Source organism: Klebsiella sp. C283 (assembly GCF_048822555.1).
Taxonomy (GTDB): Bacteria; Pseudomonadota; Gammaproteobacteria; order Enterobacterales; family Enterobacteriaceae; genus Klebsiella; species Klebsiella quasipneumoniae.
Genome location: NZ_JBMEZS010000014.1, coordinates 1 through 95,458, shown reverse-complemented (window position 1 = coordinate 95,458; position 95,458 = coordinate 1). Strand labels below are relative to the sequence as shown.

At 57.5% G+C, this 95,458-nt stretch carries 91 protein-coding genes and 1 other annotated feature; of the genes, 59 read left to right on the top strand and 32 right to left on the bottom strand.

All coding sequences use genetic code 11. The features are described from left to right. Positions 1-161: 161 nt before the first annotated feature. Positions 162-863 carry a FadR/GntR family transcriptional regulator gene (locus tag ACOI7Z_RS23860; RefSeq protein WP_023291487.1) on the top strand — a complete coding sequence of 234 codons (702 nt, stop codon included), beginning with the start codon at positions 162-164 and terminating at the stop codon, positions 861-863. 12 nt (positions 864-875) lie between these two features. Continuing rightward, positions 876-2,273, top strand: coding sequence for a multidrug transporter subunit MdtD (mdtD, locus tag ACOI7Z_RS23855; RefSeq protein ID WP_023291486.1), 1,398 nt, complete (start codon positions 876-878; stop codon positions 2,271-2,273). Here the strand turns inward: mdtD and rbsR are convergent. The 7 genes from rbsR to kup all read right to left on the bottom strand — a co-directional run bounded on the left by rbsR (position 2,270) and on the right by kup (position 10,177). Further along, on the bottom strand, positions 2,270-3,262 hold the full coding sequence (gene rbsR, locus ACOI7Z_RS23850) for a ribose operon transcriptional repressor RbsR (protein ID WP_087776367.1): 993 nt from the start codon (positions 3,260-3,262) through the stop codon (positions 2,270-2,272). The genes mdtD and rbsR overlap by 4 nt on opposite strands. Before the next feature lie 3 nt (positions 3,263-3,265). Continuing rightward, positions 3,266-4,195 (bottom strand): ribokinase, encoded by a 930-nt coding sequence (rbsK, locus tag ACOI7Z_RS23845; RefSeq protein WP_023291484.1) that lies wholly within the window; start codon positions 4,193-4,195, stop codon positions 3,266-3,268. A 103-nt stretch (positions 4,196-4,298) separates the two neighbouring features. Then, entirely contained in the window at positions 4,299-5,189 is an 891-nt protein-coding gene (gene rbsB, locus ACOI7Z_RS23840) for a ribose ABC transporter substrate-binding protein RbsB (protein WP_004202323.1), read from the bottom strand. 27 nt (positions 5,190-5,216) lie between these two features. After that, the gene (gene rbsC / locus ACOI7Z_RS23835) at positions 5,217-6,182 is read right to left on the bottom strand and encodes a ribose ABC transporter permease (RefSeq protein ID WP_004202322.1); all 966 of its coding nucleotides are present in this window, start codon (positions 6,180-6,182) and stop codon (positions 5,217-5,219) included. 5 nt (positions 6,183-6,187) lie between these two features. Continuing rightward, complete coding sequence (rbsA, locus tag ACOI7Z_RS23830; protein WP_023291483.1) at positions 6,188-7,693, bottom strand: ribose ABC transporter ATP-binding protein RbsA; 1,506 nt, start codon at positions 7,691-7,693, stop codon at positions 6,188-6,190. 10 nt (positions 7,694-7,703) lie between these two features. Next, the gene (gene rbsD, locus ACOI7Z_RS23825) at positions 7,704-8,123 is read right to left on the bottom strand and encodes a D-ribose pyranase (RefSeq protein WP_004202320.1); all 420 of its coding nucleotides are present in this window, start codon (positions 8,121-8,123) and stop codon (positions 7,704-7,706) included. 185 nt (positions 8,124-8,308) lie between these two features. Next, on the bottom strand, positions 8,309-10,177 hold the full coding sequence (gene kup, locus ACOI7Z_RS23820; RefSeq protein ID WP_004202319.1) for a low affinity potassium transporter Kup: 1,869 nt from the start codon (positions 10,175-10,177) through the stop codon (positions 8,309-8,311). Between the two features lie 217 nt (positions 10,178-10,394). Here kup and ravA point away from each other — a divergent pair, with 217 nt between their 5' ends. Continuing rightward, positions 10,395-11,894 carry an ATPase RavA gene (gene ravA / locus ACOI7Z_RS23815; RefSeq protein ID WP_060590682.1) on the top strand — a complete coding sequence of 500 codons (1,500 nt, stop codon included), beginning with the start codon at positions 10,395-10,397 and terminating at the stop codon, positions 11,892-11,894. Then, positions 11,891-13,339, top strand: a complete 1,449-nt coding sequence (gene viaA, locus ACOI7Z_RS23810; RefSeq protein ID WP_032454444.1) for an ATPase RavA stimulator ViaA — start codon at positions 11,891-11,893, stop codon at positions 13,337-13,339. Before ravA ends, viaA begins: the two co-directional genes overlap by 4 nt. Positions 13,340-13,342: 3 nt before the next feature. On the opposite strand, the gene asnA is transcribed toward viaA, so the two are convergent. Further along, the gene (gene asnA, locus ACOI7Z_RS23805; RefSeq protein WP_087849145.1) at positions 13,343-14,335 is read right to left on the bottom strand and encodes an aspartate--ammonia ligase; all 993 of its coding nucleotides are present in this window, start codon (positions 14,333-14,335) and stop codon (positions 13,343-13,345) included. A 151-nt stretch (positions 14,336-14,486) separates the two neighbouring features. Between asnA and asnC the strand changes: the two genes are divergently transcribed. The 22 genes from asnC (at position 14,487) to ACOI7Z_RS23695 (ending at position 38,339) form a co-directional block, all read left to right on the top strand. Then, positions 14,487-14,945, top strand: a complete 459-nt coding sequence (asnC, locus tag ACOI7Z_RS23800; protein ID WP_002882510.1) for a transcriptional regulator AsnC — start codon at positions 14,487-14,489, stop codon at positions 14,943-14,945. 99 nt (positions 14,946-15,044) lie between these two features. Beyond that, entirely contained in the window at positions 15,045-15,485 is a 441-nt protein-coding gene (mioC, locus tag ACOI7Z_RS23795; protein ID WP_087849146.1) for an FMN-binding protein MioC, read from the top strand. A gap of 381 nt (positions 15,486-15,866) precedes the next feature. Then, on the top strand, positions 15,867-17,756 hold the full coding sequence (gene mnmG / locus ACOI7Z_RS23790; protein ID WP_023291477.1) for a tRNA uridine-5-carboxymethylaminomethyl(34) synthesis enzyme MnmG: 1,890 nt from the start codon (positions 15,867-15,869) through the stop codon (positions 17,754-17,756). A 115-nt stretch (positions 17,757-17,871) separates the two neighbouring features. Continuing rightward, positions 17,872-18,495 carry a 16S rRNA (guanine(527)-N(7))-methyltransferase RsmG gene (gene rsmG / locus ACOI7Z_RS23785; protein WP_032429030.1) on the top strand — a complete coding sequence of 208 codons (624 nt, stop codon included), beginning with the start codon at positions 17,872-17,874 and terminating at the stop codon, positions 18,493-18,495. A 616-nt stretch (positions 18,496-19,111) separates the two neighbouring features. After that, on the top strand, positions 19,112-19,492 hold the full coding sequence (gene atpI, locus ACOI7Z_RS23780; protein WP_004202310.1) for a F0F1 ATP synthase subunit I: 381 nt from the start codon (positions 19,112-19,114) through the stop codon (positions 19,490-19,492). A gap of 8 nt (positions 19,493-19,500) precedes the next feature. Then, positions 19,501-20,316 carry a F0F1 ATP synthase subunit A gene (gene atpB / locus ACOI7Z_RS23775; protein WP_023291475.1) on the top strand — a complete coding sequence of 272 codons (816 nt, stop codon included), beginning with the start codon at positions 19,501-19,503 and terminating at the stop codon, positions 20,314-20,316. A 48-nt stretch (positions 20,317-20,364) separates the two neighbouring features. Further along, positions 20,365-20,604 carry a F0F1 ATP synthase subunit C gene (gene atpE, locus ACOI7Z_RS23770; RefSeq protein ID WP_000429386.1) on the top strand — a complete coding sequence of 80 codons (240 nt, stop codon included), beginning with the start codon at positions 20,365-20,367 and terminating at the stop codon, positions 20,602-20,604. A gap of 50 nt (positions 20,605-20,654) precedes the next feature. After that, positions 20,655-21,125 (top strand): F0F1 ATP synthase subunit B, encoded by a 471-nt coding sequence (gene atpF / locus ACOI7Z_RS23765; RefSeq protein WP_004107293.1) that lies wholly within the window; start codon positions 20,655-20,657, stop codon positions 21,123-21,125. 14 nt (positions 21,126-21,139) lie between these two features. After that, positions 21,140-21,673 (top strand): F0F1 ATP synthase subunit delta, encoded by a 534-nt coding sequence (gene atpH / locus ACOI7Z_RS23760; protein ID WP_004202307.1) that lies wholly within the window; start codon positions 21,140-21,142, stop codon positions 21,671-21,673. Between the two features lie 12 nt (positions 21,674-21,685). After that, positions 21,686-23,227 (top strand): F0F1 ATP synthase subunit alpha, encoded by a 1,542-nt coding sequence (atpA, locus tag ACOI7Z_RS23755; protein ID WP_004144995.1) that lies wholly within the window; start codon positions 21,686-21,688, stop codon positions 23,225-23,227. Between the two features lie 50 nt (positions 23,228-23,277). Next, positions 23,278-24,141, top strand: coding sequence for a F0F1 ATP synthase subunit gamma (atpG, locus tag ACOI7Z_RS23750; protein ID WP_004144996.1), 864 nt, complete (start codon positions 23,278-23,280; stop codon positions 24,139-24,141). 26 nt (positions 24,142-24,167) lie between these two features. After that, the gene (gene atpD / locus ACOI7Z_RS23745) at positions 24,168-25,550 is read left to right on the top strand and encodes a F0F1 ATP synthase subunit beta (protein WP_023291474.1); all 1,383 of its coding nucleotides are present in this window, start codon (positions 24,168-24,170) and stop codon (positions 25,548-25,550) included. Positions 25,551-25,570: 20 nt separating this feature from the next. Next, entirely contained in the window at positions 25,571-25,990 is a 420-nt protein-coding gene (locus ACOI7Z_RS23740) for a F0F1 ATP synthase subunit epsilon (RefSeq protein WP_004107274.1), read from the top strand. A gap of 696 nt (positions 25,991-26,686) precedes the next feature. Next, entirely contained in the window at positions 26,687-28,057 is a 1,371-nt protein-coding gene (glmU, locus tag ACOI7Z_RS23735; protein ID WP_065883543.1) for a bifunctional UDP-N-acetylglucosamine diphosphorylase/glucosamine-1-phosphate N-acetyltransferase GlmU, read from the top strand. A 186-nt stretch (positions 28,058-28,243) separates the two neighbouring features. Then, positions 28,244-30,073 carry a glutamine--fructose-6-phosphate transaminase (isomerizing) gene (gene glmS / locus ACOI7Z_RS23730; protein WP_023291472.1) on the top strand — a complete coding sequence of 610 codons (1,830 nt, stop codon included), beginning with the start codon at positions 28,244-28,246 and terminating at the stop codon, positions 30,071-30,073. A 339-nt stretch (positions 30,074-30,412) separates the two neighbouring features. Beyond that, positions 30,413-31,453, top strand: coding sequence for a phosphate ABC transporter substrate-binding protein PstS (pstS, locus tag ACOI7Z_RS23725; protein WP_023291471.1), 1,041 nt, complete (start codon positions 30,413-30,415; stop codon positions 31,451-31,453). A 127-nt stretch (positions 31,454-31,580) separates the two neighbouring features. Beyond that, on the top strand, positions 31,581-32,540 hold the full coding sequence (pstC, locus tag ACOI7Z_RS23720; RefSeq protein ID WP_004145004.1) for a phosphate ABC transporter permease PstC: 960 nt from the start codon (positions 31,581-31,583) through the stop codon (positions 32,538-32,540). After that, entirely contained in the window at positions 32,540-33,430 is an 891-nt protein-coding gene (pstA, locus tag ACOI7Z_RS23715; protein ID WP_086075987.1) for a phosphate ABC transporter permease PstA, read from the top strand. The genes pstC and pstA overlap by 1 nt, the downstream gene beginning before the upstream one ends. A 46-nt stretch (positions 33,431-33,476) precedes the next feature. Beyond that, positions 33,477-34,250 (top strand): phosphate ABC transporter ATP-binding protein PstB, encoded by a 774-nt coding sequence (gene pstB / locus ACOI7Z_RS23710; RefSeq protein WP_004145006.1) that lies wholly within the window; start codon positions 33,477-33,479, stop codon positions 34,248-34,250. A gap of 50 nt (positions 34,251-34,300) precedes the next feature. Beyond that, entirely contained in the window at positions 34,301-35,026 is a 726-nt protein-coding gene (gene phoU, locus ACOI7Z_RS23705; protein ID WP_004145007.1) for a phosphate signaling complex protein PhoU, read from the top strand. A gap of 476 nt (positions 35,027-35,502) precedes the next feature. After that, positions 35,503-37,134 (top strand): carbohydrate porin, encoded by a 1,632-nt coding sequence (locus tag ACOI7Z_RS23700; protein ID WP_049013454.1) that lies wholly within the window; start codon positions 35,503-35,505, stop codon positions 37,132-37,134. Between the two features lie 38 nt (positions 37,135-37,172). Beyond that, on the top strand, positions 37,173-38,339 hold the full coding sequence (locus ACOI7Z_RS23695; protein WP_087849147.1) for an esterase: 1,167 nt from the start codon (positions 37,173-37,175) through the stop codon (positions 38,337-38,339). 163 nt (positions 38,340-38,502) lie between these two features. On the opposite strand, the gene yieH is transcribed toward ACOI7Z_RS23695, so the two are convergent. Then, entirely contained in the window at positions 38,503-39,168 is a 666-nt protein-coding gene (gene yieH, locus ACOI7Z_RS23690; RefSeq protein ID WP_023291467.1) for a 6-phosphogluconate phosphatase, read from the bottom strand. A 169-nt stretch (positions 39,169-39,337) separates the two neighbouring features. On the opposite strand from yieH, the gene ACOI7Z_RS23685 reads away from it, so the two are divergent. After that, positions 39,338-40,675 carry an NCS2 family permease gene (locus tag ACOI7Z_RS23685; protein WP_023291466.1) on the top strand — a complete coding sequence of 446 codons (1,338 nt, stop codon included), beginning with the start codon at positions 39,338-39,340 and terminating at the stop codon, positions 40,673-40,675. Between the two features lie 45 nt (positions 40,676-40,720). Here ACOI7Z_RS23685 and ACOI7Z_RS23680 read toward each other — a convergent pair whose 3' ends face one another. The 10 genes from ACOI7Z_RS23680 to rpmH all read right to left on the bottom strand — a co-directional run bounded on the left by ACOI7Z_RS23680 (position 40,721) and on the right by rpmH (position 48,831). Next, the gene (locus ACOI7Z_RS23680; protein WP_023291465.1) at positions 40,721-41,287 is read right to left on the bottom strand and encodes an NADPH-dependent FMN reductase; all 567 of its coding nucleotides are present in this window, start codon (positions 41,285-41,287) and stop codon (positions 40,721-40,723) included. Between the two features lie 36 nt (positions 41,288-41,323). Continuing rightward, positions 41,324-41,899: a 4'-phosphopantetheinyl transferase family protein gene (locus ACOI7Z_RS23675; RefSeq protein WP_072096716.1), complete on the bottom strand. Its 576-nt coding sequence runs from the start codon at positions 41,897-41,899 to the stop codon at positions 41,324-41,326. Between the two features lie 309 nt (positions 41,900-42,208). Further along, positions 42,209-43,168 carry an HTH-type transcriptional regulator YidZ gene (gene yidZ / locus ACOI7Z_RS23670; protein ID WP_004202291.1) on the bottom strand — a complete coding sequence of 320 codons (960 nt, stop codon included), beginning with the start codon at positions 43,166-43,168 and terminating at the stop codon, positions 42,209-42,211. Next, on the bottom strand, positions 43,137-44,321 hold the full coding sequence (locus tag ACOI7Z_RS23665; RefSeq protein ID WP_044525103.1) for an MFS transporter: 1,185 nt from the start codon (positions 44,319-44,321) through the stop codon (positions 43,137-43,139). Before ACOI7Z_RS23665 ends, yidZ begins: the two co-directional genes overlap by 32 nt. Positions 44,322-44,420: 99 nt before the next feature. Further along, positions 44,421-44,840, bottom strand: a complete 420-nt coding sequence (locus ACOI7Z_RS23660; protein WP_087849148.1) for a GNAT family N-acetyltransferase — start codon at positions 44,838-44,840, stop codon at positions 44,421-44,423. A 118-nt stretch (positions 44,841-44,958) separates the two neighbouring features. After that, a complete protein-coding gene (gene mnmE, locus ACOI7Z_RS23655; RefSeq protein WP_065883537.1) occupies positions 44,959-46,323 on the bottom strand; it encodes a tRNA uridine-5-carboxymethylaminomethyl(34) synthesis GTPase MnmE in 1,365 nt (454 codons plus the stop codon). Between the two features lie 122 nt (positions 46,324-46,445). Continuing rightward, entirely contained in the window at positions 46,446-48,092 is a 1,647-nt protein-coding gene (gene yidC / locus ACOI7Z_RS23650) for a membrane protein insertase YidC (RefSeq protein WP_023291460.1), read from the bottom strand. A 2-nt stretch (positions 48,093-48,094) separates the two neighbouring features. After that, positions 48,095-48,352 carry a membrane protein insertion efficiency factor YidD gene (gene yidD, locus ACOI7Z_RS23645; RefSeq protein ID WP_004151536.1) on the bottom strand — a complete coding sequence of 86 codons (258 nt, stop codon included), beginning with the start codon at positions 48,350-48,352 and terminating at the stop codon, positions 48,095-48,097. After that, positions 48,316-48,675 carry a ribonuclease P protein component gene (gene rnpA, locus ACOI7Z_RS23640; protein WP_004151535.1) on the bottom strand — a complete coding sequence of 120 codons (360 nt, stop codon included), beginning with the start codon at positions 48,673-48,675 and terminating at the stop codon, positions 48,316-48,318. Before rnpA ends, yidD begins: the two co-directional genes overlap by 37 nt. 15 nt (positions 48,676-48,690) lie before the next feature. Beyond that, positions 48,691-48,831: a 50S ribosomal protein L34 gene (gene rpmH, locus ACOI7Z_RS23635; protein WP_000831330.1), complete on the bottom strand. Its 141-nt coding sequence runs from the start codon at positions 48,829-48,831 to the stop codon at positions 48,691-48,693. Positions 48,832-49,452: 621 nt separating this feature from the next. On the opposite strand from rpmH, the gene dnaA reads away from it, so the two are divergent. The 8 genes from dnaA (at position 49,453) to ACOI7Z_RS23595 (ending at position 60,308) form a co-directional block, all read left to right on the top strand. After that, entirely contained in the window at positions 49,453-50,856 is a 1,404-nt protein-coding gene (gene dnaA / locus ACOI7Z_RS23630; RefSeq protein ID WP_086075994.1) for a chromosomal replication initiator protein DnaA, read from the top strand. Between the two features lie 4 nt (positions 50,857-50,860). Further along, positions 50,861-51,961 (top strand): DNA polymerase III subunit beta, encoded by a 1,101-nt coding sequence (dnaN, locus tag ACOI7Z_RS23625; RefSeq protein ID WP_004145090.1) that lies wholly within the window; start codon positions 50,861-50,863, stop codon positions 51,959-51,961. Between the two features lie 144 nt (positions 51,962-52,105). Continuing rightward, positions 52,106-53,179, top strand: a complete 1,074-nt coding sequence (gene recF / locus ACOI7Z_RS23620) for a DNA replication/repair protein RecF (RefSeq protein ID WP_023291459.1) — start codon at positions 52,106-52,108, stop codon at positions 53,177-53,179. Between the two features lie 28 nt (positions 53,180-53,207). Continuing rightward, positions 53,208-55,622, top strand: coding sequence for a DNA topoisomerase (ATP-hydrolyzing) subunit B (gene gyrB, locus ACOI7Z_RS23615; protein ID WP_004202281.1), 2,415 nt, complete (start codon positions 53,208-53,210; stop codon positions 55,620-55,622). Positions 55,623-55,822: 200 nt separating this feature from the next. Continuing rightward, positions 55,823-56,635 carry a sugar-phosphatase gene (gene yidA / locus ACOI7Z_RS23610; RefSeq protein WP_023291455.1) on the top strand — a complete coding sequence of 271 codons (813 nt, stop codon included), beginning with the start codon at positions 55,823-55,825 and terminating at the stop codon, positions 56,633-56,635. 150 nt (positions 56,636-56,785) lie between these two features. Further along, the gene (locus ACOI7Z_RS23605) at positions 56,786-57,868 is read left to right on the top strand and encodes a hypothetical protein (RefSeq protein WP_023291454.1); all 1,083 of its coding nucleotides are present in this window, start codon (positions 56,786-56,788) and stop codon (positions 57,866-57,868) included. 20 nt (positions 57,869-57,888) lie between these two features. Next, positions 57,889-59,004, top strand: a complete 1,116-nt coding sequence (locus ACOI7Z_RS23600; RefSeq protein ID WP_170927833.1) for a BamA/TamA family outer membrane protein — start codon at positions 57,889-57,891, stop codon at positions 59,002-59,004. 77 nt (positions 59,005-59,081) lie between these two features. After that, on the top strand, positions 59,082-60,308 hold the full coding sequence (locus ACOI7Z_RS23595; RefSeq protein ID WP_087849150.1) for a DUF3748 domain-containing protein: 1,227 nt from the start codon (positions 59,082-59,084) through the stop codon (positions 60,306-60,308). A gap of 1 nt (position 60,309) precedes the next feature. Here ACOI7Z_RS23595 and ACOI7Z_RS23590 read toward each other — a convergent pair whose 3' ends face one another. Next, on the bottom strand, positions 60,310-60,642 hold the full coding sequence (locus ACOI7Z_RS23590) for a YceK/YidQ family lipoprotein (RefSeq protein WP_023291451.1): 333 nt from the start codon (positions 60,640-60,642) through the stop codon (positions 60,310-60,312). 245 nt (positions 60,643-60,887) lie between these two features. After that, positions 60,888-60,964 (top strand) — a sequence feature (ROSE (Repression Of Heat Shock gene Expression) occurs in the 5'-region of heat shock genes and acts as an RNA thermometer to modulate expression.). On the opposite strand from ACOI7Z_RS23590, the gene ibpA reads away from it, so the two are divergent. The 3 genes from ibpA to ACOI7Z_RS23575 all read left to right on the top strand — a co-directional run bounded on the left by ibpA (position 60,958) and on the right by ACOI7Z_RS23575 (position 63,722). Beyond that, on the top strand, positions 60,958-61,371 hold the full coding sequence (gene ibpA, locus ACOI7Z_RS23585; protein ID WP_004151523.1) for a small heat shock chaperone IbpA: 414 nt from the start codon (positions 60,958-60,960) through the stop codon (positions 61,369-61,371). It overlaps the preceding feature by 7 nt. A gap of 115 nt (positions 61,372-61,486) precedes the next feature. Continuing rightward, positions 61,487-61,915, top strand: a complete 429-nt coding sequence (ibpB, locus tag ACOI7Z_RS23580; protein ID WP_023291450.1) for a small heat shock chaperone IbpB — start codon at positions 61,487-61,489, stop codon at positions 61,913-61,915. A gap of 145 nt (positions 61,916-62,060) precedes the next feature. Further along, entirely contained in the window at positions 62,061-63,722 is a 1,662-nt protein-coding gene (locus tag ACOI7Z_RS23575) for a putative transporter (protein ID WP_032454425.1), read from the top strand. Here the strand turns inward: ACOI7Z_RS23575 and ACOI7Z_RS23570 are convergent. Further along, the gene (locus tag ACOI7Z_RS23570) at positions 63,690-64,436 is read right to left on the bottom strand and encodes a GntR family transcriptional regulator (protein ID WP_032454424.1); all 747 of its coding nucleotides are present in this window, start codon (positions 64,434-64,436) and stop codon (positions 63,690-63,692) included. The two genes, ACOI7Z_RS23575 and ACOI7Z_RS23570, sit on opposite strands and share 33 nt — an antisense overlap. A 298-nt stretch (positions 64,437-64,734) precedes the next feature. Here ACOI7Z_RS23570 and ACOI7Z_RS23565 point away from each other — a divergent pair, with 298 nt between their 5' ends. The 5 genes from ACOI7Z_RS23565 (at position 64,735) to ACOI7Z_RS23545 (ending at position 68,973) form a co-directional block, all read left to right on the top strand. Beyond that, complete coding sequence (locus tag ACOI7Z_RS23565) at positions 64,735-66,357, top strand: alpha-glucoside-specific PTS transporter subunit IIBC (RefSeq protein WP_087849151.1); 1,623 nt, start codon at positions 64,735-64,737, stop codon at positions 66,355-66,357. Continuing rightward, a complete protein-coding gene (locus ACOI7Z_RS23560; protein ID WP_017899668.1) occupies positions 66,354-67,676 on the top strand; it encodes a 6-phospho-alpha-glucosidase in 1,323 nt (440 codons plus the stop codon). The genes ACOI7Z_RS23565 and ACOI7Z_RS23560 overlap by 4 nt, the downstream gene beginning before the upstream one ends. 100 nt (positions 67,677-67,776) lie before the next feature. Beyond that, a complete protein-coding gene (locus ACOI7Z_RS23555; RefSeq protein WP_087849152.1) occupies positions 67,777-68,124 on the top strand; it encodes a YidH family protein in 348 nt (115 codons plus the stop codon). Next, a complete protein-coding gene (locus ACOI7Z_RS23550) occupies positions 68,114-68,476 on the top strand; it encodes a DUF202 domain-containing protein (protein WP_023291446.1) in 363 nt (120 codons plus the stop codon). Before ACOI7Z_RS23555 ends, ACOI7Z_RS23550 begins: the two co-directional genes overlap by 11 nt. Continuing rightward, positions 68,473-68,973: a regulator gene (locus ACOI7Z_RS23545; RefSeq protein ID WP_087849153.1), complete on the top strand. Its 501-nt coding sequence runs from the start codon at positions 68,473-68,475 to the stop codon at positions 68,971-68,973. The genes ACOI7Z_RS23550 and ACOI7Z_RS23545 overlap by 4 nt, the downstream gene beginning before the upstream one ends. A 3-nt stretch (positions 68,974-68,976) precedes the next feature. On the opposite strand, the gene dsdA is transcribed toward ACOI7Z_RS23545, so the two are convergent. Together dsdA and dsdX are read right to left on the bottom strand one after the other, a co-directional pair. Continuing rightward, complete coding sequence (gene dsdA / locus ACOI7Z_RS23540; RefSeq protein ID WP_065883523.1) at positions 68,977-70,305, bottom strand: D-serine ammonia-lyase; 1,329 nt, start codon at positions 70,303-70,305, stop codon at positions 68,977-68,979. Positions 70,306-70,322: 17 nt separating this feature from the next. Then, entirely contained in the window at positions 70,323-71,660 is a 1,338-nt protein-coding gene (gene dsdX, locus ACOI7Z_RS23535) for a D-serine transporter DsdX (RefSeq protein ID WP_048335644.1), read from the bottom strand. A 226-nt stretch (positions 71,661-71,886) separates the two neighbouring features. Between dsdX and dsdC the strand changes: the two genes are divergently transcribed. Further along, entirely contained in the window at positions 71,887-72,810 is a 924-nt protein-coding gene (dsdC, locus tag ACOI7Z_RS23530; protein WP_087849154.1) for a DNA-binding transcriptional regulator DsdC, read from the top strand. A 184-nt stretch (positions 72,811-72,994) separates the two neighbouring features. Here dsdC and emrD read toward each other — a convergent pair whose 3' ends face one another. The 4 genes from emrD to tisB form a co-directional block, all read right to left on the bottom strand. Beyond that, positions 72,995-74,179: a multidrug efflux MFS transporter EmrD gene (gene emrD / locus ACOI7Z_RS23525; protein ID WP_032454418.1), complete on the bottom strand. Its 1,185-nt coding sequence runs from the start codon at positions 74,177-74,179 to the stop codon at positions 72,995-72,997. A gap of 175 nt (positions 74,180-74,354) precedes the next feature. After that, positions 74,355-75,188, bottom strand: a complete 834-nt coding sequence (locus ACOI7Z_RS23520; protein ID WP_023291440.1) for a DMT family transporter — start codon at positions 75,186-75,188, stop codon at positions 74,355-74,357. Between the two features lie 66 nt (positions 75,189-75,254). Further along, positions 75,255-75,701: a GNAT family N-acetyltransferase gene (locus tag ACOI7Z_RS23515; RefSeq protein ID WP_004202251.1), complete on the bottom strand. Its 447-nt coding sequence runs from the start codon at positions 75,699-75,701 to the stop codon at positions 75,255-75,257. 90 nt (positions 75,702-75,791) lie between these two features. Beyond that, positions 75,792-75,911, bottom strand: coding sequence for a type I toxin-antitoxin system toxin TisB (gene tisB, locus ACOI7Z_RS23510; RefSeq protein WP_004145059.1), 120 nt, complete (start codon positions 75,909-75,911; stop codon positions 75,792-75,794). Between the two features lie 691 nt (positions 75,912-76,602). On the opposite strand from tisB, the gene ltrA reads away from it, so the two are divergent. Then, on the top strand, positions 76,603-78,090 hold the full coding sequence (gene ltrA, locus ACOI7Z_RS23505) for a group II intron reverse transcriptase/maturase (RefSeq protein ID WP_004178082.1): 1,488 nt from the start codon (positions 76,603-76,605) through the stop codon (positions 78,088-78,090). A gap of 181 nt (positions 78,091-78,271) precedes the next feature. On the opposite strand, the gene ACOI7Z_RS23500 is transcribed toward ltrA, so the two are convergent. Further along, entirely contained in the window at positions 78,272-78,439 is a 168-nt protein-coding gene (locus ACOI7Z_RS23500; RefSeq protein ID WP_014343455.1) for a hypothetical protein, read from the bottom strand. 12 nt (positions 78,440-78,451) lie between these two features. On the opposite strand from ACOI7Z_RS23500, the gene ivbL reads away from it, so the two are divergent. The 8 genes from ivbL to ACOI7Z_RS23460 all read left to right on the top strand — a co-directional run bounded on the left by ivbL (position 78,452) and on the right by ACOI7Z_RS23460 (position 86,340). Further along, positions 78,452-78,547, top strand: a complete 96-nt coding sequence (gene ivbL, locus ACOI7Z_RS23495; protein WP_002923286.1) for an ilvB operon leader peptide IvbL — start codon at positions 78,452-78,454, stop codon at positions 78,545-78,547. Positions 78,548-78,651: 104 nt separating this feature from the next. Further along, entirely contained in the window at positions 78,652-80,340 is a 1,689-nt protein-coding gene (gene ilvB, locus ACOI7Z_RS23490) for an acetolactate synthase large subunit (protein WP_087849570.1), read from the top strand. A gap of 3 nt (positions 80,341-80,343) precedes the next feature. Continuing rightward, positions 80,344-80,631: an acetolactate synthase small subunit gene (ilvN, locus tag ACOI7Z_RS23485; protein ID WP_087849571.1), complete on the top strand. Its 288-nt coding sequence runs from the start codon at positions 80,344-80,346 to the stop codon at positions 80,629-80,631. Positions 80,632-80,781: 150 nt separating this feature from the next. Continuing rightward, positions 80,782-81,375 (top strand): transcriptional regulator UhpA, encoded by a 594-nt coding sequence (gene uhpA, locus ACOI7Z_RS23480; RefSeq protein WP_023291438.1) that lies wholly within the window; start codon positions 80,782-80,784, stop codon positions 81,373-81,375. Between the two features lie 17 nt (positions 81,376-81,392). Beyond that, positions 81,393-82,874 (top strand): signal transduction histidine-protein kinase/phosphatase UhpB, encoded by a 1,482-nt coding sequence (gene uhpB, locus ACOI7Z_RS23475; protein ID WP_072199062.1) that lies wholly within the window; start codon positions 81,393-81,395, stop codon positions 82,872-82,874. An 11-nt stretch (positions 82,875-82,885) separates the two neighbouring features. Continuing rightward, positions 82,886-84,214, top strand: coding sequence for an MFS transporter (locus tag ACOI7Z_RS23470; RefSeq protein ID WP_023291436.1), 1,329 nt, complete (start codon positions 82,886-82,888; stop codon positions 84,212-84,214). 145 nt (positions 84,215-84,359) lie between these two features. Beyond that, positions 84,360-85,751, top strand: coding sequence for a hexose-6-phosphate:phosphate antiporter (gene uhpT, locus ACOI7Z_RS23465; RefSeq protein WP_086076005.1), 1,392 nt, complete (start codon positions 84,360-84,362; stop codon positions 85,749-85,751). Between the two features lie 136 nt (positions 85,752-85,887). After that, on the top strand, positions 85,888-86,340 hold the full coding sequence (locus ACOI7Z_RS23460; RefSeq protein ID WP_004901545.1) for a DUF1198 family protein: 453 nt from the start codon (positions 85,888-85,890) through the stop codon (positions 86,338-86,340). Positions 86,341-86,430: 90 nt separating this feature from the next. On the opposite strand, the gene ACOI7Z_RS23455 is transcribed toward ACOI7Z_RS23460, so the two are convergent. Together ACOI7Z_RS23455 and ACOI7Z_RS23450 are read right to left on the bottom strand one after the other, a co-directional pair. Further along, positions 86,431-86,754: a helix-turn-helix domain-containing protein gene (locus tag ACOI7Z_RS23455; protein ID WP_004173862.1), complete on the bottom strand. Its 324-nt coding sequence runs from the start codon at positions 86,752-86,754 to the stop codon at positions 86,431-86,433. Next, entirely contained in the window at positions 86,738-87,097 is a 360-nt protein-coding gene (locus ACOI7Z_RS23450; protein ID WP_087849572.1) for a type II toxin-antitoxin system RelE/ParE family toxin, read from the bottom strand. The genes ACOI7Z_RS23455 and ACOI7Z_RS23450 overlap by 17 nt, the downstream gene beginning before the upstream one ends. A 211-nt stretch (positions 87,098-87,308) precedes the next feature. Between ACOI7Z_RS23450 and nepI the strand changes: the two genes are divergently transcribed. Further along, complete coding sequence (nepI, locus tag ACOI7Z_RS23445; protein ID WP_087849573.1) at positions 87,309-88,502, top strand: purine ribonucleoside efflux pump NepI; 1,194 nt, start codon at positions 87,309-87,311, stop codon at positions 88,500-88,502. Here the strand turns inward: nepI and phnX are convergent. After that, positions 88,499-89,308, bottom strand: coding sequence for a phosphonoacetaldehyde hydrolase (gene phnX, locus ACOI7Z_RS23440; protein WP_072421456.1), 810 nt, complete (start codon positions 89,306-89,308; stop codon positions 88,499-88,501). The genes nepI and phnX overlap by 4 nt on opposite strands. 9 nt (positions 89,309-89,317) lie before the next feature. Continuing rightward, positions 89,318-90,421 (bottom strand): 2-aminoethylphosphonate--pyruvate transaminase, encoded by a 1,104-nt coding sequence (gene phnW / locus ACOI7Z_RS23435; RefSeq protein WP_137916322.1) that lies wholly within the window; start codon positions 90,419-90,421, stop codon positions 89,318-89,320. A 140-nt stretch (positions 90,422-90,561) separates the two neighbouring features. Between phnW and phnR the strand changes: the two genes are divergently transcribed. The 5 genes from phnR to phnV all read left to right on the top strand — a co-directional run bounded on the left by phnR (position 90,562) and on the right by phnV (position 95,249). Further along, a complete protein-coding gene (gene phnR, locus ACOI7Z_RS23430) occupies positions 90,562-91,281 on the top strand; it encodes a phosphonate utilization transcriptional regulator PhnR (RefSeq protein WP_023291430.1) in 720 nt (239 codons plus the stop codon). Positions 91,282-91,457: 176 nt separating this feature from the next. Beyond that, entirely contained in the window at positions 91,458-92,471 is a 1,014-nt protein-coding gene (phnS, locus tag ACOI7Z_RS23425; protein WP_137916321.1) for a 2-aminoethylphosphonate ABC transporter substrate-binding protein, read from the top strand. Positions 92,472-92,476: 5 nt separating this feature from the next. Next, positions 92,477-93,589 carry a 2-aminoethylphosphonate ABC transport system ATP-binding subunit PhnT gene (gene phnT / locus ACOI7Z_RS23420; protein ID WP_032454410.1) on the top strand — a complete coding sequence of 371 codons (1,113 nt, stop codon included), beginning with the start codon at positions 92,477-92,479 and terminating at the stop codon, positions 93,587-93,589. Then, positions 93,589-94,449 (top strand): 2-aminoethylphosphonate ABC transporter permease subunit, encoded by an 861-nt coding sequence (gene phnU, locus ACOI7Z_RS23415; protein WP_087849576.1) that lies wholly within the window; start codon positions 93,589-93,591, stop codon positions 94,447-94,449. The genes phnT and phnU overlap by 1 nt, the downstream gene beginning before the upstream one ends. Positions 94,450-94,451: 2 nt before the next feature. After that, positions 94,452-95,249 carry a 2-aminoethylphosphonate ABC transport system, membrane component PhnV gene (gene phnV, locus ACOI7Z_RS23410; RefSeq protein ID WP_032454408.1) on the top strand — a complete coding sequence of 266 codons (798 nt, stop codon included), beginning with the start codon at positions 94,452-94,454 and terminating at the stop codon, positions 95,247-95,249. Positions 95,250-95,458 lie beyond the last annotated feature (209 nt).

Below are 95,458 nucleotides of genomic sequence, written 5' to 3'. Positions count from 1 at the left end.
TGAGGTGACAAGGGGAAATGCAAAAAAACTTTTCAACCGTCTCTTTTTTCAACAATGCGGCGAGGAATGTCGCAAAAAACCGCCGTTTTGCTGTTTTAACCGACGAAACGGGGCGCCTGGTGGCATACTGTTAGTGTAGAGAAAAGAAAGGAACGGCATTTATGTCTTTAAGCGCACAGCAACTGGCGGCACAAAAGAACATCTCCTGGGTACTGGCCGAGAAGCTCGCCCAAAAGATACTGACTGGCGAATATCAGCCGGAAAGCATTCTTCCCGGCGAAATGGAGTTAGGGGAGCAGTTCGGCGTGAGTCGTACCGCCGTCCGCGAAGCGGTGAAGACGCTGACTGCAAAAGGCATGCTGCTGCCCCGCCCTCGCATTGGCACCCGGGTAATGCCGCGCAGCAGCTGGAACTTCCTGGATAAGGAACTACTCTCCTGGTGGCTCACGGAAGATAACTTCGAAGAGGTGGTGAGCCACTTTCTCGTCATGCGCAGCAGCCTGGAGCCACAGGCCTGTTTCCTCGCCGCCGCCCACGGCACCGCGGAGCAGAAAGCGCAGCTCAATACCCTTATGGAAGAGATGATTGCCCTGAAACGTCATTTTCAGCGTGATCGCTGGATAGACGTCGATATGGCCTGGCATGAACATATCTATGAAATGAGCGGCAATCCTTTCCTCAGCTCATTCGCTTCTTTATTTCATTCCGTCTACCACACCTACTTCACGTCGATTACGCAAAATGAAGTCGTGAAGCTCGATCTCCACCAGGCGATCGTCGATGCCATTCTCAATAGCGATGCGCCAGGTGCCTTGCTCGCCTGCCAGGCGCTGCTGAACGCCCCACACCACGTAAATCAATAACAAGGATTTGGCATGAGCGGAAAAAAAGGGCGCAGCATGGCAGGCCTGCCGTGGATCGCGGCGATGGCCTTCTTTATGCAGGCGCTGGATGCCACCATTCTTAACACCGCCCTCCCGGCTATCGCCCACAGCCTGAACCGTTCCCCCTTAGCAATGCAGTCGGCCATCATCAGCTATACGCTGACGGTGGCGATGTTGATTCCGGTCAGCGGCTGGCTGGCCGATCGCTTCGGCACGCGCCGGGTCTTTATCATCGCCGTTAGCCTGTTTACTCTCGGCTCCCTCGCCTGCGCGCTCTCGAGTTCATTAACGGAGCTGGTCATTTTTCGCGTTATTCAGGGGGTCGGCGGGGCGATGATGATGCCGGTGGCGAGGCTAGCCCTCCTGCGCGCCTATCCGCGCAGCGAACTGCTGCCGGTACTGAACTTTGTCACCATGCCGGGACTGGTAGGACCGATTCTGGGCCCGGTTCTCGGCGGGGTATTTGTGACCTGGGCCAGCTGGCATTGGATTTTCCTGATAAACATTCCCATCGGCGTGATCGGCATTCTGTATGCCCGTAAATATATGCCAAATTTCACAACGCCGCGCCGACGCTTCGATATAACCGGTTTTCTGTTATTTGGCTTAAGCCTGGTGTTATTTTCCAGCGGTATTGAACTGTTTGGCGAAAAAATCGTGGCGACATGGCTGGCGCTGGCGGTGATCGCCGTCAGTCTGATACTGCTCCTGGCCTATGTCCGTCACGCGCGCCGCCATCCTGCGCCGCTGATCTCGCTCTCTTTATTTAAGACCCATACGTTCTCGGTCGGCATTGCCGGCAACCTTGCCACGCGGTTGGGTACCGGCTGCGTACCTTTTCTGATGCCGCTCATGCTGCAGGTTGGCTTTGGCTATCCGGCCATTATCGCCGGCTGTATGATCGCCCCCACCGCTATCGGCTCGATTATTGCGAAATCTACCGTTACCCAGGTGCTGCGCTGGTTTGGCTATCGTAAGACCCTGGTGGGGATCACCGTGTTTATTGGCCTTATGATTGCCCAGTTCTCGCTGCAGTCGCCAGAAATGCCGCTGTGGATGCTGCTTCTGCCGCTGTTCGTGCTGGGGATGGCGATGTCCACGCAGTTTACCGCCATGAATACCATTACCCTGGCCGATCTGACGGATGACAATGCCAGCAGCGGCAATAGCCTGCTGGCAGTCACCCAGCAGCTTTCCATCAGTCTCGGAGTGGCCATCAGCGCTGCGGTGCTGCGCTTCTATGAAGGTTTTGACAGCGCCAGCACCGTAGAGCAGTTTCACTACACCTTTATTACCATGGGCGTGATAACCATCGTGTCGGCGCTGATGTTTATGCTGTTGAGAGCGAAGGATGGCCGCAACCTGATTAGCGAGCGGCACAAACGCTAAGCGGAACCGCGGACCACCAGCTCCGGGGTTAACTGTACGCGCTGCTGTTTTTGCTGCGGGTCGGCCATGCGATGGATCAGCACGTCGATGGCCAGTTCCCCCAGCTCATCTTTCGGCTGGTGAATGGTGGTTAACGGCGGCGTCATATAGCGAGCCAGTTCAATATCATCGTAACCCACCAGCGCCATATCCTGCGGGATCTGCAACCCGGCCTGGTATAACGCCTGATAAGCGCCAACCGCCATGGCGTCGTTACCGACAAACACCGCCTGCGGCCGCTGCGGCAACGCCAGCAGCTGCTGCATCGCGCTAAATCCGCCGCCAAACTCAAAATCACTGGTCACCACGTCTCCCTCGGCTACGGGCAGACCGCAGCGCGCCATCGCGGCATGGTAACCTTCAAGGCGCAGACGCGCCGGGGTTTTATCCAGCGGGCCGGCAATGCAGGCAATGTGTGAATACCCTTGATCGATCAGGTACTGGGTCGCCATATCGCCACCGAGCAGCGAGTTATCCTGAATCAGATCGCTATCGCCATCAAACGGCGCCCAGTCCATCATGACCGTCGGAACCGACGGATAGCGCTGCATAATTTCCGGGGAGGGTTGGTGGGTCTCAGTGCACAGCAGCAGTAATCCATCGACGCGTTTTTGCATTAACGTCTCCAGATTACGATTCATTCGCTGCTCATCACCTTCCGTATTACAGAGTACGAGACTATAACCCCGCTCAAAGCAGCTGCGCTCCACGCCCCGCACCAGCTCGGAATAAAACGGATTGGTACTGGCGGTGATCAGCATGCCGATGGTGCGGGTTTGATTAAGCTTGAGGCTACGCGCCAGCGCCGAGGGGGCGTAGTTGAGGCTTTTGATCGCGGCGTCGACTTTGGCGGTAATCGCCTCGCTGACAAAGCGGTCCTTATTGATGACGTGTGACACCGTCGATGTGGAAACGCCCGCGACGCGGGCCACATCTTTCATCGTAGCCAAGCATTACCCCTGTTGCGCTAAAAATTCATCAATCTCTGTGCGCCACGGCACGGAAGGCTGCGCGCCTTTGCGAGTCACGGCAATCGCCGCCGCGGCATGCGCAAAGCGGATCGCCTCCGGCAGGGCGGTCCCTTCCAGCAGCGCGGTCACCAGCGCGCCGTTGAAAGTGTCGCCGGCCGCGATAGTATCAATAGCCTGCACGCGAAACCCTGGGATCCGGCGGCTTTCGCCTTCGGCACTGAGCCAGACGCCGCGGCTGCCGAGGGTGATCATTACCGTACCAATGCCTTTGGCATGCAGCACGTCGGCGGCTTTTGCCGCATCCTCGTCACTCTCAACGCGAATCCCCGTCAGCTTTTCCGCTTCGGTTTCGTTGGGGGTAATGATATCCACCAGCGCCAGCAGTTCATCGGACAGTTCACGCGCTGGCGCGGGATTAAGCACCACGGTGGTCTGATGGTGATGGGCGATTTTCGCCGCCGCCAGCACGCTCTCCAGCGGCGACTCGAGCTGCATCAACAACGCCTGCGCGCTGGCGATCCGCTCTTTTTCCGCCTCTACCTGAGCGACGGATAAGGCCGCATTGGCGCCGGCATGAATACCGATAACATTCTCACCTTCGGCGTTAACGAAGATTAACGCCACGCCGGTTGCTTCCCCGGCGACCGCGCGCACAGGCGCCACATCGATTTTATCGCTCGCCAGCTGGCGGCGGATGCGTTCACCGATGTCGTCATCGCCGGTGCAGGCAATAAACGCGATATCCGCCCCGCTGCGCCCGGCGGCCACCGCCTGGTTGGCCCCTTTACCACCGAACGCCAGCTGGTAGTGGTTGCCGGTGACGGTTTCACCCGGCGTCGGGAAAGCGTCAAGGTTGAGAATGTGATCGGCATTGATGCTGCCAAGGACGACAAGTTTGCCTGCAGTTTTCATCGTTTCTGTTCCCGGGAAAGCGCGCCACCGGGATCCGGTGGCGCATGCCCTGCTTTTCTTTTTTTATATTGTCCCTCGGACCGTTGCCAGTCCGAATCGCATATTACTGCTTAACGACCAGCTTCAGCTCAACCGGGTAGTTAGCTTCCACTTTTTCGCCCTTCAGTACCTTATCAGCAGTCTCAACGCCTTTCGCGCCGATCTGCTCCGGCAACTGTGCGACGGTCGCCGCCAGTTTGCCACTGTTTACTGCTTTTTCGCCATCCGGAGTGCCGTCAAATCCAACCACCATCACATCGGACTTGCCTGCGGTCTGCAGCGCGCGCAGAGCGCCGAGCGCCATTTCATCATTCTGCGCGAACACCGCCTGGACGTCAGGATGGGCGGTCAGCAGGTTCTGCATCACGTTCAGCCCTTTGGTACGGTCGAAATCGGCCGGCTGGCTGGCCAGAACGTTGAACTTGTGCGCCGCCACGGCCTGTTTGAAGCCTTCGCCGCGCTCGCGCGCCGCGGAAGTCCCGGCAATGCCCTGCAGCTCAATGACTTTCGCACTTTCACCCAGCTTTTTCGCAATGTAATCGCCCGCCATTTTTCCGCCCTGCACGTTGTCAGAGGCGATGTGGCTCACGACATCGCCTTTTGTCGCCTGACGGTCGAGGGTGATGACCGGGATTTTCGCCTGGTTCGCCATCTTCACGGCATTGCCGACGGCATCAGAGTCGGTTGGGTTGATCAGCAACAGCTTCGCGCCGCGCACCGTTAAATCCTGAACGTTAGCCAGCTCTTTCGCCGGGTTGTTCTGGGAATCGAGCACCACCAGGTTGTAGCCCAGTTTGTCAGCTTCTTTTTGCGCGCCGTCTTTCAGCGACACGAAGAAGGGATTGTTGAGGGTAGAGATAACCAGAGCGATGGTGTCTTTGGCCATCGCGTTCGCGCTAACGGTCGCACTTAGCGCAACAGCAGAGACCAGGGTCGCCAGTTTTTTCATATTCATAGTTAAGATGTCCTGTAGAGTTCTCAGTTACTGCTTTTTGTTATCTACCAGTACCGCCAGCAAAATCACCACCGCTTTAACGATCATCTGGTAATAGGAAGAAACGCCTAAAAGGTTCAAACCATTATTCAGGAAGCCAAGGATCAGCGCGCCAATCAGCGTGCCGACAATGCGTCCTTTGCCGCCCGCCAGGCTGGTGCCGCCGAGCACGACTGCCGCAATGGCGTCCAGCTCATAGCCTGTCCCGGCCGTCGGCTGCGCGGAGGAGAGGCGCGCCACTTCGATAATCCCGGCCAGCGACGCCAGCATCCCGCACAACGCGTAGACGATAATTTTGACTTTATTGACGCTAATCCCGGACAGGCGCGTCGCCGCCTCATTACCGCCAAGGGCGTAGATATAACGACCCAGGCGAGTATGGTGCAGCATGTACCAGGCCGCCAGGAAGACAATCGCCATGATCCATACCGGCGTCGGGATCCCCAGCGGACGCCCGATACCAAACCAGCCGAACAGATCGGCATTATCGCTAAAGCCGGTATTGATCGGGCTGCCGTTGGTGTACACCATGGTCACGCCGCGCAGCAGCAGCATCATCACCAGGGTGGCGATGAAAGCCTGCACGCGGCCTTTCGCCACAATCACCCCGGTGACTGCGCCGATCGCCGCACCTAATGCGAGGGCAGCAGCGACCGCCACCAGCGCATTCACTTCAATGCCAACGATCGACGCCGCCACCGCGCCGGTGAGCGCCAGCAGGGAACCGACGGACAGGTCGATCCCCGAGGTCAGTATGACCAGCGTCATCCCTACCGCCATAATGGCGTTAACGGAGGTCTGCTGCAGAATATTGAACAGGTTATTGACGGTAAAAAAGTTGGGGCTCATGGTCGATACCACCGCGATCAGCACCAGCAGGGCAATCAGCGATTTTTGCTCCATCAGCCACGCTTTCGTGAAATAACGGCGACCAGAAACAGCCTGGGTTGTCATCTTTCTTACTCCTGATTCACACGGTTAAGCTTGCCCACAGCGGCAGCCATCAATACTTCCTGGGTGGCCTGCTCGCGTGTGAATTCACCGCCGAGATGCCCTTCATGCATCACTATGATGCGATCGCTCATGCCCAACACTTCCGGCATCTCGGAGGAGACCAGAATGATGCTCAGGCCATCGGCTTTGAACTGATTGATGAGCTGGTAGATCTCTTTCTTCGCCCCAACGTCGACGCCACGGGTCGGCTCATCGAGGATCAGGACCTTCGGCCGGGTCATCAGCCCGCGGGCGATGGCGACCTTTTGCTGGTTGCCGCCGGAGAGCAGGCCGATCGCCTGCTCCATGGACGGCGTTTTCACGTTAAACAGCCGGATGAAATCACTGACCGCCTGCTGTTCATCTTTATGCTTGAGACTCCCCCCCGTCCGGCTGAAGTAGCGCAGGGCGGTCAGGGACATGTTTTCTTTTACCGACATCCCGAGCACTAAGCCGTCACGCTTACGGTCTTCGGAGATATAGACAATGCCGTTCGCCAGACCATCCTGCGGCGAACGGGTCACCACTTCGTGACCGTCGAGCGTCACGGAGCCGCTGCTGCGCGGCAGCGCGCCATACAACACTTTCATCAGCTCGGTCCGCCCGGCGCCCATCAGCCCGGCGACGCCGAGGATTTCCCCCTGGCGCAGGGTAAAGGTCACGTTTTCCACGCCCGGGCCGCAGAGATTATCGACTTTCAGGCGCACCGCGCCCGGCGCCTTAGCCAGATGCGGATACTGATCTTCCAGCTTCCGGCCAACCATCATTTCAATCAGACGGTCTTCATCCAGCGAGGAGACCTCGCGTTCGGCGATAAACTGCCCGTCGCGGAACACGGTCACGTCGTCGCAAATCTCGAAGATCTCTTTCATGCGGTGGGAGATGTAGACGATGCCGCGCCCCTGCGATTTCAGTTCGCGGATCACACGGAACAGCGATTCGGTTTCGGTATCGGTCAGCGCGTCGGTCGGTTCATCCATAATGATGACCTTCGACTCGAAGCTCAGCACTTTGGCGATCTCCACCATTTGCTGGTCGCCAATCGACAGATCGCCCACCAACTTCTGGCTGGTAAAACGGAGATTCAGCTTCGCCAGCAGCTTGTCGGCTTCGGCATACATCCGCTTCCAGTCGATTTTGCCAAAGCGGTTAACGAATTCGCGGCCGAGGAAGATGTTCTCGGCGATCGTCAACTGCGGGATCAGGTTCAGCTCCTGATGGATAATGCCGATCCCGGCTTCCTGGGAAGATTTTGGGCCGCTAAAGGTGGTCTCTTTGCCCAACCACAATAAAGCGCCAGCATCACGGGTATAGATCCCGGTCAGCACTTTCATCATGGTGGATTTACCGGCGCCGTTCTCACCCACCAGCGCCATCACCCGGCCAGGGTAGACATTCAGCGAGGCGCCGGAGAGCGCCTTGACGCCAGGGAACGCTTTATCGATCCCTTTCAGTTGCAATAAGGCTTCCATGACGGCGATCTCAGAAGGTGACGCCGGCACAGAGAATGATATTCGCAAACGGGGAACACTCCCCGCTGCGAATTACCGCCTGACTGTCTGCGGTTTGTTTTTTGAACTGCTCATGACTGGTGTAACGAATTTCAATGGTGTTTCCCTGGTGCTGCTGCAGCTGCTCAAGATGGTTGAGCAACGTCGCGTGGAGCTGCGGATTATGCGTCTTAATTTCCTCCGCGATGACAGCCGCTTCAACCTGCATTTCCGTCGTCACCACTTCCAGAACCTGCATAAATGAAGGTACGCCCTGGGTCAACGCCATATCGATGCGCGCGCTGCTGCGGGGAACCGGTAATCCGGCATCGCAGACCACCAGCGTATCGGTGTGGCCCAGGCGGGAGATAACCGCGGAAATATCAGCGTTAAGTACGGTGCCTTTTTTCATTTTTTCTCTTTTGCTCCACTAGCGAAACGTTTCGCTAAAATAATTATTATCAATGCGTGAGCAGAAAACCATCACCAGAAGAGAGAAATGTGATCGCTATCGAAACGTTTCGCGAGACAGAGACAGGAGATGACAGCCGGAGTGAGAAACAAAAAGCCCTTCGCAACGGAAGGGCTTTTTTGACATCAGATTTCGACCTGAGTACCGAGCTCGATAACCCGGTTTGGCGGGATTTCAAACTGATCCGGCGCGCGCAGGGCGTTACGCTGCAGCAGCAGATAAAGCTTGCCGCGCAGGCGCAGATACCACGGCCGTTTGCCGATAATCAGCGACTCATGGGACATAAAGAACGAGGTCTCCATCATCCGGCAGCTGAGTCCTTCCAGGCCACAGCGATGGAACACCTCTTCGACATTTGGCGTTTCCCGCCAGCCGTAGCTGGCCACCACCCGCCAGAACGAGGGCGACAGCTGCTCAATCTGCACCCGGCGAACGTTATGCACGTAAGGCGCGTCTTCGGTGCGCAGGGTCAGGAGGATCACTCGCTCATGCAGCACCTTGTTGTGCTTCAGGTTATGCAGCAGGGCAAACGGGATCACGTTCAGGGCGCGGGACATATACACCGCAGTACCCGGCACGCGCACCGGCGGCGATTTCTCCAGCGAAGAGATCATCGCTTCCAGCGAGTTGCCGTGCTCGTGCATTCGACGCAGCAGGCGGAAACGCTCGCTCTTCCAGGTGGTCATCACCGTAAACATCACCAGACCCAGGGACAACGGCAGCCAGCCGCCGGAGACAATCTTATCGAGGTTCGCTGAGAACAGCGGAACATCAATGCACAGGAAGGCCACCAGCATCAGCCCAACGAACAGTTTATTCCAGTGCCAGTTTTTGCGCGCCACCGTTGCCGACAGGATAGAGGTCAGCACCATGGTCCCCGTGACCGCGATACCGTACGCCGCCGCCAGGTTAGACGAGTGCTCGAAGCTGACGATGACGATCACTACCGAGACATACAGCAGCCAGTTAATGAACGGGATATAGATCTGGCCGGACTCCATTTCCGAGGTGTGGATGATGCGCATCGGCGACAGATAGCCCAGACGCACCGCCTGACGGGTTAAGGAGAAGACCCCGGAGATCACCGCCTGCGAGGCGATAACCGTCGCCAGTGTGGCGATAATCAGCATCGGGATCAGCGCCCACTCCGGCGCCAGCAGGAAGAACGGGTTTTTAATCGCTTCCGGATGCTTAAGCAGCAATGCCCCCTGGCCAAAATAGTTAAGCACCAGCGAAGGCAGCACGACGGAGAACCAGGCGACACGGATCGGCAGTTTGCCGAAGTGCCCCATATCGGCGTACAGCGCTTCCACCCCGGTAATCGACAGCACCACCGCGCCAAGCGCAATAAAGGAAACCGTTTTGTACTGCAGGAAGAAATGCACCGCCCAGTAGGGGTTTAGCGCCTGCAGAACTTCCGGGTTAGCGTAAATGCTTCGCGCGCCAAGCACCGCCAGCAGCAAGAACCAGATCAGCATAATCGGCGCAAACAGCTTGCCGACCATTCCGGTCCCGTGCTTCTGGATCATAAATAGCAGGGTAAGCACGATAATGGAGATCGGCACAATCCAGCTATCGAGCTGCGGAGCGATAATTTCTAACCCCTCTATCGCCGACATCACCGAAATCGCCGGGGTAATCACCACTTCGCCATAGAAGAAACTGCCGCCGATCAGGCCGAGGATCACCAGCACAGAGGTCATCCGCGCCGAGGTATTGCGTCCGGCCAGCGACATCAGCGTTAAGATCCCGCCTTCCCCGGCGTTATCCGCCCGCATCACGAAGGTGATGTATTTAATCGATACGGTAAAGATTAACAGCCAGAAAATCAGCGACAAAAAGCCAAAAACGGCATCGCGCTCAACGCCAAAGCCAAACTGACCTGACAGGCATTCACGCAGGGTATACAGTGGACTGGTACCGATATCACCGTACACCACGCCGATGGCCGCCAGCGTTAACGCCGGCAACGATTGTTTATTATCAGTGCTCATAGACTAGTCTTTTCGTTTATAAAACAAATGTGTGCCTAGTCCCTTGGCCCACAAAAAGCGCACAGTATGCACGATTATTTGTGAAATCGTACCCCTAACAGACACCATATTAACCTGGCTCAAAAAAAATAAATCGATTCTTCAGGCTATTACCGCCCCTGCTCTAACATCTATACTCGTCCCAATAACGATACATGACAAAGCACGCAACTCAATTATGGCTCAAACACATTTACTGGCTGAAAGAATTTCCCGACTCAGCGCGGCACTCGAAAAAGGACTCTTTGAACGCAGCCACGCGATACGCCTGTGCCTGCTGGCGGCGCTCAGCGGCGAGAGCGTATTTTTGCTTGGTCCGCCGGGGATCGCCAAAAGCCTGATTGCCCGCCGCCTCAAGTTCGCCTTCCAGCAGGCGCGCGCTTTTGAATACCTGATGACCCGCTTTTCCACCCCGGAAGAGGTTTTTGGCCCGCTGTCCATTCAGGCGCTGAAAGATGAAGGCCGCTACGAGCGTTTAACCGCCGGCTACCTGCCGGAAGCAGAAATCGTGTTCCTCGATGAAATATGGAAAGCGGGTCCGGCTATCCTCAACACCCTGCTGACGGCGATTAACGAACGTCACTTCCGCAACGGCGCTCACGAAGAGAAAATCCCGATGCGCCTGCTGGTGGCCGCCTCGAACGAACTGCCCGAAGCCGACAGCAGCCTGGAAGCGCTGTATGACCGCATGCTGATCCGTCTGTGGCTCGATAAAGTACAGGATAAAGGTAATTTCCGTTCGATGCTGGTCAGCCAGCAGGATGAAAACAGCAATCCGGTGCCCAGCGCGCTGCAGGTTAGCGATGAAGAGTTTACGCAATGGCAGCAGCAGATCGGCAATATCAAACTGCCGGACGCGGTGTTTGAGCTGATATTCCAGCTGCGCCAGCAGCTGGATGCCCTGCCAAACGCGCCATACGTTTCGGATCGCCGCTGGAAAAAGGCTATTCGCCTGCTGCAGGCCAGCGCCTTCTTCAGCGGCCGCGACAGCATCGCGCCGATAGATCTTATCCTGCTGAAAGATTGTCTGTGGCACAACGTCGAGAGCATGAACCTGATGTCGCAGCAGCTGGAAACGCTGATGACCTGCCACGCCTGGCAGCAGCAGGCGATGCTGACGCGGCTCGGGGCGATTGTGCAGCGACGCATTCAGATCCAACAGCAGCAAAGTGACAAAACGGCGCTAAAGGTCACCCGCCTTGGCGGCATGTTTAGCCGCAAGCCGCACTATGAGCTGCCGGCGGAGATCCAGGGGACCACCCTGACCCTGCTGCTGCAGCAGCCGCTCAAACTCCACGATATGGAAGTGATCCACATTACTTTTGAGCGCGAGGCGTTAGCCAGCTGGCTGGAAAAGGGCGGCGAGATCCGCGGCAAGCTCAACGGGATCGGCTTTGCCCAACTGCTCAATATGGATGTCGACACCAGCCAGCATCTGGTTGTTCGCGACGTCAGCCTGCAGGGCTCACGCCTCTCACTGCCCGGCAGCGCGTCGCAGGAAAACATGCCGGCGGAAATTCGCCAGCAGCTGGAGGCGCTGGACGATGAATGGCACCAGCAACATAACCGCTTCAGTGAGCAGCAGAAGTGCCTGTTTATCCCGGTCGAGTGGCTGGGAAGAATCGAAGCCAGCCTGCAGGACGTCGGCGCGCAGATTAAACAGGCGAAGCAGCCATGACGCTCGATATGCTGAATGTCATGCTGGCAGTCAGCGAAGAGGGAATGATCGAGGAGATGCTGCTGGCGCTGCTGGCCTCTCCGCAGCTGGCGGTTTTCTTTGAGAAATTTCCCCGCCTGAAAAACATCATCGCGGCGGATATTCCGCGCTGGCGGGAAGCCGTTCGCGCCCGCTTAAAAGAGGTTAACGTCCCGCCGGATCTGGACGCCGAGGTGCAAACCTATCAGCAGGCTCAGCTGCTCTCTACCTCGCAGTTTATCGTCCAGCTGCCGCAGATCCTCGGCAAGCTACACCAGCTCCAGTCCCCTTTTGCCGCCCAGGCGCAGAAGCTAGTGGACGACAATGCGACCTTTACCCCGGCGCTGCATACGCTGTTTTTACAGCGCTGGCGCCTGAGCCTGGTGGTGCAAGCCACCAGCCTTAACCAGCAGCTGCTGGATGAGGAGCGCGATCAGTTGCTCAGCGAGGTCCAGGAACGAATGACGCTCAGCGGTCAGCTCGATCCGGTGCTGGCTGAGAATGACACCGCCGCCGGACGCCTGTGGGATATGAGCGCCGGCGAACTCAAACGTGGCGACTATCAGCTGATCGTGCGCTATGGCGATTTTCTTAACCAGCAGCCGGAGCTACTGCAGCTGGCGGAACAGCTGGGGCGCTCACGGGAAGCGAAATCCGTGCCGAAGAAAGACGCGCCGATGGAGACCTTCCGTAGCCTGGTGCGCGAGCCAGCGACGGTGCCGGAACAGGTCGACGGCCTCCAGCAGAGCGATGACATTCTGCGCCTGCTGCCTCCGGAGCTGGCGACGCTCGGCATCACGGAGCTGGAATTTGAATTTTATCGCAAGCTGGTGGAGAAACAGCTCCTGACCTACCGGCTGCACGGCGACGCCTGGCGCGAAAAAATCACCGAACGCCCGGTGACGCGGCAGGATTTTGATGAACAGCCGCGCGGGCCCTTTATTGTCTGCGTCGATACGTCAGGATCGATGGGCGGTTTTAACGAGCAGTGCGCCAAAGCCTTTTGTCTGGCTCTGATGCGCGTCGCGCTAGCGGATAACCGCCGCTGCTTTATTATGCTGTTCTCCAGCGAAGTGGTGCACTACGAACTGACCTGCGAGGGCGGCCTGGAACAGGCGATCCGCTTTCTGAGCCAGCGCTTTCGCGGCGGCACCGATCTGGCCAGCTGTTTTCGCGCCATTATTGAACGTCTGCAAAACCCGCAGTGGGTGGATGCGGATGCCGTGGTGATCTCCGACTTTATTGCCCAGCGGTTGCCGGATGAGGTGATTGCTCAGGTGGGGGAGTTACAGCGAAAGCATCAGCACCGTTTTCACGCGGTGGCGATGTCGGTACACGGCAAACCCGGCATCATGCGCATCTTCGATCATATCTGGCGCTTTGATACCGGGTTGCGTAGCCGCCTGCTGCGACGCTGGCGGCGCTAATCGTTACAGCAGCGCGGAAACGCTTTCGCGAACCTGTGCCGGCCATACGCCGCACTGCACCTGGCCGATATGGTCGAGCTGCAGCAACAGCATCGTCAGCCGAGACTGGCCAATGCCGCCGCCGATAGTCTGCGGCATCTCGCCGCGCAGCAGCGCCTGGTGCCACTCCAGTTTCAGGCGATCTTCATCGCCGGTCAGCGCCAGCTGGCGTTTCAGCGCCGCGGCGTCAACGCGGATCCCCATTGAGGAGATCTCGAACGCATCTTCCAGCACGGGGTTCCACACCAGGATATCGCCGTTCAGTCCGGCAAAGCCTTCAGAAACCTCAGTGCTCCAGTCATCATAGTCCGGCGCACGTACATCATGGCGCTTGCCATCAGAGAGTTTGCCGCCGATGCCGATTAAGAAGACGGCGCCCAGCTCTTTGGCAATCGCCCGCTCGCGGCCCTTGGCATCAAGATCCGGATAGCGACTCAGCAGCGCCTGGCTGTGAACAAAGTGGATCTGTTCCGGCAGGAACGGCGTCAGGCCAAATTCCTGGCTGACCGCCAGCTCGGTGGCTTTGATCCCGGCGTAAATCGCTTCGACGGTCGCCTTCAGCGTGCCGACGTGGCGCTCTTCATCCCCCATCACCCGCTCCCAGTCCCACTGGTCGACATAGATGGAATGGATCGGCGTCAGACGGTCTTCATCGGGGCGAAGGGCCTTCATGTGCGTGTACAGCCCTTCGCCCGCGCTGAAGTCGTGTTGTCCCAGGGTTTGACGCTTCCACTTCGCCAGCGAATGCACCACTTCGAACTGGGCGTCGGGCAGTGTTTTCACTTTCACCTGAACCGCTTTCTCACAGCCGGACAAGTTATCCTGCGTCCCATCGCCCACGCGGCTTAAGATTGGCGCCTGGACTTCAATCAGGCCAAGCTTCTCTTCCAGCTGACGGGAAAAGTGGGATTTAACGAAACTGATCTGGCGTTGTTTTGCGATATATGCGGTTTTCATTTTTATGACTCCTGCGTCCTGTTGCCATTGATTAAGCAACAAAAAAGGCCACAAATACAATAATCAATCAATAAAAAGGCTCATCAACTTTTAATTCATCAAAATATGGCGCTAAAATAGTAAGAACCCTCAAACTTCATAAGAAAAAGATATGGAAAATTATCAGATCGACAATCTGGACCGCGGCATTCTCGATGCGCTAATGGCCAACGCCCGTACCGCCTATGCCGAACTGGCCAAACAGTTCAGCGTCAGCCCCGGCACTATTCATGTACGCGTCGAAAAGATGAAACAGGCGGGCATCATTACCGGCGCGCGAATTGACGTCAGCCCCAAACAGCTGGGCTATGACGTCGGCTGCTTCATCGGCATTATTCTCAAGAGCGCCAAAGACTATCCCTCCGCCCTCGCCCGCCTGGAAAGCCTGGAGGAGGTCACCGAGGCTTATTACACCACCGGCCACTACAGCATCTTTATTAAGGTGATGTGTAAATCCATCGATGCCCTGCAGCAGGTACTTATCAACAAGATCCAAACAATTGATGAAATTCAGTCCACCGAGACCCTGATCGTGCTGCAGAACCCGATCATGCGCACCATTAAGCCCTGATCGTTTTTTTTAATCCCACATTTTTCCACAGGTAGATCCCAGCTCGCTCACAGCGTACAATACGCCACTCTGAACAGTTGAGCGGGCGATCGGCGATCTATGGCAGACATTACACTTATCAGCGGCAGCACCCTGGGCAGTGCGGAATACGTAGCGGAACATCTGGCGGAAAAGCTGGAAGAAGTAGGCTACAGCACTGAAATCCAGCACGGCCCGCTGGTGGACGATCTGCAGGCGCAGGGGATCTGGTTAGTTATCTCTTCCACCCATGGCGCCGGCGACATTCCCGACAACCTGGTTCCCTTCTATGACGCGCTGCTGGCGCAGCAGGCCGATCTTTCCGCCGTGCGCTTTGGCGCCATCGGGATCGGCAGCCGCGAATACGACACTTTTTGCGGCGCGATCGATAAATTAGAAGCGGCGCTGAAGGCCTGCGGGGCAAAACAGATCGGCGAGACCCTGAAGATCAACGTGCTGGAACATGAAATTCCCGAGGATCCGGCGGAAATTTGGCTGGGATCCTGGAAAAATTTGCTCTGAGATTTGTAAAGATCGTCCGTTCTTCTGTGGATAACCATGCTTAAAAGCTTGGATCAACCGGTAGTTATCCAAAGAATAACCGCAGTACGGTTTTTGAGCTGTGCATAACCCTTCATTCTGATCCCAGCTTATACGGACCAGGATCACCGATCATTCACAGATAGTGATCCTTCTTAAGCTTTTGATCTTACTTCGCGGATCCGACTTATCCACAAAGAGAGTCGATCCTAATAAGAGATCACAATAGAACAGATCTCTATATAAAGATCTTCTTTTTAATACTCAGGATCCCGGAGTCTTTCTCAAAAGACCAAAGCCGAGTAGAATCCACGGCCCGGGCTTCAATCCATTTTCAAACCGCGTTATGCGAGGCAGACCACCATGTTTTATCAGGATCCTTTTGACGTCATTATCATTGGCGGGGGTCACGCAGGCACTGAGGCCGCAATGGCCGCAGCGCGTATGGGTCAACAGACCCTGCTTTTGACACACAATATCGACACGCTGGGGCAGATGAGCTGCAACCCGGCGATTGGCGGCATTGGGAAAGGACACCTGGTAAAAGAAGTGGACGCGCTCGGCGGCCTGATGGCCAAAGCGATCGATCAGGCAGGCATCCAGTTTAGGATACTAAACGCCAGCAAAGGCCCCGCGGTGCGCGCCACTCGCGCCCAGGCTGACCGCGTGCTGTACCGTCAGGCGGTACGCACTGCGCTGGAGAACCAGCCGAATTTGATGATCTTCCAGCAGGCAGTGGAAGATCTGATTGTCGAAAACGATCGCGTCGTAGGCGCAGTCACCCAGATGGGCCTCAAATTCCGTGCTAAAGCGGTGGTGCTGACCGTCGGAACCTTCCTTGACGGCAAAATCCATATTGGTCTGGATAACTACAGCGGCGGACGCGCCGGCGATCCGCCGTCGATCCCGCTGTCTCGTCGTCTGCGTGAACTGCCGCTGCGCGTAAGCCGACTGAAAACCGGGACCCCGCCGCGCATTGACGCGCGCACCATCGATTTCAGCGTGTTGGCTCAACAGCATGGCGATAACCCGATGCCGGTCTTCTCGTTTATGGGATCTGCCGATCAGCATCCGCGTCAGGTGCCGTGCTATATCACCCACACTAACGAGAAAACCCATGACGTGATCCGCAATAACCTCGATCGCAGCCCCATGTACGCCGGGGTGATCGAAGGGATCGGTCCACGCTACTGCCCGTCGATCGAAGACAAAGTCATGCGCTTTGCCGATCGCAACCAGCATCAGATCTTCCTCGAACCGGAAGGCCTGACCTCAAACGAAATTTATCCGAACGGCATCTCCACCAGCCTGCCGTTCGATGTGCAAATGCAAATCGTCCGCTCCATGCAGGGGATGGAAAATGCGCGGATCGTCCGTCCTGGCTACGCTATTGAGTACGACTTCTTCGACCCGCGCGATCTGAAACCGACGCTCGAGAGCAAATTCATTCAGGGTCTGTTCTTCGCCGGTCAGATCAACGGCACCACCGGTTATGAAGAAGCGGCGGCTCAGGGTCTGCTGGCCGGTCTTAACGCTGCTCGCTTCTCGGCGGAAAAAGAGGGCTGGGCGCCGCGTCGCGATCAGGCCTACCTCGGCGTGCTGGTGGATGACCTGTGTACTCTGGGTACCAAAGAACCGTACCGCATGTTTACCTCTCGTGCTGAATATCGTCTGATGCTGCGCGAAGACAACGCCGACCTGCGTCTGACTGAGCAGGGGCGTGAGCTGGGTCTGGTGGATGATGAACGCTGGGCGCGTTACAACGAGAAGCTGGAAAGCATTGAGCGCGAACGCCAGCGCCTGAAATCGACCTGGGTGAACCCGCAGGCTGAGAGCGCTACCGAAGTGAACGCTCACCTGACCGCGCCGCTGTCGCGCGAAGCCAGCGGTGAAGATCTGCTGCGTCGCCCGGAAATGACCTACGAGCAGCTGGTTCAGCTCTCGCCGTTCGCGCCGGGGCTGGAAGATCGGCAGGCGGCTGAGCAGGTTGAGATCCAGGTGAAGTATGAAGGTTATATCGCGCGCCAGCAGGATGAGATCGAGAAACAGCAGCGCAACGAGAATACCTTGTTACCGGCGACACTCGACTACCGTCAGGTCACCGGACTGTCTAATGAAGTGATCGCTAAACTAAACGACCATAAACCGTCGTCGATAGGGCAGGCGTCACGTATTTCCGGGATCACCCCGGCGGCGATCTCTATTTTGCTGGTTTGGTTGAAAAAGCAGGGGATGCTGCGTCGCAGCGCCTGATTGCGGCAGCCTGCCGCGCTGATTTCCCACTTGCATAATCAGCGTTCGCCTTTATCATTCCTGGCCCGGTAAGCGTTAGCGCCTCCGGGCTCATTATTTTTTGAAGGTACTTACCGTGCTCAACAAACTTTCTCGTCTGCTGGATGAAGCGGGTATTTCGCTCACCGATCACCAGAAAAATCAGCTGGTGGCTTACGTCGGGCTGCTCGATAAGTGGAACAAAGCCTATAACCTGACCTCCGTTCGCGATCCAAATGAGATGCTGGTGCGTCATATCCTCGACAGCATCATCGTCGCGCCTTATCTGCAGGGCTCGCGCTTTATCGATGTCGGTACGGGACCGGGGCTGCCGGGGATCCCGTTGGCTATCGTGCGCCCGGAGTCGCATTTCACCCTGCTGGACAGCCTTGGCAAACGCGTGCGCTTCCTGCGTCAGGTGCAGCATGAACTGAAGCTGGATAACATCACCCCGGTGCAGAGCCGCGTGGAAGCTTTCCCGGCCGAGCCGCCGTTTGATGGCGTGATAAGCCGCGCCTTCGCGTCGCTTAATGATATGGTGAGCTGGTGCCATCATTTGCCGGCCGCGAACGGTCACTTCTATGCGCTCAAAGGGTTAGCGCAAAAAGACGAAATGGAAAACCTGCCGGAAGGGTATGCCATAGCCGAGGTCATTGAGCTGCATGTTCCTCAGCTGGAAGGGGAGCGGCACCTGGTGGTGATTACGCCAAAAGCGAGTTAATTTTTATCAAAAAATGTGGAAAAAATGTGGCCCATGAATGTTACAAAAATAAAGGTCACCTCCTGATATTATCGGGCTGCATTTAACCATGTTTTTACTATGGTTTTTCTTGCGGTTAACTTAACGTAAGTGATTCACTGACAAAATAGTCAACTTTGAAAATATCAGGGTGCTAAAAATCGACAATGATGATCAGCATCGCGATGTTAAATTTTTATTATAAATGTCAATAAAAGGTTTTTATTGTATGTGGGGTTGTTTTAGATAATGTCCTCACTTTTTATCTTGAATATCAAAAACATGAAAAATAGTGTTTTATGTCCTTGATTCATTAAAGGGCGCTTGAAATGTTTATTATGTGATCTAATGCACGCTTTAATTGCCGTGTTTCCACGTTATTTGCAGTTTTGTATGACCGCTCACAGAACGCTGAAATGCACGGAAAGTTGTCCGTTGGAAAATAATTAAACATTTATTCACTATTTTGCTACTTATTGTTTGAAATCACGGGGCGTCACCGTATAATTTGTCCGCTTTTTGATGCTTGACTCTTCGTCTTAAAGGACGTTTTATACGACACGCGACATACCTCAAAGGGAGCAGGAGTAAAAACGTGATGTCAGTGTCGCTCTTGAGTCGAAACGTTGCTCGCAAGCTTCTGTTTATTCAGTTACTGGCAGTAATGGCAAGTGGACTGCTGTTTAGCCTCAAAGACCCCTTCTGGGGCATTTCCGCGGTATGCGGCGGTTTGGCAGTAGTTTTGCCAAACCTGATGTTTATGATTTTTGCCTGGCGTCATCAGGCGCATACACCAGCAAAAGGCCGTGTGGCCTGGACCTTCGCCTTCGGTGAAGCCTTCAAGGTGTTGCTGACCTTCGCCCTCCTGGCGGTGGCGCTGGCCGTTTTAAAAGTGGTATTTTTGCCACTGATCGTGACGTGGGTTTTGGTGCTGGTGGTACAAGTTCTGGCGCCAGCTGTAATCAACAACAAAGGGTAAAAGGCATCATGGCTTCAGAAAATATGACGCCGCAGGAATACATAGGTCACCATCTGAACAACCTTCAGATTGATCTGCGTACTTTCTCGCTGGTGGATCCGCACAACCCCCCGGCCACCTTCTGGACGCTCAACATTGACTCCATGTTCTTCTCGGTGGTTCTCGGTCTGCTGTTCCTGGCCATGTTCCGTAGCGTTGCTAAGAAAGCGACCAGCGGCGTACCAGGGAAATTCCAGACCTTCATCGAAATGATCATCGGCTTCGTCCATGGCAGCGTCAAAGACATGTACCATGGCAAGAGCAAGGTTATCGCGCCGCTGGCGCTGACCGTGTTCGTCTGGGTCTTCCTGATGAACCTGATGGACCTGCTGCCAATCGACCTGCTTCCTTATATCGGCGAACACATTTTCGGCCTGCCTGCACTGCGCGTGGTTCCGTCTGCTGACGTGAACATCACCCTGTCGATGGCGCTTGGCGTGTTCATCCTGATTATTTTCTACAGCATCAAAATGAAAGGCGTGGGTGGGTTCGTTAAAGAACTGACCATGCAGCCGTTCAATCACTGGGCGTTCATTCCTGTCAACTTAATCCTTGAAGGGGTAAGCCTGCTGTCCAAACCGGTCTCTCTCGGTCTGCGACTGTTCGGCAACATGTATGCCGGTGAGCTGATTTTCATTCTGATTGCTGGTCTGTTGCCGTGGTGGTCACAGTGGGTTCTGAATGTGCCTTGGGCCATTTTCCACATCCTGATTATTACGCTGCAAGCCTTCATCTTCATGGTTCTGACGATTGTCTATCTGTCGATGGCGTCTGAAGAGCATTGATTTTTACCAACACTACTACGTTTTAACTGAAACAAACTGGAGACTGTCATGGAAAACCTGAATATGGATCTGCTGTACATGGCTGCCGCTGTGATGATGGGTCTGGCGGCAATCGGTGCTGCGATCGGTATCGGCATCCTCGGAGGTAAATTCCTGGAAGGCGCAGCGCGTCAGCCGGATCTGATCCCTCTGCTGCGTACTCAGTTCTTTATCGTTATGGGTCTGGTGGATGCTATCCCGATGATCGCTGTAGGTCTGGGTCTGTACGTGATGTTCGCCGTCGCGTAGTAAGTTGTTAGAAACCTAAGCCACAGAGTTAATTAAAGAGGTATTGTGCTGTGAACATGAACGCAACAATCCTCGGCCAGGCCATCGCGTTTGTTATCTTCGTATGGTTCTGCATGAAGTACGTATGGCCGCCTTTAATGGCTGCCATCGAAAAACGCCAGAAAGAGATTTCTGACGGTTTAGCTTCTGCAGAACGCGCTAAGAAAGATTTGGACCTTGCACAGGCCAACGCGACCGACCAGCTGAAAAAAGCGAAAGCGGAAGCCCAGGTAATCATTGAGCAGGCGAACAAGCGCCGCTCTCAGATTCTGGACGAAGCTAAAGCTGAAGCAGAACAGGAACGCACCAAAATCGTTGCACAAGCGCAGGCTGAAATTGATGCTGAGCGTAAACGTGCACGCGAGGAGCTGCGTAAGCAGGTCGCTATCCTGGCTGTTGCTGGCGCCGAGAAGATCATCGAACGTTCCGTGGATGAAGCTGCTAACAGCGACATCGTGGATAAACTTGTCGCTGAACTGTAAGGAGGGAGGGGCTGATGTCTGAATTTGTAACGGTAGCTCGCCCCTACGCCAAAGCAGCTTTTGACTTTGCCGTCGAACACAACAGTGTTGAACGCTGGCAGGATATGCTGGCGTTTGCCGCCGAAGTGACCAAAAACGACCAAATGGCAGAGCTTCTCTCCGGTGCTTTGGCGCCGGAAACGCTCTCAGAAGCGTTTATCGCTATCTGCGGCGAGCAACTTGACGAAAACGGCCAGAACCTGATTAAGGTGATGGCGGAAAATAATCGTCTGAAGGTGCTCCCGGACGTTCTTGAGCAATTCATTCACCTGCGCGCGGCCAGTGAGGCCATCGCAGAGGTAGAAGTCATATCTGCCAACCAACTGAGTGATGAACAGCTTGCCAGGATCGTCAGCGCGATGGAAAAACGTCTGTCACGCAAAGTTAAGCTGAATTGCAAAATCGATAAGTCTGTTATGGCAGGTATTATCATCCGTGCGGGTGATATGGTCATTGATGGCAGCGTACGCGGCCGTCTTGATCGCCTTGCAGACGTCTTGCAGTCTTAAGGGGACTGGAGCATGCAACTGAATTCCACCGAAATCAGCGAACTGATCAAGCAGCGCATTGCTCAGTTCAATGTTGTGAGCGAAGCTCATAACGAAGGTACTATTGTTTCTGTAAGTGACGGTGTTATCCGCATCCACGGCCTTGCCGAATGTATGCAGGGTGAGATGATCTCCCTGCCGGGTAACCGTTACGCTATCGCACTGAACCTGGAGCGCGACTCCGTTGGTGCGGTGGTGATGGGTCCGTACGCTGACCTCGCCGAAGGCATGAAGGTGAAATGTACTGGCCGTATCCTGGAAGTTCCGGTTGGCCGTGGCCTGCTGGGCCGCGTGGTTAACACCCTGGGCGCGCCAATTGATGGTAAAGGTCCGTTGGAAAACGACGGTTTCTCCGCCGTTGAAGCGATCGCGCCGGGCGTAATCGAACGTCAGTCCGTCGATCAGCCGGTACAGACCGGTTATAAATCCGTTGACGCCATGATCCCAATCGGTCGTGGTCAGCGTGAACTGATCATCGGCGACCGTCAGACCGGTAAAACTGCGCTGGCTATCGATGCCATCATCAACCAGCGTGATTCCGGCATCAAGTGCGTCTATGTTGCTATCGGCCAGAAAGCGTCCACCATCTCTAACGTGGTGCGTAAACTGGAAGAGCACGGCGCGCTGGCTAACACCATCGTGGTGGTAGCGACTGCATCCGAATCTGCTGCACTGCAATACCTGGCGCCATACGCGGGTTGCGCAATGGGCGAATACTTCCGCGACCGCGGTGAAGATGCGCTGATCGTTTACGATGACCTGTCTAAACAGGCTGTTGCTTATCGTCAGATCTCCCTGCTGCTCCGTCGTCCGCCAGGACGTGAAGCGTTCCCGGGCGACGTATTCTACCTCCACTCTCGTCTGCTGGAGCGTGCTGCGCGTGTTAACGCCGAATACGTTGAAGCCTTCACCAAAGGTGAAGTGAAAGGGAAAACCGGTTCTCTGACCGCGCTGCCGATTATCGAAACCCAGGCGGGTGACGTTTCCGCGTTCGTTCCGACCAACGTAATCTCCATTACCGATGGTCAGATCTTCCTGGAAACCAACCTGTTCAACGCCGGTATTCGTCCTGCGGTTAACCCGGGTATCTCGGTATCCCGTGTGGGTGGTGCAGCGCAGACCAAGATCATGAAGAAACTGTCCGGTGGTATCCGTACCGCGCTGGCGCAGTATCGTGAACTGGCGGCGTTCTCCCAGTTTGCATCCGACCTTGACGATGCAACCCGCAAACAGCTGGACCACGGTCAGAAAGTGACCGAACTGCTGAAACAGAAACAGTATGCGCCGATGTCCGTCGCGCAGCAGTCTCTGGTTCTGTTCGCAGCAGAACGTGGTTATCTGGCTGATGTAGAACTGGCGAAAATCGGTAGCTTCGAAGCCGCTCTGCTGGCTTACGTCGACCGTGATCACGCTCCGCTGATGCAAGAGATTAACCAGTCCGGTGGCTATAACGACGAAATCGAAGGCAAGCTGAAAGGCATCCTCGATTCCTTCAAAGCAACCCAGTCCTGGTAACGTCTGGCGGTCTGTCTTAGGGCAGGCCGCAAGGCATTGAGGAGAAGCTCATGGCCGGCGCAAAAGAGATACGTAGTAAGATCGCAAGCGTCCAGAACACGCAAAAGATCACTAAAGCGATGGAGATGGTCGCCGCTTCCAAAATGCGTAAATCGCAGGAGCGCATGGCGGCCAGCCGTCCTTACGCAGATACTATGCGCAAAGTGATTGGTCACCTTGCGAACGGTAATCTGGAATATAAGCACCCTTACCTGGAAGAACGCGACGTTAAGCGCGTGGGCTACCTGGTGGTGTCGACCGACCGTGGTTTGTGCGGCGGCTTGAACATTAACCTGTTCAAGAAACTGCTGGCGGAAATGAAAGCATGGTCCGATAAAGGCGTTCAGTGCGACCTCGCAATGATCGGCTCTAAGGGCGTCTCTTTCTTTAACTCCGTTGGCGGCAACGTCGTTGCACAGGTGACCGGTATGGGGGATAACCCATCCCTGTCCGAACTGATCGGCCCGGTAAAAGTGATGTTGCAGGCCTATGATGAAGGCCGTCTGGACAAGCTGTACGTTGTCAGCAACAAATTTATTAACACCATGTCTCAGGTTCCGACGATCACTCAGCTGCTGCCGTTACCGGCATCAGAAGACGCTGATCTGAAACGTAAATCCTGGGATTACCTGTATGAGCCCGATCCGAAAGCGCTGCTGGATACCCTCCTGCGCCGCTACGTCGAGTCTCAGGTTTATCAGGGCGTGGTTGAAAACCTGGCCAGCGAGCAGGCCGCCCGTATGGTGGCGATGAAAGCCGCGACCGATAATGGCGGCAGCCTGATTAAAGAGCTGCAGTTGGTATACAACAAAGCTCGTCAGGCCAGCATTACTCAGGAACTCACCGAGATCGTCTCGGGGGCCGCCGCGGTTTAACCAGGTTATTTCGTAGAGGATTTAAGATGGCTACTGGAAAGATTGTCCAGGTAATCGGCGCCGTGGTCGACGTCGAGTTCCCTCAGGATGCCGTACCACGCGTGTACGAAGCCCTTGAGGTACAGAATGGTAATGAAGTTCTGGTGCTGGAAGTTCAGCAGCAGCTGGGCGGCGGTATCGTGCGTACCATCGCCATGGGTTCTTCCGATGGTCTGCGCCGCGGTCTGGATGTAAAAGACCTCGAGCACCCGATCGAAGTCCCGGTTGGTAAAGCTACGCTGGGTCGTATCATGAACGTACTGGGTCAACCGGTCGACATGAAAGGCGACATCGGCGAAGAAGAGCGTTGGGCTATCCACCGCGCAGCACCGTCTTATGAAGAGCTGTCCAGCTCTCAGGAACTGCTGGAAACCGGCATCAAAGTTATCGACCTGATGTGTCCGTTCGCGAAGGGCGGTAAAGTCGGTCTGTTCGGTGGCGCGGGTGTAGGTAAAACCGTAAACATGATGGAGCTGATCCGTAACATCGCGATCGAGCACTCCGGTTACTCCGTGTTTGCGGGCGTAGGTGAACGTACTCGTGAGGGTAACGACTTCTACCACGAAATGACCGACTCCAACGTTATCGACAAAGTATCCCTGGTGTATGGCCAGATGAACGAGCCGCCGGGAAACCGTCTGCGCGTTGCGCTGACCGGCCTGACCATGGCTGAGAAGTTCCGTGACGAAGGTCGTGACGTACTGCTGTTCGTCGATAACATCTATCGTTACACCCTGGCCGGTACGGAAGTATCCGCACTGCTGGGTCGTATGCCTTCAGCGGTAGGTTACCAGCCGACCCTGGCGGAAGAGATGGGCGTTCTGCAGGAACGTATCACCTCCACCAAAACCGGTTCTATCACTTCCGTACAGGCGGTATACGTACCGGCGGATGACTTAACTGACCCATCCCCAGCCACTACCTTTGCTCACTTAGATGCAACCGTAGTACTGAGCCGTCAGATCGCATCCCTGGGTATCTACCCGGCCGTTGACCCGCTGGACTCCACCAGCCGTCAGCTGGATCCGCTGGTTGTTGGTCAGGAGCACTACGACACCGCTCGTGGCGTTCAGTCCATTCTGCAGCGTTATCAGGAACTGAAAGACATTATCGCCATCCTGGGTATGGATGAACTGTCTGAAGAAGATAAACTGGTGGTAGCTCGCGCACGTAAGATCCAGCGCTTCCTGTCCCAGCCGTTCTTCGTGGCAGAAGTATTTACCGGTTCTCCGGGCAAATACGTCTCCCTGAAAGACACCATCCGTGGCTTTAAAGGCATCATGGAAGGCGAATACGATCACCTGCCGGAGCAGGCGTTCTACATGGTCGGTTCTATCGACGAAGCCGTGGAAAAAGCCAAAAAACTTTAACGCCTTAATCGGAGGGTGATATGGCAATGACTTACCACCTGGACGTCGTCAGCGCAGAGAAACAAATGTTCTCTGGTCTGGTCGAGAAAATCCAGGTAACGGGTAGCGAAGGTGAACTGGGTATTTACCCGGGGCACGCGCCGCTGCTCACCGCCATTAAGCCTGGTATGATTCGCATCGTTAAGCAGCACGGTCACGAAGAATTTATCTACCTGTCAGGCGGCATTCTTGAAGTGCAGCCGGGTAGCACGACCGTCCTGGCGGATACCGCAATTCGTGGCCAGGATCTCGACGAAGCGCGAGCCCTGGAAGCGAAACGTAAGGCTGAAGAGCACATTAAGAGCTCTCATGGTGACGTGGATTACGCTCAGGCGTCCGCGGAACTGGCCAAAGCGATCGCTAAACTGCGCGTTATCGAGTTGACCAAAAAAGCGATGTAACACCGGCTTGAACGTAAAAAGCCAGTCTGGTTTCCAGGCTGGCTTTTTTTATGGCCAGCTGCTGACGAGCGGATGAAGTGAAAACAGAGTTCACCCTTAATTGTTATTGATTAGTTAAATGATGAAGCGTAGACTCTATTTTATGTGATGTATGTCACATAAAAGAGCGTTATCAAATTGCACCTGCGTCAGGAATTCATCATGAAACTGTTCCATAAAATCATCGCTAAATTTAGCGTCCTGAGCTTCTAAGCTCCGCGCTATCTCCCCCGCTGACACGACGTATCGCCCATCAAAACGACAACACTGGCGATGTGAAACCGGGCAAAGAAGGTCACCTGACGGTGGCCTTTCGTTTTTAATCGGTACATCAATTACTTTGCCGCCCTCCCCCCGCCAGCGACTGGCGACGATTATCCTGGTTCTTCCCGCTGTGGGTGCTGAAAACCGCTTTCCGCAGCGGCTTTATTCAGGTGACGAAAAAACAGCAAAAGCAGTGAGATAGTCAATGATTATCCTCCCTACCCTCCTTTTTCAGCGTTAAACTGATTTGCAGTGGTTAAAAATAGCGTCATAAAATGGTGTATAGCCGTGAGCCTGGACGTTTTCTCCACGTCTCGTTTTATGATGAAAAATATGTAGAAATTTCAACGTGAAAGGCTTTTACTTTTCGTTCTAACTACCGTCAGGATGAGTATGTCAAATAGTGCGATGAGCGTGGTTATCCTTGCCGCAGGCAAAGGGACCCGCATGTATTCCGATCTTCCTAAGGTGCTGCATACCCTGGCCGGGAAGCCAATGGTGCAGCATGTCATTGATGCCGCTAACGATTTAGGCGCATGTGCGGTACACCTGGTGTACGGCCACGGCGGCGATCTGCTGCGTCAGACGCTGCATGAAGACAACCTGAACTGGGTGCTGCAGGCCGAGCAGCTAGGAACCGGGCACGCCATGCAGCAGGCGGCGCCGTTCTTCAATGATGATGAAGACATCCTGATGCTCTACGGCGACGTGCCGCTGATCTCCGTCGAGACGCTACAGCGCCTGCGCGCCGCGAAACCGCAGGGCGGGATTGGTCTGCTGACGGTGAAGCTGGATGATCCAACCGGCTATGGCCGCATTACCCGTGAGAATGGCCAGGTGACAGGCATCGTTGAGCACAAAGATGCCAGCGAGGCGCAGCGCCAGATTCAGGAAATTAACACCGGGATCCTGATCGCCGGCGGAGCAGATCTCAAGCGCTGGCTGGCGAAGCTCACCAATAACAACGCCCAGGGCGAATACTACATCACCGATATCATCGCCATGGCGCATCAGGAAGGTCACGAGATCGTTGCCGTGCATCCCCAGCGCCTGAGCGAAGTCGAAGGCGTCAACAATCGCCTGCAGCTTGCGCGCCTGGAGCGCGTCTACCAGGCTGAGCAAGCGGAAAAGCTGCTGCTGGCGGGGGTGATGTTGCGCGATCCGGCGCGTTTCGATCTGCGCGGTACGCTGCAGCACGGGCGCGATGTGGAGATCGATACTAACGTTATTCTGCAAGGCAGCGTCGTGCTGGGCGATCGCGTGAAAATCGGCGCCGGCTGCGTGATTAAAAACAGCACTATCGGCGATGATTGCGAAATCAGCCCCTACAGCGTGGTGGAAGATGCCCAGCTGCAGGCGGCCTGCACCATCGGCCCATTTGCCCGTCTGCGCCCGGGCGCCGAACTGCTGGAAGGCGCCCACGTTGGCAACTTCGTGGAAATGAAAAAGGCGCGTCTCGGCAAAGGCTCCAAGGCGGGTCATCTGACCTATCTGGGCGATGCGGAGATCGGTGATAACGTCAATATCGGCGCGGGCACCATCACCTGCAACTATGATGGCGCGAATAAACATAAAACGATTATTGGCGATGATGTTTTTGTCGGCTCGGATACCCAGCTGGTGGCCCCGGTCACGGTTGGCAACGGCGTCACGATCGCCGCCGGCACCACCGTCACACGCAATATCGCCGATAACGAACTGGTGTTGAGCCGCGTACCGCAGGTCCACAAACAGGGCTGGCAGCGTCCGGTGAAGAAAAAATAAACAGGATTGTCGCCGGGGGTGAAAAACGCCCGGCGAACCAGGATGAGAGGGTCAATATAGATCCCCGTCCGCAGGCAGTACCATAACAATAACCCCACTCTCTACAAGGCTCGGGGCGCCCGGAAAACGGGCAAATACAGGTCAGCGACAACGCATGGCATATCGCCATTATCAGGAAATTTAACTATGTGTGGAATTGTTGGCGCAGTCGCGCAGCGTGATATTGCTGAAATCCTTCTCGAAGGTTTACGTCGTCTGGAATACCGTGGCTATGACTCTGCCGGTCTGGCGGTAGTCGACAGCGAAGGTCATATGACCCGCGTGCGTCGCCTGGGTAAGGTACAGATGCTGGCTCAGGCGGTCGAAGAGCAACCGTTACACGGTGGTACCGGGATCGCCCATACTCGTTGGGCGACGCACGGCGAACCGTCTGAGAGCAATGCGCATCCGCATGTTTCTGAACACATTGTGGTGGTCCATAACGGGATCATTGAAAACCACGAGCCGCTGCGCGCACTGCTGCAGTCTCGCGGCTATGTCTTCGTCACTGAGACCGATACCGAAGTTATCGCCCATCTGGTGCACTGGGAGCTGGAACAAGGTGGTACCTTACGTGAAGCCGTGCTGCGCGCCATCCCGCAGCTGCGCGGCGCCTACGGCACCGTCATCATGGATACCCGCGACCCGGGAACTCTGCTGGCGGCCCGCTCCGGTAGCCCACTGGTTATCGGTCTGGGCATGGGTGAAAACTTTATCGCCTCCGACCAGCTGGCGCTGCTGCCGGTTACCCGCCGCTTCATCTTCCTCGAAGAGGGCGATATTGCGGAAGTGACTCGTCGCTCGGTGGTGATTTTCGATAAATCCGCTGCGCAAGTGAAGCGCCAGGAGATCGAATCCAATCTGCAGTATGACGCCGGCGATAAAGGTATCTATCGCCACTATATGCAGAAAGAGATTTTCGAACAGCCGAACGCGATTAAGAACACCCTGACCGGGCGTATCAGCCACGGCGAAGTCGATCTCAGCGAGCTGGGGCCGAACGCCAATGAAATGCTGGCTCAGGTCGAACATATTCAGATTGTTGCCTGCGGGACCTCCTATAACTCCGGGATGGTCTCCCGCTACTGGTTTGAAGCGTTAGCCGGCGTGCCGTGCGATGTGGAAATCGCCTCCGAATTCCGCTATCGCAAGTCCGCGGTGCGTCGTAACAGCCTGATGATCACCCTTTCCCAGTCCGGTGAAACTGCCGATACGCTGGCGGCGCTGCGATTGTCGAAAGAGCTGGGCTATCTCGGCTCGCTGGCCATCTGCAACGTGCCGGGCTCGTCGCTGGTGCGCGAATCCGATCTGGCGCTGATGACCAAAGCCGGAACGGAAATTGGCGTGGCCTCGACCAAGGCCTTTACCACTCAGCTGACGGTGCTGCTGATGCTGGTGGCGAAACTGGCGCGATTGAAAGGTCAGGATGCGTCCATTGAGCATGATATCGTCCACGGCCTGCAGGCGCTGCCGAGTCGTATTGAGCAGATGCTCTCTCAGGACAAGCGTATTGAGCAGCTGGCAGAGCGTTTCTCTGATAAGCACCATGCGCTGTTCCTCGGCCGCGGCGATCAGTATCCGATCGCCATGGAAGGGGCGCTGAAGCTGAAAGAGATCTCCTACATTCACGCGGAAGCCTACGCGGCGGGCGAGCTGAAGCACGGCCCGCTGGCGCTGATTGATGCGGAAATGCCGGTGATCGTGGTGGCGCCGAACAACGAGCTGCTGGAAAAACTGAAATCCAACATCGAAGAAGTTCGCGCCCGCGGCGGTGAGCTGTACGTCTTCGCCGACGGTGACGCCGGCTTCAACGGCAGCGACAACATGCACATCATTGAGATGCCGCATGTCGAAGAGACCATCGCCCCCATCTTCTACACCGTGCCGCTGCAGCTGCTGGCTTATCACGTTGCGCTGATCAAAGGCACAGACGTTGATCAGCCGCGTAACCTGGCGAAATCGGTCACGGTTGAGTAACGTATTACCTCTTTTGCAAAGGGCTGCCGGCGGCGGCCCTTTTTTATTTTCACCTGCTGTTTTTCGCCGATCTTGTGCGCAATATGTGGGATGGCGATAGACGACAAACGATCGTTTTGCACTGCGATTTGGTTGTCATAAAAAGAAAATTATTCCGTCATTGTATGGTCATGCTTGCAGATAACCATTTGAGTTATAAGCGTATTATTTGACGCAAAATCCCTTCTCTCAGCCTGTCATAAAACTGTCATAATTCGTACATTTTACTGTCACCTCTTTGACCTATTTTGCTCACCATAGCCTCGAAACAATGATTTACGAATCCCAGCAGGAGACATTATGAACGTTATGCGTACCACCGTCGCAACAGTTGTCGCCGCGACCTTATCGATGAGCGCTTTCTCTGCTTTCGCAGCAGCAAGCCTGACTGGCGCAGGTGCAACTTTTCCTGCGCCGGTGTATGCCAAATGGGCTGACACCTATCAGAAAGAAACCGGCAATAAAGTGAACTACCAGGGTATTGGTTCCTCTGGTGGCGTTAAGCAGATTATTGCCAACACCGTTGATTTCGGTGCTTCTGATGCTCCGCTGGCTGATGACAAACTGACCCAGGAAGGTCTGTTCCAGTTCCCGACCGTGATTGGCGGCGTGGTGCTGGCGGTTAACCTGCCTGGCGTGAAATCCGGCGAGCTGGTGCTGGATGGCAAAACCCTCGGCGATATCTATCTGGGTAAAATTAAAAAATGGGATGACGAAGCGATCGCTAAACTCAACCCGGGTCTGAAGCTGCCGTCGCAGAATATCGCCGTGGTTCGCCGCGCCGATGGTTCCGGTACCTCCTTCGTCTTCACCAGCTACCTGTCCAAAGTGAATGAAGAGTGGAAATCGAAAATCGGCGCAGGCTCTACCGTTAACTGGCCAACCGGTCTTGGCGGTAAAGGCAACGACGGTATCGCCGCCTTTGTTCAGCGTCTGCCGGGCTCGATTGGTTACGTCGAATACGCTTACGCCAAACAAAACAATCTGGCGTACACCAAACTGGTCTCTGCCGATGGCAAACCGGTTAGCCCGACTGAAGACAACTTCGCTAACGCCGCAAAAGGCGTTGACTGGAGCAAGTCTTTCGCTCAGGACCTGACTAACCAGAAGGGTGAAAATGCATGGCCGATCACCTCAACCACCTTCATCCTGGTGCATAAGGCGACTAACAAGCCTGAGCAGACCGCTGAAGTGCTGAAGTTCTTCGACTGGGCGTATAAAAACGGCGGGAAAGAAGCGAATGCGCTGGATTACGCATCGCTGCCGGAAAGCGTGGTTGAGCAGGTTCGTGCGGCATGGAAAACCAACGTCAAAGACAGCAGCGGTAAAGCGCTGTACTAACAGTAGATTTTTGACGAAGATGGCGGGGGCGTTCAGCGCTGCCCGCCCTACGGTTCAGACTGTAGGCCCGGAAGCGAACGCCACCGGGCATTTATTCGAACAAGCTTTAATACGTAAAGAGTAATCTATGGCTGCAACCAAGCCTGCATTTACCCCTCCGGGGAAAAAGGGTGACATGATTTTCAGTGCGCTGGTAAAACTGGCTGCGCTGATTGTGCTATTGATGCTGGGCGGCATCATCGTTTCCCTGATCATCTCTTCCTGGCCGAGCATTCAAAAGTTTGGCTTTGCCTTTTTGTGGACCAAAGAGTGGGATGCGCCCAACGAAATCTTCGGCGCGCTGGTGCCGATTTACGGGACCCTGGTGACCTCCTTTATCGCGCTGCTGATCGCCGTACCGGTGAGCTTCGGCATCGCGCTGTTTCTGACGGAACTGTCCCCCGCCTGGCTCAAGCGTCCGCTGGGCATTGCGATTGAGCTGCTGGCCGCGATCCCGAGTATCGTGTACGGCATGTGGGGCCTGTTTATTTTCGCCCCGCTGTTTGCGACTTACTTCCAGGAGCCTGTTGGTAACGTCCTGTCGACTATTCCGTTCGTCGGCGCGCTGTTTGCTGGCCCGGCGTTTGGTATCGGTATTCTCGCCGCTGGCGTTATTCTGGCCATCATGATCATCCCTTATATCGCCGCGGTAATGCGTGATGTTTTCGAACAGACGCCGGTGATGATGAAAGAGTCGGCCTATGGCATCGGCTGCACCACCTGGGAAGTGATCTGGCGCATCGTTTTACCGTTCACCAAGAACGGAGTGATCGGCGGCGTGATGCTCGGTCTGGGCCGTGCGCTGGGTGAAACCATGGCGGTCACCTTTATCATCGGTAACACCTACCAGCTCGACAGCATATCGCTGTATATGCCGGGGAACAGCATTACCTCCGCGCTGGCCAACGAATTCGCCGAAGCCGAAACCGGTCTGCACGTGGCGGCGCTGATGGAACTGGGTCTGATCCTGTTCGTTATCACCTTTATCGTTCTGGCGGCGTCGAAGTTTATGATTATGCGCCTCGCGAAGAATGAGGGGGCACGCTAATGGCGACCATTGAAATGCAAAGCACCGCCGAGCTGGCGGAATCCCGCCGTAAGATGCAAGCCAGGCGCCGCATGAAGAACCGCATCGCCCTGACGCTGTCGATGGCCACCATGGCGTTTGGTTTGTTCTGGCTTATCTGGATCCTGATGGCGACGATAACCCGCGGCTTCGACGGCATGAGCCTGGCGCTGTTTACCGAAATGACGCCGCCGCCGAATACCGCGGGCGGCGGTCTGGCCAACGCCCTCGCCGGCAGCGGCCTGCTGATCCTGTGGGCAACTATCTTTGGTACGCCGCTGGGTATCCTCGCTGGAATTTATTTGGCGGAGTATGGCCGCAAGTCGGTGCTGGCGGAAATTATCCGTTTTATTAACGATATACTGCTTTCCGCGCCGTCTATCGTGGTTGGTCTGTTCGTCTACACCATCGTGGTGGCGCAGATGCAGCACTTCTCCGGCTGGGCGGGCGTTATCGCCCTGGCGCTGCTGCAGGTGCCTATCGTTATTCGTACCACCGAAAACATGCTGAAACTGGTGCCGGATAGCCTGCGTGAAGCGGCCTATGCGCTGGGTACGCCGAAGTGGAAGATGATCTCGGCGATCACCCTGAAAGCGTCCGTCTCGGGGATTATGACCGGGATCCTGCTGGCTATCGCCCGTATCGCCGGGGAAACGGCGCCCCTGCTGTTTACCGCGCTGTCCAACCAGTTCTGGAGCACCGACATGATGCAGCCGATTGCCAACCTGCCGGTGACCATTTTCAAATTTGCCATGAGTCCGTTTGCGGAGTGGCAGCAACTGGCATGGGCCGGGGTATTGATTATCACCCTGTGCGTCTTGCTGCTGAACATCCTGGCGCGCGTTATCTTCGCCAAGAAGAAACACGGTTAATTTTTGCGGCGCAGCGACAGCTGCGCTGAATGAGGAAGAGATTGAGATGAGTATGGTGAATACAGCCCCGGGTAAGATTTCAGTTCGCAACCTGAACTTCTACTACGGTAAATTCCATGCCCTGAAGAACATCAACCTGGATATCACCAAAAACCAGGTGACGGCGTTTATCGGTCCGTCAGGCTGTGGTAAATCCACTCTGCTGCGTACGTTCAACAAAATGTTTGAACTGTATCCGGAGCAGCGCGCGGAAGGCGAGATCCTGCTGGATGGCGACAACATTCTGACCAACACCCAGGATATCGCCCTGCTGCGTGCCAAGGTTGGCATGGTATTCCAGAAGCCAACGCCGTTCCCGATGTCCATTTACGACAACATCGCTTTCGGCGTGCGCCTGTTTGAAAAGCTGTCCCGTGCCGATATGGATGAGCGCGTGCAGTGGGCGTTGACCAAAGCCGCATTATGGAATGAAACCAAAGATAAACTGCACCAGAGCGGGTATTCTCTCTCCGGCGGTCAGCAGCAGCGCCTGTGCATCGCCCGCGGTATCGCGATCCGCCCGGAAGTCCTGCTGCTTGATGAACCTTGCTCAGCGCTGGACCCGATCTCTACCGGGCGTATCGAGGAGCTGATCACCGAGCTGAAGCAGGATTACACCGTCGTTATCGTGACTCACAACATGCAGCAGGCTGCGCGTTGCTCCGACCATACGGCATTTATGTATCTTGGCGAGCTGATTGAGTTCAGCAACACGGATGACCTGTTCACCAAGCCCGCGAAGAAACAAACTGAAGATTATATTACTGGCCGCTACGGTTGATTTGCCCTTGTGCTTTCAGGCTCTCACCAGTTGGGCAATCAGGAGACACCATGGACAACCTAAATCTTAATAAACATATTTCCGGCCAGTTCAACGCTGAACTGGAGTATATCCGCACCCAGGTGATGACCATGGGTGGGCTGGTGGAGCAACAGCTTTCTGATGCGATCACCGCCATGCATAACCAGGACAGCGATCTGGCGAAACGCGTGATTGACGGCGACAAGCAGGTCAACATGATGGAAGTGGCGATCGATGAAGCCTGCGTGCGCATCATCGCCAAGCGCCAGCCGACCGCCAGCGACCTGCGCCTGGTGATGGCGATCATCAAGACCATCGCTGAGCTGGAACGCATTGGCGACGTGGCGGATAAAATCTGCCGTACCGCGCTGGAGAAGTTTTCCCAGCAGCACCAGCCGCTGCTGGTGAGCCTCGAATCGCTGGGCCGCCATACGGTGCAGATGCTGCATGACGTGCTGGATGCCTTCGCGCGTATGGATCTCGACGAGGCGGTACGTATCTATCGCGAAGACAAGAAAGTCGACCAGGAGTATGAAGGCATCGTGCGTCAGCTGATGACCTACATGATGGAAGACTCGCGCACTATCCCCAGCGTTCTGACGGCGCTGTTCTGCGCGCGTTCCATCGAACGTATCGGCGACCGCTGCCAGAATATTTGCGAATATATTTTCTACTTCGTCAAAGGCCAGGATTTCCGTCATGTGGGCGGCGATGAACTGGATAAACTGCTCGCCGGAAAAGATCCGAAAGAGTAATAATCATTTTGTCTAATTCTGATAAATGGATTTATCAGAATTAGATATGATTCCTCCAGCGGCAGCGATATTGCTGCGATTATCGTCACAATTAACAGGCTGCCCGTTTGAGTTCTTCATTTTATCGCGTAACAATCAGCATTCACTGACTGAGCGCGCAAGCTCAGAATGTTTTAAACGGATTGTTACTGCGACAGCAGGCAAAACCTGATATTGCCCCCCCCACGGCGGCGATATCAGGTTTTTTTATGCGCGTTAAGAATGAGTTAATAAGGGTTGCTACCGCGATGCGCGGGCAAAACCTGAAGAGGATTATCTGTTTAGGCAGATCGTCTTCTTCGGGTTTTTTTGCTTTTTTCTCTCCGCAAAAATAACAGCCCTCGCGCCCTTAAGCGGTATGGATACAGCTATTAGAACCCGCGCGATGCTTGTCGCTGTCGTATTTATTTATGCCAACACTTATATAAGGGAATATTATGTTTAGAAAAACCAGGATCGCTTCGGCGATGGTATTGCTGGCGCCGCTTTGTTATTCAACCACGCTGTTCGCGAGCCAGTTGACGGTAGAGCAACGGCTTGAGTTGCTGGAAAAAGCGCTTAGCGATACGCAAAAAGAGCTCAAAAAATATCAGGACCAGGAGAGAAAAAGAGACCAGATTTGGGCCACATGGTCTTCGCCTGCAGAGAGCCAGAAGCGCACCGTCGCGGCGGCGGCAGGACCGAAAGCAGCAGTGAAACCGGATGCGGTACTGGTCAAAAATCAACAACCTGCCACAGACGGCGCGCCAGCCTACAGCGCGATGACGCTGAAAGACTTTAGCAAGTTCGTCAAAGATGAAATTGGCTTTAGCTATAACGGCTACTTCCGCTCGGGCTGGGGAACCGCCTCGCATGGCTCGCCAAAGTCGTGGGCCATTGGTTCGCTTGGCCGTCTGGGCAATGAATATTCCGGCTGGTTCGATCTGCAGCTGAAGCAGCGGGTGTTTCAGGAAGGCGATAAACGCGTCGACGCCATCGTGATGCTCGACGGGAACGTTGGCCAGCAGTATTCCACTGGCTGGTTTGGTGACAATGCCGGCGGCGAAAACTACATCCAGTTCTCGGATATGTACGTTAACACCAAAGGATTCCTGCCGTTTGCCCCGGAAGCCGATTTCTGGGTCGGCAAACACGGTGCGCCAAAAATCGAGATCCAGATGCTGGACTGGAAAACGCAGAGAACCGATGCGGCGGCTGGCGTGGGGCTGGAAAACTGGCAGGTAGGCGCCGGGAAATTCGATATCGCGCTGGTCCGGGAGGATGTTGATGACTACGATCGTTCTTTAAGCAATAAGCAGCAAATTAACACCAATACCCTCGATATCCGTTACAAAGAGATCCCGTTGTGGGATAAAGCCAGTCTGATGGTCAGCGGACGCTATGTCGCCGCCAACCAAAGTTCTTCTGAGAAATATAAAGAGGGCAATGAAGGCTATTATCCATGGAAAGATACCTGGATGGCCGGCACCTCGTTAACGCAAAAATTTGCTCACGGCGGCTTTAACGAATTTTCTTTGTTGCTGGCGAATAACTCCATTGCCAGCAGCTTCTCGCGCTATGCCGGATCCAGCCCCTATACTACCTTTAACGGCCGCTATTATGGCGACCATACCAATGGCACCGCCGTGCGCTTAACCTCGCAAGGAGAAACCTATTTACGCGATGACATTATTATGGCGAATGCCATCGTTTACTCCTTTGGCAACGACGTTTACAGCTACGAGACCGGGGCCCACTCCGATTTTGAATCCATCCGTACGGTCCTGCGGCCGGCCTATATCTGGAATAAATATAACCAGACCGGCGTCGAACTGGGGTACTTCAGGCAGCAAAACAAAGATGTGACCGGCAAGAAATATAACGAGTCCGGCTATAAGACCACGCTGTTCCATACCTTCAAAGTTAATACCAGTATGCTGACCTCGCGCCCGGAAATTCGCTTCTATGCCACCTATATTAAAGCGAAGGATATCGACCTGGATAAGGCCGCGAATAACACCACCCACATTTTTGAAGACGGTAAAAACGATCAGTTTGCCGTAGGGGCGCAGGCGGAAATCTGGTGGTGAGACGATAACAGAACGGACACAACGTAAGAGGAATAACGATGAAACGACATGCAATTTATTTCGCCCTCGCGCTGGCGGGCGCGGCGTTCACCATTCAGGCGGCACCGTTGCCAGCGGTGCCCGAGCCCTCCCTGCCGGTGAGCCACTTTATCACCCAGGTTAACGCGGATAAGAGTATCACTTACCGCCTGTTTGCCCCTGATGCCCGGCGGGTTTCGGTGGTGACAGGCGCCACGCCGGACACCTTTGTCTCGCACGACATGACCAAAGCAGACCACGGGGTCTGGACATGGAAAAGCGAGCCAATGAAACCCAATCTCTATGAATACTATTTTGATGTGGACGGCTTCCGCTCGGTGGATACCGGCAGCCGCTATCAGAAGCCGCAGCGTCAGGTGAACACCAGCCTGATTCTGGTTCCCGGCAGTATTCTTGACGATCGCTCGGTCGCGCACGGCGATCTGCGCACACTTACCTATCACTCGAAGGCGCTGAATGCGGAACGGCGGCTCTATGTCTGGACGCCGCCGAACTATAGCGGCAGCGGCGAGCCGCTGCCGGTGCTCTATTTCTATCATGGCTTTGGCGACAGCGGGCTGTCGGCCATCGATCAGGGGCGTATTCCGCAAATCATGGATAACCTGCTGGCGGAGGGCAAGATCAAGCCTATGCTGGTGGTGGTCCCGGATACCGAAACCGACACCCCGGAAGCGATCGCGGAAAACTTCCCGCCGCAGGAGCGACGCAAAACCTTCTATCCGCTGAATGCGCTGGCGGCGGATAAGGAGCTGATGCAGGACATTATTCCGCTGATCGATGCCCGGTTTAACGTGCGTAAAGATGCCGATGGTCGGGCGCTGGCTGGCCTCTCTCAGGGCGGGTATCAGGCGCTGGTTTCCGGGATGAATCATCTGGAGAGCTTTGGCTGGCTCGCCACGTTTAGCGGCGTCACGACCACCACGGTGCCGAATGCCGGTGTGGAAGCGCAACTGAAACATCCTGAGGCGATCAATCAACAGCTGCGTAACTTTACCGTGGTCGTCGGGGAAAAAGATTCCGTGACCGGCAAAGACATCGCGGGTCTGAAAAGCGAGCTGGAAAAACAGAAGATCAACTTTGACTATCACGCCTATCCCGGCCTGAACCATGAAATGGACGTCTGGCGCCCGGCCTACGCGGAGTTTGTGCAAAAACTGTTTAAATAGCCGGTGGGGGCGTTTAGCCCCCGCTTTCCGCGAGTGAAGAAAGGCAAGATGAAAGTGATTGTGTCCCAAGATGATGAAGAGATAGCCGGTCGCCAGCCGTCCTGTTCTGGGCTAGAACATAGCGCTACCTGCCAACCGTCGCCCGGTTGGGCGACGCCGGGGGCTAGCGAGTGATATCCCAACCGCGCGCTTTCCACAATGCCGGCAGCGCAGCCAGATCGGTAAAGGTCGTCACGTTGGGATGATCGATGGGCGGGTTGTGTGGATCGGCGCAGAAGTAGAACACCTCCATGCCGGCGGCTATTCCCGATTGTGCACCTGCCCTGGAATCATCAACCAGAATACAGTTCTCAACGTTAACGCTCATCGCTTTTGCGGCATGGAACATCAGCGCCGGATCGGGTTTCCAGCGCTGAATATCGTAGCCGCTGTACAACCGGTCAGCGAAATGGTGCAGCAGGCCGGTGCGGCCGAGAGAGTGTTGCATCTTACTGACCGGGCCATTGGAAACCACGCACATCGGGACGCTTACCGCATCCAGCAGCGCCTGGGCTCCGGCAATCACCTCCAGTTCGCTATCAAACAGGCGGGCGACTTCCGCACGGTAAATCGGCTCCAGAGTGGCCTTTTGCAGGTTAACGCCATGCTCGGCGTTGATGGTGTCGATTATTTCGTACAGCTTTACGCCTTTGAAGCGCTTAAAAATCTCTGCCAGCTCCAGCGTAATGCCAAATTCCTGGAACATGTGCACGTAGGCGCGGGAGCAAATCACCTCGCTGTCGACCAGCGTGCCGTCACAGTCAAAAAATACTGCTTCTGGTTGAGTCATAGCCATTCCATATTAACAAGTTTAACGTTTTCGTCATGTCCAATGCCGCGACGCAATCGTTGCCGTAGAAGCAAAATAAATGAAAAAAATTACCATACAACCGCGCCTGGTGCTGTAATTTGGTATAGGATAGCGTCGAATTTTCCCTCCTTACGTTCGGAAACCGATAATGAGTCAACAACAAACCAGCCAGTCTTCTGGCCAGGGTCTGCTGGAGCGCGTATTTAAACTGCGCGAGCACGGCACCACGGTGCGCACGGAAGCCATCGCCGGTTTCACCACGTTCCTGACGATGGTGTATATCGTTTTTGTTAACCCACAAATTCTTGGCGTAGCGGGCATGGATACCAGCGCCGTGTTTGTGACCACCTGTCTGATTGCCGCTTTCGGCAGTATCCTGATGGGGCTGTTCGCGAACCTGCCGGTCGCCCTGGCGCCGGCGATGGGCCTGAACGCCTTTTTCGCCTTTGTGGTGGTGCAGGCGATGGGCCTGCCGTGGCAGGTCGGGATGGGCGCGATTTTCTGGGGCGCCGTCGGCCTGCTGCTGCTGACGATCTTCCGCGTACGCTACTGGATGATCGCCAATATTCCGCTGAGCCTGCGCGTGGGCATCACCAGCGGTATCGGTCTGTTTATCGGTATGATGGGCCTGAAGAACGCCGGGGTTATCGTCGCAAATCCGGAAACGCTGGTCAGTATTGGTCATCTGACCTCCCACAGCGTGCTGCTGGGCGTGCTGGGCTTCTTTATCATCGCGATTCTGGCGTCGCGCAACATTCATGCCGCGGTTCTGGTCTCTATCGTGGTGACCACCCTGCTGGGCTGGATGCTGGGTGATGTACACTACACCGGAATCGTCTCGGCGCCGCCGAGCGTGACTTCGGTGATCGGTCATGTCGATCTGGCGGGCTCCCTGAATCTGGGCCTGGCCGGGGTGATCTTCTCCTTTATGCTGGTCAACCTGTTTGACTCCTCCGGGACGCTGATCGGCGTGACGGATAAAGCGGGTCTGGCGGACGCCAACGGTAAATTCCCGCGCATGAAGCAGGCGCTGTTTGTCGATAGCGTCTCGTCGGTGGCAGGCTCCTTCATCGGCACCTCGTCGGTAACAGCGTATATCGAATCCTCCTCCGGCGTTTCCGTGGGCGGGCGCACCGGCCTGACCGCCGTGGTCGTCGGTATCCTGTTCCTGCTGGTTATCTTCCTCTCTCCGCTGGCGGGGATGGTTCCGGCCTATGCGGCCGCTGGCGCGCTGATTTACGTCGGCGTGCTGATGACCTCAAGCCTGGCGCGCGTGAAGTGGGATGACCTGACGGAAGCGGTACCGGCGTTTATCACCGCGGTGATGATGCCGTTTAGCTTCTCGATCACCGAAGGCATTGCCCTGGGCTTTATCTCCTACTGCGTGATGAAAATTGGCACCGGCCGTCTGCGCGACCTCAGCCCTTGCGTCATTATCGTCTCGCTGCTGTTTGTGCTGAAGATTGTCTTTATCGATGCACATTAATCCGCACGTATGATGAAAAAGCCCGGCATCGCTGCCGGGCTTTTTTTATGCTTTAACCCGCTGAATATAGTCGCCAAAGGCAGTCAGCTGGCCGCGCAGATGGTCGAGGGTGCTCTGATCGACCACTTCACCCGACTGCGGATCCACTTTGTTCTGGATCACGCCACCCATAAATTCCGGTTTATTCATCACCATCGCATCGAGGAACACCAGAATCTGCCGCAGATGATACTGGCAGCGCGCGCCGCCGATGGCGCCCATTGAGCTGGTTTGAATCAGCACCGGCTTGCCGGACAGCGGCTGCTCGGGCAGACGTGAAAGCCAGTCGATGGCGTTTTTCAGGCCGCCAGGCACGGAATAGTTATACTCGGGGGTGACAATCACCACGCCATCCGCCTCGCGGATCTGCTGCGCAATCTCCTGCACGCTCTGCGGGAATCCCTCTTCCTCCTGAATATCAGCATCGTACAGCGGAATATCGCCGATCGACGGCAGCGCGGAAATGTGCATGCCCGCCGGCGCGATGCCGGGCAGGGTACGCGCGACCATTCCATTAAACGACCCTTTACGCAGGCTGCCGAGTAACGTAACCACTTTCAAGGTATCTGACATGATTGCTCCTTTGGATCATGATGCCGGCAAGACCGGTCAATTGAGGGATAAGGTTTTTTCCGTGGGCAGACTGGTAAAGCGCATCAGGCGGGCTGAGGGTTCGCGTGCGCGGCGCTGAGCGTCCGCCAGGCTGTGCCAGTCGCCTCCCTTAGCATCATACTCCCAGACCTTCAGCGGGCCGATATTCGGGGTAGCGGCAATCGACCACACCAGCAGCGATTCGGCGTCACAGACGGCTTCGATCGGCAGGCTGCCGGCGGTACGCAGGCGGCCGGAGCCAGGCAGCAGCTGCAGCTGCGTTGATGTCTCACCGGTCAGCTTCAGCACGCTGCGGCGCAGCGCCACCAGCTGGCTGCGCGCTTCGTCCGGGTCATGCTGAATGTTAATCCACAGATTCTCATTGTTACTGAAATTTTGCCGGTCGGCGTCGTGGCTGCGAACGGCGCGCTGCAGCTCCATGTCGAGGCCGCAATCCCCCTCGGTGGTCAGCGCCACGCCAACGATATTGCCAGTATAAGAGATAGAGAAGCGGGGAAGGTGACGATCGCTAAAAACCGGTCTGCCATTGGCTTCGTTAACGATTTCAGGCAGCTCGCTGATGCCGTAAAGCATAAACAGCAGTTCGGCGAGCAGCGACCGCGAAGCGCGAAAGCGGGCTTGCCGGTATTCAGGGAGCCGACGTGCGGATTGATGACAGGCCGCTGACAAACGTGTCGATAGCGGCTCCCCGGTACTGAGTATCCCTCGTGCAAAATGCGTTGCCATACGTCGCTCCGTGAGTAATGGTCTGAATAAAACGGCGGGCGCTATTATCGCCTGGTATTAACAGGTTTTAATGCCGAAATCCCCCCTTGAAAAGGGAATTTGTTTGAATTTTACAAATTCTTGCGCAAATAAGGTGCTATGGGCACGAAACAAGGCTTACAGCGTACCGGAATAGAGCGCTTTCAGCGTATCTCTAAGCCAGACAAGCTTCGGGTTGTAGCTGTTGCGTTTATGCCATAGCAAGGTGAAGGGGACGCGAAGCTTTTCCAGATGCTGCGGCTCCAGCGGCAGCGGTCGGGAGACCAGCGGTAGCTGGTGCTGCTGATTATAGTGCTGGCAGTAGCGCGGCGCGGTGGCCAGCATGGTGTGCTGCGGCTGGGCCGCCATAAAGAGGGATTGCTCAAACCCCGGCACGGTCAGCGCCACGTTACGTTTATGCCCCAGCTCCTGCAGCACGTCGTCCAGCGCCCAGGTATCGCGTTGTTCCCAGCAGATGGTGATATGCGGATAGCGTAAGAATGCCGCCAGATCCCACTCCTCCCTGAGCGCCGGATGATCGGCGCGCAGCCAGACCTGCGGCAGGTCGGTGAACAGCACATCAAAATCGATATACCACGGCAGCAGGCTTAGCAGCTCCCGCGACTGCGGATGGCTTTCGCGCCCGCAGAAGCCGATATCCACCTCGCCGCGAATGATGGCGTCCAGGGAGTCGTAGTCCCAGTTGCGCAAACGAATCAATGCCTGCGGATAGCGCTGATAGATGCGCTGGGAGAGGGTGTTAAACAGGATCATCAGCAGCGGCGTTTCCGCCGCCAGCTCGAACTTGAGGCCGCTCGGCATGGTGTGGTGCGGTTTATCGAGGATCTGGTTGCCCATCTGCATCCAGTCCGCCAGATCCTGCTCCATGCTGCTGACCAGCGGCGTGGGCGCCAGGCCCAACGGCGTTTTGACAAACAGCGGATCGTCAAACCAGGCGCGCAGTTTGGCCAGCGACTTGCTCACCGCCGAGGGCGAAACGTTCATCCGCTTCGCCGTACGGGTAACGCTGAGCTCCTGGGTCAGGAGCTGCAGGCAGAGGAGTAAATTAAGATCGAGACTCGAAAGCGGCTTCTTCATCGTGTTGCGCAACCCGCGGCGGGGTGGCGACCAGTAGCAGAACAAGACTCACTATGCTACAGGCAATGAGTATCCCGATCAGCATATTCATTGCGCTGAGTCCGATGATAGCGGCGAGCCATATCCACAGCGACGAACCGCACACCTGCGCGATGCCGAGGACCGAGCTGGCGACACCGGCGCGCAGCGTGAATGGCCCCAGGGCCTGGCTCATCGCGACGCCGAAGCCGACGGAGAAGCCGGCGCAAATCATGCCCAGCCCGACCAGGGTGACGGCCTGGTGGGTGGCGAGGCTCAGCGCCACGCCTGCCGCCAGGAACAGCAGCTGCGAGGTTATCATTAGGGTGCGCGGTTTAAACAGCGACAGGGCGAACGGCGTCGAGAAGGAGACCGCCATGCTGACCATCGCCATCAGCGCCATCGTCATGGAATAGGTGCCGCGATCGAACCCCATCTCCTCCATCATCAGTACCGGGGAGACGTTCACGTAGGTGAGGATCGCCGTTACGCTGAGGGTGGTGATGAGAATGCGGCTGAGGAAAAAGCGATTCAACAGCGATTCATCCGCGCCATGCTGCGGCATAGCCGTCTGCGGGGGCGCCGTCGGACGCGTTTCGCGCAGGATAAATACCGCCAGTAAACCCACCGTTACCCCCATGCCGATCATGGTGTAGAACAGACTCTGCCACGGGTATTTCAGCATGATCAGGTGGCCGAGCACCGGCGCCAGAACGGGGATGATGCAGGTAATGCCGTTGAGCAACGACAGCACTTTGGCCCGCCGACGGTCGTCCAGCGTATCGCGCAAAATAGCGAAAGCCACCACGTAGCAGCAGCCGGCGCCGATCCCCTGGATAAAGCGTCCGGTAAGGAAGTGGCTGCTGGTGTGCGCCTGCGCGCAGAGCAGGGAGGCGATAACAAAGATCGCCGCGCCCACAATGGCGACAGGCTTGCGCCCCGAGCGGTCGGCGATACGGCCAGCAAACAGCATCGCGGAGGCCATTCCGGCCAGATAGACCGAGAAGGCGATATGTAATTGCGCCTCGCTGGCTCCCAGATCCTGAGCAATACGCGGCAGGCCGACGAGATACATATCGATGCCGGAGGGATAGAGCAGAACCAGGGCAAAGCTGCAGAGAAGAAAGCGTGTCATGAGATCCTCGCGATGTGAATGGCGTTCAGCATAGTGAGATACGCTCCGCAAGACGAGTTGCCATTTGGACAACGCTATTTTCCTGGCAGGAAACGCGAACTAGTGGCCCCGGCGTCGCCAGACGCGGGCCATCCCTTCGCTTTCCGGCCGAACGCTTTCGAAGCCAAACTTCGCGTACAGCTCCGGAACATCCGCCACCAGCGTAACGTAGGCGCCGTCAAAGGCGTTCGCATCCAGCCAGGCGACCAGCTTCTCCATCACCAGCCGGCCAAGGCCCTTTCCCTGGTGAGCCGGATCGACGGCGACGTCGACAATGTCGAAATTAATCGCGCCGTCGCCGACGATGCGCCCCATGGCGATCGGCGTCTCCTGCCAGAGGATATGTACGCCATAACAGCTTTGCGGCAGCCCGGCTCTGGCGCCTTCTACGGGGCGCGGCGACATGCCCGCTACCACCCGCAGGTGGCAAAACGCTTCGGCGGAGGGCACCTTCTCGATCATGGTATATTCAACGGTCATGCTTTAGTCTCGGGGTTAGGGGGAGATAAAAGTAGAGAACGTTGCGCCGCAAAGGGCAAGAAAAAACCCGCATTAACGCGGCGCTAATGCGGGTGAGTGAACGTTTACGGACTAAACGTTATTTGCCGATACAGAAGCTGGAGAAGATGCGGCCCAGCAGGTCGTCGGAAGTGAACTCCCCGGTGATCTCGCTCAGCGCCTGCTGCGCGAGACGCAGCTCTTCCGCCAGCAGCTCGCCGGCCCAGGCGCCCAGCAGCTGGGCTTTGCCCTGCCGCAGATGGTTCGCCGCCTCTTCCAGCGCCTGCAGATGGCGACGGCGGGCGAGGAAGCCGCCTTCCATATTGGTATCGAAGCCCATGCTCTGCTTGAGGTGATTACGCAGCACCTCGACGCCTTCGCCGGTGCGTGCCGACAGGCGGATCAGTGAGTGGCCATTTACTTCGCTGATACCCAGCGCTTCGCCGGTAACATCGGCTTTATTTCGCACCACGGTAATCGGCAGTTTAGCGGGCAGACGCTCGATAAAATCTGGCCAGATCTCCGCCGGGTCAACGGCGCTGGTGGTGGTGCCATCGACCATAAACAGCACCCGGTCAGCCTGCGCAATCTCCTGCCAGGCGCGCTCGATGCCGATACGCTCCACTTCGTCATTGGCGTCGCGCAGGCCCGCGGTATCAATGATATGCAGGGGCATGCCGTCGATATGGATATGCTCGCGTAGCACATCGCGGGTGGTGCCCGCAATGTCGGTGACGATCGCCGCTTCGCGGCCCGCCAGGGCGTTCAGCAGGCTTGATTTACCGGCATTTGGCCGCCCGGCGATCACCACTTTCATCCCTTCGCGCAGCAGACTGCCCTGACGGGCTTCGGCGCGGACGGCGTCGAGGTCGGCCATCACCTCGTTCAGCTGGGCTTCAATTTTGCCGTCGGAGAGGAAATCAATTTCTTCATCCGGAAAATCAATCGCCGCTTCCACGTAGATGCGCAGGTGAGTGAGCGCTTCCACAAGGTGGTTCACCCGCGCGGAGAACGCCCCCTGCAGCGAGTTCAGCGCCGAGCGCGCCGCCTGTTCTGAGCTGGCGTCGATAAGATCGGCGATGGCCTCTGCCTGCGCCAGGTCGAGCTTGTCGTTAAGGAACGCGCGCTCGGAGAATTCGCCCGGTCTGGCGATGCGCAGGCCCGGCAGGGTCAGAATACGTTTGAGCAGCAGGTCAAGAATGACCGGGCCGCCGTGGCCCTGCAGCTCAAGCACATCTTCCCCGGTAAAGGAGTTCGGCCCGGGGAACCACAGCGCAATCCCCTGATCCAGCGGCGTACCGTCAACGTCGTTGAACGGCAGGTAGTCGGCATAGCGCGGCTTCGGCAGCTTGCCGAGTACCGCCTGCGCGACGTCGCGCGCTTTGAGGCCGGAGATACGCAGGATGCCCACACCCCCGCGTCCCGGTGGGGTTGCCTGGGCGACGATAGTGTCGTTATGGCTCATGGTGACTCTCTATGTAGATGTAAAAAAGGCGGTCCATTGACCGCCTTCTCTGGCATTAACGTTACCGTAACTACTCTAAATTATCCAAGTCGCAGATGCGTTGGCTTGAAGAATGAAGAGTATCAGGATTTCTTCTTCTCGCGGCTATGCAGGCCACGCTTCTCCAGACCACGGTAAATCAGCTGCTGCTGGATAATGGTCACCAGGTTGCTGACGATGTAGTACACCACCAGGCCAGACGGGAACCACAGGAAGAACACCGTGAAGATGACCGGCATAAAGGTCATGATCTTCTGCTGCATCGGGTCGGTCACGGTGGTTGGCGACATCTTCTGGATGAAGAACATCGTCGCGCCCATGATGATCGGCAGGATGTAGTACGGGTCTTGCGCAGACAGATCGTGGATCCACAGGATAAACGGCGCATGACGCAGTTCTACCGAGGCGCTCAGCATGTAGTACAGCGCAAGGAAGATCGGCATCTGGATAATCAGCGGGAAGCAGCCGCCCAGCGGGTTCACTTTTTCCGCTTTATACAGCGCCATCATCTCCTGGCTTTGACGTTGTTTATCGTCGCCCAGACGCTCGCGCATGGCCTGAATTTTCGGCTGCAGCATACGCATCTTCGCCATGGAGGTGTACTGCGCTTTGGTCAGCGGGTACATGATGCCACGAACGATAAAGGTGATGACGATAATCGAGAAGCCCCAGTTGCCGAGGAAGCCGTGAATGAATTTCAGCAGCTTGAACAGCGGTTGGGAGATGAACCACAGCCAGCCGTAGTCGACGGTCAGATCCAGGTGCGGCGCGACGGCAGCCATTTTGTCCTGAATCGCCGGGCCGACCCACAGCGTGCTCTGCAGTTTGTCGGTTTGACCAGGCTGCACCAGTACCGGCTGAGATTTATAGCCGATAGCGACAATGCCGTTGCCGAGGTTGGCGGTGTAGAAGTTATTCGTCCCGTTATTCTGCGGCACCCACGCGGTGGTGAAGTACTGCTGCAGCATGGCAACCCAACCGTTTTTGGTGCTGACGTTCAGGTTTTCATTGTCCAGGATGGTATCGAATTTGTATTTTTCGTATTTCGAATCCGCGGTGGAGAACGCTGCGCCACGGAAAGTATGCATCGTGGACAGGCCGCCGGTCTGCGTATCGCGACTGGACGGCAGCGCGGCGGTCTGCTTCAGCTGACCGAAGGTCGAGACTTCCAGCGGTTTCTCGCTGGCGTTCTGCACGCTATAACCCACGTTCACCGCATAATCACCGCGTTTCAGGGTGAAGGTCTTGGTGAAGACGTTGCCGGCTTTGTCGGTATAGGTCAGCGGAATAACGATTTCGTTCTGGCCATCAGCCAGTACATACGCATCTTTATCAGCGTTATACAGCGGACGCGGGCCGTTAGCCGGGTTATCCGGGCCGTCACGACCGGTTAAGCCGCTCTGCGCCTGGTAGATAAACTGTGGCGTAGTTTCCAGTAACTGGAACGGTTCAGTCGATTTCAGCGCTTTCGGGTAAGCCGGAAGCAGCGCTTGCTCAACATCACCACCGCGGGTGTTGATGGTCAGATCAAGCACATCAGTTTTAACCGTAATCAGTTTCCCCTGGCCACTGGCCGGTACGCCCTGGTCGGCGGCGCTACCCGCTGCTGTGGTCGTAGTCTGCGTGGTCTGCTGCTGGGGTTGCGGATTTTTGTCCTGCTCCCAGGCTTGCCAGATCATGAAAGACACGAACAACAAAGCGATGATAAGAAGATTGCGTTGCGAATCCATCGTTAGTGTTCTCTGGTATCAAATGGTCCAGGCGGGACGGGATCGTCACCACCAGGGTGTAAAGGGTGGCATTTTAATACGCGTTTCATCGTCAACCAACTGCCTTTTATCACTCCAAACCTGCGTAAGGCCTCAATTCCGTATTGAGAACAGGTTGGGGTGAAACGGCAATGCGGCCCGAGTAGCGGACTAATCAGGCGCTGATAAACTCGAATCAGGCCGATCAGGACCCGCGAGCCAGGCGACAATGGCGGCGCCATAATTTTTCCAACGCTTCCGAGAGAGCACGGTTATCGAGGTCGGCAACCCCTCTTTTCGCCACCACCACGAAATCCATTGGCGGGAGTTCATGTTGACGCAAACGAAAACTTTCACGCGTCAGACGTTTAATCCGATTGCGTTCATGTGCGCGTTTCACGTTTTTCTTGGCGACGGTGAGACCGATGCGGGGATGCCCCAGCGAATTCAGGCGGCCGAGGATGGTGATTTGCGGCGTGCCAGCCCGTTGTGGCTGCTGGAAGACGAAAGTGAAATGACTGGGAGTTAACAAGCGTAACTCCCTGGGAAATGCGAGCTTAACCACGCAGGGTTAGCTTTATTACTTGGAAACGGTCAGACGAGCGCGGCCTTTAGCACGACGACGTGCCAGAACCTGACGACCATTTTTAGTAGCCATACGAGCACGGAAGCCGTGAGAACGGTTGCGCTTCAGTACAGACGGTTGAAAAGTGCGTTTCATGGCGATTTCTACCTAAACTTGAATAAATTCACTGACTTTTGCGTAGACCCGAACGAACTTCGAACGACTTACGCCTCAGCGTGGGTGATTAAAGAGGCCGGATTGTAATAATTGTACACTCCGGAGTCAATTCTCTTTCCTTATTTCTCGCACCTCGTCGCACAAAAAATAAGCTGAGACGCGTGACGAAAACGGGCATTACGCGCCGGGTGGGGGATTATACGGCCTGGCCAGTAAAGCGCAAGGATCCTGAAGGATCTTTGTTAGATCGTTTCCGCCCAAAAGCGGCATAGCTCATTAATTTTTCCAATATGCGGCGGAAATCGTGCTTCACTCCTCCCAGGATCGATTACACTTACCCGGTTTCGATCCTTCCTGTGGATAAATCGGGAAGAATCTGTTGAGAAACACAAGATCTCTTTCTCAGTTTAGGCTATGATCCCCGGTCCCGATCGCGATCCCCGGATCCGCAGCGGGAAATAACCGCAGATAGCGGTTCGCACGTCACCCCTTTTGTGCAGGGGCTTTTCGGCTAATGCAGGGTCTTGTCGACGTGTGCCAACAATCACGATTGTTTCAGTTTTTCTTTGATATCGATTTTATGTTCGAGTGGAGTCCGCCGTGTCACTTTCGCTTTGGCAGCAGTGTCTTGCCCGATTGCAGGATGAGTTACCAGCCACAGAATTCAGCATGTGGATCCGCCCATTGCAGGCGGAACTGAGCGATAACACGCTGGCACTGTATGCGCCAAACCGTTTTGTGCTCGACTGGGTAAGGGACAAATACCTCAATAATATCAATGGACTCCTCAATGATTTTTGCGGTGCGGACGCCCCGCAGCTGCGTTTTGAGGTGGGAGCTAAGCCCGCCAGCTCGCTGCAGAAAGGGGCGGTAAGCCCGGCCGCAACGACTATCCCGGCGGCGCAGGTGCAGACCGCGCGCGTGGCGCCGACGATCGTGCGCCCTGGCTGGGATAATGTCCCGGCGCCGGCGGAGCCGACCTACCGTTCTAACGTTAACGTGAAACACACGTTTGATAACTTCGTCGAAGGTAAATCTAACCAGCTGGCCCGCGCGGCGGCGCGTCAGGTGGCGGATAACCCGGGCGGCGCCTATAACCCCCTGTTCCTCTACGGCGGAACGGGTCTGGGTAAAACCCACCTGCTGCACGCGGTGGGGAACGGTATCGTGGCGCGTAAACCGAACGCCAAAGTGGTCTATATGCACTCGGAGCGTTTCGTTCAGGACATGGTTAAAGCGCTGCAGAACAACGCCATCGAAGAGTTTAAGCGCTACTACCGATCCGTTGACGCCCTGCTGATCGATGACATTCAGTTCTTCGCTAATAAAGAGCGATCCCAGGAAGAGTTTTTCCACACCTTCAATGCCTTGCTGGAAGGTAATCAGCAGATCATTTTGACCTCGGATCGTTATCCCAAAGAGATCAACGGCGTTGAAGATCGTCTGAAATCCCGCTTCGGCTGGGGGCTGACGGTGGCGATCGAGCCGCCGGAGCTGGAAACCCGCGTCGCGATCCTGATGAAAAAAGCCGATGAGAACGACATCCGCCTGCCGGGCGAAGTGGCGTTCTTTATTGCCAAGCGCCTGCGCTCAAACGTGCGTGAACTGGAGGGGGCGCTGAACCGCGTTATCGCCAACGCCAACTTCACCGGCCGGGCGATCACTATCGATTTCGTGCGCGAAGCGCTGCGCGATCTGCTGGCGCTGCAGGAAAAACTGGTCACCATCGACAATATTCAAAAGACGGTGGCGGAGTACTACAAGATTAAGGTAGCGGACCTGCTGTCCAAACGCCGCTCCCGTTCGGTGGCGCGTCCTCGCCAGATGGCGATGGCGCTGGCCAAAGAGCTGACCAACCACAGCCTGCCGGAAATCGGCGATGCGTTTGGCGGCCGCGACCATACCACCGTGCTGCACGCCTGCCGCAAGATTGAGCAGCTGCGTGAAGAAAGCCACGACATTAAAGAAGATTTTTCCAATTTAATCAGAACATTATCCTCGTGACGCTATGAAATTTACCGTAGAACGTGAACATTTATTAAAACCGCTGCAACAGGTGAGCGGTCCGTTAGGTGGTCGTCCGACGCTGCCCATTCTCGGTAACCTGCTGCTTCAGGTCGCGGACGGCGCGCTGTCGCTGACCGGTACCGATCTTGAAATGGAGATGGTGGCGCGCGTGGCGCTGGTTCAGCCGCACGAAGCGGGCGCCACCACCGTTCCGGCGCGTAAATTCTTTGATATCTGCCGCGGCCTGCCGGAAGGCGCGGAGATCGCGGTGCAGCTGGAAGGCGATCGCATGCTGGTGCGTTCCGGCCGCAGCCGCTTCTCGCTGTCGACCCTGCCCGCTGCCGACTTCCCGAATCTTGACGACTGGCAGAGTGAGGTGGAATTTACCCTGCCGCAGGCGACCATGAAGCGTCTGATCGAAGCGACGCAGTTCTCGATGGCGCACCAGGATGTTCGTTACTACTTAAACGGTATGCTGTTCGAAACCGAAGGCAGCGAACTGCGCACCGTCGCTACCGACGGTCACCGTCTGGCGGTCTGTTCGATGCCGCTGGAAGCGTCGCTGCCGAACCATTCGGTGATCGTGCCGCGTAAAGGGGTGATTGAGCTGATGCGGATGCTCGACGGCGGTGATACGCCGCTGCGCGTGCAGATCGGCAGCAATAATATCCGCGCCCATGTCGGCGATTTTATCTTCACTTCGAAGCTGGTTGATGGCCGTTTCCCGGATTATCGCCGCGTATTGCCGAAAAATCCGGATAAACACCTCGAAGCGGGCTGCGATATTCTGAAGCAGGCTTTTGCCCGCGCGGCGATTCTCTCCAATGAGAAATTCCGCGGCGTGCGGCTGTACGTTAGCGAAAATCAGCTGAAAATCACCGCCAATAACCCGGAGCAGGAAGAAGCGGAAGAGATTCTGGACGTGACCTACGCCGGCACGGAGATGGAGATTGGCTTCAACGTTAGCTACGTGCTTGATGTGCTGAACGCGCTGAAGTGCGAGAATGTGCGCATTCTGCTGACGGATTCGGTGTCGAGCGTGCAGATTGAGGATGCGGCTTCACAAAGCGCAGCCTATGTTGTCATGCCTATGCGCTTATAGAAAATATCGGGCTATCTTACTTGCCATTTTCAACCTGGGCTGTGCTCGTCCCTGTCACGTACTTCGTGTACGCTCCAGGGTCTGCGCGCAGTCCGCGTTGAAACTGGCTGCGCCGATTACGCCCTGGCCCGAAGAAACCCAGATATGTCACTGACGCGCTTACTTATCAAAGATTTCCGCAATATTGAACATGCGGATCTCGCTTTATCTCCCGGCTTTAACTTCCTGGTTGGCGCGAACGGCAGCGGCAAAACCAGCGTGCTGGAAGCCATCTACACGCTCGGCCATGGCCGGGCGTTTCGCAGTTTGCAAATTGGCCGGGTGATCCGCCACGAGCAGGAGGCCTTTGTTCTGCATGGCCGTCTGCAGGGCGAAGAGCGGGAAACCGCCATCGGCCTGACCAAAGACAAACAGGGCGACAGCAAGGTGCGTATCGACGGCACCGACGGCCACAAAGTGGCGGAGTTGGCGCACCTGATGCCGATGCAGCTGATTACGCCGGAGGGGTTTACTTTACTCAACGGCGGCCCCAAATACAGAAGAGCATTCCTTGACTGGGGATGCTTTCATAACGAAGCCGGATTCTTCACCGCCTGGAGCAACCTGAAGCGCCTGGTCAAGCAGCGCAACGCCGCGCTGCGTCAGGTCAGCCGTTATGCCCAGCTGCGGCCATGGGATCTGGAATTAATCCCGCTGGCGGAGCAGATCAGCCGCTGGCGTGCCGAATACAGCGCCGCTATCGTCGAAGACATGGCGGATACCTGTCAGCAATTTTTACCGGAATTCTCGCTCTCTTTCTCCTTCCAGCGCGGCTGGGAAAAAGAGACCGACTACGCTGAAGTGCTGGAGCGGAATTTCGAGCGTGACAGAATGTTAACCTATACCGCCCACGGCCCGCATAAAGCGGATTTCCGTATTCGCGCCGACGGGGCGCCGGTGGAAGATACCTTGTCGCGCGGGCAGCTTAAGCTGCTGATGTGCGCCCTGCGTCTGGCGCAGGGCGAGTTCCTCACCCGCGTCAGCGGGCGGCGCTGCCTGTACCTGATAGATGATTTTGCCTCGGAACTCGATGATGCCCGCCGCGGTCTGTTATCCAGTCGCCTGAAAGCGACGCAGTCGCAGGTTTTCGTCAGCGCCATCAGCGCTGAGCACGTTATGGACATGTCGGACAAAAATTCGAAGATGTTCCGCGTGGAAAAAGGTAAAATAACGGATTAACCCAAGATTAAATGAGCGAGAAACGTTGATGTCGAATTCTTATGACTCCTCCAGTATCAAAGTCCTGAAAGGGCTGGATGCGGTGCGTAAGCGCCCGGGTATGTATATCGGCGACACGGATGACGGCACCGGTCTGCACCACATGGTATTCGAGGTTGTGGATAACGCTATCGACGAAGCGCTCGCGGGTTACTGCAAAGATATCGTGGTGACCATCCACAGCGATAACTCCGTCTCCGTCCAGGATGACGGCCGCGGCATCCCGACCGGCATTCACCCGGAAGAGGGCGTCTCCGCAGCGGAAGTTATCATGACCGTCCTGCACGCTGGCGGTAAATTCGATGATAACTCCTATAAAGTCTCCGGCGGTCTGCACGGCGTGGGCGTCTCGGTGGTTAACGCCCTGTCGCAGAAGCTGGAGCTGGTTATTCAGCGCGATAACAAAGTGCACAAGCAGATGTATGAGCACGGTGTGCCGCAGGCGCCGCTGGCCGTAACCGGCGAGACCGACAAAACCGGCACCATGGTGCGTTTCTGGCCGAGCCTGGAAACCTTCACCAACGTCACCGAGTTTGAATACGATATCCTGGCGAAACGCCTGCGCGAACTGTCGTTCCTGAACTCCGGAGTCTCTATCCGCCTGCGCGATAAGCGCGACGGCAAAGAAGATCATTTCCACTACGAAGGCGGCATCAAGGCGTTCGTTGAGTATCTCAACAAGAACAAAACGCCGATCCACCCGAATATATTCTATTTCTCTACTGAAAAAGACGGTATCGGCGTGGAAGTGGCGCTGCAGTGGAACGACGGCTTCCAGGAAAACATTTACTGCTTTACCAATAACATTCCGCAGCGTGACGGGGGGACTCACCTTGCCGGCTTCCGCGCGGCGATGACCCGTACCCTCAACGCCTACATGGACAAAGAGGGCTACAGCAAAAAAGCGAAAGTCAGCGCCACCGGCGACGACGCCCGTGAAGGCCTGATTGCCGTGGTATCGGTGAAAGTGCCGGATCCGAAGTTCTCCTCGCAGACCAAAGACAAGCTGGTCTCCTCCGAGGTGAAATCGGCGGTTGAGCAGCAGATGAACGAACTGCTGAGCGAATACCTGCTGGAAAATCCGTCCGATGCGAAAATCGTGGTCGGCAAAATTATTGACGCCGCGCGCGCGCGCGAAGCCGCGCGTCGTGCCCGTGAGATGACCCGCCGTAAAGGCGCGCTGGATCTGGCTGGCCTGCCGGGCAAACTGGCGGACTGCCAGGAACGCGACCCGGCGCTCTCCGAACTGTACCTGGTGGAAGGGGACTCCGCGGGCGGCTCTGCGAAGCAGGGGCGTAACCGCAAGAATCAGGCGATCCTGCCGCTGAAGGGCAAAATCCTCAACGTTGAGAAAGCCCGCTTCGACAAGATGCTCTCTTCCCAGGAAGTGGCCACGCTGATCACCGCTCTGGGCTGCGGCATCGGCCGCGATGAGTACAACCCGGACAAACTGCGCTATCACAGCATCATCATCATGACCGATGCGGACGTCGACGGCTCGCACATTCGTACCCTGCTGTTGACCTTCTTCTATCGTCAGATGCCGGAGATCGTCGAGCGCGGCCATGTCTATATTGCTCAGCCGCCGCTGTACAAAGTGAAGAAAGGCAAGCAGGAACAGTATATTAAAGACGACGAAGCGATGGATCAGTATCAGATTGCCATCGCCCTCGACGGCGCCACCCTGCATACCAACGCCAATGCGCCAGCGCTGGCGGGCGAACCGCTGGAAAAACTGGTTGCTGAGTTTAACGCCACCCAGAAAATGATTGGCCGCATGGAGCGCCGCTTCCCGAAAGCGCTGCTGAAAGAGCTTATCTATCAGCCGACCCTGACCGAGGCCGATCTGGCGGACGAACAGAAGGTGACCCGCTGGGTGAACACTCTGGTCTCCGAGCTGAATGAGAAAGAGCAGCACGGCAGCCAGTGGAAATTTGATCTCCATGAGAACAAAGAGCTGCAGCATTTTGAACCGGTTATTCGCGTTCGTACCCACGGCGTGGATACCGACTATCCGCTGGATAATGAGTTCATTATGGGGCCGGAATATCGCCGTATCTGTACCCTGGGCGAGAAACTGCGCGGCCTGATGGAAGAAGATGCTTACATCGAGCGCGGCGAACGCCGTCAGCCGGTAGCCAGCTTTGAGCAGGCTCTGGACTGGCTGGTTAAAGAGTCCCGTCGCGGCCTCTCTATCCAGCGCTATAAAGGTCTGGGCGAGATGAACCCGGATCAGCTGTGGGAAACCACCATGGATCCGGACAGCCGCCGTATGCTGCGCGTGACCGTCAAGGACGCGATTGCCGCCGACCAGCTGTTCACTACCCTGATGGGTGATGCCGTTGAACCGCGTCGCGCGTTTATCGAAGAGAACGCCCTGAAAGCGGCGAATATCGATATCTAAGCCGTGTGTTCCCCCGGCGCGAGTTTGACCGGGGTAACGGAATGTCTGAGCCCGGTCGCATAGCGCGACCGGGCTTTTCTTTGCCAGTAAAAGGGGAATCCTCTGCTGCGGTTCCATCCCCCTTTCTGGCCGACACTTTTACTGTTTTTTGAGCGGAATCGCGTTAGCATGAGGGAAGACTCATCTTACCCGGGGATCCTATGGCTATTAAACTGATTGCAATTGATATGGATGGCACGCTGCTGCTGCCCGATCACACTATCTCTCCCGCCGTTAAAAACGCCATTGCCGCCGCCCGTGAAAAAGGGGTGAACGTGGTGCTGACCACCGGCCGCCCTTACGCGGGTGTCCACAGCTATCTGAAAGAGCTGCATATGGAGCAGCCAGGTGATTACTGCATCACCTACAATGGCGCGCTGGTGCAGAAAGCCGGGGACGGGAGCACCGTCGCACAAACCGCGCTGAGCTATGACGACTATCGCTTCCTCGAACAGCTCTCCCGCGAAGTCGGCTCCCACTTCCACGCGCTCGATCGCAATACGCTGTATACCGCGAATCGCGATATCAGCTACTACACCGTGCATGAATCCTATGTGGCGACCATCCCGCTGGTGTTCTGCGAAGCGGAAAAGATGGACCCTGAGATCCAGCTGCTGAAGGTAATGATGATCGATGAGCCGGCGATCCTCGACAAGGCCATCGCCCGTATCCCGGCGGAAGTGAAAGAAAAGTACACCGTGCTGAAAAGCGCGCCTTACTTTCTCGAAATACTGGATAAACGCGTCAATAAAGGCACCGGCGTGAAGTCGCTGGCCGATGCGCTGGGTATCAAACCGGAAGAGATTATGGCGATAGGCGATCAGGAAAATGATATCGCGATGATTGAATTTGCCGGCGTCGGCGTGGCGATGGATAACGCCATTCCGGCGGTCAAAGAAGCGGCGAACTTCATTACCAAATCGAACCTCGATGATGGCGTCGCCTTCGCTATTGAAAAATACGTTTTAGCGTAAGCTTCCTTCAGGTCCGGCGTTCGTCGGGCCTGTCTTCTCTTTTTTCATGAACAGATGTTAATCCGCATTTAAATCCCTTATTCCGCACAGGGGATTCTATAAGCTACCCGCCCTCTTTTTTTGCAATTCAGAACTAACATCAGATTTTTCATGAATAAACGCCATTATTTGATGTTGGTTACGCTGCCATTCGCCTCTGTTCAGATTTGCGCGGCCGCGGAACCAACGACGCCGCTTGAGCCGGCGTACGCCTATCACGGCGCCGAGCCCGCGGATCTGCCGGCGCCAGAAAGTCGCCAGCCTGCGGCGACAGCATCGTCCTCGCTACTCCCTTTGCTAGGCGACGAGGCCAGAAAGCGTGGCTACGTCCTGCCGCTGCCGTTTGGCGTCAGCATTAACTATATGGATATGCGGCAGAATATTAATGTCGACAGCATTAGCTTCACCGGCCTGTCGCTGGACGGCCGCAATATCGATTGCGGTAAGGATCCTGTTTGTAAACGCGCCGTGAAGCACATTTTCGGAAATGGGCCGGTCTCGCTGGACAACGCCTTCCAGATTGGCGTCGGTAATACGCGGGAAAGCAGCAAAACCGAGACGCTCAAGCTGGATGCCTGGCTGCTGCCGTTTATGAATGTTTATGGTCTCGTCGGACACACCGAGGGGCACTCCATTTCGCAGATTGCCGTCGGGCTGAAGGGGCCGAACGGCAAAGTGGTGCCGATGCCGGGGATGCAGGACCTCGACTTTCGCCTCGATTTTAAAGGCACCACCTATGGGATGGGCACCACGCTGGTGGGCGGCATCGGCAACTGGTTTACCGTACTGGACGCTAACTACACCCAGACGCGCTTTGATATCCTCGACGGCAGCATCGATGCGTTTACCTTTTCGCCGCGCGTAGGCTATCGTTTCAATACGCCATCGGTCGATGCGCTACATCTCCCGGCCGGAAAGCTGAATCTATGGGTCGGCAGCATGTATCAGGACGTGCAGCAAGAGTTTAAGGGTAGCCTTAACGATCTCTCGATGCCGTCGCCGATGCTGCAAAACATGGTCAACCTGGCCAACCAGGACAATCATGGCCGCTTTGATGTGAAACAGCATCTGCAGTCGCCGTGGAACGTGCTGGTGGGAGCGCAGTATGAGCTGACGCAGAATTTTAATATCACCACGGAGTTTGGTTTTGCCGAGCGTAACAGCTTCTTTATCTCCGGCGAGTATCGCTTTTGAGCCGACCGCTTAACCCTGTTCTGTTGCTTCTGACATGGGCGCTATGCGCGCCGGTCCAGGCGCAGGCCATCAGCCGCGAGCAAATCGACGGCTGGCTGCAGCATCTCGGCGCCAGCGATGAATTCGACGCCAGCAAAGGCATTGACTGGGGCGTGATGCCCGGTCCGTTCTATACGCCGGAGCTGGGGCTGGGCATCGGCACTGCCGTCGTCGGTCTCTACCGTCCCGATCCGCAGGATACCACCAGCCAGAATTCCACGCTGACGCTCAGCGGCTACGCCAGCTCCACCGGCGCCTTCGGCCTTAGCGTGAAAAACTACGCTTTTTTTGACCACGACCGATGGCGAATTTTTGTTGATGGATCGATGGCCAACACCCCGACGTATTTCTGGGGACAAGGCTTTCATGCCGGCGATAAAGACAACGAAAAAGAGAAATATACCGCCCAGGTGCTGGCCCTGCGCCCGACGGTCTACCGGCAGCTTATCGACAATGTTTATCTCGGCGCCGGATGGTCGCTGGCGGCACAGAATGCCGATGAGATGGACCATAACGATTTGCCGAAAATTGAAAATACCCCGCAGGGGCCGTCGGTATTCAGCTCGGGCGCCAGCGTCGCGCTCAACTGGGACGATCGCGACTTCGTCCCCAATCCGCGCCGGGGTCAGTATGCCAACTTCCGTTACACCCACTATGCGCCCGGCTTAGGCAGCGATACCCGCTTTGACGAATTTCAGCTGCACTATAGCCATTATCATGCCCTCAGCGAGAAGAGCGTCCTCGCCTGGGAGGCCGATGGCGCTTTCACCCAGGGCGATGTGCCGTGGAGCATGATGCCCATGCTGGGCAGCGATGAGCGGATGCGCGGCTACTATCAGGGGCGTTATCGCGATAAAAACGTCGTTAGCAGCCAACTGGAATACCGCCGGCAGCTCACCTGGCGACACGGGATTGTGGCCTGGGCCGGGGCGGGAACCATGGGGCCATCCATGGATTCCCTGAATGACGGACGCTGGCTGCCTTCGGCGGGCGTCGGCTACCGCTTTGAATTCAAACCTCGCGTTAACGTTCGCCTCGACTACGGTATCGGCAAAGGCAGCAGCGGCTTTTACTTCCAGGTCGGCGAAGCGTTTTAAGCTTGTCGCCGGGCATTAAACCCGCTGCGGATTGCGGTATGCTAAGGCCACTCTAATATCGGCCCGGTCAGCACACCATGAAACAAGTCACTTTTGCTCCCCGTCATCATCAGCTTACCAATGTTAATACCTGGACCCCCGACAGTCAGTGGCTGGTGTTCGACGTCCGCCCGTCCGGTGCGTCGTTCACCGGCGAGACCATTGAGCGAGTGAACGTAACCAGCGGCGCGGTGGAGACCATTTATCGTGCCACGCAAGGCGCGCACGTGGGCGTGGTGACCGTGCATCCAACCCAGGAGCGCTACGTGTTCATTCACGGCCCCGAGCGGCCGGATGCGCAATGGCAGTATGACTTTCATCACCGCCGCGGAGTGGTGGCCTTTCAGGATACCGTCGAGAATCTGGACGCCATGGACATTACTGCCCCTTACACCCCCGGGGCGCTGCGCGGCGGCAGCCACGTCCATGTCTATAGCCCCAACGGCCAGCTGGTCAGTTTTACCTACAACGATCATGTGCTGCACGAGCGCGACCCGGCGCTGGATCTGCGCAACGTCGGCGTGGCCGCGCCGTATGGACCCGTGACGCCGCCGGGCCACCATCCGCGCGAATATGGCGGCAGCCACTGGTGCGTGCTGGTGAGCCGCACGACGCCGACTCCCGCGCCGGGCAGCGATGAGATTAATCGCGCCTATGAAGAGGGCTGGGTCGGGAACCATGCGCTGGCGTTTATTGGCGATACGCTGGCGGAAAACGGCGACAAAGTCCCGGAGCTGTTTATTGTCGATCTGCCGCAGGATGAAGCCAGCTGGAAGCAGCCCGGCGGGGAGCCGCTGGCCGGTACCGCAACCACGATGCCCGCGCCGCCGGCGGGCGTCAGTCAGCGTCGTTTGACCTTCACCCACCATCGCCGTTATCCGGGGCTGGTGAATATTCCACGTCACTGGGTGCGCGCCAATCCACAGACTACGAGCATCGCCTTCCTGATGCGCGACGACGCCGGTGAGGTGCAGCTGTGGCTGATTTCCCCACAGGGGGGCGAGCCGTGGCAGTTGACGCATCACACGTCGGGTATCCAGTCAGCGTTTAACTGGCATCCGTCGGGAGAGTGGCTGGGCTTTGTACTGGAGGGGCGGATTGCCTGCTGTCATGCCGGCACAGGCGATATCACCTTTTTAACCGAGGCGCATGCTCATGCGCCCTCGGCGGACGCGATCGTCTTTTCGCCAGACGGTAAACAGATTGCCTGGATGGAGGAGGTGGACGGTTATCGCCAGCTGTGGGTCACGCAGACCGGGCGATAACTTACTGGGCAGGCATCGGCGCTGGCGGGATCACCGAGTTGGTCGCCAGCGTGGCCTTCTCGCTCTTTTCGACCCGAGATTTGATTGAGCTGTCGGTGCGGAACATATCCCACGGCAGCAGCAGGGTATCCATGACGGCGGTGAACGGCATATCCAGCGCCACCAGCGATTTCACACCCCAGTTGGTATTGTTGTCCCCCAGCGTTTGCGCACTGGATCGCGTGCCCGGATAGGTTCCCTCTTTGCCACCGGTATGTGACATTACGCTGGAGCAACCGCTCAGGCTTATTATCCCGCTGAACAGGACCAGCTTTAACAGTCGTCTGCTTTTCATTGTTCTTCCATCGTCGTTTCGGGCGTTGAGATAACCTTTTAGCGGTTATATCGGGCCATCCCGTGAATGCATAGCGTTATTGCGCCGCACTGTGGCGGGCATCGCACTTTGCTTTTTGTGCTCCTCCCCCCAGTCTAAGCAATCATCGGCAAACTGCAAAAAAAAACGCCCTCAATCCCTTGAAAAGCACGGGGAGAAACCCATTTTATAGGTGTAACCCACTGAGAATACGCCTGAGGGGTATTCCGGATTACCGCGGCCTGTCCACGATGGAAGGTCATTTTGATTCTCGCTGATTTTCAGGAGCTATTTATTATGCGTAACTTCGATCTCTCCCCGCTTTATCGTTCAGCCATTGGTTTCGACCGCCTGTTTAACCTGCTGGAAAACAATCAAAGCCAGAGCAATGGCGGCTACCCTCCGTATAACGTCGAGCTGGTAGACGAAAACCACTATCGCATCGCTATCGCGGTGGCTGGCTTTGCTGAAAGCGAGCTGGAGATCACCGCCCAGGACAATCTGCTGATCGTCAAAGGCGCCCACGCTGCCGAGCAGAAAGAGCGGACCTACCTGTATCAGGGGATCGCCGAGCGTAACTTCGAGCGTAAATTCCAGCTGGCGGAAAACATTCATGTCCGCGGCGCCAACCTGGTAAACGGTCTGCTGTATATCGATCTGGAACGGGTGATCCCGGAAGCGAACAAGCCGCGCCGTATCGAAATCAACTAATTGTCCCCTCAGGCCGCGTGGCGGCCTGATGTAACAACCTGCTCGCCGTCAGGGAGCATATGCGAATTCGCGCAATTCGCAGACATTCACTCGCTTCACAGAAGGAGAAAACAGTATGCGTAACTACGATTTATCCCCCCTGCTGCGTCAATGGATCGGTTTTGACAAACTGGCCAGCGCCCTGCAAACCGCCGGTGAAAGCCAGAGCTTCCCGCCCTATAACATCGAAAAAAGCGACGATAACCACTACCGCATTACCCTTGCGCTGGCCGGTTTCCGTCAGGAAGATCTGGATATTCAGCTGGAAGGCACCCGCCTGGTGGTAAAAGGCACGCCGCAGCAGCCGGAAAAAGAGACCACCTGGCTGCACCAGGGGCTGGTGAGCCAGGCCTTCAGCCTGAGCTTCACCCTCGCCGACAACATGGAGGTCTCTGGCGCGACCTTCACCAACGGTCTGCTGCATATCGATCTGACCCGCCATGAGCCTGAGCAGATCGCCCCGCAGCGCATCGCCATCAGCGAACGACCGGCGTTAAATAGCTAATAAAGCAACCTATTGATAAAGCCCCGATTTTCGGGGCTTTTTTGTGCCGGTCTGTTTGCTGGTATTGTGCGCCAGGCTGCATACAACCCGTCTGGCAGCGGTCATAATCCCTGTTAATAATAATGTTATTCACAGGGACGATACCATGAGTGAGATAGCATTGACGGTCAGCGTACTGGCGCTGGTGGCGGTGATTGGGCTGTGGATCGGCAATGTCAAAATCCGCGGCGTCGGCTTTGGTATTGGCGGCGTGTTGTTTGGCGGCATTATCGTCGGCCACTTTGTCGATCAGGCCGGAGTCGCCCTCAGCAGCCCGATGCTGCATTTTATTCAGGAATTCGGCTTGATCCTGTTTGTCTACACCATCGGTATCCAGGTGGGGCCGGGCTTTTTCGCCTCGCTGCGGGTCTCAGGCCTGCGGCTCAATCTTTTCGCTATCCTGATCGTGATTCTTGGCGGCCTGGTCACGGCGGTGCTGCATAAACTGTTCAATATTCCTCTCCCGGTGGTGCTCGGCATCTTCTCCGGCGCGGTGACCAACACGCCGGCGCTGGGGGCCGGGCAGCAAATCCTGCGCGATCTCGGGGTGCCGTTCGAGGTGGTCGATCAGATGGGGATGAGCTATGCGATGGCGTATCCGTTCGGCATCTGCGGCATTCTGCTGACCATGTGGCTGGTGCGCCTGTTCTTTCGCATCAATGTCGAGAAAGAGGCCCAGCAATTTGAGGAGAGCAGCGGCAACGGCCATGCCCATTTGCACACCATCAACGTGCGGGTGGAGAACCCCAACCTCAATCAGATGGCGATTCAGGATGTGCCGATGCTCAACAGCGACAATATCGTCTGTTCGCGACTGAAGCGCGGTGAGCTGCTAATGGTGCCTGCGCCGGGCACCCTTATCCAGGCCGGCGATCTGCTGCACCTGGTGGGGCGGCCGGAGGATCTGCACAATGCGCAACTGGTTATCGGCCAGGAGGTGGCCACCTCGCTGTCGACGCGCGGCACCGACCTGAAGGTTGAGCGGGTGGTGGTGACTAACGAGAAAGTGCTGGGGAAGAAAATACGCGATCTGCACGTCAAACAGCGCTATGACGTAGTGATCTCCCGGCTTAATCGCGCTGGCGTCGAGCTGGTGGCCAGCAGCAGCGCCAGCCTGCAGTTTGGCGATATTCTCAACCTGGTCGGCCGTCCGGAGGCGATTGACGCCGTGGCCGCCGAGCTAGGTAACGCCCAGCAGAAGCTGCAGCAGGTTCAGATGCTGCCGGTATTTATCGGCATCGGTCTCGGGGTACTGCTGGGATCTATCCCGTTGTTTATTCCCGGCTTCCCCGCCGCCCTGAAGCTCGGGCTGGCCGGGGGGCCGCTGATTATGGCGCTGATTCTCGGGCGCATCGGGAGCATCGGCAAGCTGTACTGGTTTATGCCGCCGAGCGCCAACCTGGCGCTGCGCGAGCTGGGGATCGTGCTGTTTCTGGCGGTGGTCGGGCTGAAATCGGGGGGCGACTTTGTGGCGACCCTTACCCAGGGCGATGGCCTGAGCTGGATCGCTTACGGCATTTTCATCACCGCCATCCCGCTGCTGACGGTAGGCATTCTCGCGCGCATGCTGGCGAAAATGAACTATCTGACGCTGTGCGGCATGCTGGCCGGCTCGATGACCGACCCGCCGGCGCTGGCCTTCGCCAACAATCTGCACGCCACCAGCGGCGCGGCGGCGCTCTCTTACGCTACCGTCTATCCGCTGGTGATGTTCCTGCGGATTATCACCCCGCAGCTACTCGCCGTGCTGTTCTGGGGGCTGAGCTAGCGGGCTGTGCGCCTGGACGCGGCGCAGATGGTAGTCCACCTGATACTCGCTGGCGTTGCGGAACATAACCGAATAGTTAAGAAACTCGCCGCTGTCGCTGTAGGAAAGGGAGGTAATCCGCAGCAGCGGCGTCTGCTCCGGAACGTTCATTGAGCGCGCCAGTTGCCTGTCCGCCAGCACCGGCGTCAGGGTCTCATAGTTCCCGCTGATGATGATCCCGCACTCCTTCTCAATATAATCAAATTTCGATCCCTCCAGATGGCTCAGCGACAGGTTACGGAACAGCTTCACCGGCATATAGCTATCCTCCAGCATCAGCGGCTTGCCGTCGACGAAGCGCACCCGCCGCGAGAAGTAGATCCGTTCATCAATTTTAATTCGCAGCAGGCTGGCGATGGCCGGCGGGGCAGGCATCACTTCGAAGGCTAGCACCTGGCTTACCACCTCTTTACCCTGCTTGCGCAGCACTTCCGCCAGGCCGGTGAGATTGCTGGTTTCATGATGGACGTCTTTACGCGCCACGTAGGTCCCTGAGCCGTGGCGACGGACCACCAACCCCCAGTCCACCAGCAGGTCGATGGCTTTGCGGATGGTCATGCGCGCCACCCCGAACTCCTCGGCCAGTTTTTTCTCTCCCGGCAGCGGGCTGCCGATGGAGAAGTCGGCAGAATTCAGCCGCAGCCGCAGGCGGTCAGCAATGGATTTGTAGATCACCAGTAGTCCTCTTGTACAGGAAAGAGCGAGGTTATTTTCTTCACCTGTTATTAAAAAATAAGTTTTAAGACAGCAGGTTATTATCCATTCATTAGATCGATTTCATCCTTTGGCTTATCGATGTCTAACTTTTGTTAACGAAGTAGACAACTTTGGCCAAATTAAAACCATGAAAGCGATCACGAATCGCAACGGCGCGGCATGTTGTTGGACGGGCAAATTCCTATTCTCGAGTGAGGCCGGTAATCAAGAAAAAGAAGGCCATTCACCCTACGAGTTGTTACATGAGGATTTCCCAATGCTCAGTCAAATACAACGCTTTGGCGGCGCCATGTTTACCCCGGTTTTATTGTTTCCTTTCGCCGGGATCGTGGTCGGTATCGCCATTATGTTGCGCAACCCGATGTTCGTCGGCGAAGCGCTGACCGCACCCGACAGCCTGTTTGCACAGATCGTTCACATCATCGAAGAGGGCGGCTGGACCGTCTTTCGTAATATGCCGCTGATTTTCGCCGTCGGTCTGCCGATTGGCCTGGCGAAGCAGGCCCAGGGCCGGGCCTGTCTGGCGGTACTGGTGAGCTTTCTCACCTGGAACTACTTTATCAACGCCATGGGGATGACCTGGGGCCACTTCTTCGGCGTCGACTTTTCCGTTGAACCCACGGCCGGCAGCGGCCTGACGATGATTGCCGGGATTAAAACCCTCGACACCAGCATTATCGGGGCGATCGTCATCTCCGGCCTGGTGACGGCCCTGCATAATCGCTATTTCGATAAACCCCTGCCGGTGTTCCTCGGCATCTTCCAGGGCTCATCGTTTGTGGTCATTGTCGCCTTCCTCGCGATGATCCCCTGCGCCTGGCTGACGCTGCTCGGCTGGCCAAAAGTCCAGCTGGGTATTGAATCGCTACAGGCCTTCCTGCGCTCTGCCGGCGCGCTCGGGGTGTGGGTCTACATCTTCCTTGAGCGCATTCTGATCCCCACCGGTCTGCATCACTTCGTCTATGGCCCGTTCATCTTTGGCCCGGCGGTAGTGGAGGGCGGACTGCAGGTCTACTGGGCAGAGCATCTGCAGGCGTTCAGCCAGAGTACGGAACCGCTGAAGACGCTGTTCCCGGAGGGCGGCTTTGCCCTGCACGGTAACTCGAAAGTGTTTGGTTCGGTGGGCATTGCGCTGGCGCTTTACTTCACCGCCGCGCCGGAAAATCGCGTCAAGGTCGCCGGCCTGCTGATCCCCGCCACGTTGACCGCGATGCTGGTCGGGATCACCGAGCCGCTGGAGTTCACCTTCCTGTTCATCTCGCCGCTGCTGTTCGCCGTCCACGCGGTGCTGGCGGCGTCCATGGCGACGGTGATGTACATCTGCGGGGTGGTGGGCAATTTCGGTGGCGGCCTGCTCGACCAGTTCTTGCCGCAAAACTGGATCCCGATGTTCCATCACCACGCCTCGATGATGTTCATTCAGATAGGTATTGGTCTCTGTTTCACCGCCCTCTACTTCGTGGTCTTCCGCACCCTGATCCTGCGTCTGAACCTGAAGACGCCGGGCCGGGAAGAGAGCGAAATCAAGCTCTACAGCAAGGCTGATTATCAGGCGTCGCGCGGTAAAACCACGGCGGCAGCCGCGCCAGAGACCCGGCTGGGCCAGGCCGCTGGCTTCCTGCAGGCCCTCGGCGGCGCCAGCAACATTGAAAGTATCAATAACTGCGCCACCCGACTGCGCATCGCGCTGGTCGATATGGCGAAAACGCAAAGTGACGACGTCTTTAAAGCGCTGGGCGCCCACGGGGTAGTTCGCCGCGGCAACGGGATTCAGGTCATCGTCGGCCTGCACGTTCCCCAGGTGCGCGACCAGCTGGAAAACCTGATGAAAGATTCTCTTTCGACCGAACATACCACCATGACGGAGGCAGTATCATGAAAAAATTCTCAGTTGTTATCGCAGGCGGCGGCAGCACCTTCACCCCAGGCATTGTCCTGATGCTGCTGGCAAACCAGGATCGTTTTCCGCTGCGGTCGCTGAAATTTTACGACAACGACGGGGCGCGGCAGGAGACCATCGCCGAGGCGTGCAAAGTGATCCTCAAAGAGCAGGCGCCGGAGATTGAATTCAGTTATACCACCGATCCGCAGGCGGCGTTTACCGATGTTGATTTCGTCATGGCGCATATCCGCGTCGGAAAATATCCGATGCGTGAACAGGATGAGAAAATCCCGCTGCGCCACGGCGTGCTGGGCCAGGAGACCTGCGGACCGGGCGGGATCGCCTACGGTATGCGCTCTATCGGCGGCGTGCTGGAGCTGGTGGATTATATGGAAAAATATTCACCGAACGCCTGGATGCTTAACTACTCCAACCCGGCGGCGATTGTGGCGGAAGCCACCCGTCGTCTGCGGCCGAACGCCAAAATTCTCAACATCTGCGATATGCCGATCGGCATTGAAGGGCGGATGGCGCAGATTGTCGGCCTCAAAGACCGTAAACAGATGCGTGTGCGCTACTACGGCCTCAACCACTTCGGCTGGTGGACTTCGATTGAGGATCTCGACGGCAACGATTTGATGCCGAAACTGCGCGAATATGTGGCGAAATACGGCTATGTACCGCCTTCTAACGACCCGCACACCGAGGCAAGCTGGAACGACACCTTTGCCAAAGCGAAAGATGTGCAGGCGCTGGATCCGCAGACCATGCCGAATACCTACCTGAAATATTACCTGTTCCCGGACTACGTGGTGGCCCACTCCAACCCGGAACGCACCCGCGCCAATGAGGTGATGGATCATCGTGAGAAAAACGTCTTCAGCGCCTGCCGGGCGATTATTGCCGCCGGGAAATCCTCCGCAGGCGATCTGGAGATTGACGAGCACGCGTCGTATATCGTCGATCTGGCGACGGCCATCGCCTTTAACACGCAGGAAAGGATGCTGCTGATTGTGCCGAACAATGGCGCGATCCATAACTTTGACGCCGACGCGATGGTGGAAATTCCTTGCCTGGTGGGCCATAACGGGCCGGAGCCGCTGACGGTCGGCGACATCCCGCACTTCCAGAAAGGGATGATGAGCCAGCAGGTGGCGGTGGAAAAACTGGTGGTCGATGCCTGGGAACAACGCTCTTACCACAAGCTGTGGCAGGCGATTACCCTGTCGAAAACCGTGCCGAGCGCCTCGGTGGCGAAAGCGATCCTCGACGACCTGATTGCCGCCAACAAGGATTACTGGCCGGAGCTGCATTAATCCCCGCCGTTGACCGGCGCCCTGCGGGGCGCCGATGCTTCTCCCCGGTTCCTGATTTACGCTATGCTGAAGCCTGCTGCGCGATGAACAAGGAACCGTCATGAAAATCTCCCGCCTCGGCGAAGCGCCTGATTACCGCTTTTCGCTGGCTAACGAACGCACCTTTCTGGCGTGGATCCGCACGGCGCTCGGTTTTCTTGCCGCTGGCGTCGGTGTTGACCAGCTGGCGCCAGACTTTGCCACGCCGCTGATCCGTGAAATTCTCGCCCTGCTGCTGTGCCTGTTTGCCGGCGGCATGGCCATCTATGGCTATCTGCGCTGGCTGAACAATGAGAAGGCGATGCGCCTGAAGCAGGATCTCCCCTATACCCGGACGCTGCTGGTGATTAGCATCCTGCTGCTGGCGGTGGTGGTCGCGGTGATGTTGCTGGTGCTGTATGGCGGATAAACGCCGGGCGCGGCGGGAAAGCGACCCGGGGCTACAGCCAGAGCGCACCTCCCTGGCCTGGTTTCGCACACTGCTGGGCTATGGCGCGCTGATGGCGCTGGCGATTAAGCACAGCTGGCACCGCGCCGGACTGCCGTTCTGGCTGTCGATCGGCGTGCTGGCGATAGTGGCGGGGATCCTTTGGGGCTATACCCGCCGTCGTCATCTGATGGACGTCGACGACAGCGATTTTTTACAGCCGCGGGCGGTTCGTGACAAATTTTTGATCGCACTCGCAGTACTTTCTCTGGCATTCCTGTTTGCTGTTACTCACCTTCAACAGATCGTTTCATTCATTAGGGATATGTCATGACAGGATGTCCGGCGAATTTGCCTCTCACTCATGCCCCCGGCCAGCAACATGACACTCCCTTTCAGTCGGTAGTGGTCGAGGCGGAGCATTGCCGCCAGCCGCAGGCGTTCTATGCGCAGCTGCGTCAACAGGGGCTTACGGCTATCCATTTTATTCCGCAGCTGGCGGCTGGCGACGCCGCGCTGTGGGGAGAGTTTCTCTGCGCGGTCTTTCACCGCTGGGTGCGGGAAGATATTGGCCGTATCAATATTTTGCTGTTTAGCGAGACGCTGAGCGCCTGGTGCGGCGAGTTGATAACGCAGGCGGGCGCGCCGGCGGCCAACAGCGCCTGCTACGGCTGTCCGTGGCTACGCCTGTGCCGCTGCGGCGAACAGGAAGACCCGCTGTGCGCGGGTTATCGGCAGTTCTACGATCTCAGCGGGCCCTATATGCGAGTGATGCGGGACCTGCGCCGACAGCAGCGGCCGCCAGAGGCGTTGATGCCGCTGCTGCGCTGAAGATTAGCGCCCCTTCGCCAGATACTGCGCCATCTCCTCTTCCGGCACCATTCCGCCGCCGGTGGCCCACACCAGGTGGGTCGCCTGCTGCAGCTGTTGCTCACTCAGTCCCTGCAGCTGATGGTACGCTTTGCTGGCGCAGACGCGCTGCGGTCCGGCCATCCCGGCCAGCGCGGAGGGCTCAAGGCGGATATTTTCCGCTGTCGCCAGCCAGCCCAACATGTCATACATCGTCTGGTCGTCAAGGGTATAGAACCCGTCGAGCAGGCGCTCCATTGCCCGGCCAACGAAGCCGGACGCCCGGCCGACCGCCAGACCGTCGGCGGCGGTCAGGTTATCAATGCCTAAATCCTGCACCGCTATCTGATCATGAAGCCCGGTGTAGACGCCGAGCAGCATGCAGGGAGAGTGGGTCGGTTCGGCGAACAGGCAGTGAACGTGGTCGCCAAAGGCCAGCTTGAGGCCAAACGCCACGCCGCCGGGGCCGCCGCCGACGCCGCACGGCAGGTAGACGAACAGCGGATGGTCGGCATCGACCACCCGTCCTGCTTTGGCGAACTGCGCCTTCAGGCGCTCGCCGGCCACGGCATAGCCGAGGAACAGCGTGCGCGAATTTTCATCGTCGATGAAAAAGCAGTTCGGGTCGGATTCCGCCGCCTTGCGTCCCTGTTCGACCGCCACGCCGTAGTCCTCTTCATACTCCACCACCGTCACGCCGTGGCTGCGCAGTTTGGCCTTTTTCCACGCCCGGGCGTCCGCGGACATATGCACGGTAACCTTAAAGCCGATGCGGGCGCTCATGATGCCTATCGACATCCCGAGGTTGCCGGTTGAGCCGACGGCGATGCTGTACTGGCTGAAGAACTGTTTAAACTCCGGCGTCAGCAATTTGCGATAATCATCTGCGGTAGTTAGCAGCCCGGCCTCGAGCGCCAGCTTTTCCGCATGGGTCAGCACTTCATAAATGCCGCCGCGCGCTTTGATCGAGCCGGAGATCGGCAGATGGCTGTCTTTTTTCAGCAGCAGTTCGCCGCCAATCGGCTGGCCGAATTTTTGCTCGAGGCGGTGCTTCATGGCCGGAATGGCGACCACTTCCGATTCGATGATCCCGCCGCTGACGGCCGTTTCCGGGAAGGCTTCCGCCAGATAGGGCGCGAAGCGCTGAAGGCGGGCATGGGCGTCCTGCACGTCGTCGGCGGTCAGGCCGACGTAAGGTAATCCCTCCGCCAGAGGGGTGGTGGCGGGGTTAAACCAGGTGGTTTCTTTCAGGGCGATCAGATCCTGCACAAGCGGGAAGGTCGCGGTCAAGGTAGTCAATTCAGCGTGTTTCATCATACGTCTCTTTGCGCTCAGATAATGAAAGAAAGCAGGAAGGTGGCGGCCAGTGCAAGTAGCGACGCGATAAAAGTCGCCGTCGTGTAGTACTTGAACGTTTCACTGAGGCTTGCGCCGCAGTACTGTTTGACCAGCCAGAAGAGGGAATCGGTGACGATCGTGCAGCCAATGGCGCCGGAACCGATAGCAATAGCGATGATCTCCGGGCTGACGCCGGGATAGAGCGGCAGCATCGGCGCGACGATGGCGGTGGCGCCCATCATCGCCACGGTGGCGGAGCCGACGGCGGCGTGCAGGATAAGCGCCACCAGCCAGGCCAGCAGAATCGGGTGCATATCGAGGTTCGACAGGATCACCGCCAGGCTATCGGCCAGGCCGCTGGATTTTAAGATCGCGTTGAACGCGCCGCCTGCGCCGATAATCAGCAGGATGTTGGCGATCGACCCAAAGCCATTTTCAGTATGGGTTAGCAGGACGCCCATCCCCATTTGCCGACGAATGCCGAGCATGTAATACGCGACAAAGACGGCGATAAACATCGCGGTGATGGGGTTGCCGATAAATTCCAGCACCGTATACAGCGTGCCGCCTTTCGCCATGTTCAGTTCGGCGACGGTTTTCACCAGCATCAGGCCAATCGGCAGCAGTACGGTAAACAGCGTGGCGCCGAGCGACGGCAGCGTCGACGCCTCGCGGACCTCAAGATTGGCAAATTCGGCCGGGACCGGTTTGTACGGCAGGCGGTTGCCTAACGCTCTGAGAAACAGCGGGCCGCCAACCAGCGAGGCGATCAGACCGACCAGCAGGCCATAGACAATCACTGTGCCAATATCGGCGCCCAGTTTGTTAGCGACAAACAGGGCCGCCGGATGCGGAGGGACCACGCAGTGCACCGCCATCAGCGCGGTACACAGCGGAATAGCCAGCTTCAGCAGCGAGGTGTTGGTTTTTTTGGCGATGGAGAAGGCCAGCGGGATCAGCAGGACCACGCCGACTTCGACAAACAGCGTGATGCCGCAGATCAGGCCGACCAGCACCATAATCACGTCCGCCGACAGCCAGCGGCAGCGCTGCAGCGTCAGGCCGATGCGCTCCGCCGCGCCGGAGACCTCCATCATCTTGCCGAGAATGGTGCCGAGGCCGATCACCGCTGCCAGGAAGCCCAGCGTGCCGCCGATTCCGCTCTCAATGGCGTTGACCATCTCCAGCGGGCCCATTCCCATCATCGCGCCAACGAAAAAGCTCGCCAGCAGCAGCGCCAGAAAAGGATGAAACTTCAGTTTGACGATCGTTAAGACGATTAACACGATGCTGATCAGCAGCGTGCTCACAACCCAGACTTGCGAACCCATATTCCACCTCGCCTGTGAAAAATCTGGCCTTATTGAAGCGAGAAACCTCATGGGCTGACAAACGATATAAATGGGCTTTAAGGTGAGGAGAATTGAATCAAATGGGTGATTTGGCTCAAAAACAGACCATTAAACATGCTGTGGGTCAAATTAATTCACCCTTTAGCGGCAAAACCGGCGTGATTTTTTTATCATCAACAGCCACTGTATTAGCCAGGAGCGCGTGATGGATGTGCTAAAAAACATAGGTACCCGGCTGCTGAACGGCTGGCAGCTTTCCAGGCTGTCGACCTTTGAAGTAGCGGCGCGGCACGAGTCGTTTGCCCTGGCCGCCGACGAGCTGGCGCTCACGCCTGGCGCCGTCAGCCACCGGATTAATCAGCTGGAAGAGGAGCTGGGGATCCTGCTCTTTGTCCGCTCGCATCGCAAAGTTGAGCTGACGCGTGAAGGTAAGCGGGTCTACTGGGCGCTGAAGTCGTCGCTGGATGGCCTCAATCAGGAGATCCTCGACATCAAAAACCAGGAGCTCTCCGGCAGTCTGACGGTCTACTCGCGGCCCTCTATCGCCCAGTGCTGGCTGGTGCCGGCTCTGGGAGACTTTACCCGCCGTTACCCGGCCATCTCCCTCACCGTGCTGACCGGCAACGAGAACGTTAACCTGCAGCGGACGGGCATCGATCTGGCGATCTATTTTGATGATGCGCCGTCGTCGCAGCTGAGCCACCATTTTCTGATGGATGAGGCGATCGTGCCGGTATGTACGCCGAATTACGCGCACCAGCGGCAGTTAATGTCGAATCCGGGCAATCTGCGCCACTGTACCTTGCTCCACGACCGCCAGGCATGGAGCAACGATTCCGGCACCGATGAGTGGTATAGCTGGGCGCAGCAGTTTGCGGTGGACATGCCGCCATCGTCGGGCATTGGCTTCGATCGTTCCGATTTAGCGACGATCGCGGCGATGAACCACCTCGGGGTGGCAATGGGGCGTAAGCGGCTGGTACAGAAGCGGCTGGAGAGCGGGGAGTTGATCGCCCCGTTTGGCGATATGACGTTGAAATGCCACCAGCACTACTATGTGACCACCCTGCCGGGTCGCCAGTGGCCGAAAATCGACGCCTTTATCGAGTGGCTGCATAGTCTGACCTGAAAATGAGCCGGGCTATCCCCCTGTGATGTTGGACAGGCCGGGTTAGGCGTCAGCCGCCACCCGGCAACATAACGGTACGGCGCCTGATAACCGCCCGGCGGCGCTGCGCTTGCGCGGGCCTACAGAGGACAGAACGGTAGGCCGGGTAAGGCGTCAGCCGTTATCCGGGGAGCGGCCGCCGCGCTTATACCGGCTGCTGATGATGGGTAAAGCGCGAGGCCAGCGGCAGCCAGCACAGCAGAATCAACAGGCCCATCAGCATCATCAGCAGCCCGAGACTGCTCTGACCGGTTTGCGGCATCATTGCTGACAGCCAGGCCAGCACGCCGGAACCGATATTCTGCAAGCCGCCAACCAGCGCCCCGGCGGTACCGGCGAGGAACGGGAATGGCTCCATCGCGCCGCTGGTGGCCAGCGGGAACAGCATGCCGGCGCCAAAGAAGAACAGCGCCGCCGGCACCAGCAGGGTCCAGACGGTCATAACGCCCAGCAGCCCCGGGATCCACATCATCAGACCCGCCAGCAGGCAGCAGATAACCGATTGCCACATCAGGGTCGGGAAACGCTTGTTCGGCCGGCCGGCAAACCAGGCGCCGAAGAAGGCGGCCGGGATCGGCAGAATAAACAGAATACTCACCGCCATGCTGCTCAGGCCGAGCACCGCGCCCATCAGTACGCCGGAACAGGCTTCGAATACCGCAATTCCCGCCAGGCCGCCGATCAGCATGAGCAGGTAACAGTTAAAGGCGCCGGTGCCGAACAGCGTTTTGTAGCTGGCCAGAAGTTTGGTGCGCGGCGCGCCCTCCGGGCGCGTTTCCGGCATCCATTTCGCCATGCTAAAGGTCACCCCCGCGCACAGCACCAGCAGGAAGGCGTAACAGGCGCGCCAGTTCCACAGGGTGTCGAGGATGCCGCCGAGCAGCGGGGCAATCAGCGGGCTGACCAGAATTCCCATATTTAACAGGCTATTGGCATGACGCAGTTGGGCGCCTTCGTACAGATCGCGGGGCAGGGTGCGCGCCATCACGCCGCCGACGCCGGTGCCCATCCCCTGCATGGCGCTGGCGGCGATCAGCACCGGCAGGCTATGGGTGGTAATGGCTACCAGCGTCGCCAGCATAAAAATCGACATCCCGACGAGGATCACCGGGCGGCGACCCACGCGGTCGGAGAGCGGGCCGTAAAACAGCTGTGAAATACCGTAGGTCAGCAGGTAGGCCGCCATTACGCTTTGTACCGCCCCTTCGCGGACGTTCAGCGCGACCGCCATGTCGGCGATGGCCGGAATATAGATGGTCTGCGCCATCTGGCCGACGGCCACCAGCAGTACCAGCATCAACAACAAATTGAAGTTTTTATGCCGTTTCATGTCGATGAATACTTTGTGAGTAAATAAAAATGAAGAATATGTGACTGGCACACACCGTAAACGATGGAGGAATCTACCATATAAAAATGACATAACAACTGCAAAGTGCCGATTGTTGAGGGAATTCCAGGCAGATTATGTAAACAGGAACGGCAACTAATGTTGCCATTTCAGGCTACGCGAGGCGCAGGAGGATCGCCCCGGCGGCAATCCCGCAGGCGGCGACGATGCGCAGCGGCATCAGTTGCTCTTTCAGGACGATAAACGCGATCAGCGCGCCGAACAAAATGGAGGTTTCACGCAGCGCGGCGACCACCGCCAGCGGCGCCTGAGTCATCGCCCACAGCGCCAGGCCGTAGGAGCCCATGGTGCCGATCCCGCCGAGGATACCTATTCGCCAGTGCAGGCGTAGATAGCGGCTGGCTTCAGCGCGGCGGGTCATCATTGCCCAGCTTAGCAGGCAGAAGCCGTTCATAAAAAAGGTCCACAGGGTGTAGCCCAGCGCGGAGCCCGCCAGCCGGACGCCGGTGCCATCCACCAGCGTATAGCCGGCGATAAAGCAGGCGTTGATCAGCGCCAGCACGATGCCTTTGCGGGAGCTGGCGCGGCCGTTAAAGGCCATCGCCAGAATGGCCAGGCAGATGACGCCGATGCCCAGCCAGGCCAGCGGCGACAAACGATCGCCGAGAAACAGCACGCTTATCGCCGCCACCAGCAACGGGGCAGTCCCCCGCATCAGCGGATAGGTCTGGCTCATATCCGACACCTGATAGGTCTTCGCCACCAGCACCGTATACACCACCTGTAACGCGCACGACGCCAGCAGATAGGGGGCGCTGGCCAGCGTGGGCTGCGGGGCAAAGGGCAGCATCACCAAGGCGATCAGCGCGGCCGAGCCGCTGACGCCGATCGCCGCGTACATTTTATCGCCGCTGGCTTTGACAATAGCGTTCCAGCTGGCGTGCAGCAGGGCGGCGAACAGCAAAATGCAGAATACGGTGAGGGTCATCGCAGACAGGTTCAACAGTGAAGGTCACCGGACTGTAACACGCGCCCGCGCTGCCAGCCAGCGGGGCTACAGCGAACAAAACAGGCGATGCGTCACCCGCGGTTCATCGTACACCGGGCGAAAGCCAAGTCTTTCATAAAAGGGCCAGGCCTGCGCCGGAGCGTGGGTGTTGAGAAAATCGAACCAGGCGCTGGAGTGGGTGATAACCGAGACCAGCAGCTGCTGGCCGATCCCCCGGCGGCGGTAGCGCTCGCTGATGTAGAGGTGGCGAATACGCCCGGCCCGCGGCTGGGGGCTGAAGGGATCGCTATTGATGCCGCATACCCCAACCAGCTGGTGATTCACGAAGGCGCCCAGCAGCGTTTCGCCCGGCGCGGTAAAGCGGTTTTTGCCGCTCTGCCAGTTTTCCGCCAGGCGGCGCAGCATATTGAAATGCTGTTCAAGGCTTTCGGTGCGCAGCGCCGCGAACCCCGGGGCATCCGGCGTCGTGGCGGCAATTAACAGGGGTGGCATAGCTTCCTCCATCAAGTCATCCCGGGACGCCCGGCGGGCGCCTGCAGGGGGGCGGTTTCCCGCCCCCCTCAGGTGCGACTTGAACCTGAATCAGCGGAACTGTTTCAGGACTGCATCAAGTAGTTGCAACACAGCAACCATGAGTTTCAGGATTAAAATAATAATATCCATTCCGCCCATACGCGCGTCTCCTGTGGTTAAGGAGCACAATAAGCTGACGTACCTTTCCGCTGCCCGTTGTCAGCTTATCCCTGCCTGTCGCCGGCGGCGTCGCCCTGGCCTGTGGTGGCTCCTTCCGTGGACGGCTTCCCGGCCCGCCGCCTGCAACGACAGGGGTGCGCAGCGCTGAACCACGCGTTGCCGCGCGGGCCAGTAACTGCACGTTGTTGACGTAACACAGTGTGCTCTCTCGGGGTTAAGGCACTGACGGCACCACCCGTTTCAGCCAGGACTTCGTTGCGCCGGTCAAACTTGCGGCCCCCGAATGGCACACCGTGAACACACCCAGTATAGATAAATACTGTATGTATGAACAGTGTGCGCCGGGAGACCGGTTAGAGATCAAGGGGTGAAAGTCCCCGACCATTGAAGGACCAGCAATCCACAAGGTCCCCGAGTCATGCGTTGCATACCGCGAGGTATGGGGCGAAGCGTTGACAGGGGTGTTGACAGGCCAGCCATTGAGCCACGAAATGTATATTAAATTACCGGGTGCCGACGTTGTACTGTTAACGGAAGGCAACATCATAGGGTGCGATACTGCGAGTGCCACATGGACCCGGCGGGGTCTGAGACCCTGGCATGTCAATACGATCTCTACGCGGGAACCGGGAGATCTCCCCTCTGACCATCTGCCAGTGTCGGAGATGGCCCGCACCGGGAAGACGAGGAGTCATAGCCGGTGATGTACGGAGAGGAGAAGTCGGACTCGCTCATAGTAGCGGCGAAGCAGGCGAACAACCCGAAAGGAGCGGAGTCAGTGGAGCGAAGGAGCGGGGCCAAGGGGAACGCGGAACAGCCACACATGCGCCGGACACAGAGCCGGGAAAGCATGTCACAGAGGCTGTCACGCGTGCGGGAAGCTGCGAAGCAGCGGAAGAAAGAACGGTTTACAGCATTGTTCCACCTGCTGACAGTCGAAGCACTGGAAGCCGCATTCCTCTCCCTGAGCAGGAAAGCGGCCGCCGGAGTGGATGGCATCAGGTGGATGGACTACGCCGGAAACATGAAGAACAACATAACAGATCTGCACCGGAGGCTACATCAGGGCAGCTACAGGGCGCAGCCCGGCAGGCGTCACTACATCCCAAAAGCGGATGGAAAACAACGCCCGCTCGGCATCGCCTCGCTGGAGGACAAGATCGTCCAGTATGCGCTGGTGAAAATCCTGAACGCAGTCTATGAAAACGACTTTATGGGGTTCTCATACGGGTTCAGACCCGGGCGAAGCCAGCACGATGCACTGGACGCACTGGCCACAGGGCTGGTACGCACTAACGTAAACTGGGTACTGGATGCCGACATCAGTCAGTTCTTCGACAGGGTGAGCCACGAATGGCTGATCAGGTTCACAGAGCATCGGATCGGCGACCGGAGGGTAATCAGGCTCATACGTAAGTGGCTCACAGCCGGGACGTCGGAGGAGGGTCAATGGCGAGCAACGGAGGAAGGCACCCCACAGGGTGCGGTCATCTCACCGCTGCTGGCAAACATATACCTCCACTACGTCTTCGATCTGTGGGCGCATCAGTGGCGACGTCGCTATGCCACAGGCAATGTGGTAATGGTCAGATACGCCGATGACATCGTCATCGGGTTCGACAAACGATACGATGCCCGGCGCTTCCGTATAGCCATGCAGCGCAGACTGAGGGAGTTCGGACTCACGGTTCACCCGGAGAAAACCCGTCTGATGGAGTTCGGCCGCTTCGCTGCCGAAAACCGTGCCATCAGGGGAAAAGGCAAACCAGAAACGTTCAACTTCCTCGGGTTCACGCACATCAGCGGGAAAGATCGCAACGGCAGGTTCATGCTGATACGAAAGACCCGCCGGGATCGGATGACGGCAACTCTGAAAGCCATCAAAGACGGTCTGCGAAGGCGCTGGCATTACTCAATCCCCGAACAGGGAAAATGGCTCAGGAGAGTGGTTCAGGGATACCTGAACTATCACTCGGTACCGGGCAACTTCCCCACCATGCAGAAGTTCAGGACACACGTAACAAACCTCTGGCGCCGGGCGCTCAGGCGCAGGAGCCAGAAGGATGATACGACCTGGACGAAAGCAAACAAACTGGCAGCCGCATGGCTACCAAGGGTTCGGGTTCTTCATCCATGGCCTGTGGAGCGGTTCACCGCCAGACACCCGAGGCAGGAGCCCGGTGCGTAAATCGCGCACGCCGGGATCTGTGCGGGGGGTATCCGGTAACGGGTATCCCTACCGCGACATTTTTTGGACAAATCCGCCGCGCTATCCCATACTCTATGACAGAGAAAAACCGACCTTAAATTGCGCGAACTGCAGCGATCGCGTATACTTTTGGCGTTGACGTAATACAGTGTGCTTGCGGCTACCACCTGTAACCATGCTGATAAAAACCTCGCTCCGGCGGGGTTTTTTGTTTTCTGCCCTTTTGCGCCGAACTGTGATCTTTCGCGCAAATTTTCGTGGATGAAAATAAATCCATTGTGAAAACGTAAAACCTGTGTTTGTATAAATTCAGCTTATTTTTCGACACAACAGGTCCCTAATGAACGCAACCCTGATCGCTTCGACCCTACTAAAAACCGCGCCTGCCGCGGTGGTCGTCGTGTCTGTGGTGGTCGTCGTCGGCAATGCGCCGTAGGGTCCGGAACAACACGAATTCCAAACCCCGCCGGCGCAAACCGAGCGGGGTTTTTTGTTGGCGAGCCCCCCGGTAAAGTCGGCCCAGAAGAAAAGGACTGGAGCATGGCAAGTTCGGGCACCACATCAAATACAATGCGCTTTACCGGCGCGCAGCTGGTTGTTCATTTACTGGAACGCCAGGGTATCACTATGGTTAGCGGCATTCCGGGCGGCTCCATCCTGCCTATCTACGATGCCTTAAGCCAGAGCACGAAGATCCGCCACATCCTGGCGCGCCACGAGCAGGGCGCGGGCTTTATCGCCCAGGGGATGGCGCGTACCGAAGGCAAACCGGCGGTCTGTATGGCCTGCAGCGGCCCGGGGGCGACGAACCTGGTGACGGCGATCGCCGATGCCCGCCTGGATTCGATTCCGCTGGTCTGCATCACCGGCCAGGTGCCGGCATCGATGATCGGCACCGACGCCTTCCAGGAAGTGGACACCTACGGCATCTCTATCCCCATCACCAAACATAACTATCTGGTGCGCGACATCGCCGAGCTGCCGCAGGTGATCAGCGACGCCTTCCGTATTGCTCAGTCCGGGCGTCCCGGACCGGTGTGGATAGACATTCCTAAGGACGTACAGTCGGCGACCATTGAGCTGGAAACGCTGCCGGAGCCGGGCGAGCGCGCCGCAGCGCCGGCATTCGCCCCCGAAAGCGTGCGCGAAGCGGCGGCGATGATCAACGCGGCGAAGCGTCCGGTGCTCTATCTGGGCGGTGGGGTGATTAACGCGCCGCAAGAGATCCGTGAGCTGGCGGAAAAAGCCAACCTGCCGACCACCATGACCCTGATGGCGCTGGGCATACTGCCGAAGGCGCACCCGCTGTCGCTGGGGATGCTGGGCATGCATGGCGCGCGCAGCACCAACTTCATTCTGCAGGAAGCGGATTTACTGATTGTTTTAGGCGCGCGTTTTGATGACCGGGCGATTGGCAAGACCGAGCAGTTCTGCCCGAACGCGAAGATTATCCACGTCGATATCGACCGCGCCGAGCTGGGCAAAATTAAGCAACCGCACGTGGCGATTCAGGGCGATGTGGCGGAAGTCTTAGCCCAGCTGAACCCGCAGGTTGAGGCGCAGCCGCGCGAGGAGTGGCGCCAGCTGGTGGCCGACTTGCAGCGCGAATTCCCCTGCGCCATCCCGCAGGAAAGCGACCCGCTCTCCCATTATGGCCTGATTAACGCCGTGGCCGCCTGCGTGGATGATGAAGCGATCATCACCACCGACGTAGGCCAGCACCAGATGTGGACGGCGCAGGCCTACCCGCTCAACCGTCCGCGGCAGTGGCTGACCTCCGGCGGTCTTGGCACCATGGGCTTCGGCCTGCCGGCGGCGATCGGCGCGGCGCTGGCGAATCCGCAGCGCAAGGTTATCTGCTTCTCCGGCGACGGTAGCCTGATGATGAATATTCAGGAGATGGCCACCGCCGCTGAAAATCAGCTGGATGTAAAAATTATCCTGCTGAACAACGAAGCGCTGGGGCTGGTGCATCAGCAGCAGAGCCTGTTCTATCAGCAGGGGGTTTTTGCCGCCACCTATCCGGGGATGATTAACTTTATGCAGATTGCCGCCGGTTTTGGCCTGCAAACCTGTGATTTAAATAACGAAGCCGATCCGCAGGCGGCGCTGCAGGCGATCATCGACCGTCCGGGGCCGGCGCTGATCCACGTGCGCATCGACGCGCAGCAGAAAGTGTATCCGATGGTACCGCCGGGTGCGGCTAATACTGAAATGGTGGGGGAATAAGCCATGCAAAAACACTGTGATAACGTCATCCTGGAACTCACCGTCCGCAACCACCCCGGCGTCATGACCCACGTCTGCGGGCTTTTTGCCCGCCGCGCGTTTAACGTCGAAGGTATTCTCTGTCTACCGATTCAGGGCAGCGAACACAGCCGCATCTGGCTGCTGGTGAACGACGATCAGCGTCTCGGGCAGATGATTAGCCAGATTGAAAAGCTGGAAGATGTCATCAAAGTGGCGCGTAACCAGTCCGATCCCACCATGTTTAACAAAATTGCGGTGTTCTTCGAGTAACGCTCAAGGCTTGAACAGCTAGGCGCTTACCGCTAAGGTAAGCGCCTTTGCCGGATGGCGCTGCGCTAATCCGGCCTACAGGGAGTGAATCCGTAGGCCGGATAAGGCGTTTACGCCGCCATCCGGCGCTTTCAGGCACCAGGAAACACCATGACCACCATCGCCCTTATTGACGATCATTTGATTGTCCGCTCCGGCTTTGCTCAGCTGCTGGGGCTGGAAACTGATTTTCAGGTTGTCGCCGAATTTGGCAGCGGCCGCGAGGCGCTGGCGGGGTTGCCGGGGCGCGGCGTTCAGGTCTGTATCTGCGATATCTCGATGCCGGATATTTCCGGGCTGGAGCTGCTCAGCCAGCTGCCGAAGGGGATGGCGACCATCATGCTGTCGGTGCACGACAGCCCGGCGCTGGTCGAGCAGGCGCTCAACGCCGGCGCGCGTGGCTTTCTGTCGAAACGCTGCAGCCCGGACGAACTTATCGCCGCGGTGCGCACGGTGGCGGCGGGCGGCTGCTATCTCACGCCGGATATCGCCATGAAGCTGGCCGCCGGGCGTCAGGATCCGCTCACCAAACGCGAACGTCAGGTGGCGGAAAAGCTGGCGCAGGGCATGGCGGTAAAAGAGATCGCCGCTGAGCTCGGGCTGTCGCCGAAAACCGTCCACGTTCACCGCGCCAACCTGCTGGAAAAGCTGGGCGTCAGCAATGACGTCGAGCTGGCGCGCCGCATGTTTGACAGCTGGCAATGAAGACCTTACTCCCGCGCCTGCTGTCGGTGATCGGCTGCGCCTTTATCTTCGCCGCCGCCTGGTTTTGTCTGTGGAGCATCAGCCTGCATCTGGTGGAGCGCGCCGATCTGGCGGTGCTGCTGTTCCCCTTCGGCCTGCGGCTGGGGCTGATGCTCCAGTGCCCGCGCGGCTACTGGCCGGTGCTGCTGGGAAGCGAGTGGCTGCTGATCTTCTGGCTGACGCAGGAAGTGGCGCTGGCGCATCCGATAATATTGATGACCGGAAGTCTGCTGACCCTCCTGCCGGTGGCGCTGATCTCGCGATATCGCCAGCAGCGCGACTGGCTGACGCTTCTGCGTCAGGGCGGGGCGTTAATGGCCGCCGCGCTGCTGCAATCGCTGCCCTGGCTGGCGGAGGGGGACGAGGGGCTTAACGCCCTGCTGTTGACGCTCACCGGCGGCCTGACCCTGGCGCCGACCTGTCTGGTGTTCTGGCACTACCTCACCAGCACCGTCTGGCGGCCGCTGGGGCCGTCGCTGGTGGCGCAGCCGGTAAACTGGCGCGGGCGGCATCTGATCTGGTATCTGCTGTTATTCACCATAAGCCTGTGGCTGCAGCTTGGGCTGCCCGCCGAGCTCTCCCGCTTTACCCCGTTTTGCCTCGCGCTGCCGATTATCGCTCTGGCCTGGCACTACGGCTGGCAGGGAGCGCTGATCGCTACGCTGATGAACGCGATCGCCCTGATTGCCAGCCAGACCTGGCACGATCACCCCGTCGATCTCCTGCTTTCGCTGCTGGCGCAGAGCCTCACCGGGCTGCTGCTGGGGGCGGGGATCCAGCGATTGCGCGAGCTGAACCAGTCGCTACAGAGCGAGCTGGCGCGCAATCGGCGGCTGGCGGATCGTCTGCTGGAGACTGAAGAGAGCGTGCGCCGCGACGTTGCCCGCGAGCTCCACGATGATATCGGGCAGACCATCACGGCAATACGCACCCAGGCGGGGATCGTCCAGCGGCTGGCGCCGGACAACGCCAGCGTTCGCCAGAGCGGCCAACTGATTGAACACCTGTCGCTGGGGGTGTATGACTCGGTGCGTCGCCTGCTGGGCCGTCTTCGTCCGCGCCAGCTTGACGACCTGCCGCTGGAGCAGGCGGTACGTTCTCTGATGCGCGAAATGGAGCTGGAGGACCGCGGCATCGTCAGCCATCTCGACTGGCGGATTAACGAGGCGGGGCTGAGTGAAAACCAGCGCGTGACCCTGTTCCGCGTCTGCCAGGAGGGACTGAACAATATCGTCAAGCATGCCAGCGCCAGCGCCGTGACCCTGCAGGGCTGGCAGCAGGAGGAGCGACTGATGCTGGTGCTGGAAGATGACGGCTGCGGCCTGCCGCCGGGCTCCAGCGCGCAGGGGTTCGGTCTGACCGGCATGCGCGAGCGCGTGACCGCCCTGGGGGGCACGCTGACGATCTCCTGCACCCACGGTACCCGGGTGTGCGTCAATCTACCGCTGCGTTACGCCTGAGAGGAGCGCCGATGTTCGCCTTTTTAAAAGCCCCGCCGGACGCCGCGCCGATTAGCGATAAACGCGAGCTTGATGCGCGTTATCGCTACTGGCGTCGCCATATCCTGTTGACCATCTGGCTGGGCTACGCGCTGTTCTATTTCACCCGCAAAAGCTTTAACGCCGCGGTTCCTGATATTCTCGCCAGCAACGTGCTGACCCGCAGCGATATCGGTCTGCTGGCCACGCTGTTCTACATCACCTACGGACTGTCGAAATTTTTCTCCGGTATCGTCAGCGACCGCTCCGACGCCCGCTATTTTATGGGGCTGGGGCTTATCGCCACCGGGGTGGTGAATATTCTTTTCGGTTTTTCTTCCTCACTGTGGGCCTTCGCCCTGCTGTGGGCGCTGAACGCCTTCTTCCAGGGGTGGGGCTCGCCGGTCTGCGCCCGGCTGCTGACGGCCTGGTATTCACGCACCGAGCGCGGCGGCTGGTGGGCGCTGTGGAATACGGCGCATAACGTTGGCGGCGCGCTGATCCCGATGGTAGTGGGGGCGGCGGCGCTACATTACGGCTGGCGCGCGGGGATGATCATCGCCGGGGGCCTGGCGATCCTCGCCGGATTATACCTGTGCTGGCGACTGCGGGATCGTCCGCAGGCGGTGGGGCTACCCGCCGTCGGCGACTGGCGTCACGATGCGCTGGAGATTGCCCAGCAGCAGGAGGGCGCCGGACTGACGCGTAAAGAGATCCTCACCCGCTACGTGCTGGCCAACCCCTATATCTGGCTGCTGTCGCTGTGCTATGTGCTGGTGTACGTGGTGCGGGCGGCGATTAACGACTGGGGCAATCTGTATATGTCGGAGACGCTTGGCGTCGATCTGGTGACCGCTAACTCGGCGGTGACCATGTTCGAGCTGGGCGGATTTATCGGCGCGCTGGTGGCGGGGTGGGGCTCGGATAAGCTGTTTAACGGCAATCGCGGGCCGATGAACCTGATCTTCGCCGCCGGAATTTTGCTGTCGGTTGGCGGCCTGTGGCTGATGCCGTTCGCCAGCTACGTGATGCAGGCGGCCTGCTTCTTCACCACTGGTTTCTTCGTCTTCGGCCCGCAGATGCTGATCGGCATGGCGGCGGCGGAGTGTTCGCATAAAGAGGCCGCCGGGGCGGCCACCGGGTTTGTCGGCTTGTTCGCGTATCTTGGCGCGTCGCTTTCCGGCTGGCCGCTGGCGCAGGTAATGGATATCTGGCACTGGACCGGATTCTTCGTGGCGATCGCGATTGCCGCCGGCATTTCCGCGCTGCTGCTGCTGCCTTTCTTAAACGCCCAGGCGCCGCGCGCGGCCAGTGAAGCGTGATGCATCTCACTCTTTCGCCGAGAATGGGGCAAAACTAGGAAATTTTCCCGGTTTCACCTGGACGCCGTCTCAGGCCAGACGGCGCGCTGATTTTTACAATGCCTGGCTATGACGCAGGCATAAAAAATCAGCTCAGGAGATACCCATGCTGGCCTTTCTGAATCAGGTTCGTAAGCCGACCCTGGATCTGCCGCTCGACGTGCGGCGCAAAATGTGGTTCAAACCTTTCATGCAGTCCTATCTGGTGGTCTTCATCGGCTACCTGACCATGTACCTGATCCGCAAGAACTTTAATATTGCGCAGAACGACATGATCTCCACCTACGGGTTGAGCATGACGCAGCTGGGGATGATTGGCCTGGGCTTCTCCATTACCTACGGCGTAGGGAAAACCCTGGTTTCCTACTATGCCGATGGCAAAAACACCAAGCAGTTCCTGCCGTTTATGCTGATCCTCTCCGCCATCTGCATGCTGGGCTTTAGCGCCAGCATGGGCGCGGGTTCCACCAGCCTGTTCCTGATGATCGCCTTCTATGCGCTGAGCGGCTTTTTCCAGAGCACCGGCGGCTCGTGCAGTTATTCCACCATCACCAAGTGGACGCCTCGTCGTAAGCGCGGCACCTTCCTCGGCTTCTGGAATATCTCTCACAACCTCGGCGGCGCCGGCGCGGCGGGCGTGGCGCTGTTTGGCGCCAACTATCTGTTCGACGGCCACGTGATCGGCATGTTTATCTTCCCGTCGATTATTGCGTTAATCGTCGGCTTTATTGGCCTGCGCTATGGTAGCGACTCCCCGGAATCCTATGGCCTCGGCACGGCGGAAGAGCTGTTTGGCGAAGCGATCAGCGAAGAGGATAAAGAGACCGAAGAAAACGCGATGACCAAGTGGCAGATCTTTGTTGAGTACGTGCTGAAAAACAAAGTGATCTGGCTGCTGTGCTTCTCCAACATCTTCCTCTACGTGGTGCGTATTGGTATCGATCAGTGGTCCACCGTGTATGCCTTCCAGGAGCTGAAGCTGTCTAAAGAGGTGGCGATTCAGGGCTTTACCCTGTTTGAAGTCGGCGCCCTGGTTGGCACGCTGCTGTGGGGCTGGCTGTCGGACCTGGCCAACGGCCGCCGCGCGCTGGTGGCCTGCATCGCGCTGGCGCTGATTATCGCCACCCTCGGCGTTTATCAACATGCCAGCAACCAGTACGTCTATCTGACCTCGCTGTTTGCGCTGGGCTTCCTGGTGTTTGGTCCGCAGCTGCTGATCGGCGTCGCCGCCGTCGGTTTCGTACCGAAAAAAGCGATCGGCGCCGCCGATGGGATCAAGGGTACTTTCGCCTATCTGATCGGCGATAGCTTCGCCAAGCTGGGCCTCGGGATGATCGCCGACGGCACGCCGGTCTTCGGTCTCACCGGCTGGGCCGGCACCTTTGCGGCGCTGGACGCCGCCGCCATCGGCTGTATCTGCCTGATGGCCATCGTGGCTATCTTCGAAGAGCGTAAAATTCGCCGCGAGAAAAAGAATCGCATTTTGCAGACCGCCTGATTCACCAGGTATTGGGTAACCTTGCCCGGCCTTCGCGCCGGGCTTTTTTATTTCTTGCGCATTATGCCAGGTCCGGCAGTCGACAGCAGGCAAATTCCCATTATGATAGTCAGGCCGCGATTGGATGAGAGGATGCATGATCTGGATAGGACTGGCCACCCTGGTAGTGGTGTTTGTTGTGGGATTTCGGGTGCTTACCTCTGATTCACGCCGCGCGATCCGCCGCCTGAGCGAACGCCTTGGCATTACGCCCGTCCCGCTGGAATCGATGATCGATCAGCTGGGTAAAACCGCCGGCAATGAGTATTTGCGTTACCTGGAACGGCCGAATGAAGCGCATCTGCAGAACGCCGCGCAGGTGCTGCTGATCTGGCAGGTTGCGATTGTCGACGCCAGCGAAAAAAACCTGCATTACTGGTATCGCCTGATGCAAAAAGCGCGTTTAGCGGCGCCGATCACCGACGCGCAAATCCGTCTGGCGCAAGGGTTTCTGCGCGAGCTGGATCCGGATGTGAGCGATTTGCATAACCTTCAGCAGCGCTATAACGACCTGTTTCTCCCGGAAGACGGCGTGCACTGGTTGCACTGATATCATTGTTATCCGGCCTGTGGTTCAAAACCATATCTCCCTTACGTTCCTTGTAGGCCGGATAAGCGTAAGCGCCATCCGGCAGAATAACTACAGTAGGATTTTCAGGCCGTGTTTTTGTACGACGCTAAGCAATTTTAATGACATTCCGCTCGGTCGTTTAGCGCCAGTCTCCCATTTTTGCACGGTAGACACACTGGTATTCAGATAACGAGCGAACACGGGTTGGCTAACATTGAGTTGTTCACGTAGCGCTTTAATTTCAATGGGTTGAAGTGCGGCTACGCTACCGAGACATGATTCATCAAAATGGCGCATTGTTTCCTGTGGGATTGCGCCAACGCTGAATAGCCCCGACGCAGCGCTATGGATCGCTTCGAAAGCCGGGCTTTTGTATTTATTTTTTGCTGTCATCGCAAATCTCCACCAATTCTTTACTTTTAACTAAGGCCGTCGTTTTCTCTTCAGAGAGATTGGCATAGTGTTTTGCTAACTCACGAAACCCCATTAATTCGCGATGGTTGATATTGGCCATATCCTGTTTGGCATATAGAAAGGTATAAAACCAATACCCTGCGCTTTTGGTAAGGATGATTGCGCGATCGCGATTCTTGTTGAGTCGCTTTTTATAAACCCCTCCTCCTAAATCATCCGCTTTGCCCTGAAGCGCAGATTGAATTGCCTGATAGAGCTCATCGTCGGAAATGCCATGAGAGCTAGCCTCTCTGGCGAACCATTTGGTTTTAAAGATACGCATTGCTGACATCCTGTCGTTAAAAGTATAGCACATAGTGCTACATTAAATTCTCCTGAGATTTGTTAAAGCGATAGCAAGCATCGTTTTTTTAAACATGCGAGCAGCTACGCATCCTCTTATGAAAAGCGAGAAGAGTTGCGAAAACGTTAAATGCGTCACAAACAAAATGTTACACTGCGCAGCTTTCCGCCACTTTCATCGCAGGTCACTCATGAGTCATTCAAATGAAGCCAAACCCCACGCACGCGAACTCGCGCGACCAAACTGGTCGGCGGTCTTCGCGGTTGCTTTCTGCGTCGCCTGCCTGATTACCGTCGAATTTCTACCGGTCAGTCTGCTGACGCCGATGGCGCTGGATTTAGGCATCTCCGAAGGGATGGCCGGGCAGTCGGTGACGACGACGGCATTCGTCGCGATGTTTTCCAGCCTGTTTATCACCTCCGTCATTGGCAAAACCGATCGCCGCTACGTGGTGATCCTGTTTTCGCTGCTGCTGACCCTTTCCTGCCTGCTGGTGTCGTTTGCCGATAGCTTCACCCTGCTGCTGCTGGGACGCGCCTGCCTGGGTCTGGCGCTCGGCGGTTTCTGGGCGATGTCGGCCTCGCTGACCATGCGGCTGGTGCCGATGCGCGTGGTGCCGAAAGCGTTGTCGATTATCTTCGGCGCGGTATCCATCGCGCTGGTGATCGCCGCCCCGTTGGGCAGTTTCCTTGGCGGGCTGATCGGCTGGCGCAACGTCTTTAACGGCGCGGCGGTGATGGGCGTGCTGTGTACGCTCTGGGTGCTGAAAGCGCTGCCGTCGCTGCCGGGTGAATCGGCGGCTCAGCAGCAAAATATGTTTGGCCTGCTGAAGCGGCCGGGGGTGATGGCCGGCATGTGCGCCATTTTCATGGCTTTTGCCGGACAGTTCGCCTTCTTTACCTATATTCGCCCGGTGTACATGACCCTCGCGGGGTTTGATGTCGATGGCCTGACGCTGGTGCTGCTGAGCTTTGGTATCGCCAGCTTTATCGGCACGTCGCTCTCCTCGGTGCTGCTCAAACGCTCGGTGAAAGCGGCGCTGGCGATTGCGCCGCTGGTGCTGACCGCCTGCGCGGCGGCGCTGGTGCTGTGGGGTGAAAGCAAAATCGTCGCCTCGACGGTGGCGATCATCTGGGGCTTCGCGTTCGCCTTGATCCCGGTGGGGTGGTCAACGTGGATCACCCGTTCCCTCTCCGATCAGGCGGAAAAAGCCGGGTCGATTCAGGTGGCGGTGATCCAGCTGGCCAACACCTGCGGCGCCGCTGTCGGCGGCATTGCGCTTGACCATTTAGGCCTGCTGTCGCCGCTGGTGTTGTCCGGGGTATTGATGCTGTTTACCGGCCTGCTGGTGGCGGCCAAAGTGAAGGTGAATTCACCCGCTTAAGGCCGCTCGCCTTTTGCCAGCCGGGCGTTGATGTCGACAATCACCCCCGGCAGGTCCGCCAGGGTATCAACCACATAATGCGCCCCGGCGGCATACAGCTTGCCTGCCGCCCGCTCGCGACGGGTGGCGATTTCCTCTTTCGACATCGCCTGATACGCCTCCCAGGTGGCGCCAAATTCATTTCCCGACACCGCCAGGCCGACGCTCCACATCCCGGCATGTAACCCTTCGCTGATGCCCGGCGCGGCGTCGTCGACCTTCACGCAGTGGGCCACATCGTCTATGCCCAGGGCAATCACGTTCTGCAGCGCCATCCACGGCCCGGGACGCCCGCCGGCGGCAAGGTCATCGGTGGCGACCCAGTGGTCCGGGGCATAGCCCTGGGCGGCAGCGGCTGGAACCAGTTTTTCCATCACCGGGCGCGGATAGCCCGAGCAGGAGCCGATCTTCAGTCCGTCGGCGCGCAGCGCGGCGAGGGTGTCGACCACGCCGGCGATCGGAGCGGAAAAATCGACAACCTTAGCGATTTGCAGCGGCATAAACGCGGCGTAGATCGCATCGATATCAGCGGCCGTCATCGCCCGACCAAATTTCGCCTGCCAGCGGCTGTCGACCGACGGCAGTTTGCCCAGCGCCTCAATGTGCTGCCATTTGCCAAGCCCCATCGGCACGCGGGCCTCTTCAAGGGTGATCTCAATATCGAAGGCCTGGCGGAAGGCCTCGACGAAAATTTGCGTCGGCGCGAAGGAGCCGAAGTCCACGGTGGTGCCGGCCCAGTCGAGAATGAGTGCGGTGATACGGTTCATGGCGGTTCCTTATTGTTTCCAGTACATGGCGTTGTCGATGGCCACCAGCAGGGCGGCGATGTCGGCGTCGTAGACTTCGCCGATGTTGCCGATGCGGAAGCAATCGCTTTGCGACACTTTGCCGGGATAGATCACGAAGCCCTGATCTTTCAGCTTCTGGTAGAAGGTGTGAAAGCGATACTGCGGCGCATCCGGTGAATAAAAGGCGGTAATGATCGGCGAGTGCAGGCTGTCGTCGAGCAGCGGCCGGAAGCCGAGCGCGCGCATTCCGGCTACCAGTCGGCACTGATTGCGGGTATAGCGCTGATGGCGGGCGCTGACGCCGCCCTCCTGGGCCAGCTCTTTCAGCGCCTGGGCGAAGGCCAGCACGGTATGGGTCGGCGAGGTGAAGCGCCACTTGCCGTGGTTATCCTCCATACAGCGCCACTGGGCGTAAAGATCCAGCGACAGCGAGCGCGAGCGGCCTTTGCAGGCGGCCAGCTCCGATTCGCGGGCGATGACGAAGGCGAAGCCCGGCACGCCCTGAATGCACTTGTTGGCAGAGCTTATCAGGTAGTCAATATTCAGCGCGGCGATATCCAGCGGAATGCCGCCGAAGCTGCTCATCGCATCGACGATATAGCGTTTGCCATACTCTTTCGCCAGCGCGGCCACCTCTTCAATCGGGTTGAGCATCCCGGTGGTGGTTTCGCTATGCACCATCGCGATATGGGTGATCGCCGGGTCATCCCGCAGGATCCGCGCGATCGCCGCGGCGTCCGGTCGGGCGACTTCGCCGCAGTCGTAAGGGTGGAAGGCGATACCCATCCGCTGCGCCATCTCAATCATGCGCGCGCCATAGGCGCCATTGCTGACGATCAGCACTTTGCCCTGTTCGCCGATGACGCTGCCGAGCACCGCTTCGACCGCGTAGCTGCCGCTGCCCTGCAGCAGCACCGCCGTATACCCGGCGGCCGGGGTGGCCAGCTGCACCAGCTGCTGACGAATGGTCTGTACCACGCCGAGATTGTAATCATCATCCCAGGTGCAGCTATCGAATAACATCGCCTCTTTCACCGTGCGGGAGGTGGTTAGCGGGCCGGGGGTCAGCAGCAGGTAGTTCCGTGAAGTCATTTGTCTCACCATTGGTCTATACCAGATTGGTATTTATCATGGAGACAAAGCCGGGGCAGGGTCAAAGGAAATGTGGCGCTGCAACAAAAAATTCATCTGGCTATGTATAATGAGCGCACCAAAAGTGGCAGCGAGTAAACATGAAATCACCCTCTGGCGAGATGCCGCAATACCTGATGATTAAGGCGCAGCTGCAGGCGCGTATTCAAAACGGCGCCCTCAAAAGCGGCGATAAATTGCCTTCCGAGCGCGAGCTGTGCGCGTTGTTCAACACGACCCGTATCACCGTGCGCGAGAGCCTGGCGCAGCTGGAGGCCAGCGGCGTGATCTACCGCGCCGACCGCCGCGGCTGGTTTGTGACGCCGGAGCGGCTGTGGCTGGATCCGACGCAGAACACCAACTTCCACAAGCTGTGTCTCGAGCAGGGACGTGAGCCGAAAACGGTGCTGCTTGATGGCCGGTTATCCGCTGTGCCGCTGGATGTGATGGCGCCGCTGGCGCTGCAGCCCTTCGATCAGGTCTACCTGCTGACCCGCCTGCGCTATGCCGACGGGCGTCCGGTGTGCTATTGCGAAAACCACTGCCTGCCGGCCCGGGTGCCGGAGCTGCTGCGCCACGATCTCAACGGCAGTCTGACCGAGATTTATCAGAGCCAGTACGACCTGATCTATACCAGTATGCATTTGTCGTTTTATCCCACCTCCATGCCGCCGCAGGCCGCTGCGGCGTTGGGGGTGATGGAGGGGCGCCCGGCGCTGCTGCTACGCAGGCTGAATTACGATCAGCACGGGCGTATTCTTGATTACGATATCGAATACTGGCGGCATGACAGCCTGCGAATCGAAGTCGATACCCATTGATTTTATTGCATTAATTCTTCCCGTGTCCCCGGTGGCGTCAGCGTTAACCGGGGCTATGCCTCCCCTCGTTTTAACTCTTTCGACACACTTCTTTCATCGTTTTGTCATAAACCCCCGGTAGCGTGAAGGCAAATCTGGTCTACACCAGAACAACTAACTGCGATGAGGCTAACACGATGAAACTCTCCCGACTTGCCCTGCTGTCCCTGTTCGCGCTGACCAGCTCCCCGGTTTGGGCGGACGGCGTCGTCACGGTTTACTCCGCCGACGGCCTGCATGACGGCGATAACAGCTGGTTTCAGAGCCAGTTCGACGCCTTCACCAAAGCGACGGGCATCAAAGTGCAGTATGTGGAAGGCGGCTCCGGCGCGATTGTCGAGCGTCTGGCGAAGGAGCGCACCAATCCGCAGGCCGACGTGCTGGTCACGGTGCCGCCGTTTATCCAGCGCGCCGCGAAAGAGCAGCTGCTGGCCACCTTTACTCCACAGGGCAGCGCGCAGATCCCTGGCGCCAACGACCGCTATTCGCCGCTGGTGAACAACTATCTGACCTTCATCTATAACGGCCAGTTGCTGAAAACCGCGCCGGCCAGCTGGCAGGATCTGCTGGATAGCCGCTTTAAGAATAAGCTCCAGTATTCCACGCCGGGCCAGGCGGGGGACGGCACCGCGGTGATGCTGCAGGCCTTCCACAGCCTTGGCGGTAAAGACGCTGGCTTTGCCTATCTTGGCAAGCTCCAGGCCAATAACGTCGGCCCATCGGCCTCCACCGGCAAGCTGACGGCGCTGGTCAACAAAGGCGAGCTGTACGTCGCCAACGGCGATCTGCAGATGAACCTGTCGCAGATGGCGCGTAACCCGAACGTGAAAATTTTCTGGCCGGCGGATGATAACGGCGAGCGCAGCGCGCTGGCGCTGCCCTACACCATCGGGCTGGTGCAGAACGGGCCGAACAGCGAAAACGGCAAAAAGCTGATTAATTTCCTGCTGGATAAACCGGCGCAATCCAGCGTCAGCGCGCGCTCCTGGGGCTTACCGGTACGCAACGACGTGGCGCCGGATGACGCTAACTTTAAGGCGGCGCAGGCGGCGCTCGACGGCGTGAAGCGCTGGGAACCCAACTGGGACGACGTTGCGCTTTCTCTCTCGGCGGATATCGCCCGCTGGCATAAAGTGACCGATAGCGAGTAAGCCTGATGTTAATGAAAACGACCGTCACGCCTTCCCCGTCGCTGGCGGGGACTTCCGGGATCACCCTGGACTCGCTGCGCGTTTCCTACCACGGCAACGTGGTCTTAAAACCGCTGTCATTGACCATTGAACCCGGTGAGGTGCTGGCGCTGATTGGCCCTTCCGGTTCCGGGAAAACCACCGTGCTGCGGGCGATTGCCGGATTTGTGCAACCGGCTGGCGGGCGGATCCTGATCGGCGACACGGACGTCACCCACCTGCCGCCTTACCAGCGCGGGCTGGCGATGGTGGTGCAGAACTACGCGCTGTTTCCCCATATGAAGGTGGAAGACAACGTCGCCTTCGGCCTGCGGGCGCAAAAGCAGCCCAGGGCGCTGATCGCCGGGCGGGTGACTGAAGCCTTAAAAATCGTTGGTATGGCGGACTACGCCACCCGCTATCCGCATCAGCTTTCCGGCGGCCAGCAGCAGCGCGTCGCGATAGCCCGCGCCATTGCCGTGCGTCCTCGGGTGTTGTTGCTTGATGAACCGCTGTCGGCGCTGGATGCGCAAATTCGTCATAACATGGTGGAAGAGATTGCCCGTCTGCACCGCGAACTGCCGGAGCTGACCATCCTCTACGTCACCCACGATCAGACCGAAGCGCTCACTCTGGCGGATAAAATCGGCATTATGAAAGACGGGTCGCTGATCGCCCATGGCGAAACGCACGAGCTGTACCACTATCCGCCAAACCGCTTTAGCGCCGAATTCCTCGGCCGCGCCAATATCCTGCAGGCGACGGCGCTGACCGATAGTCTTCAGCCGGGTCTGGTTAACGTGAGCTGCGGCGGCGGCCTGGTTAACGCCTTCAGTCGGGGCGGGCTGCATGGCAACAACAAGCTGTTATGCATTCGCCCGCAGCATATGAGCCTGGCGCCGCGATCGGCAACCAGTAATCGCCTCAACGCCACCCTGACTTCGGTACACTGGCAGGGCGATCTGACGCATCTGCTGTGCGACGTCGCGGGCGAAGCGGTGCGGATCGTCATGACTCACGTCAACCCCCTGCCGCGCGCGGGCGACAAGCTGGCGCTCTACTTCGAACCTGGCGATGCGGTTCTGATCGAGGAGCAATGATGGCGCAAACCTTAATCCTTACGCGCCCGGCGCGAAACCTGCGCCCTTACCTGTGGCTGGCGTTGCCGCTATTGGTGCTGGCGACGCTGTTTTTCTATCCGCTGTTGCTGATCGCCGAAGAGGCGCTGCGCGACGCCAGCGGCAAACTGAGCCTCGAAACCTTCTGGCAGGTGATTGACTCAAAACGCTTTATTGGCGCGCTGCTCAATACCTTACAGATTGCGGTGTTCGCTACCCTTGGCTGCCTGGTGCTCGGCAGCGTACTGGCGCTGATTCTGGTGTTTATTCCGTTCCCCGGCAGCCAGCTGATTTGCCGGGTGATCGATACTTTTATTGCGCTGCCGACCTTCCTTATCACTCTCGCGTTTACCTTTATTTACGGCTCGGCGGGGCTGCTCAATGGCGCCCTGATGGCGCTGTTTGCCTTTGAACTGCCGCCGGTGGACTTCCTCTATTCGATTAACGGCGTGATCCTGGCGGAGATCACCGTCTTTACGCCGCTGGTGATGCGCCCGTTGATGGCCGGACTGCGGCAGATCGATAAGAGTCAGCTGGAAGCGGCGAGTATTCTTGGCGCTCACCCGCTGCGGGTGATGACACAGGTTATCTTCCCGGCGGCGCTGCCGGCGCTGATGGCGGGGGGCAGCCTGTGCCTGCTGTTGACCACTAACGAGTTCGGTATCGTGCTGTTTATCGGCGCCAAAGGGGTCAATACCCTGCCGATGATGGTCTACAGCAAGGCGATTCTGGAGTCGGATTACAGCGTGGCCTGCATGATCGCGCTGATGAATATTCTGCTGTCGCTGGGGCTGTTTATGCTCTATCGGCTGGCGGCGGCGCGCACTGGCGTAAGGAGTTAACGATGTTGATTTGGTCGCGTAAAGGCCGCGCGGCGGCGGGCGCGCTGGCGGTGACGCTCTTTGCCGGCATCTTCCTGCTGCCGCTGGCGGTGATTTTGCTCTCCAGCCTGAGTCAGCAGTGGAACGGCCTGCTGCCCACCGGCTTTACCTTCGCCCACTTTGTTAACGCTTTTCGCGGCGCGGCGTGGGATTCGCTGTTTTCCAGCCTGATGGTGGGCTTCTGCGCCAGCCTGCTGGCGCTGCTGTGCGGGATGTGGGCGGCGCTGGCGCTGCGCCAGACGGGCGCGAAGCTGCAGAAATATCTTGGGTTGATGTTTTATCTGCCCAGCGCCATCCCCTCGGTTTCCGTGGGACTGGGCATTCTGGTGGCCTTCAGCCAGGGGCCGCTGCAGATGAATGGCACCTTCTTTATCGTCCTGGCGGCGCATTTCGTGCTGATCTCGGCCTTTACCTTCAGCAACGTGACCACCGGGCTGGCGCGAATTTCCGCTGATATTGAAAACGTCGCCTCCAGCCTGGGCGCTTCCCCGTGGTACCGCCTGCGCCATGTGACGCTGCCGCTGATGACGCCATGGATGATCTCGGCGTTGGCGCTGAGTTTATCGCTGTCGATGGGGGAGTTGGGAGCGACGGTGATGATCTATCCGCCGGGCTGGACCACCCTGCCGGTGACCATTTTCAGCCTGACCGATCGCGGTAATATCGCCGATGGCTCGGCGCTGACCATCGTGCTGGTGGGCGTCACGCTGCTGTTGATGATGAAGCTGGAGCGCATCGCCCGTCGTTTGTGTCAGAGATAAAGAGTGGATGTCGTCATGCGGGGCTGGCGCCTGACCGCCCGGCGGCGCTGCGCTTGCGCGGGCCTGGGAGGGGATCCCGCAGGCCTCCTCAGGAACGTAGGCCGGATAAGGCATTGATGCCGCCATCCGGCACTACCGCGGGTATGGAGCTTGAAGTGTCCTGCCCGGCGGCGCTGCGCTTGCCGGGCCTACAGGGGGAGCCCGCAGGA

Excerpts from the sequence above, each read along its gene's own strand:
- ACOI7Z_RS23860 (WP_023291487.1), top strand. The coding sequence starts at position 162 with ATGTCTTTAAGCGCACAGCAACTGGCGGCACAAAAGAACATCTCCTGG.
- mdtD (WP_023291486.1), top strand. The coding sequence starts at position 876 with ATGAGCGGAAAAAAAGGGCGCAGCATGGCAGGCCTGCCGTGGATCGCG.
- rbsK (WP_023291484.1), bottom strand. The coding sequence starts at position 4,195 with ATGAAAACTGCAGGCAAACTTGTCGTCCTTGGCAGCATCAATGCCGAT.
- rbsB (WP_004202323.1), bottom strand. The coding sequence starts at position 5,189 with ATGAATATGAAAAAACTGGCGACCCTGGTCTCTGCTGTTGCGCTAAGT.
- rbsC (WP_004202322.1), bottom strand. The coding sequence starts at position 6,182 with ATGACAACCCAGGCTGTTTCTGGTCGCCGTTATTTCACGAAAGCGTGG.
- rbsA (WP_023291483.1), bottom strand. The coding sequence starts at position 7,693 with ATGGAAGCCTTATTGCAACTGAAAGGGATCGATAAAGCGTTCCCTGGC.
- rbsD (WP_004202320.1), bottom strand. The coding sequence starts at position 8,123 with ATGAAAAAAGGCACCGTACTTAACGCTGATATTTCCGCGGTTATCTCC.
- kup (WP_004202319.1), bottom strand. The coding sequence starts at position 10,177 with ATGAGCACTGATAATAAACAATCGTTGCCGGCGTTAACGCTGGCGGCC.
- ravA (WP_060590682.1), top strand. The coding sequence starts at position 10,395 with ATGGCTCAAACACATTTACTGGCTGAAAGAATTTCCCGACTCAGCGCG.
- viaA (WP_032454444.1), top strand. The coding sequence starts at position 11,891 with ATGACGCTCGATATGCTGAATGTCATGCTGGCAGTCAGCGAAGAGGGA.
- asnA (WP_087849145.1), bottom strand. The coding sequence starts at position 14,335 with ATGAAAACCGCATATATCGCAAAACAACGCCAGATCAGTTTCGTTAAA.
- asnC (WP_002882510.1), top strand. The coding sequence starts at position 14,487 with ATGGAAAATTATCAGATCGACAATCTGGACCGCGGCATTCTCGATGCG.
- mioC (WP_087849146.1), top strand. The coding sequence starts at position 15,045 with ATGGCAGACATTACACTTATCAGCGGCAGCACCCTGGGCAGTGCGGAA.
- mnmG (WP_023291477.1), top strand. The coding sequence starts at position 15,867 with ATGTTTTATCAGGATCCTTTTGACGTCATTATCATTGGCGGGGGTCAC.
- atpI (WP_004202310.1), top strand. The coding sequence starts at position 19,112 with ATGTCAGTGTCGCTCTTGAGTCGAAACGTTGCTCGCAAGCTTCTGTTT.
- atpB (WP_023291475.1), top strand. The coding sequence starts at position 19,501 with ATGGCTTCAGAAAATATGACGCCGCAGGAATACATAGGTCACCATCTG.
- atpE (WP_000429386.1), top strand. The coding sequence starts at position 20,365 with ATGGAAAACCTGAATATGGATCTGCTGTACATGGCTGCCGCTGTGATG.
- atpH (WP_004202307.1), top strand. The coding sequence starts at position 21,140 with ATGTCTGAATTTGTAACGGTAGCTCGCCCCTACGCCAAAGCAGCTTTT.
- atpA (WP_004144995.1), top strand. The coding sequence starts at position 21,686 with ATGCAACTGAATTCCACCGAAATCAGCGAACTGATCAAGCAGCGCATT.
- atpG (WP_004144996.1), top strand. The coding sequence starts at position 23,278 with ATGGCCGGCGCAAAAGAGATACGTAGTAAGATCGCAAGCGTCCAGAAC.
- atpD (WP_023291474.1), top strand. The coding sequence starts at position 24,168 with ATGGCTACTGGAAAGATTGTCCAGGTAATCGGCGCCGTGGTCGACGTC.
- ACOI7Z_RS23740 (WP_004107274.1), top strand. The coding sequence starts at position 25,571 with ATGGCAATGACTTACCACCTGGACGTCGTCAGCGCAGAGAAACAAATG.
- glmU (WP_065883543.1), top strand. The coding sequence starts at position 26,687 with ATGTCAAATAGTGCGATGAGCGTGGTTATCCTTGCCGCAGGCAAAGGG.
- glmS (WP_023291472.1), top strand. The coding sequence starts at position 28,244 with ATGTGTGGAATTGTTGGCGCAGTCGCGCAGCGTGATATTGCTGAAATC.
- pstS (WP_023291471.1), top strand. The coding sequence starts at position 30,413 with ATGAACGTTATGCGTACCACCGTCGCAACAGTTGTCGCCGCGACCTTA.
- pstC (WP_004145004.1), top strand. The coding sequence starts at position 31,581 with ATGGCTGCAACCAAGCCTGCATTTACCCCTCCGGGGAAAAAGGGTGAC.
- pstA (WP_086075987.1), top strand. The coding sequence starts at position 32,540 with ATGGCGACCATTGAAATGCAAAGCACCGCCGAGCTGGCGGAATCCCGC.
- pstB (WP_004145006.1), top strand. The coding sequence starts at position 33,477 with ATGAGTATGGTGAATACAGCCCCGGGTAAGATTTCAGTTCGCAACCTG.
- phoU (WP_004145007.1), top strand. The coding sequence starts at position 34,301 with ATGGACAACCTAAATCTTAATAAACATATTTCCGGCCAGTTCAACGCT.
- ACOI7Z_RS23700 (WP_049013454.1), top strand. The coding sequence starts at position 35,503 with ATGTTTAGAAAAACCAGGATCGCTTCGGCGATGGTATTGCTGGCGCCG.
- ACOI7Z_RS23695 (WP_087849147.1), top strand. The coding sequence starts at position 37,173 with ATGAAACGACATGCAATTTATTTCGCCCTCGCGCTGGCGGGCGCGGCG.
- yieH (WP_023291467.1), bottom strand. The coding sequence starts at position 39,168 with ATGACTCAACCAGAAGCAGTATTTTTTGACTGTGACGGCACGCTGGTC.
- ACOI7Z_RS23685 (WP_023291466.1), top strand. The coding sequence starts at position 39,338 with ATGAGTCAACAACAAACCAGCCAGTCTTCTGGCCAGGGTCTGCTGGAG.
- ACOI7Z_RS23680 (WP_023291465.1), bottom strand. The coding sequence starts at position 41,287 with ATGTCAGATACCTTGAAAGTGGTTACGTTACTCGGCAGCCTGCGTAAA.
- ACOI7Z_RS23675 (WP_072096716.1), bottom strand. The coding sequence starts at position 41,899 with ATGCTTTACGGCATCAGCGAGCTGCCTGAAATCGTTAACGAAGCCAAT.
- yidZ (WP_004202291.1), bottom strand. The coding sequence starts at position 43,168 with ATGAAGAAGCCGCTTTCGAGTCTCGATCTTAATTTACTCCTCTGCCTG.
- ACOI7Z_RS23665 (WP_044525103.1), bottom strand. The coding sequence starts at position 44,321 with ATGACACGCTTTCTTCTCTGCAGCTTTGCCCTGGTTCTGCTCTATCCC.
- ACOI7Z_RS23660 (WP_087849148.1), bottom strand. The coding sequence starts at position 44,840 with ATGACCGTTGAATATACCATGATCGAGAAGGTGCCCTCCGCCGAAGCG.
- mnmE (WP_065883537.1), bottom strand. The coding sequence starts at position 46,323 with ATGAGCCATAACGACACTATCGTCGCCCAGGCAACCCCACCGGGACGC.
- yidC (WP_023291460.1), bottom strand. The coding sequence starts at position 48,092 with ATGGATTCGCAACGCAATCTTCTTATCATCGCTTTGTTGTTCGTGTCT.
- yidD (WP_004151536.1), bottom strand. The coding sequence starts at position 48,352 with ATGGCGCCGCCATTGTCGCCTGGCTCGCGGGTCCTGATCGGCCTGATT.
- rpmH (WP_000831330.1), bottom strand. The coding sequence starts at position 48,831 with ATGAAACGCACTTTTCAACCGTCTGTACTGAAGCGCAACCGTTCTCAC.
- dnaN (WP_004145090.1), top strand. The coding sequence starts at position 50,861 with ATGAAATTTACCGTAGAACGTGAACATTTATTAAAACCGCTGCAACAG.
- recF (WP_023291459.1), top strand. The coding sequence starts at position 52,106 with ATGTCACTGACGCGCTTACTTATCAAAGATTTCCGCAATATTGAACAT.
- gyrB (WP_004202281.1), top strand. The coding sequence starts at position 53,208 with ATGTCGAATTCTTATGACTCCTCCAGTATCAAAGTCCTGAAAGGGCTG.
- yidA (WP_023291455.1), top strand. The coding sequence starts at position 55,823 with ATGGCTATTAAACTGATTGCAATTGATATGGATGGCACGCTGCTGCTG.
- ACOI7Z_RS23605 (WP_023291454.1), top strand. The coding sequence starts at position 56,786 with ATGAATAAACGCCATTATTTGATGTTGGTTACGCTGCCATTCGCCTCT.
- ACOI7Z_RS23595 (WP_087849150.1), top strand. The coding sequence starts at position 59,082 with ATGAAACAAGTCACTTTTGCTCCCCGTCATCATCAGCTTACCAATGTT.
- ACOI7Z_RS23590 (WP_023291451.1), bottom strand. The coding sequence starts at position 60,642 with ATGAAAAGCAGACGACTGTTAAAGCTGGTCCTGTTCAGCGGGATAATA.
- ibpA (WP_004151523.1), top strand. The coding sequence starts at position 60,958 with ATGCGTAACTTCGATCTCTCCCCGCTTTATCGTTCAGCCATTGGTTTC.
- ibpB (WP_023291450.1), top strand. The coding sequence starts at position 61,487 with ATGCGTAACTACGATTTATCCCCCCTGCTGCGTCAATGGATCGGTTTT.
- ACOI7Z_RS23575 (WP_032454425.1), top strand. The coding sequence starts at position 62,061 with ATGAGTGAGATAGCATTGACGGTCAGCGTACTGGCGCTGGTGGCGGTG.
- ACOI7Z_RS23565 (WP_087849151.1), top strand. The coding sequence starts at position 64,735 with ATGCTCAGTCAAATACAACGCTTTGGCGGCGCCATGTTTACCCCGGTT.
- ACOI7Z_RS23560 (WP_017899668.1), top strand. The coding sequence starts at position 66,354 with ATGAAAAAATTCTCAGTTGTTATCGCAGGCGGCGGCAGCACCTTCACC.
- ACOI7Z_RS23555 (WP_087849152.1), top strand. The coding sequence starts at position 67,777 with ATGAAAATCTCCCGCCTCGGCGAAGCGCCTGATTACCGCTTTTCGCTG.
- ACOI7Z_RS23550 (WP_023291446.1), top strand. The coding sequence starts at position 68,114 with ATGGCGGATAAACGCCGGGCGCGGCGGGAAAGCGACCCGGGGCTACAG.
- ACOI7Z_RS23545 (WP_087849153.1), top strand. The coding sequence starts at position 68,473 with ATGACAGGATGTCCGGCGAATTTGCCTCTCACTCATGCCCCCGGCCAG.
- dsdA (WP_065883523.1), bottom strand. The coding sequence starts at position 70,305 with ATGAAACACGCTGAATTGACTACCTTGACCGCGACCTTCCCGCTTGTG.
- dsdX (WP_048335644.1), bottom strand. The coding sequence starts at position 71,660 with ATGGGTTCGCAAGTCTGGGTTGTGAGCACGCTGCTGATCAGCATCGTG.
- dsdC (WP_087849154.1), top strand. The coding sequence starts at position 71,887 with ATGGATGTGCTAAAAAACATAGGTACCCGGCTGCTGAACGGCTGGCAG.
- emrD (WP_032454418.1), bottom strand. The coding sequence starts at position 74,179 with ATGAAACGGCATAAAAACTTCAATTTGTTGTTGATGCTGGTACTGCTG.
- ACOI7Z_RS23520 (WP_023291440.1), bottom strand. The coding sequence starts at position 75,188 with ATGACCCTCACCGTATTCTGCATTTTGCTGTTCGCCGCCCTGCTGCAC.
- ACOI7Z_RS23515 (WP_004202251.1), bottom strand. The coding sequence starts at position 75,701 with ATGCCACCCCTGTTAATTGCCGCCACGACGCCGGATGCCCCGGGGTTC.
- ivbL (WP_002923286.1), top strand. The coding sequence starts at position 78,452 with ATGAACGCAACCCTGATCGCTTCGACCCTACTAAAAACCGCGCCTGCC.
- ilvB (WP_087849570.1), top strand. The coding sequence starts at position 78,652 with ATGGCAAGTTCGGGCACCACATCAAATACAATGCGCTTTACCGGCGCG.
- ilvN (WP_087849571.1), top strand. The coding sequence starts at position 80,344 with ATGCAAAAACACTGTGATAACGTCATCCTGGAACTCACCGTCCGCAAC.
- uhpA (WP_023291438.1), top strand. The coding sequence starts at position 80,782 with ATGACCACCATCGCCCTTATTGACGATCATTTGATTGTCCGCTCCGGC.
- ACOI7Z_RS23470 (WP_023291436.1), top strand. The coding sequence starts at position 82,886 with ATGTTCGCCTTTTTAAAAGCCCCGCCGGACGCCGCGCCGATTAGCGAT.
- uhpT (WP_086076005.1), top strand. The coding sequence starts at position 84,360 with ATGCTGGCCTTTCTGAATCAGGTTCGTAAGCCGACCCTGGATCTGCCG.
- ACOI7Z_RS23460 (WP_004901545.1), top strand. The coding sequence starts at position 85,888 with ATGATCTGGATAGGACTGGCCACCCTGGTAGTGGTGTTTGTTGTGGGA.
- ACOI7Z_RS23455 (WP_004173862.1), bottom strand. The coding sequence starts at position 86,754 with ATGACAGCAAAAAATAAATACAAAAGCCCGGCTTTCGAAGCGATCCAT.
- ACOI7Z_RS23450 (WP_087849572.1), bottom strand. The coding sequence starts at position 87,097 with ATGCGTATCTTTAAAACCAAATGGTTCGCCAGAGAGGCTAGCTCTCAT.
- nepI (WP_087849573.1), top strand. The coding sequence starts at position 87,309 with ATGAGTCATTCAAATGAAGCCAAACCCCACGCACGCGAACTCGCGCGA.
- phnX (WP_072421456.1), bottom strand. The coding sequence starts at position 89,308 with ATGAACCGTATCACCGCACTCATTCTCGACTGGGCCGGCACCACCGTG.
- phnW (WP_137916322.1), bottom strand. The coding sequence starts at position 90,421 with ATGACTTCACGGAACTACCTGCTGCTGACCCCCGGCCCGCTAACCACC.
- phnR (WP_023291430.1), top strand. The coding sequence starts at position 90,562 with ATGAAATCACCCTCTGGCGAGATGCCGCAATACCTGATGATTAAGGCG.
- phnS (WP_137916321.1), top strand. The coding sequence starts at position 91,458 with ATGAAACTCTCCCGACTTGCCCTGCTGTCCCTGTTCGCGCTGACCAGC.
- phnT (WP_032454410.1), top strand. The coding sequence starts at position 92,477 with ATGTTAATGAAAACGACCGTCACGCCTTCCCCGTCGCTGGCGGGGACT.
- phnU (WP_087849576.1), top strand. The coding sequence starts at position 93,589 with ATGGCGCAAACCTTAATCCTTACGCGCCCGGCGCGAAACCTGCGCCCT.
- phnV (WP_032454408.1), top strand. The coding sequence starts at position 94,452 with ATGTTGATTTGGTCGCGTAAAGGCCGCGCGGCGGCGGGCGCGCTGGCG.